Genomic DNA, 111,852 nt, shown 5'->3' on the forward strand with positions numbered 1-111,852 from the left:
CCGGGGCCACACTTCCATCGGAGCATCTCGGAGTCGTTCTATATCTTGGACGGATCGGTTCGGATCTACGACGGGGAGCGATGGATCGATACCGAGCCGGGTGACTTCGTCCATGTGCCTGAGGGCGGCGTCCATGCTTTTCGCAACGAGTCCGGCGCGCCGGCCTCGATGCTGCTGCACTTCTCTCCCGGCGCCCCGAGGGAGGACTACTTCGAAGGAATTCCCAAGGTTCCAGGGATGACCGAGGAGGAAGTGTTGGAGTTCCTCCTCAGGCACGACACCTACCGCCTTGACTGACTAGACTGCCGCCGTCATGGGGCTGAGTTTCGACGCCGTCGCCGGCGAGCTCCCGCTGGTGCAACGGGTGTGGTCGGCGCGCTGTGACGCCGCGACCGGGTTCACCTCGGTGGTCAAAAGCTGCTCCATGCTCGCGTTCGCGCGGACCAGTGGCGCGGTGACGGCGCACCTGCGCGGTCCGGAGACCAGGGCCACCCGAATGACCTGCCCGGAGGGCACCGAGTTCTTCGGTGTCGACCTGCGGCTCGGTGCCTACCTGCCGCTGTTCCCGCCTTCCGGCCTGGCCGACCTGAACGACGCCGTGCTGCCGACCCTTTCGGGCGGCCGGATCGTGCTGGACAACCGGGACTGGGAGATGCCGACCGAGCGGAACGTCGACGTCTTCGTCAACAGGCTGGTGCGAGCCGGTTTGTTGATCTTCGATCCGCTCGTCGACGAGATCCGCCACGGCGAACGACCGCGAGCCATGTCGGAGCGGACGGCGCAGATCCGGTTCCGCCGGGCCGTCGGGATGTCGCGCCGCAAGCTCGTCGCCGTCGAGCAGGCCCGGCACGCCGCGCGGCTCCTCGCGGCGGGGAAGTCGATCGCCGACGTGGTCACCGTCGCCGGCTACTACGACCAGCCGCAGCTCGCGCGGGCGATGCGGTCGGCGACCGGCCACACCCCGGGCGAGCTGAGGGCCGGCACCCCATTCCTCGCGTTCTGATTCGGTTCGATACAAGACGCGCCGATCACCGGGATGGTTGTCTCCGGGCATGCGCACACTGATCGAGTTCGACCACCTCTCGCTCGACGGGAGGCACTCCGGGGACGACTTCTGGGCTGCCCAGATGAAGGTCGTCCCCAACGACAACCAGTTCGACTATCAGCTCCGGCTGCTGGAACACGCGGCCGGTCTCGTCCTCGGGCGGGCGACCTACGAGGGGTTCGCCGCGACGTGGCCGGCCATGACCGGCGACCTCGCCGACAAGATCAACTCGCTGCCGAAGTACGTCGCCTCCACCACGCTGACGCAGACCACCTGGAACGCCGAGGTGCTCGCCGGCGATGCCATCGAGGCGGTCGCCAGGCTCAAGGAGTCCGGCGACGGCACGTTGGTGAAGTACGGCAACGGCCCGTTCAGCCGGGCGCTGCTCGAGGCGGGCCTGCTCGACGAGCTGCACCTGAGCATCTCGCCGTTCGTCGCGGGCTCCGGCGAGTCGCTGCTGGCGGGTATCGGCGCGACCGCCCTGGACCTGAAGGGAGTCACCGACATCGGCAACGGCACGGTGGTGCTGGCCTATACGCCGAGCCGGTAGCCGGGCACCCCAGCGCGCGCCCGCCGTGGGGTCAGAGGGTGGGCGGGCCTTGTTCGACGCGGCGCAGTATGGGCGCGAGCCTGTCGATGTCGTCGGTGCCCTGGAGGTGCCGCTCGTCCCACCAGGTGACGCCCGCGTCGACCAGCGGGCCGATCAGGTCGCGCGCCTTGGCGGCGTCGGGCGGGCTGGCGGCGCCGAGCACGATCTCGAACGGGCCGTCGCGGTCGGCGCGCTGCCGGCGCAGGAAGGCGACCAGGTCGCGGACCTGGTCGAGCGGCGGCGCGTGGCCGTGCCTGGCGTCGGTGAACAGCGGGACGGCGCCGTCCCACCGGGCGGCCCGGCGCATCGGCGCGCGGCGCGGCCAGTAGCCGGCGACCCAGACCGGCGGTCGGGGGCGCTGCACCGTGGCCGGCAGCAGGGTCACGTCCCGGACCTCGTAGTTCGGCCCGTGATGGTTCACCGGCTCGCCCGACCAGAACCGCCGCAGCAGGTCAAGGCCCTCGTCCATCCGCCCGGCCAGCACGACCGGGTCGGTCGGCTCGCCGAAGCTGCCGTACTCGTCCTCGAGCGGCCCGCCGAGGCCCGCGCCGAAGATCACCCGCCCGCCGCTGACCGCGTCCAGCGTGGCCACCTGCCGCGCGAGCTGCTGCGGCCGCCGCCGGGCCACCGGGGTGACCAGCGTCCCCAACCGGATCCGGGAGGTCGCCAGCGCCGCGGCGGTGAGCAGCATCCACGGGTCCCCGAACGGCCGAGGGTGGCGCCGGTGCACGACGTGGTCCCAGACGAACAGCGCGTCCCACCCCGCCGCCTCGGCGGCCCGGGCCAGCTCGGCCACCGTCCTGGGATCGGAGAAGTCCCCGAAGTTGGGAACGTTGATCGAGAAGCGCACGCCGCCGATTATCCCGGTAAAGAAGGGGCCGGCCAGCGCGACCAGCGCGCGATGGACCGCAGCATGAGCGAGGCCGGCAACAGCCGGGTGGCGGTGTCGCGCACGGCGGTCACGGCCGGATGCCCGATCGACATCAGCCGGGACAGCCGGGCGGCCTCGCCGGCCACCGCGGCGGTGCGCGGGCGGCGTTCGCGGTCGTAGCGGGCCAGCGCGGCGGGCACATCGTCGCCGGTGTCGGCGAGCGCGGCGGCCAGGGTCAGGGCGTCCTCGATCGCCATGCCGCCGCCCTGGCCGAGGTTCGGCGGCATGGCGTGCGCGGCGTCGCCGAGCAGCGCGACCCGGCCGGCGACGTACGAGGCGGGCAGCGTGGCGAGGTGACGGATGTCCAGGTGCAGGACGGTCTCGGTGGTGGCGATGAGCTCGGGGATCGGCTCGTGCCAGTCGCCGAAGTGCTCGGCCACGAACGCGCGCTCGTCGTCGTGGGTCTCGCCGGGCGGCGCGGGCATGGCGGCGAACCAGTACACCCGCTCGCGCCCGAGCGGCACGATGCCGAACTCCCTGGCGCCGGCCCAGCTGTTCGACCACCCCGGCACGCCGGAGCGCGGCACCGGCGCGATGCCCCGCCAGGTGGTGGTGCCGTTGGCGACCGGCGCGGGCAGCTCGGGGAACAGCCGGGCGCGCAGCGCGCTGTCGATCCCGTCGGCGGCCACGACCAGGTCCGCCTCGGGGACCTCGGTCACGGTGGTGCCGAGTCGGATCGCGCCGGCGGGTACGGCGTCGAACAGGGCGTCGAGCAGGGCACCGTGCAGCCGCGCGCGGGACACGGCGGTCAGCGGGCCGCCGGCCAGCCGCTCCAGCTCCGACCAGCGCCACCGGGCCAGCCACCGGCCGGACCGGGTGCGGACCCCGCCGACTCCCGCGCCGTCCGCGTCCAGCTCCACCCCGAGCGCGCGCAGCGCCCGCAGCGCGTTCGGCCACAGCGTGATCCCGGCGCCCACCGGCGCGAACTCCTCGGCCCGCTCCAGCACCCGCACCCGCCACCCGGCCCGGTGCAGCCCGATCGCGGCGCTGAGCCCGCCGATCCCGGCACCGACGATCACGACGCTCGGCATGACCCGATCATGCCAGCGACTGTTCTGCGGCGGCCGGTTCGTTCAGTACGCTCGCCTCACAACGTGCCGTGTGGGGAGGTGAGCCGCGTGCCTACCCGTCGTTGAGGCAGCAGCATCCCTCCGTCCGGTCGGGCGGATCCCCACATGGCCGTCGGCGTCCCCTCGGGTTGACGCACCCCTTCGGCGCGGCGGCCGACACGCACGATGAGGAGACCTTTCGTGAGTTCAGCCGCAACAACCGCCGAGCCCCTGCACGCCGTGATCAGCGAGGTGATCGCGCCGGCCGCCGCCGAGGTGGACAGGGACGGTTCGTTTCCGCGCGCCGGCATCGACGCGCTCGCCAAGGCCGGGATCCTGGGCGCCACCAGCGCGCCCGAGCTGGGCGGGGGCGGGGGAGGCGTCGCCGAGGTGGCCATGATCGTGGAGCGGCTCGCCGGTGCGTGCTCGTCCACGGCGATGGTCGTGTTGATGCACTTCTCGGCGGTGTCGGTGCTGGAGGCGCACGGCCCGCGCGAGGTGCGCGAGGCGATCGCCCGGGGCGAGCACCTGAGCACGCTGGCCTTCTCCGAGGCCGGCTCGCGCGCCCACTTCTGGGCTCCGACCAGCACCGCCGCCGTGGCACCTGATGGGGTGCGGCTGGACGCCCGCAAGAGCTGGATCACCTCGGCCGGCGAGGCGGACAGCTACGTCTGGTCCAGCCGGCCGCTGGCCGAGCCGGGGCCGATGACGCTGTGGCTGGTGCCGGCGGACGCGGCGGGGTTGAGCGCGCCGGGCGCGTTCGACGGGCTGGGGCTGCGGGGCAACGCGTCGCGGCCGGTCACCGCGGCCGGCGTGGTGGTGCCGGCCGGCGCGATGCTCGGCGCGGACGGCTCCGGGCTGGACATCGCGCTGTCGATGGCGTTGCCGACGTTCCTGGTGGGCAGCGCCGCGTTCTCCGTCGGCCTGGCGCAGGCGCTGCTCGACGAGGCCGCCGCGCACCTGACCGCGACCCGGCTGGAGCACCTGGACGCCACGCTGGCCGAGCAGCCGGCCACCCGCGCCGAGTACGCCGCGCTGCTGACCAGGGCGGCGGAGGCGCGCGCGTTCCTGGCCGACACCCTCGCGGCGCTGGCCGCCGGGCGGGAGGACGCGATGCTGCGGGTGCTTCAGGTCAAGGCGGTCGCGGGCGAGGCCGCCGCCGAGGTCGCGGACGGGGTGATGCGGGTCTGCGGCGGCGCGGCGTTCCGCAAGGAGCTGGGCGTGGAGCGGCGGTTCCGCGACGCGCTGGCCGCCAGGGTGATGGCCCCGACCACCCAGGCGCTGCGGGACTTCGTGGGCCGCGCCGCGCTGGGCCAGCCGCTGCTGGACGGGGCGGGTGCCTGATGCCCGAGACGCTGCTGATGGGCGCGGTGGCCTACGACCCCAAGGTGGTGACCATCTGGGAGGGCTTCCGCCGCTGGCTGGCCGGCAACGGGCTGGCGTTCGACTTCGTGCTGTACTCGCACTACGAACGGCAGGTCGACGACCTGGTCGACGGCCGCATCCACGCCGCCTGGAACTCCCCGCTGGCCGCGCTGCGCGCCGAACGCCTCGCTCGCGCGCGGGGACGGTCGGTGACCGCGGCGCTCATGCGCGACACCGACCGGGACCTGACCTCGGTCGTGGTGGTCCGGGAGGACTCCGAGATCACGTCCGTCGCGGACCTCGAGGGCGCCACGGTGGCGGTCGGGGCGGTGGACTCGCCGCAGGCCACGCTGATCCCGTTGGCGCACCTGCGCTCGGTCGGCGTCCGGGACATCACCGTGCGCCGGTTCGACGTGGGCGTGGGGCTGCACGGCGACCACATCGGCGGCGAACGCGACGCCGCGCGAGCGCTCGCCGCCGGCCGGGTCGACGCCGCCTGCATGATCGACGGCAACCACCTGCTGTTCACCAAGGAGGGCACGCTCCCGGCCGGCACCCGGATCGTGGCCCAGACCCCGCCGTACGACCACTGCACGATGACGCTGGCCGACAACGCACCGTCGGAAAGGTTCGTCGAGCTGCTGCTGGCGATGTCCTACGAGGACCCGGAGGTGCGGCCGCTGCTGGACCTGGAGGGCCTGCGGGTCTGGCGGGAGGGCCGGACCAGCGGGTACGGCCAGCTCGCCGACGCGGTGGACCAGGTCGGGTTCTACGACGCCGAGGGCCGGGTGACGGCGGCGGAGTACGCGCCCTGATGACGCCCCGGCTGGACCTGGAGGCGCTGGCGTTCACCTCCGGCGCGCACCTGCTGGTGGACCGGGCGCTGCGCGGGCTCCCACCGGGGGCGCGGCTGCGGGTGGTCGGGGCGGACCCGGCGCTGGGCGTGCACCTGCGCGCCTGGTGCCGGGCTCGCGGCCACGGCTTCGCCGAGCACCCCGACGGCGGGTACACGCTCACCCGAGGGCGGGCCGACCTGCAGCGCTGGGCCGGTGCCGAGCGCGCCGGGCGGCCCGACCCGGACGGACTGGTCCGCCGGCCGCCCGCGCACTGGGGGCTGGCCGCCCGCGGCGCGCTGGTGGAGGCGGGCGGGCCGGCGGTGGCGTCGTTCGACCTGGACGACCGCGACGTGGTCTGGGCCGACCTGGCGCCCCGGCTGTACGCGCACGCCGCCGCCGCGCAGTGGGACCCGGCCACCGCCGTGGACTGGTCCGCCGGCACGAAGCTGCCCGCCGAGATCGAGGCGGCGGTGGTGCAGGTGATGACCTACCTGGTGGAGAACGAGCAGGCCGCGCTGGTCATCCCGGCGCGGCTGCTCGCCAGGGTGCACCCGCACTTCCGGGAGGTGCAGCAGCTGCTCGCGGTGCAGGCCGCCGACGAGGCCCGCCACGTGGAGGTGTTCACCCGCCGCGCGCTGCTGCACGGCGGCGAGATGGGCACCTCCTCGGCGGGCGGGCGGGCGTCGCTGACCACGCTGCTGGCCGAGCCGGACTTCTCGCTGGCCTCGTTCCTGCTCTCGGTGCTCGGGGAGGGCAGCTTCCTGGCCCTGCTCGCCTTCCTCGACCAGCACGCCCCCGACCCGGTCACCCGCCAGGTCACCAGGCTCGCGCGCGTCGACGAGGCCCGGCACGTGGCGTTCGGCGTCGCCCACCTGGAACACCAGGCCGCGCTCGACCCCACCCTGCGCGGCAAGCTGCGCGCCGCGATCGAACGCCGGCACGACGCGCTGGTCGACACCGCCGGCCTGAACGCCGACGTGTTCGACGCGCTGGTCGTCCTCGCGGCCGGCGAGTGGACCCCGGCCGCGATCGCGCGCGGTCACCGAGCCGTGGCGGAGCTGCACCGCGCGATGGACGACGGCCGCCGCCAGCGGCTGGCCAGGCTGGGCTTCCCGCCCGACGAGGCGGCCGAGCTGTCCGCCCTGCACACCCGCAACTTCATGTGACGCCGCGGGTGGCGAGGGGGCGGACGCGATGCCCGCCCCCTCGCCGTGTGGTGGGAGCGAGTTCAGGCGCTCCCGGGGACGGTCAGGGTGCCGGCCCGCGCGGCGGTGAACCGGTCGGCGGCGTCGGCCCAGTTCACCACGTTCCACCATGCCTTCACATAGTCCGGCTTGACGTTGCGGTACTGCAGGTAGAAAGCGTGCTCCCACATGTCCAGGAGCACCAGCGGAACCTGGCCGGCGGGCAGGTTGGCCTGCTGGTCGTACAGCTGGTGGATCAGCAGCCGCCGGCCGAGCACGTCCCACCCGAGGATCGCCCAGCCCGAGCCCTGGATCGTGGTCGCGGCGGCGGTGAAATGCGCCCGGAAACCGTCGAACGAGCCGAACGCGTCGTCGATGGCGGCGGCCAGCTCGCCGGTCGGCTTGTCACCGCCGTCCGGGGACAGGTTGTTCCAGAACAAAGAGTGGTTGACGTGCCCGCCGAGGTTGAACGCCAGCGTCTTCTCCAGCCCCACGATCGAGCCGAACGAACCCGATGCGCGGGCTTCCGCGAGCTGGTCGAGGGCGCCGTTCAGGCCGTTGACGTAGGTCTGGTGGTGCTTGGAGTGGTGCAGCTCCATGATCTCGCCCGCGATGTGCGGGGCCAGCGCGCCGTAGTCGTACGGCAGGTCGGGCAGGACGTACTGGGTCATCGGTCGTCTCCTCCTCAAGCTCGTGCGCACCGGAGACGCTCGTCCCTCAACCGCTGTTGAGGTCAAGTGCCTGTGATCGACACGTCACCAGGGGACGGGGGTGCCGTCCCAGGACACGAACCGGCCGGTGGGCCCGTCGCCGCCCAGCAGCGCCAGGCGGACGGCCCCGGCGGCGGCCTCGGCGGGGTCGCCGTCGCTGGTTGCGGCGCGCGCGTTGAGGTCGGTCCGGCGCAGGCCGGGGGCCAGGGCGTTCACCTTGAAGCCCTCGGCGGCCAGCGCCTGGGCGTAGAACAGCGTCACCGCGTTCAGCGCGGTCTTGGACGAGCGGTAGGCGGCGGCGGATCCGGCGCTGACCGCGAACTCGCGCCCCGGGTCCGCGCTCCAGGCCAGCGAGCCGGTGCCGCTGGAGACGTTCACGATCCTCGGCGCGGCGGAGCGGCGCAGCGCGGGCAGGAACGCGTTCGTCACGGCCAGCACGCCGAACAGGTTCGTCTCGTAGGTGCGCCGGAAGCTGGCCAGGTCGGCGTCCACCGCCGAGGCGGTGTCGACCATGATCCCGGCGTTGTTCACCAGGATGTCCAGCCGCTCGACCGTGCCCGCCGCCTCGGCGACACTGCCGGCGTCGGTGACGTCCAGGACCAGCGGTCGGGCGTTGCCGCCGATCTCGGTTGCCGCGCGTTCGCCGCGCGCGGCGTCGCGGCAGCCGACGTGGACGGTGAGCCCGGCGGCGGCGAGCCGGCGCGCGATCTCCTTGCCGATGCCCTTGTTGGCGCCGGTCACCAGGGCGATGGAATCCTTCATGGTGTCGACGGTGCTGTTCGGAGTGCGGCCGAACCAGGCACAACCGATACCTGGCACCCGACCCGTGGACGACGCGGTGGGAGGGCGGATGGTGAGAGGGGAGCTGGCCCGGTTCCTGCGGGACCGGCGCGGCGAGCTGCGGCCCGTTGACGTGGGCATCCCGGCCGGCGGCCGGCGGCGCACCCCCGGGCTGCGCCGCGAGGAGGTCGCCGGGCTGGCGCACATGTCGGTGGAGTACTACGCCCGCCTCGAACAGGCCAGGGGGCCGCGCCCCTCGCCCCGGGTGCTGACGGCCATCGCCGGCGCGCTGCGGCTCAGCCCGGCCGAGCGGTCGCACCTGTTCGGCCTGGCCGGGGCGAACCCGCCGGCGCCCGAGGGTCCGGTGCGCCGGGTCCGTCCCCACGTGGCCGACATGCTCCGCCGGATGCCGGACACGGCCGCCGTGGTGACCGACGCGAGCTACGACGTGATCGCGCGCAATTCGCTCGCGGACGCGCTGCTGGCCGGCCTGGACCGCGAGCCGAACCTGGCCAGGCGCCGCTTCCTGGGCCTGGGCCACTTCGAGAGCTCCGCCGCCGAGGAGTTCGGCCACATCGCCGTGGCCCGGCTGCGCGCCTCTGCCGCCCGGTATCCCCGCGATGCCCGGCTGGCCGTCCTGGTCGCCGAGCTGCGCGCCGCCAGCGAGGAGTTCGTCGCGATCTGGGACACCAACCCGGTCCGTACCCCCGGCCACCGCACCAAGACGATCGACCACCCGACCCTCGGCCCGCTGCGGCTGAACTGCGACGTGCTCGCCGTGCCCGACGTCGACCAACAGGTCGTGTTCATCACCGCCGACCCCGGCAGCCAGGCCGCCCGAGCCCTGCGCCAGCTGGCCTAGAGGAGGCCCTCGGTGTGCGCTTCCTCGATGATGGCCAGGGTGGAGCGCAGGTGCTGCAGCGTCAGCTCGATGGCGGCGTCGGCGTCGCGGCGGCGGTAGATGTCCAGCAGCTGCTCGTGTTCGGCGTTGGCCTCGGCGATGTGGCGCGGCTGGGCGTCCAGCGAGACGGCGACGTAGCCGGCGGCGCTGTCGCGCAGGCCGGCGAGGATGGTGGCCAGCCGGCTCTTGTCGTCGATCTCGGTGAAGACCCCGTGGAACGCCCGGTTGAGGTTGACCCAGGTCGACATGTCCGACTCGGTGCGCATCTGAGCGGCCAGGTCGGCGGCGCGGGCCAGTTGCTCGTCGGTGATCCGCTCGATCACCCGCCTGACCATGATCGGTTCGAGCGTCATCCGGAGTTCGTAGATCTCCCGTACCTCGTCGATGTTGAGCGGGCGGACGATGGCGCCCCGGTGCGAGTCGAACAGGACAAGGCCCTCGGTGGCCAGGTCGCGCAGGGCCTCCCGGACGGGGGTGGTGCTGACGCCGAGCTGGGAGGCGAGCTCGGACTGCACCAGGCGCTCCCCGGCGGACAGCGTGCGGTCCAGGATCGCGGCCCGCAGCGTGGCGCGCACGTGCTCGTAGGCGGTGCGCGTTCGCGGCGGGGCGGCAAGCGGGTTGATCGGCACGGGGACCTCACGACGTCGGAACGGACAGTGCGAACCTAGAGCGTGTCCCGCTCTAGCCGGGCACGGGCGGCCCGCCGCGCCGGGCGAACTCGTCGCGGATGCGTTCGGGGGAGGCGCGGGCGGCCAGTAGCGCCCACAGCAGGATCCGGGCCTTGTGCGGGTCCAGCCATCCGGCGGGCACCGCGCCGCGCCCGATCAGGTCCCGCTCGGAGCCGGCGAAGCCGTAGGTGCCGTTCAGCGTGGTGCCCGCGCCGGTCCGGCTGGCGAACACCACGGCCATGTCGCCGTCCAGCGCGTCGCCGACCGCGTCGGCCAGGGCGAACGGGACGTGGCCCGCGCCGAAGGCCGACACCACCGCGCCCCGGTAGCCGCCCGAGCGGGCCAGCCGCAGCAGCCGGCCGTCGTCGCCGAGGCAGGCGTCGACCACCGCCACCTCGGGGTGCTCCAGTCCGGGCGGGGGTGGCGCGAGCGCCGGCCATCGGTGCGGCGGATGGCCCAGGACGGGGCTGCCCTCGACCAGCACGCCCAGCGGCCCGAAGTCCGGCGAGGTGAAGGCGGCCAGGCTGAAGGCGTGCGACTTGCGCACCCTGGCCGCCGCGTGCACCTCGTCGTTCATCACCACCACCGCGCCGACCGACGTGCAGCGCGCGGCGACCCGCACGGCGGCCAGCAGGTTCGCCGGGCCGTCCGCGCCGGGTACGCCGGCCGGGCGCATCGCGCCGGTCACGACCAGCGGCTCGGGACGCCGCCAGTGCAGGTCGAGCAGGTAGGCGGTCTCCGGCAGCGTGTCGGTGCCCTGGATCAGCACCGCACCGCTCGCGCCACCGGCCACCGCGTCGTCCGCCCAGCGCAGCGCGGCGAGCACGTCGTCGAAGGAGAGCGAAGCCCCGGGCAGCGAGGCGAGCGTGGTGGCCTCGATGGTGGCCACCCGCGCCAGCTCCGGGACGGCGGCGATCAGCTCGTCGGCGCCCAGGGTCGGGGTGACGCCGCCACCCTGGCCGGTCATGGTGATCGTCCCCCCGAGGGAGGCGATCGCTACGTGCGCATGCGTCATGGAGAACCCTTCTTGCATCATGCATCGTCGATTTTATAGGGTGCACGACACCGACGGAAGCGGCGGATCCCCGAAGGAGCGTGATCGCCGATGACCACGCGGTCCGACCAGGCGGCGCCCGGCGCCGGCCTGGCCCGGCTGACCAGGGCGGTCGCCCTGGTCACGCTGGTGGTGCTGGGGTTGTCCTACGTGCTCAATGCCATGGACCGCCAGGTGTTCCCGGTGCTGCTGCCGGACATCCGCAAGGAGCTGGCGTTCAGCCTCGGCCAGGGCGGGCTGTTGTCCACGATCTTCACCCTGGGCATCGGCGTGGCCGGGCTGCCGACCGGCTACCTGCTGGACCGGATGTCGAGGCGCGCGGTGATGGCGCTCGGGATCCTCATCTTCTCGGCGTTCACCGTGCTTACGGCGTTGGCCTTCGGCTACTGGGACATGTTCGCCTACCGCGCGCTGTCCGGGGTCGGGGAGGCGATGCAGAACGCGGCGCTGTTCTCGGCGGTCGGCGCCTACTTCTTCGCCAACCGGGCGCTCGCGCTGGGCAGCCTCAACTTCGCCTACGGGGTGGGCAGCTTCGTCGGGCCGCTGCTCGGCGCGCACTTCGCGACCACGTCGGGGGACTGGCGGGCGCCGTTCTACCTCTACGGCGGGGTGGGGCTGGTGCTCGTGGTCGTGGTCGGGGCGGTGGTCAGCCGGCGGTTCACCGAGCAGGTGGAGAAGACGACCTCGGCGGACGGCGGGCTGGACCTGAGCCGGGTGCCGGCGGTGCTCTACAACCGCAACCTGCTGTTGCTGGCGTTCACCGCCGTCGTCGTCGGGGTGGCGATGTACGGCTACATCGGGCTGTACCCGACGTTCCTGCAGGAGCGGCTGGGGTTCGGGCGCGAGCAGGCGGGGCTGGCGGCGAGCATGTTCGGCATCGGGGCGCTGATGGGGCTGCCCGCCGGTTGGCTCGGCGACCGGTTCAACCAGCGGCACATCATGATCGGCGCGCTGCTGGCCGGGTCGGTGGTGGGGTACCTGCTGTTCAACGGGCCGACCACGCTGGGGCCGCAGGTGGCGCTGTCGTTCGCCGAGGGGGCGATCGCCAGCGGGTTCCTGTTCGTCAACATCTACTCGGCGATGCAGCGGGCGGTGCTGCCGGCGATGGTGGGGCGGGCGTCGGGGCTGTACGTGGCGAGCTTCTACGTGCCGGCGGCGCTGGCCGGCTACCTGTTCTCCGCGCTGGTCGGGGCCACCGGGTGGGGTGGGGCGGCGGTCTGGCAGCTCACCGTGCTGCCGCTGTTCGGGGTGGTCGCGCTGCTGTTCGTGGACGTGAGCCGGTTCTCCAACGCGATGAGGAGGTCGACGGGTTGAGCGGCGAGATCACGGGGCCGAGGCGTTGGCACGAGCTGCGCTGGCTGGTCGACTCGGTGCTGCGGACCGACGGGCTGGAGTGGGACCAGCCCCGGGTGGCGTACACGCTGCGCCCGATGGGGGTGGACGCGAGGCCCGACTTCGCGGTGGCGCAGTCGCGGATCAGCAAGTTCGCCGACATCACGCCGGTGTTCACCGAGCTGGCCGGGCGGCGCGAGGCGAAGGCGGTGGCCGCCGAGGACGCCGGTCGCGAGGTGACCGCCCGCGAGCACTACTTCCACGCCGCGCTGCTCTACGCCAGCGCCGAGTGGCCGATCTGGGCGGACACCGCCGAGCTGGTGGAGCTGGACGACAAGAAGAACCGCTGCTACGGCGCGTACGCGCGGCTGGCCGACCACTACGTGGAGCGGGTGGAGATCCCGTTCGGGGACGGGTTCATCCCGGCCTGGTTCCACCTGCCGGTGGGGTACGAGGGCGGCCGGCTGCCGACGGTGATCGCGTGCGGCGGGATGGACGCGCCGAAGGAGCTGAACGTCAACCTGTACGGGGACAAGCTGCTGGCGCGGGGGTTCGCGGTGCTGTCGTTCGACGGGCCGGGGCAGGGGGAGGCGCCGATCAGGGGCGTGAAGTTCACCCCGACCGCGTGGGTCGACGCCGGCGAGGCGGTGGTGGGCTGGTGCCGGGCCCGGGCGGAGGTGGACGCGGAGCGGATCGTCGGGTTCGGGTTGTCGTTCGGTTCGTACTGGATGACGCAGATCGCCGCGACCCAGCCGTCGCTGCGCGGGTGCGCGGTCGGGTTGGTGTGCCACGAGCCGGGCGGGCACATGATCTTCGAGGCGGCCTCGCCGAGCTTCAAGGCCCGGTACATGTGGATGTCCGGGCTGGAGCACGACGAGGACGCGTTCGACGCGATGGCCAAGGAGATCGACCTGCGGCCGGTGATCTCGGAGATGCGGGTGCCGTGGCTGGTGATCGCGGGGGACGAGGACGAGCTGTCGCCTGTTGAGCACAGTTATGAGCTGGCGCGGGACAGTGGGGGGCCGTCTCCGATGCTCGTCTACCAGCAGGGGCGGCATGCGTTGTCGTTGCCCACGCCGTCGGTGGCGTTGGGTCCGAACTGGCTGACCTACTCGGCGGACTGGTTGCTGGATCGGGTGGACGGGGTGCCGGCCGAGGACTACGTCGACTACGTGCTGCCGACCGGGGAGATCGAGCGGCGGCCGCATCCCAGGGAGCTGTCGTGACCGCGCTGCCGGAGCTGGGCCGGGCGGCGGTGGTCACCATCGACATGCATCGGGGGCATCTGGATCCGGCGGTGGCCACCATGCCGTTGCCCGAGGTCGTTGCCAAGCGGGTGGTCGCGGCTCATGGGCCGCTGCTGCGCGCGGCGAGGGAGCGGGCGGTGCCGGTGGTGCACGTGGTGACCTCGTACCGGTCGGTGGCGGAGATCGCGTCCAACCCCTGGTGGGCGGCGGTGGCGGGCACGGACGCGAGCCGGGCGAACGTGCTCAACCACCAGCTCCCGGGCAGTCCGGGCCTGGAGCTGATGCCCGAGGTGTACGGCTCCGACGATCTCGTCGTTACGGGGAAGAAGCGGTACGACTGCTTCGCCGCCACCGACCTGGAGCACGCGCTGCGTTCCCGGGGCGTCGACACGCTGCTGCTGACCGGGGTGAACACGAACAGCTGCGTGCTCGCCACCGCGGTGGCCGGCAACACTCGGGACTTCGCCGTCGTCGTGGTGGAGGACTGCGTGGACACCATGGACCCCGCGCTGCACGACGCGGCGCTGTCGGTGATCCGCCAGGCGTTCGGCTGGGTCGCGACCGCGGAGGAGGTCGTCAAGGCGCTGTGAGAACGATTGACGTACACGCGCACGTGATACCGCCCGTGCTGGTGGAGGCCATGCGGGCCGGCGATGCCCCGGACGGCATCCGGCTCACGGCCGGTGAGTCGACGCCCTGGGTCGAGCATCGGCAGGGCTACCGGTACCCGCTGCTGGACGCCTTCCACGACGTCGAGGCCCGGCTGGCGGTGATGGACAAGACGGGCGTGGACCTGGCGCTGCTGTCCGCCGCGCCGCCGCTGTTCCTGTACTGGATCGCGGCCGACGAGGCGGTGGACGCCGCGCGCGCGATCAACGACGCCATCGTGGCCATGGCCCGCCAGGCCCCGTCCCGGTTCGCGCCTGTCGCGACCTTGCCGCTGCAACGGCCGGACGCGGCGGTCGCCGAGCTGCGCCGGTGCGCCGCGCTCGGGATGGTGGCCGCTCAGGTCGGCCCGCACTGCGAGGACGAGCCTCTGGACTCCGAGACGCTGCGGCCCGTGCTGGCGGCCGCCGCCGAGGCCGGGCTGCCGCTGGTCATCCACCCGTACTACGTCGGCGCCTCCTCAGGGCTCGACGAGTTCTACCTGACGAACCTGCAGGGAAACCCCTGGCAGACGGCGGTGTGCGCGTCCCGGCTGATGTTCTCCGGCACGCTGGACGAGCTGCCGGGGCTGGACTGCGTGCTGGTGCACGGCGGCGGGCACCTGCCGTACCAGATCGGCCGGCTCGACCACGGCCATCGGGTCCGCCCCGAAGCCGCCCGCCCGCACCACCGACCGAGCGACTACCTGCGCCGCTTCCACTACGACACGCTGACCCACCGGCCGGCCGCCACCGGCTGGCTGCTCGACCAGGTCGGCGCCGACCGGGTGCTGTTCGGCACCGACACGCCGTTCGACATGGGCGGCGGCGGCCTCTACGACCAGCTCGCCGGGTTGCGACTGCCCCCGGAGACGACGGCCGCCGTGGCGCACCGCAACGCCGAGCGGCTGTTCTCCCTGGACGGCCGGCGATGACCCTCCTCCTGCACATCGACGGCAAGGACCGGCCCGCGTCGGACGGCCGGACGCTCGCGGTGCGCAACCCGGCCACCGGCGAGCACCTGTTCGACGCCGCGCTCGGCACCGCCGCCGACGTCGCCGACGCCGTGGCCGCCGCCCGCGCCGCGTTCGACGACGGCCGCTGGCGGGCCACCCACCCCCGCGAGCGGGCGCGCGTGCTCAACCGGGCCGCCGCGCTGCTGGCCGAGCGCATCGACGACTACGCCGCCCTGGAGACCCGCCAGATCGGCCGCCCGCTGCGCGAGATGCGCGCCCAGCTGCGCCGGCTGCCGGAGTGGCTGGAGTACTTCGCCGCCGTGGCCCAGACCGCCGAGGGCACCGTCCCGAACTTCGGCCCCGACCACCTCAACGTCGTGCACCGCGTCCCGCTCGGCGTGGTCGGGCTGATCACGCCGTGGAACCACCCGCTGCTGATCACCATGAAGAAGCTCTCCGCCGCGCTCGCCGCCGGCAACTCGGTCGTGCTCAAGCCCAGCGAGCTCGGCCCGGCCGTCCCGCACCGGCTGGCGTCGCTGCTGGAGGAGGCCGGCGTGCCCGCCGGCGTGGTCAACGTGGTGACCGGCGACGGCGCCACCACCGGCCGCGCGCTGTCCGAGCACCCCGGGCTGAACAAGCTGGACATCACCGGCGGCACCGAGACCGGCAGGGCGATCGCCGCGAACGCCGGCCGCTCGCTGATCCCGGTGACCGCCGAGCTCGGCGGCAAGGCCCCGGTGCTGATCTTCGACGACGCCGCGATCGAACCGGCCGTGGCGGGCGCGCTGTTCGCCGCGTTCATCGCGTCCGGCCAGACCTGCGTGCAGGGCGCGCGCACGCTCGTGCACCGCTCGATCTACGAACCGTTCGTCCAGCGGCTGGTGGAACGGGCCGGCGGGCTGCGCCTGGGCGACCCGATGGACCCGGCCACGCAGGTCGGCCCGCTGGTGTCCGCCGGGCAGCGGGACAAGGTCGCCGATGCCGTCCAGCGGGCCCGAGCCCAGGGCGCCCGGGTGCTGTGCGGCGGCCGGGCGCCGGACCGTCCCGGCTGGTTCTACGAGCCGACCGTGCTGGCCGGGGTGGCCCGCGACCACGAGCTGTGGCGCGAGGAGGTGTTCGGCCCGGTCACCCTGGTCGCGCCGTTCGAGGACGAGGACGACGCGGTGGCGTTGGCGAACGACTCGCCGTTCGGGCTCGCCGGCTCGGTGTGGACCCGGGACGTCGGGCGGGCGCTGCGGGTGTGCGACAAGCTGGACATCGGCATCATCTGGGTCAACGATCACCACCGGATCGACCCCGCCTCGCCGTGGGGCGGGGCCAAGGACAGCGGGATCGGCTCGGAGAACGGCCTGGAGGCCTACCGCGGCTACACCCGCCCGAAGAGCGTCATCCTGAACACCTCCGACCGGCCGTTCGACTGGTTCGCCGGCCCCGACGACCTGCGTTACTCGTGAAAGGACAGCAATGCCCGAGGTCGACCTGCTGATCAGCGGGGCCGCCGTGGTCACCCCGCACGGCACCCGCCGGGCACACGTCGCCGTCGACGGCGGCCGGATCCGCTCGGTCGGCCCGGACCGGCCCTCGGCCGCGACCACCGTGGACGCCTCCGGGCTGCTGCTCCTGCCCGGCGGCGTGGACACCCACGTGCACCTGATGGACCCGGGCAGCACCGAGCGCGAGGACTTCCCGACCGGCACCGCCGCCGCGGCCACCGCCGGGGTGACCACGATCGTCGAGCACTCCCACGGCCAGCCGGTGCGCACCGTCGACGACCTGCGCGCCAAGATCGACTACCTGGGCGGGCGCTCGCACGTGGACTTCGGGCTGGCCGCGCACGCCTGGCCGGGACACACCGACGCGGTCGGGCCGCTCTGGGCCGCCGGGGTGTCGTTCTTCAAGCTGTTCACCTGCACCACCCACGGCGTGCCGGGCCACGACGCCGCCGCGCTCAAGGCACACCTGCAGGCCAGCGCCCAGGCCGACGCGGTCACGCTGATGCACTGCGAGGACGAGTCGCTCACCTCGGCCGCCGAGCAGGTGCTGCGCGCGCAGGGCCGGGAGGACAACGGCATCCTGCTGGACTGGCGCGAGCGCGACGCCGAGCTGGTCGCCGCCGCGGTGGCCGCCCTGCTGGTGCGCCGCACCGGGGCCAGGGCCACGGTGGCGCACGTCAGCAACCCCGAGGTCGCCGAGTACGTCACCGCGGAACGCCACCGGGGCGCGCGGCTGGCCGCCGAGTCCTGCCCGCAGTACTTCCTGCTGCGCGAGGACGAGGTGCACGAGCACGGCCCGCTACGCAAGTTCACGCCCCCGGCCCGGGCCCGGGTGGACGACGACGAGCGCGAGATGTGGCGGCTGCTGCGCGCCGGCACGCTCACCCACATGTCCAGCGACCACGCCCCGTCCACCTTGGAGCAGAAGCGCGCCGGCGACATCTGGAACGTCCACTTCGGACTTCCCGGCCTGGACAGCACCTACGCCCTGCTCCTCGACGCCGCCGCCCGGGGGCACCTGTCCTACGAGGACGTGGCGCGGGCCTACTGCGAGGCGCCCGCCCGCGCCTACGGCCTGTGGCCCCGGAAAGGCAGCCTGCTGCCGGGCGCGGACGCCGACCTGGTTCTGGTGGACGCGGACGCACCCCGCACCCTGCGCAACGCCGACGTCCTCTCCAAGGCCGGCTGGACGCCCTACGACGGCCGCGAGGTCACCGGCCGCGTCGTCCGTACGTACCTCCGGGGCACCTCCATCGCCGCCGACGGCCCCCGCTCCGGCGCCTTCCTTCCGGGTGCCGGCGCCGTCACATCGTGTTGACGATGAGGCCGATATGGGTGAAGTAGTTCAACGCCCCGAACAGCGCGAACACCGCGCCGGCCACCGCCCACGCCGCGCCCACCACCCGCGCCGCCCAGCCCCTCGGCTCGCGCAACACCAGCGGGAACAGCACGGCGCCCACCCCGACCAACACGTACAGCCCGGAGATGAAGCTCGCCTCCAGCACCGGCACGCCGGCGAACGCCCCGGAGATCGGCTCCTGCGGCGGGGCGGCGAACAGCGTGTAGGTCCAGCCCGCCGCCGCGATCCCGAAACAGGCCAGCCCCAGCCCCACCACGAACAGCGACACCGGCCCGGCCAGCCGCGCGGCGTGCGCGACCCGCTCCGAGGAGTCCAGCAGCGTGGCCCGCGCCGCCACAGGAAGATCGCGGCGGCGGCCAGCAGCACCCCGAACGCCAGCGCGGGCTCGCCGAAGATGACGTTGTCGAACGGGAAGCCCTGCCCGGCCAGCGGCCAGGTCAGGGTCATGTGCAGGCCGGTCACGGTGAGGATGAACCCCAGCACCCCGAACGCCAGCGCCCAGCTTTCCGGGACGAACGTGCGCCCGGGCGCGAGCAGGGTTCGTCCCAGCCCGACGACCAGCAACAACCCGACCCCGGCGGCCACCGCCATGATCGTGTTGTAGGTGGGCATCCGAGCCCAGTCGATCTTCAGCCCGGCCTCGGTGAGCGCGGGACTCATGTGGTACATGTGACGAGAGTAATGACGTGGGCGGTGCTCCGAGTTGATCCTTCACCCGTTCCGGCCGTGGCGGGCGCGGTCGTAAGCTGCCGCCATGGCGGACGCGCAACGCCCGGCGCGGGTCGAGGACGTGCACGAGCTGGCGTCCGGAATGCCGCACGTGAAGGTGGAGTACGGACCGAAGGGGAACCCGGTCTACCAGGTCGGCGGCAAGTCGTTCGTGTTCTTCCGGACGCCGCGCCCGGACGCGGTCGACCCGGAGACCGGCCAGCGGCTCACCGACGTGATCATGTTCTGGGTGGAGTCCGAGTCCGAGAAGCTCGCGCTCGTACAGGACGAGGGAACGCCGTTCTTCACCACGCCGCACTTCAACGGCCACCTCTCGGTGCTGGTCAGGGGCAGCCGGCTCGGCGAGATCACCGTCGGGGAGCTGGCCGAGGTGGTCCAGGACGCCTGGCTCGCGCGCGCCTCACCGACCAGGGCGGCCAAGTGGCTCGCGAGCCGAGCCTGAACACGCTCTGCTCATTCGAGGGTTGTTCACGAATCGCCTCCGGCGATCAAACCGCCTGGTCCAGCCGCTCGGACGAGCCTCCGGCCCGCCCTCGCGCCTGGAGCGTGAACAACCCTCATGGGTTCCGTCACTGTGACGGCGCAAAGTTGACGGCCTCGGACAATGCGCGCCGGACGGGCCGTCACAAGGATCAAGCTCACCGATCGCGACGGGGCGATGCCGAGCGGAGGACCGGGACATGACGACATCTGGCGCGAGCCCGACGCTGAACTCCGCCGCGCCGGGCCGCCCGGCCGTGCTCGCGATCTCCATGTACGCCGTGCTCCTGCTCTCGTACGTGATCAATGCGATGGACCGCCAGCTGTTCCCGACCATCGCCAAGGACGTCGGCACGCAGTTCGGTTTCAACCTCGCCCAGGTCGGCCTGCAGTCGACGATCTTCACCCTCGGCATGGGCGTCGCGGGCATCCCGACCGGCTTCCTGCTGGCCCGCTCGTCCCGCAAGACCGTCGCGCTGGCCGGGCTGGCGCTGTTCTCGGCGGCCACTTTGCTCACGGCGTACTCGGTCGGGTTCTGGGACATGCTCGGGTACCGGTTCCTGTCGGGCCTCGGCGAGGCGATGCAGCTCACCGCGCTGCTGGCCATCGCCACCGGGTACTTCGTGCGCAACCGCGCGTTCGCCGTCGGCGCGATCAACTTCACCTTCGGCGTCGGCGCGCTGGTCGGCCCGAACCTCGGCGCCGCGCTGCGGGACACCGGGGGCTGGTGGCACCCGCTGATCGTGTTCGGCGTGGTCGGGTTCGTGATCCTGGTGCTGGTGGCGCTGGTGGTGCGGCCGTGGCTGACCGAGGCGCGCGGGCAGGACACCGCGCACGGCCCGCTGGAGGACTTCGGCGCGCCCCGGCTGCTGGCCCGCAACCCGATGCTGCTCGGCGCCTCCACGGTGTTCGCCGGGCTGGCCATCTACGCCTACCTCGGCCTGTACCCGACCTACCTGCGGGAGGCGCTGCACTACACGGCGGCGCAGGCCGGGCTCGCGGTCAGCATGTACGGGCTCGGGGCGTTCTTCTCGCTGGTCGGTGGGTGGCTGGGGGACCGGGTCGACTTCCGCAGGCTGCTCGCGGTGGCGCTGGTGATCTCGGCGGTGGCCGGGTACGTGCTGTTCAGCGGGACCGGCGAGGTCTGGGTCCACCTGGTGCTCTCGTTCGTCTACGGCGCGGCGATCAGCGGGGTGGTCTACGCCAACCTCGCGGCCGGCATCATCAAGTCGGTGAAGCGGTCGGTCGCGGCGCACGGCTCGGGCCTGTTCGTGGCGTCCATCTACATCCCGGCGGCGTTCTCCGGCTACCTGTTCGGCAAGCTCGTCGGCGGCGTCGGCTGGACCGGCGCGGCGCTCATCCAGATCTGCGCGTTCTGCGTGGTCGCGGCGGGGCTGGCGCTGGCCGCGCGGCGGGCCTCTCCGGCGTAGGGCGCGCCTGTGCCGACAGCCGGTTCCGAGGACGCGATCGCGCCGTGGGCGCGCGCGGCCATCGCGCAGTTCGACGTCACCGACCTGTGCGAGGAGGTGATCAGCCGCTGCCTGGCCGAGGTCTTCCCCGCGTACCTGGGCGACGCCGCGTTCGTGGCCGCGCTGCGCGACAGTGTCTACGAGAACGTGGGCGCGCTGCGCGACGTGCTGTGCGGGCGGCTGGAGATCGACCAGGTCACCCTGCGCCGGCGGCTGGCCCTGGCCGACGTCCAGGCCCGGCTGCACGTCCCGCAGCACCTGCTGCAACGGTCCTACCGGCTGAGCTTCGTCATCCAGTGGGAGGCGTGGGCGGACCTGCTGCACCGCACGCTGGTCCGCCTCGACGTCCCGAGGGATCCGGCCCTGGCCGCCCAGACCAGGGTGACCCGGCTGGTGCTGACGTACCAGAACCGGGTGGTGTCGCAGGTCGCCGAGAAGTTCGCCAGGTCCGAGGACGCGTTCAACAGGTCCCGGGCGCACATCCGCCAGCGCCTGGTCCGCGACATCCTGCACGGCGATGACGTGACCCCGACGCCGTCGGACCTGGTACTGATCGACTACGATCTCGACGCCGAGCACCTGGCGATCCTGCTGCCCGACACCAGCGCGGGCGTGGACACCGTGCTCAACGCGCTGCGCGCCGCGGTCCGCCCCCGGCGCACGCTGAGCTACCCGCCGAGCATCGCCAGCACCGTCGTCTGGCTCGCGGCCCCCGGCGGCTGGCCCGACGAGAAGATCGAGACCGTCCGCGCGACCCTCACCGCCGCCGGCGTCACCGCATCGATCAGCGAGCCGGCCGCCGGCGTGGCCGGGTTCCGGCACGCGTTCGAGCAGGCCCGCCGGGTCGAACGGCTGCGCCCCGCGCTGCGCCAGAACCAGGTCATCCGGCACGCCGACATGGGCCTGGAGCTGCTGCTGATGCAGGACCGCGAGCTGGCCGAAGCCTTCGTGACCAAGGAGCTGGGCCCGCTCGCCCGACGCACCTCCGAGGCCGCCAAGCTGCGCGAGACGCTCGACGCCTCGTTCCAGCTCGGCAGCCACGTCGCGGTGGCCAAGCACCTGCGCCTGCACGAACACACCGTCCGCAACCGCCTGCACAAGATCGAGACCAAGCTCGGCGTCCCCGTCCGCGACCGCCGCACCGAGCTCGAGGTCGCCCTGCGCCTACACCGCCTCCTCGCCAACCCGTGAGTGGTTAGCGTTGCCATAGCAACGCTAACCACTCACGGGGTCTGACCGGCTCAGCCATCGGTCGGTGAGGTAGTCCTCCGGGATGTTGTCGACGTCGGAAGCGTCGATCCCCAGTTCCTCGAGCTCGTCGAACCACCTGTCGCTCTGCGACTCCGGAAGGCGCGCGCCACACCACGGGCAGAAGTCAATGGTGACGTACGACGTCCCGCCGTCGTGGATGATCAGCCCGTACTCCTGCCACCTCGCGATGAAGGTCACCAGGTTGTCCGTGCACTCGTACCTGTCCGAGCACCGATGGCATTCCAGGTCCACGTTGCTCGTCATCATGTCGCAGCAATGGGTCACGCCGGGCGGGGCGCCCCACTGATCCCGAACGCCGAACGCCACGTCGAGCACACGCCGGGGCCGGCCACCATTGTCGGACACCCCGCCATTCTGACGCCGTCGGCAATCCGGTTTCGGACCCGTGAGTGGTTAGCGTTGTCATAGCAACGCTAACCACTCACGGGTTGGCCGTTCACCTGGGGCATGACCTTCTCGGCGAGCAGTTCCATGGAGCGGCGGGCCAGCTTGGGGTCGACCCAGTCCAGGCCGGCGTAGACGAGCTCGCCGAACGGGCCGACCTCGTCGGCGAAGGCCAGGATCTGGTCGGCGACGGCGTCGGGGGTGCCGGTGATCACCAGTTGGTCGAGTACGGAGTCGAGCGTGACCTCGTCGTCCGGCTGGTCGCGGTGGGTCTTGAACAGGCCGAGGCGGCCGAGCTTGCGCATCTTCGCGAGCATCTGCGCGTAGTAGAACCGGTACGGACTCCCGGGGTCGTCGCGGCCGTAGGCCTGGGCCACGGCGTCGTCGTCGGCGACGAACACGGTGCGCGCGATCCGCCAGTCCTGGGGCGAGGCGCCGGGCTTGCCCTCCAGGTACTTGGGCCAGTGGGTGGCCACCCAGCGCGGCAGCAGGAAGTTCGCCGACAGCGGGTGGAAGTCGCGCGCGCCCATGGCGGTGGCGCCCTGGGAGTACGGGGCCACCACGGTGCCGACGATCTCCGGGCGGGGCGACTGCAGCGGCTTGGGGACGACGCCAACGCCGAGGTCGAGGTCGATCGTCCGCTCGGTGCTCACCGCGAACCGCCCGGATCGCAGCGAGTACGGCGGCTGCCCGCCCCACAGCCCGAGGATGACGTCGATGGCCTCGGCGAACATCTGGTTGCGGTCCTCGTCCAGGATGCCCAGCAGCTCGGCGTCGGACGGCAGCGCGCCCGGGCTGATGCCGAGGATGAACCGCCCGCCCGCGAGGTGGTCGAACATCGCCGACTGCACGGCGACCAGCGCGGGGTGGGTGTGCGACAGGTTCGTCGTCCCGGTGGCCAGCTTGATCTGCCGCGTCTGGGGGATCAGCGTGGCCAGGAACACCAGGCTGTTGGTGATCGTCTCGTACCGGTCGGTCAGGTGCTCGCCGATGAACGCGTCGTGGAAACCCAGCCGGTCGGCCACGATCACCGCCTCCCGGTCCTCGGCCAGGGTGTCCGCCCACGGGCGCCCCGGTGGGTGCATGGGCATCGAGCAGTAACCGAGTTTCATCGCTCCAGTGAAGCGAGCGACACCGCCCGCACGCACTGGCCCGGCCCGCGAAATCCGACCCCGGCGGATGACAGGAGTCGTGAACGAGGGTCAGCCGGCGCGGCGGGAGCGGGCCAGCGCCAGCGCGCCGAGGACCACGCCGACCAGGCCCAGGGCGACCGCCGCGACGGCACCGGCCAGCCCGTTGCCGGTGCCGAGGCCGCCGGCGACGTTGGCCCAGTGCAGGCCGCCGACGACCACGCCGACCAGCCCCAGCACCAAGGCCGTGATGGCTCGTCCGTCGCCGGTGCCGCCGCGCGCGGAGCGGGCCACGGCCAGCCCGCCGATCACCACGCCGGCCAGCCCCAGCAGGGCGGCGACGGTGGGTACGGCTCGCCCGGTGCCGATCTCGTAACCACCGGCGGCGACGCAGACGTACGCGGTCGTCGGTGCGGCATCGGCGAGGATCAGTCGCAGGATTGACATCGAGGATCACCTCTCCTGAAGTGCGGTGGAAGCGATGGTGGCCGTCGCGGCGGGGTTCGCGCGTCGGGCGGCCGCGGTGTCTTTCGGCTGATGCCCTCGGCGTAGCGTCGGCCGGGCGCGGTAGGGCCGAGACACCGCGCCCGGCGGATGCACGCCCTCGGTGGCACGCGCACCATGGACCCGGTGCGGCGCGTGCCGCCTGGAGCGAGGGCGGGAGCAATGGTCAGCACCCTGCGTGAGGCGGTGCGCCGCCGCGCGCCGTCGCCGGTCGTGGCCGACGCCGGGCTCGGGACCGGTGTGGCGGTCGGGCTGCTCGCCGCCGCCGTGGCCGGGGTCGGCCCGCTGTCGGTGGCGAACCCCCGCCCGCTGGACGCCGGGGCACTCGCGTTGGCCGTGGCGCTCGCCGCCTCGATCGCGGTGCGCCGCCGCCACCCGGTCTCGGCGCTGGTCGTGCTCAACGCGGTGCCCGTCGTCTGGTTCCTCGGCGCCTACCCCGGGCGGCTGGTCACGCTGGCCCCGCTGATCGGCTGCTACACGCTCGCGGCGCGCAGGGGCTGGCGGTGGGGGCTCGCCGGTGTGGTGCTCACCTCGGCGGGCGGGATCGTCGCGATCAGGGTGGTGCTCGCCGACACCGAGGCCGTCGGCGTGGTCCCCATCGCGGTGCTGTTGGCGGCCACCGCGGGCAGCTCCGGCGCGGCCGTGGGCTACTACCGGGCGGTGCTCACGGCCACCCGCGCCCAGCTGGCCAGGGAGACCCAGACCCGCGAGGAGCGGGCCCGCCGGCTCGCGGTCGAGGAGCGGCTGCGCATCGCGCGCGAGCTGCACGACGTCCTCGGGCACACCATGGCCACCATCAGCGTGCAGGCCGGCGTGGGCCTGCACGTCATCGACAGGCGCCCCGGTCAGGCCCGCGAGGCGCTCGCCGCGATCAAGACGATCTGCGACGAAGGGCTCACCGACGTCAGGTCCATCCTCGGCATCCTGCGCGCCGACGCCCCGGCCGAGCAGCCGCGCGCCCCCCGGGGCGGGCTCGACCGGCTCGCCGAGCTGCTCGACACGGCCGAGGCGGCGGGCCTACGGGTGCAGCGCCGCGTCGAGGGCCAGCCGCGGCCGCTACCCGCGCCCGTCGACCTGGCCGCCTACCGGATCATCCAGGAGGCGCTGACCAACGCGCTGCGCCACGCCGAGGCGCGCACCGTCCGGCTCACCCTGACCCACGAACCGTCCCGGCTGCTCATCAACGTCCGCGACGACGGCGCCACCGCCGACAGCACCGACACCGCCGCCGAACCGTGCGGGCACGGCATCGACGGGATGCGCGAGCGCGCCCACGCACTGTCCGGCCGGCTCACCGCCGCGCCGCACCCCGACGGCGGCTTCGAGGTACGGGCCGAGCTGCCCCTGCCGAACCCGCAATGATGTCCGCGTGCACCCGCCCGAGATGACCGAGCCCGTCCGCGTGCTCATCGCCGACGACGAGGCGCTGGTCAGGGGCGGCTTCCGGGTGCTCATCGACTCCGAGCCCGGCATGGTCGTGGTCGGCGAGGCCGCCGACGGGGCCACCGCGGTCGAGCTGGCCAGGCAGACGCACCCCGACGTCGTGCTCATGGACATCAGGATGCCCGGGGTCGACGGCCTGCGCGCCACCCACGAGATCGCCGCCGACCCCGACCTCGCCGGCGTCCACGTGCTCATCCTCACCACCTTCGACCACGACGAGTACGTCATCGAGGCGCTCGGCGCCGGCGCCGCCGGGTTCCTGATCAAGAACACCGAGCCCCGCCAGCTGCTGCACGGCATCCGCGTCGTCGCCGGCGGCGAGGCACTCCTGTCCCCGGGCCTGACCCGCAGGCTGATCGCCCAACTGACCGCCCGCACCACCACCCCACGGCTCAACCCGGACGTCCTCGCCCAGCTCACCGCCCGCGAGAGGCAGATCGTCGGACTGGTCGCCCACGGCCTGAGCAACGCCGACATCGCGACCACCCTCACCATCAGCCACGCCACCGCCAAGACCCACGTCAGCCGCGCCATGACCAAACTCGGCGCCCGCGACCGCGCGCAGTTGGTGGCACTGGCCTACCGGCACCGCCTCGTCGAACCACCCGACCCGGCCGGCTGAGTGCCCGTCTGATGCTGGCGGCGTCACGCGTCGTCGGGTGCCGCCGCCTCCAGCAGGCGGCCGGAGTCGAGGCGCAGCCAGCGGGTCACGTTGATCTCGCGGAGGAAGCGCTCGTCGTGGCTGACCACCACGAACGCGCCCTGGTAGGCGGCCAGGGCGCCCTCCAGCTGGGCGATGCTGACCAGGTCGAGGTTGTTCGTGGGTTCGTCCAGCAGGAGCAGTTGCGGGGCGGGCTCGGCGTAGAGGACGCAGGCCAGCGTGACGCGCAGCCGCTCGCCACCGGACAGCGCGCCGACGGGCAGGTGCACGCGGTCGCCCTTGAACAGGAACCGGGCCAGCACGTTCATCCGCCGCGAGCGGGGCATGGCGGGCGCGGCGGCGGCCAGGCTCTCCAGCACGGTGCGGTCGAGATCGAGCAGGTCCAGCCGTTGCGAGAGGTAGGCGATCCGGCCGTCGGCGCGCCTGAGCTCGGTCGAGGACTCCGGCGTCAGGTCGCCGTTGACCACGCGTAGGAGGGTGGACTTGCCGGCGCCGTTGGGGCCGGTCAGGGCGATCCGTTCGGGGCCTCGGACGGCCAGGTCGGCGCCGCCGTCGGCGAACAGCGGGCGGTCGGCGTAGCGGACCTGGATGCCTTCGCCCAGGAAGACGGTGCGGCCGGCGGGCACGTTCGTGTCCGGCAGCTCCAGGGCGATCTTCTGGTCGTCGCGCAGGGCGCGGCTGGCCTCGTCGAGGCGGGCCTTCGCGTCGCCGAGCCGGGCGCCGTGCACGTCGTCGGCCTTGCCCGCGGACTCCTGCGCGCGCCGCTTCAGCCCGCCGGCGATGATCTTGGGAAGGCCGGCGTTGGCGACGTTGCGGGCGGCGGTGCCGGCGCGGCGGGCGGCGCGCTCACGGGCCTGCTGCATCTCCCGCTTCTCCCGCTTGACCTCCAGCTCGGCGCTTCGGACCTTGCGCTCGGCGACCTCCCGCTCGGCCTGGACCGCGCGCTCGTAGGCGGTGAAGTTGCCGCCGTGGTAGCGCAGCTCGCCGCGTTCCAGCTCGGCGATGCGGTCCATCCGGTCGAGCAGCGCGCGGTCGTGGCTGACCAGCAGCAGGCAGCCGGGCCAGTCCTCGAGCACGGCGTAGAGCCTGCGGCGCGCGTCCAGGTCGAGGTTGTTGGTCGGCTCGTCGAGCAGCAGCACGTCCGGCCGCTTGAGCAGTTGGGCGGCCAGGCCCAGCGAGACGACCTGGCCGCCGGACAGGGTGTGCAGCCGCCGCGACGGCGTGACGTCGCCGAGGCCGAGCCGGTCCAGCTCGGCGCGGGTGCGTTCCTCGATGTCCCAGTCGTTGCCGACCGCGGCGAAGTGCTCCTCGGCGGCGTCCCCGGACTCGATCGCGGCCAGCGCGCGCAGCACCGGCGCGATGCCGAGGACCTCGGCCACTGTCAGCTCGCCGGCCAGCGGCAGGGTCTGCGGGAGGTAGCCGGTCACGCCGTGCACGGACACCGTCCCGCCGGTCGGCGGGTACTCGCCGGCGATCAGCTTGAGCAGCGTGCTCTTGCCGGCGCCGTTCGGCGCGACCAGGCCGGTGCGGCCGCCGACCACCGTGAAGGACAGGTCGTCGAAGACCGGCACGTCGTCCGGCCAGGAGAAGGACAGGTTGGAACAGATGATGAACGCTTCGGGCATGGAGAACGAAACCTCGCGGTGGGGAGGCGGGCGGGCACAGCACCGCCCGACCAGGGACCAGGGGTAGGTGAGGACATCGCTTCCGGGGCTCACCCGGAGATGTCGTCGTCCCCTATCACGTCCGGTCTCCTTACGTCGCGATCGAAGTCAGCATACCCGGGCCGGGCACGCGAGCGCTCGCCGGTGTGTCGCGACCCATTTGCGGGGCGGCTTGATCACGGCGACGCTGAGGGCATGCCTGCGCTGCCCCTTGCCGAGCCCGAGGAGGTGGGCCTGTCCGGTGCACGGCTGGCGCGCCTGACCGCGACCTTCGAGACCGCCGCGGCCGCCGGTCGGATACCCGGGGCGGTGATCGCCGTGGCCAGGGGTGGCCGGCTGGCCCACCTGGCGGCGGTCGGCCACCGGGACCCGGTCGGCGGTGACCCGATGCGCCCGGACACCCTGTTCTGGCTGGCCTCGATGACCAAGCCGATGACGGTGGCCGGGGCGCTGGTCCTGGTCGAGCGCGGCCGGCTCGCCCTGGCCGACCCGGTCGCGCGGCACCTGCCGGAGCTCGCCGACCGCGAGCTGCTGGGCGCGGACGGGCGCAGGGTGCCGAGCGCGCGGCAGCCGACGGTCCTCGACCTCATGCGCCACACCAACGGGATGGTCGAGGGCATGCGCGGGGACACCCCGGTGCACCGCGCCTACCAGGAGGCGTTCGGCGACGGGATGACCGCGCTGACCGGGGAGGAGTTCGTCGGGCGGCTGGCCGGGTGCCCGCTGCTGCACGAGCCGGGGGCGATGTGGCACTACGGGTTCGGCATCGACGTGCTCGGGCTGATCATCGAGTCGATCACCGGGCGGACGCTGGGGGAGCACCTCGCCGAGGAGGTGTTCGGGCCGCTCGGCATGCGTGACACCGGCTTCGGCGTGCCCGAGGGCGCGGCCGGGCGGTACGCCGCCGCGCTGCCGCGCGACCCGGACACCGGCCGGCCGCAGGCGCTGCCGGACCTGTCCAGGGCGCGGTTCGAGTCCGGCGGGGCCGGCGCGGTCGGCACGGCCGGGGACTTCCTGCGGTTCGCGCAGGCGCTGCTCGGCGGCGGCGCGCTCGGCGACGCCCGGATCCTCGGGCGCAAGACCGTCGAGCTGATGACCGCCGACCACCTCGGCCCGGACACCGACGATCGGCTCATCGGCGAGATCGATCCCGGCTACGCCGGCCACGGGTTCGGCCTGGGCGTGACGGTGCGCCGCCGGCACGGGCTGGCCACCACCGCGGGCTCGCCGGGGGAGTACTCCTGGCCCGGCGCCGGCGGCACCTACTGGTGGGCCGACCCGCGCGAGGAGCTGTGCGCCGTGCTGTGCGCGCACACCCCCAACCGCACCGACCGCTCGCGCGCGTTCCAGTGGATGAAAACCCTCGTCACCGCCGCCATCGTGGACTGATCCCTGTCCAACGACACTGACGATCGTCACCGATCCGTGGTTAGGATGCGGGTCGTGGCCGAGCCGAACGGGGTCGAGCAGCGGCCCCGGTCCCTGATCGTGTCGTTCTTCGGGCTGTACGCCCGGGAGGTCGGCGGCTGGGTGGCGGTCTCCGACCTGGTCCGGCTGCTGGGGCGCCTGGACGTGGACGAGGCGTCGGTGCGGATGGCCATCTCCCGGCTCAAGCGCGGCGGCTGGCTGCTCGCGCGGCGGGTCGGGGCGGTGGCCGGGTACACGCTCTCGCCCTCGGCGTGGGAGATGCTCGCCGAGGGGGATCGGCGGATCTACCGCAGGCGGGTGGCCGATCCGGCGGACGGCTGGGTGCTCGCGGTGTTCTCGGTGCCCGAGGCGCAGCGGCACAAGCGCCACCTGCTGCGCTCGCGGCTGGCCAGGCTCGGGTTCGGCAACGCCGCGTCCGGGGTCTGGATCGCCCCCGCCCACCTGCGGGAGGAGGCCGAGAGCGCGCTGCGGCGGCTCGGGCTGGACGAGTACGTGAGCCTGTTCGAGGCCAGGTACCTGGCGTTCGGCGAGCTGCGCGCGATGGTGGCGAGCTGGTGGGACCTGGCCGGGCTGGACCGGATGTACGGCGGGTACGTGCGCGCCTACGAACCGGTCCTCGCGTCCTGGGCTCGGCGCCGGCGGGTGGACCCGGCGGCGGCGTTCGTCGACCACCTGCAGGCCGCCGACGCCTGGCGCCGGATGCCGTACCTGGACCCGGGGCTGCCGGTCGAGCTGGTGCCCGAGGACTGGTCGGGGACCCGCGCCGCCGAGGTCTTCTTCCGGCTGCACGCCACGCTGGCCGAACCCGCCGTGACCCACGTCCGCGACAGCACCCGTGAGTGGCTAGGGCCGTCATAGCGACCCTAGCCACTCACGGGTTGTGGTACGGACCCTTGACCTGATCACGCTCTGAGCATCATGCTGTGGTGACGGTCGTCACTCTTATGTGATAGGGCTCGGAGGAGCGTGCGATGACGTCCGAACGGGTCAAGGCGAAGGCGCGGGAGCTCGGGGCGGACGTGGTCGGCATCGTCGACTGCGCGACGCTGAACGCGAACCCGCCCGACCCGACGGCCGCCCAGGTCCCGGAGCGGCTGTTCCCCGAGGCGCGCAGCTGCGTGGTGTTCGGCAAGCGGATGCCGGTCGGGGAGTTCCTGTCCGACCACGGGTGGGCCATCGCGTACACCAACGCCGCGATCTGCCGCCGGCTGGAGCGGATGGCGTACCGGCTGTCGTTCTGGCTGGAGGAGCAGGGCCACACGGCGTTGCAGGTGATCATGGACGAGACCGATCCGGAGCTGAAGCGGGGCAGCTACGGCTACCTGTCGTTCCGGCACCTCGCGGTGGAGGCCGGCCTGGGCACGTTCGGGCTGGAGGCCAACCTGCTCACCCCCGAGTACGGCCCGAGGATGTACTTCTGCGCGGTGCTCACCGACCTGGAGCTGGAGCCGGACCGGCGGATCGTGGAGCAGCTGTGCATCGGCCCGAGCTGCGGGCGCTGCCTGGAGTGCTGCCCGACCGACGCGGTGCACCAGTGGACGCTGGACAAGCGGCGGTGCGGCCAGGCCGCGATGGTCAACGGCGTCTCGGCCATCCTGCGCGAGACGGTGCGGCCGATGCTGGCGGACCCGTCGCGGGTGGACGAGGTGATGGCCAGGCCGCGCACCCGCGCCCAGTGGCACGCGGTGATGGGCGTCGCCGAGTCGTTCGGGGTGTGCCCGCGCTGCCTGGAGGTGTGCCCGGTGGGCGGTGACTACCAGGCGCACCTGGCCCGCGAGCACCGCCACATCCCGGAGAACACCGACGCCAAGCGCGAGCGGCTGGCCGCGATGGCCGGCGCGGAGAAGCGCGGCGAGACGGTCGCCGGCAACCCGCCCACGAACCGCCGGTTCATCGGCCCGATCGGCTACCAGCGGCTGCGGCGGTCCAACCGCCCGGAGATCAGGAGGGCGACACCGTGATCCGGACCGCCGACGTCGTCGAACGCGCCCGCGAGCTGGGCGCCCAGCTCGCCGGGGTGGCCAGCGCGGACGAACTGGCCGACCTGCCGCATCCGCCGCACGCGGTGCTGAACGGAGCCCGGTCCGTGGTGGTGCTGGCGCGGCGGTTCGTCTACGGCGGGGTGCTGCGCCGCGACGCGCGCTCGCGCAGCCACCACTACGCCACCGAGCTGGGCCTGACCGAGCTGGAGGAGATCACGCTCGACCTGATGTTCTGGCTGGAGGACGACGGCCACCCGTCGCTGATGGTGCCGGCGTCGGCCAGCCGCAGCAAACAGGAGGACCTCGCGTCGCAGGGCCCGCTGTCGCTCACCGACGCCGCCGTGGCGGCCGGCCTGGGCACCCTGGGGCTCAACGGGATGCTGCTCACGCCCCGGTTCGGGCCCAGGGTGATCCTCTCGGCGGTGGTGACCATGGCGCCGCTGGAGCCCTCGGCACGGATCGGGCGCGGGCTGTGCCTCGGCGAGGAGTGCGGGCGCTGCCTGCTGGCCTGTCCGGGCAGCGCGGTGCGGCGGTGGGGGCTGGACGTGGAGGCGTGCCGGCCGCACTCGGCGCCCTACGACTACCCGAGCTTCGCCAAGCACGTGAGCCGGATCGCCGCCGAGCCGGACCCGGAGCGCAAGTGGGAGCTGGCCGCGAGCACCGAGTCGCTGATGTTCTGGCAGAGCCTGCTGCGCGGGGTCGGCATCGAGACCGGGTGCACCCGCTGCCAGGACGTCTGCCCGGTCGGGGAGGACTACGCCGCCCGGCTCGCGCCCGCGATGGACCACATCCCGGAGCAGACCGCCGCGAAGCACGCCGAGCTGGACCGGATGCGGCGGCTGGCCCGGGCCGAACGGGGAGAGACGCGATGAGCATGCCGGCCACCGCCGAGGAGGTCGAGCGGGCGCGCGAGGCCAGGGTCGGGCCGATGGTGGCGAACGCGTGGCGCTCGCCGTTCTTCCGGGCCAGGCTGGTCGAGGCCGGCGCGCGCGAGGGGCAGGCCGTCGACCAGAAGACCTGGCGGCGCATCCGTCCCACCACCAAGGACGAGCTGCGCGGGCTGTCCGCCGAGCGGTTCGCCTCCGAGGTCACCATCGCCCGCGACGACGAGATCGCGATGTACTGGCGCAGCGGCGGCGTGACCGGCCGCCCGCTGTTCTACCCGAAGGCCCGCCGGGACATGCCGGCGCTGGTCGAGTCGTTCACCCGGGTGCTGCGGCTGGCCGGCGTGCGCCCCGGCGAGCTGGTGCACAACTCGTTCCCCTTCCTGGGCGTGCACCCGATCGGGCACATGTTCGGCCACGCCCTGTCCGCGCACGGCTGCGGCAACGTCTTCGCCGGCTCCGGCGCCAACACCCCCAGCGACGTGCAGGTGGAGCTGCTCATGGGGCTGCGGCCGTCGGTGTGGATGGGCATCGGCTCCTACATCAACATCCTCGGGCACCGGGCCGAGGCGGCCGGGCACGAGCCGTCGTCCTCGTCGCTGCGCCGGATCATCTCCAGCGCCGAGCCGCTGACCCCGGCCAAGCGCGCGCGGATCGAGCGCATGTGGGGCGGGGCGGAGCTGTTCGACTCCTACGGGATGACCGAGTGCTCGATGATGGGCGCCGAGTGCGAGCGCCACGACGGGCTGCACGTCTGGGCCGACCTGTTCCTGGTGGAGATCGTCGACGAGGGCACCGGCGAGCCGCTGCCGGCCGGCGAGGTCGGCGCCGTGCTGGTCACGCCGCTGCACGCCGGCTCGGCCATCCCGTTCCTGCGCTGGTCCTCCGGCGACATCGGCGCGCTGGAGCCGGACTGCGAATGCCCGTACGCGATGTTCCCCAAGCTGCGGCTGGCCGCCCGCACGGTGGGGTTCTCCAAGGTGCGCGGGGTCAACGTCAACCACAACGACCTGGAGGACGCGCTGCTGCGGGTCGACGCGGTCGCCGACTACCTGGCCAGGGTGGTCACCGCCGAGCTGGACGACCGGCTGCTGGTCGACATCGAGGTCGAGCGGCCGGGCCCGGAGCCGGGGGCGGTCGCCGCCCGGGTGCGCGCCGCGATCTCGGCGGCCTTCGAGCTGAAGGCGGACGTCACGGTGCTGGAGCGAGGGACCATCGCGCGGCGGCTGGACGGAGAGGTCAAGCCGATGCGGGTCCGCGACGAGCGGTGAGCAGGCGCAGCACCAGGGTGAGCGGGGGCCAGGTGGCGCGGCCCTGGCGGGTGACGGCGTAGCAGCGCAGCACCACCTCGGGGTTGGGCAGCCCGAGCAGCCGCACGCCCGGGCGGGTGGGGCGGTCGGCCGGGAGCAGCGCGACCCCGAAGCCGGCCAGGATGAGGTCCTCGACCAGGTCGAGGCTGTCGGCCTGGTGGGTCAGCCTCGGGGTGAAGCCGGCCATCGAGCCCAGCGTGCGCACCACGTGCTCGTCGGCCCGGTTCATGGAGTTGCCGATCCAGTTGTGGTGCCGGAACGCGCGGAAGATCGTCAGCGTGTCGGCGGGGTCGGTGGGGCCGGCGCGACCGGCGTCCGAGGCGGGGACGGCGAGGCCCCACGGCGTGCTCCACAGCGGCGTCGAGTCCAGGCCGGCGCCGAGCGCGGCGGGCGCGAGGTTGTAGTCGTAGGTCAGCGCGAGGTCCAGGTCGTTGGCGGCCAGCATCGCCACGGCGTCGGCCTGCTCGTGCTCGTGCACGATCAGCCGGACCTTCGGGTGGTCGGCGGCGAGCCCGGCCGCGACCGGCATCAGCGACCGGCGGATCGCGGTGGCGAATCCGGCCACGCGCACGGTGCCGGCGGGTTCGGCGTCCGGGTCCAGGTCGAGCTGCGCGGCCTCGATCGCGGCCAGGATGGTGACGGCGTGGCTGGCCAGCCGGCGCCCGGCGGGGGTCAGCCGCACCCGGCGCCCGACCGGCTCCACCAGCGCGGTCCCGGTCTCCCTGGCGAGCACCGCTATCTGCTGGGACACCGTGGAGGTGGTGGTGCCGAGGGCGTCGGCGACCTCGCGCATGGAGCCGAGCCGGGCCAGCTCCAGCAGGTACCGCAGGCGGCGGCTGTCCACGGTCTTATTGTCATGATTTGGCGAACGGTTTGTCCAGGATTAGCAAGTGGACGTGGACGATCCGCGTGTGTCTACTGGACGGGTGACTTCCACGGTGACCGTGTCCACGGACGGTCGGTCCGCTCCCCGTACCAGCGCGGCGATGGCGGTGGCCGCCATGTTGTGCGTGCAGTTGGGCCTGGCGGTGTCGGTCGGCCTGTTCGACAGGCTGCCGCCGGAGGGCGTCGCGTGGCTGCGGCTGGCCTGGGCGGGGCTGTTGATGCTGGTCATCGTGCGGCCCCGGCCGTGGGCGATGAGCCGGTCGGGGCTGTGGGCGTGCGTCGTGCTGGGGGCGGTGACGGCCGGGATGACGATGCTGTTCATGGCCGCCGTGGCGCGGTTGCCGTTGGGCACGACCAGCGCGCTGGAGTTCCTCGGCCCGCTCGGGGTGGCGGTCGCGCGCGGGCGGGGCGGGCGCAAGCTGTGGCCGGTGCTGGCCGCCGTCGGCGTGGTGGCGCTCACCGAGCCCTGGCACGGCGCCGTGGACCCGGTGGGCGTGGCGTACGCCCTGGGCGCCGCGGTGGGGTGGGCGGCGTACATCCTGCTGACCCAGCGGGTCGGCGACGAGGTGTCCGGCGTTCGCGGGCTGGCGATCTCGATGCCGGTGGGCGCGCTGGTCGCCACCGCGATCGCCGGCCCTGCGTCGTTCGGTCACCTCACCTGGGAGCTGGTGGCCGCCGGTCTGGGCCTCGCCGTGCTGTTGCCGACGGTGCCGTTCGCGCTGGAGATGCTCGCGCTGCGCCGCCTGACCACCGCCGCGTTCGGCACCCTGATGTGCCTGGAGCCGGCGATCGCGCTGGTGATCGGCCTGATCGCGCTCGGCCAGGTGCCCGGGCCCAGCGCCGTGCTCGGCATCGCCTGCGTCGTGGTGGCCGGCATCGGCGCCGAGCGCACCGGCCGGCGGCGTCCCGTCCCTGTGCAGGTGGGTTAGCTCAGCCGTGCAGGGTGCGGTAGGTGCTGGCGGCGGCGGGATGCAGCGGGATGTCGTCGGTGGCGATCAGGTTGCGCGGGTCGAGGAACTGGGTGCCCAGGGCCTGTTGCGGCACCAGCCGGGGGGCGTGCGTGACCAGGACGCGGGTGGCGGTGGCGACGATCGCGGGGTCGGCGTCGGGGCGGCAGACGAGCAGGTTCGCGACGCCGATGGTGGTGGTCTCGGGGGAGGGCGGGTAGGCGTCGGCGGGGACGGTGACGCGCTCGTAGGTCGAGTCGTAGGCGGCGCGCAGGGCGGGCAGGTGCTCGCCGAGCGGGAGCAGCCGGATGCCTCGTTGGGTGGCCAGCGAGGCGAGCGCGGGGGTGGGCACGCCGCCGGACCAGAGCACGGCGTCGATGCGGCCGGCCCGCAGCTCGGAGACGGCGTCGGCGAGCGGGTAGTGGGTGACGGTGACGGCGGTGTGGAGCCCGGTGGCGGCCAGGAGGCGCCGTCCGGTGAGCTCCGCGCCGGAGCCTTCGGCGCCCAGCGAGATGGTGCGGCCGGCCAGGTCGGCGACGGTGTGGATGGGGCCGCTGGCCAGCACGACGAGCTGGAGGTAGTTCTCGTAGACCCGGCCGATCGCGTGCAGCGGGGTGCGAGCCGCGACGGTGGCTTGCGCGGTGTCGGTGAGCACCAGCGCGAGGTGGGCCCGTCCGGTGGCGAGGCGGGCCAGGTTGTCCTGGCTGCCGGTGGTGGGTTGGGCGGTGGCGCGCAGGGCGGGATCCTCGGCGTTGATCTCGGCCGCGAGCAGCTGGCCGAACTCCAGGTAGAAGCCGCCGGGTTCGCCGCTGGCGATGGTCAGGTCGCGTGGGGTCGGGCCGGTGCCGCAGGCGGTGGTGGCCAGCCCGAGCGCCGCGGTGGTGAGCAGGGTGCGGCGGTTGAGGACCGTCATGGCTCCTCCGGGTCGGACCGGGGCAGGGTGGCCGTGACGACCAGCCCGGCGGGGTCGTTGGGTTCGATCTTCAGGGTGCCGGAGCGGGCGGTGAGCATCTGGTCGGCGATGGCCAGCCCGAGCCCGGTGCCGCTGCCGTTGTCGTGCCGATTGGCCCGCCAGAACCGTTGGGTGGCTCGCTGTCGTTCTTCCGCGCTCAGGCCCGGTCCGTCGTCCTCGACGCGCAGCCGCACGGCGTGCGCGTCCTCGATGCCGCGCAGGGTCGCGGTGGCCCCGGGGCCGATGTAGCGGATCGCGTTGTCCAGCAGCACGTCGAGCACCTGGGCGAGCTCGGAGCGCGGGCAGGCGACCGGGCTCAGCTCGTCGGGCACGTCGCAGATCAGCCACACGTTCGCGTTCGCGGCCGCCGGTCGCCAGGCCTCCACCGTGGCCGCCGCGACCGGACTGGGCAAGCACCAGGGCTGGTCGTCGGCGTCGGCGTCGGCCGTGCCGAGGGTGGCCCTGTCGGCTGCCCTGTCCGCGGTGGCCAGCGCGAGCAGCCCGTCCAGCAGCGACTCCAGCCGGGCGACCTCGGTGGCCAGCGACCGGTAGCCGGTCTCGGCGTCCGGCGCGATGCGCGGGGCCAACGAGTCCAGCCGCAGCCGCAGCGCGGCCATCGGGTTGCGCAGCTGGTGGGACGCGTCCGCGACGAGCTGGTGCTCGCGCCGCGACGCCGCCGCCAGCGCGTCGGACATGTGGTTGAACGACTCGGCCAGGGCGCGCAGCTCGGGCGGGCCGCCGAGGCGGGGCACGTGGGTGCCCTGGTGGCCGGCGGTCATGGCGAGCACCCCGCGCTCCAGCCCGGCCAGCGGCCGCAGCACCCACCGGGCCAGCAGCAGCGCCAGTGCCACGAACCCGGCCGCCGCGGTCAGCGCGCCGAGCAGGATCAGCGTCCAGCTCCGCGCCACGTCGGCGGCCGCCTGTGCCACCGAGACCCGCAGCGCGACCACCCCGGTGATCCGGATCCCGGTGCCCACCGGCCGGGTGAGCACGACGTCCTCGCTCGACCAGGGGCGCAGCTGGGGCAGTGGCTGGCCCGGCTCGTTGCGCAGCGCCCCGTCGATCAGCGGCTTGAGCGCCGGGTCGTCGGGGCGCAGGTCCCCGGCGGTGACCAGCGGCCGGCGCCGTTGGTCGATGACCATCACGCCTTCCCCGTACAGCCGGGCGTAGGCGGTGGCGTCCTCGGTGAGCGCGGAGGCGTCACCGCCGGCGGCGGCCTGCTGGGCGAGCACGGCGAAGCGGTCAAGGGCGGCGGTGCGGTCGATGAGCAGCCGCCCGGTGCGCTCGGCGGCCGCGCTGACCAGCAACGGCCAGGCGAAGCCCGCCACCGCCACCGCGGCGAAGGCCAGCAGCACCGCGATCAGCCGGCGACGCACTGTGATCTTCTCCGAGGGTTGTTCACGAATCGCCTCCGGCGATGCCGCCGCTTGATCCGGTCGCTCGGCCGAGCCGTACTCGGCCGCGACCTGCCCGCCAGCCCTGGCCCGCCCTCGCACCAGGGGCGTGACCGGCCCTCATCCGAGGCGGTAGCCGAAGCCGCGGATGGTGCGCAGCATCCGCGGCCGGTCCAGCTTGGCGCGCAGCGTGGCCATGTGCACGTCCAGCGTCCGCGACACCGCCAGGTAGGCATCGCCCCACACCTCGTCCATGATCTGCTGGCGGCTCACCGCCACTCCCGCGTTGCGGGCGAGCACGGCCAGCACGTCGAACTCCTTGGCGGTCAGCGTGACCGGGTCGGCGCCCAGCCGCACGGTGCGGGCCCGCAGATCCACGCTCAGCTCGCCGACCGCGGCCACGCCGTCCTGGCGCTCGGTCAGGTTGACCCGCCGGGTGACGGCATCCACCCTGGCCAGCAGCTCGCGCAGCCCGACCGGCTTGACCAGGTAGTCGTCCGCGCCGGAGCGCAGCCCGCGCACCACGGACCGCTCGTCCCCGCGCGCGGTGAGCACCAGCACCGGCACGTTGCTGACCCGGCGCAGCTTGCGCAGCACGTCCAGGCCGTCGATGTCGGGCAGCCCGAGGTCGAGCAGCACCAGGTCGGCCTCCCGGTGGGTGCGCAACGCGTCGGCGCCCAGGCGGCACCGAATCGACCGGTGCCCCTGGGCGTCGAGCGCGTCGACCAGCGCGTCGGCCACCCCGTCGTCATCCTCGACGAGCAGTACTCGCACCAGTTACCTCGCAGCCCTATCTCACGGCGTCGCGCTCACTCAGCTCCGTGTTCGGCTGGGCGTCCAGCGGGGAGTTGTGTGAAGTCTCCCGCATGAACCCGTACACGACCAGTGAGATCAGCACGCACCCGGCGACATAGTAGAAGAAGATCTGCTCGTGTCCGGCGTTCTTGAGCGCCAGCGCGAGGTACTCGGTGCTGCCGCCGAAGATCGCCACGGTCAGTGCGTAGGGCAGCCCGACCCCGAGCGCGCGCACGTGGGTCGGGAACAGCTCGGCCTTCACGATCGCGTTGATCGAGGTGTAGCCGGAGACGATGACCAGCCCGGCGAGCATGATCAGGAACGCGCCGACCGGGTTCTTCGTGTTCGCCAGCAGCATCAGCAGCGGGACGGTGAACAGGGTGCCGCAGATGCCGAAGAACATCAGCAGCCGGCGCCGGCCGATGCGGTCCGAGAGCGCCCCGGCCAGTGGTTGGAGCGCCACGAACAGGACGAGCGCCACGAAGTTGATCAGCGTGACGGTGCTCTTCGGGATGCCGCTGGTCAGGATCATGAACTTCTGCAGGTAGGTGGTGTAGGTGTAGAACGCGATGGTGCCGCCCAGGGTCAGCCCGACCACCAGCAGGCACTGGCGCGGGTACTGCAGCAGCATGCGCAGCCCGCCGGCCTGTCGGTTGCCGGAGCTGCGCTGCTCGGCGCGGAAGCTCTCCGACTCGTCCATGGTGCGCCGCAGGTACATCGCGACCACCGCGCCCAGCGCGCCGATGCCGAACCCGATCCGCCAGCCCCAGCTCATCAGTTGCTGCTCGGTGAGGATGGCCTGCAGCACGATCTGCAGCCCGAGCGCGAGCAGCTGCCCGGCGATCAGGGTGACGTACTGGAAGCTGGAGTAGAACCCGCGCTTGCCCTGGGTGGCGACCTCGGACAGGTAGGTCGCCGAGGTGCCGTACTCGCCGCCCACCGACAGCCCCTGCAACAGCCGGGCCAGCACCAGGACGACCGGCGCCGCGATTCCGATGGAGGCGTAGCCGGGGGTCACCGCGATGAGCAGCGATCCGGCGGCCATCATCGTCACCGACAGCGTCAGCGCGGCACGTCGGCCGAACTTGTCGGCGAACCGGCCGAGGATCCAGCCCCCGATCGGGCGCATCAGGAACCCGACGGCGAAGATCCCGGCCGTGTCCAGCAACTGGGCCGTCGGGTTGCCCTTCGGGAAGAACGTCGCGGCGAAGTAGATGCTGAACGCCGCGTAGGTGTACCAGTCGTACCACTCGATCAAGTTCCCGATCGAGCCCTTGACGACATTCTTGATCACATACCGCTCGCCTGGGCGAGCGGTGTCCGTCGAGCGCGTCATTGAGCCTCCAGAGGTCGTCGCCGACAGCGATGTCGCACCACCATCGGCGCCGCCGCCGCGGCCCGGCAAGCCGGCGGACCAGCTCTTTACGCCCGCTTAGGACGGACGTCACAGTGTGACCGTGGCTCCCCCGCCGAGGCTACTTCCGGGTGAGGTCGAGAACCAGCGCGTCGAAATGCGGTGCATCCGGCCAGCCTGGTTGGATCTTCCCGACCTGCCGCCACCCCCATTTCTCGTACGCGCGTCGTGCGGTGTGGTTGTCCTCGCGCACGAGCAACGTCCCTCGTCGCTCGGGCCTTTGATACAGAATCTCGTCGTGCAACTGGTGGCCAACGCCTTTACCCTGCCAGTCCGGGTGAGTCATCAGCTCACACAGGGCGAAGGTGCGAGTGCCGTCCTCCTCGATCAGCTCGGGTTCGCTCGGTGTCGTCAGCGCGGCCCACCAGCGAGCGTTGACCGGCAAGGCGTAGCCGAGGGCAAGCCCAACCGGCTCGCCGTCAACGCGGCCGATGACGAACTCGAACCCAGGCGCCTTGGAATAGGAACGTATACGCTCGACAAAGCGGCCAAGATCGTAAAAGGACTTGTCGATCACGTCCTGATGGCTGGCCTCGTAAAGAATAGAGATGGCATCCGTGTTCGCCTCTAGCTGCTCGCGGCCATAGTGCTCGAAATCGACATCGATGGTCACGGTGTGCCTTTCTCGACATGCGAGGGCGGGGAAATTGACACGAGCTCGCTCAACCGGGCATACTGACAGTGAGGTCGAGGATCAGTGCGTCATAGTGTGGTGCATCCGGCAATCCAGGGCGAATCTTCCCGATCTGTCGCCATCCCCACTTTTCGTATGCGCGCCTGGCTGTATCGTTGTCGCTGTCGACGAGCAGTGTCGCTCGCTGCTCCGGTCTCTTGAAAAGCAGCTCGTCATGTAAGCGGTGGCCGATGCCTTTGCCTTGCCAGTCCGGATGAGTCATGAGCTCACACAAGGCGAAAGTACGAGTACCGTCTTCTTCGATCAGCTCGGGATCGACCGGCGTGGTTAGTCCTCTCCACCACCGCGCTTGAGCTGGCAACGGATAGCCAAGAGCGAGACCGGCAGGGTTGTCGTTCGTGATCCCAAGAACGAACTCGAACCCGGGGGCTTTGCTGTAGTTGCGGATTCGCTCCATGAAACGCTCAGTAGTATGGAACGGGTCATCGAGTTCGTCTCGATAGGTCACCCTATAAAGCGCGCTAATGGCGTCCTCGTGTTCCTTCAGTGCTTCGGAGTCGAGGTGTTCGAGTCTGAGTTCGTCGGCCATTAGGTCCCGCCTCCGGAGATTAGTTCGTACACCTGTCGAACCTCGGGTAGCCGCTTTGCTCTTTCGGGCAACGCTTGGAGGGCGAACCGTGCGGAAGTTCCTATATAGCCGTGACGGAAGGACGGCTCTATCTGTTCCAGCATCGTGACCATGTGTCGAACGCCTTGTGATGGATCGCCCGAGGAAATGATTGATCTCGCGCGGTGCATCTGAACCTGTACTGCACCTGTGGACAGCGGTCTCTTGTACGACTTGAGCGCTACGTCTTGGGCCGAGAACGCTTCTTGAAGTTCGCCTCCGTGTGAATACACGAAGCTCCGTACGTGGTGCAGCCGTGTTTCGGGCCAGCTCCACGCGGTCCACCCGTGAGTCTCCTGGTCGTCGAGCTTCTCAAACGCAGTCTCTAGCTCGGACAGCGCCTTGCGGGTGGCCGCTCGATCGCCGACCAAGGCGAGGCCCTGGGCTCGTGCCGCGAGAGCGTTTACGGAGCCCGGCGAGATGCGGCCATCGCTTAGGCCGAGAGCATCATCAGCGATGCTCAACACGGAGACCGGACTACCAGATGGTGCGTAGAGCGTGAGAACAGCCCGTTTGCTGGCAACTCGACTGCCAACCTCGCGGTCTCCGCTGAGCCTCGCGGCACGCTCGGCCGTCCGCCAATACCGCTCGGCATCCAGCCAATAGCCAGCACCCGCGAGCGAGGTCGCGGCGAGCCCGCTGAGGAGCGAATAGCTTCTCAGCAGCTGAAGCCGCAACGGATCTGAGATGGTCTCAATCTGGCGAGCCAGATCGGTAAGATCGGGGAGAATCCCGGGTAGAACCTGCTCGGCAGGAAGCCGTCCCACTAGCCGCGAGTAGTGATCAGCGGCGCGCTCCCACTCGATGGCATCGTGCTCAGTGATCGGGCCGGCGAGGACGGCGTCGAGCTGCCGGTGGACCGGTTCGAGCATCCCAGAGACGCTGTCGAGGGCTGCGCTGCTCGTCAGGCCGAGGCCACCGCCTAGGAGGGTTCTTCGTCGCATGGGGTCGTCCTCTGAGCCGCCGTTCGCCACCGTAGCTACTGGCGGTTGTATCAGTTCAATGGATTCCAGGCCGACCGACGCTGTGGCGCCCGAGGTAGAGAGGTCGAGATCGAGGACTTGTTCGATCACGGGCGCCCATACGTAACCCGGGTTGCGCTCGCCGCGCTCCCAGCGTGACACGTAGTGCGCGGTCGTGATGCAACCGCCGCTTGCGTCGCTCAACGCTCGCGCGAGCTGGCTCTGCGACCACCCACGGGACAGCCGAGCTTGCCGAATCTGCTTCCCGATGAGCATCCTCACCGTTGCCGCATCGTCGGCCATCGCACCCACACCCTCACCGTTGTGGATCACCGGGTCATAGTAGGGGTCAGCCCAGGGTCTCACGTTGGGTGTTCCGCGTGTTGTCGGATCGCGATGAACTGCCGGCATGCGCTCGAAGAGAGCTGGTGACTATCCCTCGGTCTGGGACTTCCTGAGCTTCTACGTGATCAGGTGGCGCAGCGCTCGCGCCCTGCGTCGGGCCAGGCACAGTGGCTGAGTCGGAGAAGTGTGCGTGTGGTGTCTGCCTGAAACCGCCGTCCGGCGGCGAGTGGTGGTGGCCCCAGGCTGACCCTGAGCCGGGTCCGGATGTTCGGGCGGTGGTTCGTTACGGCGAGCACCCGTACATGAACCGCGTCATCAGGACGAAGAGCGGTTGGATTCCACGTCGTGGCGCCCAGCAGCCTCGGCCGTGGCGCGAGGTCGGGCTGTGCGCGGCGGGAAACTGTCATCCGGTTGTTCGTGCCAAGGTGCTTTAGGAGGGATGTGACTGTGACGGCGCGCGATCGTCGGCAGGGAAACGGCGAGGGCAGCCCGAGGAAGCCGATGAGTGTCCTGAAAATGCGACTGTGGTCATGTGGGCAATGGTTCCTCGGTTCGTGCGAGTTGGTTCGGGCGCTGCTCAAGCGTTGAACCGGAACCGCACGATGCGGCTGGATCGTTTCATGCCGGGCAGCAGGTTCAGGAGGCGGTACATGCGGCGTATGTTCGCGGGCGCCTTGGCCATCAATACCGGTGAGTCGTTCATCGGCGCCTCGTCGACGTATTCGAGCCGAGGGTGCCAGTCGGCCAGCGTGGCCGGGTCGTCGAAGCCGCAGTGGAACTGGGTTCCGTAGCTACGCAGCGTGGGGTCCCATTTCGAGGTGCGCCAGGCCCAGACCGACACCGTGTCGAACTGAATCTGGCCGCTGGGGAAGGCGTCGACGACGCTGGTCAGCAGCCGCCGGACCTCGGTCTCGGTGAGGTACGGCACCAGCCCTTCGGCGACCATCAGCACCGGCCGGCCACGGGGGATACGGTCCAGCCAGGTCAGGTCGGTGACGCTGGAGCCGATCAGGCTGTAGTGCTCGCGCGGTGGCAGGAATTGTCGGCGCAGCTCGATGGTGGCGGGGTAGTCCAGGTCGTACCAGTCGACGCTGGCGGGCGGGTCGATCCGGTACACCCGGGCGTCGAGGCCGCAGCCCAGGTGCAGCACCACGGCGTCGGGGCGATCGGCGAGGAAGCTTCTAGTCCAGTCGTCGTGGGCCTTGGCGCGCACCACGGCGGCGAGGCCGATCTGGCTGGTACCGAATCTGCGCCTGTCGTAGTCGGGGTCGAGGCGGCGCATCGCCTGCTCGGCGTACCTGTCGCCGAGGATCGGGTCCGGGAGCCGGTTGTCCAGTGCTTTGGCCCTGAGAACGGGGCTGAGGGTCTTCTGCACTCCGGCGAGCCCAGTGGCATTCACGCCAGCGACAGTACTTGTGTCACAGGGAAAGCGGCGTTCCTGGGGCGAGCACGTGGACCTCGGTGTCGGGGGCCAGGGCGGCGGCGGCCTGGCGGTAGGTGTCGGGACGGTCGCGGTCCATCTTGAGCACGAGCTTGTCGCGGACGGGGCCGGCGGTGAAGGCGTAGTGGATGGGCACGGCCAGCCTGGGGTGCAGGGCGGCGGTCAGGCCGGCGGCGTCCTCGGCGTCCATGACCATCTTCCGGTTGAAGGCGGGACGGATGCGCAGGCCGTTGATGGGGAGAAGGGCCAGGTCCAGGTCGGGGAAGCGGGCGGCCACCTGGTCGAGCTCGGCGATGCGCAGGGTGTCCGCGCCGAAGAACACCGTGTTCCCGTCGTCCTCGAGCACGAAGGTCACCTCCGGCACGCCGTGGCTGGCCGGGGCCGCCGTGACCCGGACCGGGCCGAGGCGGGTGCTCTGCCACGGGTCCAGCTCGACGACCCGTTCGAAGCCCGCCGCGCGCACCCGGTCGGCGAGACCGCGCACCACCGCGAACGGCACCGACCTGTCCGGGTAGTCGGCGAACGCGTCGAGGTCGCAGTGGTCGTAGTGCCGGTGGCTGATCACCACCCCGGACAGCGGCGGCAGGTCGGCGGGGCGGGGGACGGCGGTCGGTTCGCCGTGCCGGTAGCCGGGGCGTTCGCTGAACCACGGGTCGGTGAGGATCCGCGCGCCGCCGAAGTCCACGATCACGCTGGCGTGCACGACTCGCTGAACGATGCAGGTCACGGTGGCCCCCGGTGAGTAGACACCTGTGAGTAGACGTCTGTCTAGTAATGTTGTCAAGCATGGGTCGACGAGTTCCGAACCGGCGTGGCCAGGGCGGAAGGCTGCGCGCGGACCTGGTGGAGGCGGCCAGCTCGCTGCTCGGTGAGCTGGCCGGCGAGGAGGCGCTGTCGCTGCGGGCGGTCGCGCGCCGGGCGGGGGTGGCGCCGCAGAGCGTGTACCTGCACTTCGCCGACCGACGGGCGCTGCTCACCGAGGTGTACCGGGCGCGGTTCGCCGACCTGGTCGCCGCGCTGACCGGGGCCGGCCACCCCGGCGGCGCGCGGGACCGGCTGCGCGCGATGTGTCGGGCCTACTGTCGGTACGGGCGCGAGCATCCGGGGCACTACCGGGTGCTGTTCGGCACCGCCGGGACGCCGGACTGGGAGCCGCACGAGATGGTCGGGCTGCGGGCGCTGGAGATCCTCGACTCGGCGGTGCGGGCGTGCCGGTCGGGCGGCGACCCCGGCCCGGTCGAGGGCCGTGAGGCGCTGCCGGCCACCGTGTGTCTCTGGGCCGGCCTGCACGGGCTTGTCACCCTGCGCCGGGACCGGCCGAGCTTTCCCTGGCCGGACCTGGACGAGCTGATCGACGTACTGATCGAGGCGCAGGTCGCTCGATCGGTCCGTTGACACATACCGGCGGCGTGTCAACGGGATCGACGCGCGGCGCCGGTGTGATCATATATAAATGTCACGCGCGTACCTGGTCGTCTCTGCGTTGACGCTCGCCGCGGTGGCGGCCGGGTGCGGTCTGGACGCGCCGGTCGTGTCGATGCGGCCGGCCCCGGCACCGGCGCCCGCGCCCGCATCGAGCCCGCCCGCCGCGCCCGCCGCGCCGACCCCGGCCGCCGCCGGCGGGAAGGTGCTGGGGCCGAACGGGTACGGCGCGCTGACGCTCGGGGTCCCGAGGGCGGACGCGGTCAGGACCGGCCTGCTCACCCCGGCGAACCCGGTGGCGACGAACCCGGCGGAGTGCACCCTGCACCACATCGCCGGGCGGCCGGCCGCCGAACGGATCGGCGTCTACGTCTCACCGCGCCAGGGCGTCGTCCAGATCGCGTCGGCTCCGGACTGGCGCACGCCCGAGAACATCGGCGCGGGCAGCACCCTGACCCAGGTCCGGGCGGCCTACCCGGACCTCGTCCAGGACGTCAACGGCACCACCGCGACCGTCCCCGGCAACCCCACCGCCGTCTACCGCTTCATGCTCGACCCCCAAGGCACCGTAGTCGAGTTCTCCCTCGAACTTCGCGGCCAAGAGTGCACCAACTAACGCCCCGCACACCCGGTTCGCGCCCGGCGCACCCGCTCCAGCGCGTGTGCGGTGTACGAAGTGGGTGTGCGGGCTACCCGTTGAGCACGGACCAGGCGAGCTGGACGTCTTCGCGGGTGGTGTGGAGATAGCCGACGGCTAGGCGCAGCACGATCCGGCCGGACAGGCGGGTGTGCGTGATGAAGATCTGGCCGCCGCGGTTCACCCGCTCCACGATCGCCAGGTTCTCCTCGTCGGTCCCGTTGAACCGGAAGCACGCCAGCGACAGCGAGACGTGCACCAGCTCCCAGCGCGGGTCCGCCTCCACCCAGCCGGCGAACTCGTGCGCCAGCCCGACCGAGCGGCGGATGAACTCCTGGATCCCGGCCCGGCCGAAGCAGCGCATGGCCGCCCAGAGCTTGAGCGAGCGGAAGCGCCGCCCCAGCGCCGGGCCGTAGTCCGAGAGGTTCGCCGCCTCGTCGGTGGTCCGCAGGTACTCGGGCACGATCGTGAACGCCTCGCGCAGCGCCGCCGGCCGGCGGGTGAACAGCGCCGAGCAGTCCATCGGCACCAGCAGCCACTTGTGCGGGTTGACCACCAGCGAGTCCGCCTCGGCCACCCCGGCCTGCGAGTCGCGCAGCTCCGGGCAGGCCCAGGCGCTGCCGGCGTAGGCGGCGTCCACGTGCAGCCACGCGCCGTGGCGGGCGCACAGCTCGGCGAGCTCGGGCGTCGGGTCGAAGGACGCCGAGGACGTGGTGCCCGCCGTGCTCACCACCGCCGCCACGTCGCCGCGCGCGAGCTGCTCGGCCACGGCGGCCGTCCGCATCCGGAATGCCTCGTCGGTGGGCATCGGGCGCGGCTGCATGCCCAGGATCCGGGCGTCCTTCTCCACCGAGGAGTGCGCGTGCTCGGAGAACACCACGGCGTGCCGGCCGCTGGCGTGCCGGGCCGCCACCAGCGCCGCGAGCGTGGAGGTGGACGCGGTGTCCTCGATGTGGCCGTGCCAGGCCGGGTCGAGCCCGAGCAGGTCGGCCAGCCACGACATGGTGACCGTCTCCAGCTCGGTGGACGCCGGCGACGCCCGCCAGATGAACGACACCTGGTTCAGCGTGGCGGCCAGCATCTCGGCCAGGATCGCCGGCTCGGACGACGTGGTCGCGAAGTAGGAGAAGAACCTCGGGTGCTGCCAGTGCGTGATGCCGGGCAGGATCACGCGGTCGAGGTCGGCGAGCACGTCGGAGAACGGCTCGGCGGTCTCGGGCATGCGCTCGGGAAGGGCCGAGGCGATGTCACCGGGGCTCACCTGCGCCATCACCGGCAGCTCGCGGGCCTTCTCCAGGTAGTTCGCGGCCCAGTCGACGGCCGCGTAGCCGTCGCGCCGCAGGTCGAACTCGGGAATGGCGCTCGGGTCCTGGTCTGGCACGGCTCTCACAGTAATGTCCTCGCGGTGGTGGACGTACCCGGTTACCTGCGCAGGCTCGGCATCGTCGACCCGGGGCCGCCCGGCCTGGACGGGCTGTTCCGGCTGACCGCGGCGCACGTCGAGCGGGTGGCGTACGAGGCGCTGGACATCCAGCTCGCCCGGCCGACCAGCATCGAGCCGGCGGACTCGGTGGAGCGGATCGTCGGTCGGGGCCGGGGCGGCTACTGCTACCACCTCAACGGCGCGTTCTCGCTGCTGCTGGGCGCGCTCGGCTACCGGGCGCGCCGGCATCGCGGCGGCGTGCAGACCTCCGCGCACCCCGGGCCGCCCGGGCCGATCGGCAACCACATGGCGCTGACCGTGAGCGGCCTGCCCAGCGCGGACAACCCGGACGGGGACTGGCTGGTCGACGTGGGCCTCGGCGACGGGCCGCACCTGCCGCTGCCGCTGCGGGCGGGGGAGTACGCGCAGGGTCCGTTCCGCTACCGGATCCGGGCGTCGGACGTGATCCCGGGCGGCTGGCGGTTCGACCACGACGCGCGCGGCAGCTTCGTCGGGATGGACTTCCCGCCGGGGCCGGCGGCCATCGACGAGTTCGCCGAGCGGCACCACCACCTGTCCACCTCGCCGGAGTCGAGCTTCGTCCGCACCTGCTGCGTCATGCGCCGCGACGGGGGCGGGCTGGACGTCCTCGTCGGCCGGGTGCTGCGGCGGCTGGACACCGACAACCGGGCCCGGACGGTGGACACCCAGGGTGAGTGGTTCGAGGTGCTCGCCGACGTCTTCGGGCTGCCGTTGACCGACCTGGACGCCGCCGCCAGGGACGCGCTGTGGACCAGGGTGGGCCTGGCGCACGAGCGCTACCTGAGCGAGTCCAGCAGCCAGTAGTAGGACGCGCCGACGTTCGCGGGCTCGCCGGTCACCTCGCCGAGCAACCGCCAGTAGCGCCGCAGCCTCGGGTCACGGTCCACGGCGGTCGCGGCGTACAGCTCGCGCCGGAACGCGGCGGTGTCGGTGGCCCGCCAGGCGCGCGCGTGGGCGTCGACGAACCTGTCCAGCGCGTGTCCGGGTCGGGGGCGGGAGCCGGCGAGCACCAGCGGGCGGGCCAGCTCGCACGCCTCGCCGATGCCGGCGTGCAGCTCGCCCTCGTCCGCGGCCTCGGCCAGGCGCCGCCGGTTGGCCAGCGCGCGGCGCCGCAGCCGTCCGGCCAGCGACGGGTCGGTGGCCAGCGACACCATCCCGGCGAACGCGAGCACCCGCCGCGGGGTCGGGTTCGCCGGCGGGCGGGGCGCGCTGACCGAGACGAACATGTCGAAGGTGTCCTCCGGCGGCGGCGCGGCGAACCACCGGCTCCAGAAGCCGACCAGCGTGTCGTGGGCGGAGCCGGGATCGCGGACCGTCGAGAGCAGCTCCAGGCGTGCGGGCCGCTCGGACGGCCGGGCCTGTTCGACGGCGCGCAGCGCGGCCCGGCGCCAGGCCAGGGCGGTCAGCTCGACGTCGAGGGCGGCGCGTTCGGCGGTGACGGCGTCGGTCAGGGAGCGCTCGCCGGACGCGACCGCCGCGACGGCGGCCAGGCCCAGCCCGAGCCCGCGCAGCCGCCGCACCAGGATCAGCCGGTCGACGGCGTCGGCGGTGAACCTGCGGTGGCCACCGGGGCTGCGCACGCTGGGCAGGAGTCCTTCGTCGGCGTAGAAGCGGACGGTGCGAACGGGGACGCCGGCCAGCCGCGCGAGCTCGCCGATCCCGAGTGTGACCCCGGACACGTTCGCTGGAACCTCCAGTGGGCTGGAGCTTCTACGGTACGGCCGTGCCTCGGAACACCAGCACGGATTTGCCGCTGAGCCCGGATCGCCTCGCCGACGGGCTGCGCGCCCAGACCGACGCCTTCGCCGCCGCGGTCCAGGGGGTCGATCCGCGCACCCGGGTGCCGACCTGCCCGCGGTGGCGGCTGCGGGACCTGGTCGGCCACATCGGCCAGGAGCACCGGTGGGCCGCCGGGATCGTCCGGACCGGCGCGGCGGCTCCCGTCCCCGACCCGAAGCAGGCCGACCCCGGTGCCCCGACGAGATGGGGCGAATGGCTGCGGGCCGGCGCCGAGGAGCTGATCGCGGCGGTGACCGACGCGGGCGCCGCGACTCCCGTGTGGACGGTCCTCGGCCCGAAGCCGGCGGTGTTCTGGCTGCGCCGGAGCCTGGCCGACACCTCGGTCCACCACGCCGACGCGGCCCTCACCTCGGGCGCCGCGTTCCGGATCGCCCCCGACCTGGCCGCCGACGCGGTCGACGAGTGGCTGACGCTGCTGTCCGATCCGGCCGCGCCGACCGTCAAGCCCGACGTGGCGCTGCTGCGCGGGGACGGCCAGACGCTGCGGCTGGAGCCGCCGTCCGGACCGGGCTGGCTGGTCACCCGGACGCCGTCCGGGGTGCGCGTGCAGCGGGCGGGTGGCCGGGCGGACGTCACGGTGGCCGGTCCGGTCGCGGACCTGCTGCTGGTCCTCACCCGGCGGGTGCCGCCGGACCGGGCCACCGTCACCGGCGACCGCGCGCTGGTGGAGCACTGGTTGGCCCACACCGCGCTGTGACTCACGGCGTGGCGGTTCGGCGCCGGCGGGCCAGCTCGTCGAGGATCCGTCGCCACGCCGGCGACGCCTCCACGATCCGGGACATGGCCAGCGCCATGTCCGCATGCTGGCCGACGTCCCCGTTTCCGTGTGTGGTCTCCCAGGCGTCCAGCTCGTCGATGAGCCGGTCCACCCTCGGGTCGTGCGGGTCCCAGTCCACCGACTGGTCACAGAGCAGGTACAGGCGTGTCGTCTCGGGGTCGTCGAAGCTGGCGGCCTTGTCCCGTATCGCCTGGGGCATCGCGTCCGGGTCCAGCGCCTGCATCAGGATCCACACGTCGCGCTCCAGCCGCACCGTCCGCTCGCTGACCCCGAGCGCGCGCATCCGGTTCAGGTTGTCGACCACCCCGGCGGGCAGGACCAGTGACTCGCCGCCGGCCAGCTCGGCGATCCGGCGGCGGTGCTCGGCGAGCTGGTCGATCCTGCGCTGGAGCTCGGCGTCGATGTCGGCGATGGCGGCGTCGAACTCGGCCGGCCGGGCGTGCAGCAGCGCATCGATGCGGGCCAGCGGCACCCCGGCGTCGGCGAGGGTCCTGATCCGGATGAGGTCCACGGCGGCCTGCGCGTCGTAGCGGCGGTAGCCGGAGGCGTCGCGCTCGGGCTCGGGCAGCAGGCCGACGTGGTGGTAGTGGCGGACGGTGCGCACGGTCACGCCCGCGGCCGCCGCGAGCTGGCCGATCGTGAGCACCGTCCCCCTTTCGTCGTTGTTAAGGCAATTGTCCCGTCAGGCGGCGAGGTTGACGACGTCGCGGATGGCCTGGACCACGGCGTCGGGGCGGTCGAAGCAGAGCCGGCTGTGGTCGGTGTCGGTGAGGATGCGGTGTTCGCCGTGCGAGACGGCGCTCACCAGGGCCTCGGCCATCTTGGTCTTGCCGTCGTGCATCTGGTGCAGCGACCGCTCGGACATCAGCGCCTGTTGGCCGGCGTCGACGCCCAGCGCGGTGAGCGCGATCACCGGGACGTCGGGGACGTTCGGCCCGGGCCGCAGCTCGTCGGCCAGCTCGGCCAGCGTCCCGCGTTCGGCCAGGCCGACCTCGATCCAGGTGTCGCTGACGTGGTACTCGATCAGCGGTTCGCGCACCTGCGCGGGGAAGTCCGCGAGCAGCTCGACGCACATCGCGCGGATGGCGGGCAGCCCCTGCCGGAGCTGCTCCAGGGTGGGCGCCATCCGCTCGCTCGCGGCCAGGCCCAGCTCGGGGGGAACGAAGTCGTCCCAGTCGCGGTGGAAGGCGTCCAACCAGACCAGCCCGGCCACCTCGCTGGGGTAGAGCTGCGCGAACCGGTGTGCGTAGGCGCCGCCGAGGGAGTGCGGGACGAGCACGTACGGGGCGGGGATGTCCTGGGCGCGCAGCAGCTCGCGCAGTTCCGAGGCGACCGAGGTGGCGGAGCGCGGCAGCGGCAGCGGGTCGCTGTAGCCGGTGCCGCCCCGGTCGTAGACCACGGCGGTGGTGAACCGCGCGACCTCCTGTTGGACGCCGAAGTAGTCCAGGCCGATCGCGCTCGCGCCCGGCAGGAACACGACGGCCGGCCCGCCGCCGCCCGACCGGTGCACGAAGATGCGCCTGCCCTCGACCTCGTCGAACCCCCCGACCGGCGGCGCGGGCCGGGCCGAGGACGTGATGTTGTTCGTCATGCGCGGAAGGCTCCAACCCTGACGTAGCGTCAGGGTCAAGTCCTTACGCCGGCGAGCAGCCCCCGCAGCGCCGGCGGGACGTCCATGGCGTCCAGCCTGACGTGCAGCACGGCCATCCGGTCGGGGTGCGCGGTGGCGTCGGCCAGCGCGCCGTCCAGCTCGGAGAGGGTGGCGGGGCGGGCGGTCAGGATGTCCGCGCCGGGGGCGAACGCGGTGGCCAGCGCGCACCAGTCCCACGCCGGCACGTCGTTGTAGACGGCGGCGGGGCTCTGGATCGCCCGCTCGATCGTGTAGCCGGCGTTGTCGACGATGATCACGATCGGCGCGGCGCCGTGGTAGGCCAGCGTGCTCAGGTCCTGCACTGTCATCTGCGCGGCGCCGTCGCCGACGACCAGCACCGGCCGCCGGGTCGGGTCGGCCAGCGCGCAGCCCAGCGTGGCCGGCAGCGCGTAGCCGATCGACGACCACACCGGCTGTGCCACCACGTCCGCGCCGGCGGGCAGCGAGACGTCCATGGCGGCGAAGAACGTGGTGCCGATGTCGGTGACCAGCCGATGCCCGGCGGGGAACCACCGCTCCAGCACCGCCCACAGCCCGGCCTGGTCCAGCTCGCGGGGCTCGGCCTCGTCGTGGGCGGGCTCGGACGGTGGCTCACGGCGCAGCGCGTCGGCGTCGGCGACCTCGGCGAGCGCGTCGAGCGCGGTGGCCAGCGGGACGCCCTCGATGACGGTGCCGGCCACGGTGGCCGCCGTGACCCCGAGGTGGATGGTGTGCGCCGGGTCGACGCGGTGGGTGAACGCGCCGGTCATGGTGTCGGCCATGAGCGTGCCGGCCTCGATCAGCACGTCCGCCGTGTCGACGGCCAGGATGGCCCGCTTCGCGCCGATCTCCCCGCAGTAGACGCCCGCGTAGTGCGGGTCGGCGGGGTCGAACGCGCCGCGCGCGGACGCCAGCGTCACCACCGGCGAGGCCGCCGCCTCGGCCAGCCGGGCCAGCGCCGGCTGGGTGCGGGTCCGCTCCACCAGGTGCCCGGCGATCACGGTCGCGGCTCCGGCACCGGCGAGCAGCTCGGCGGCCCTGGCCCGGAACCTGTCGAGAGCGGCCGGATCGGCGGCGGCGCGCGCCGACGGCAGCGGCTCGGCCAGCCGCGCGGCGGACACCGGGGCGGTAGCGACGTCGACCGGGATCGAGAGGTAGACGGGCCGGAGCTCGCGCACGGCGGTGGCGAGCACGGCGTCGATCCGGTCGGCCGCATCGGCGGCGGTCAGGACGGCGCCGGCGGCGGTCACCTCGGCGTAGGCGCGCGCGAACCGGCCGAAGTCGCCGTCGGCCAGGGTGTGGTGGACCGGCGCGCCGGCGGCGGCCACCGAGGTCGGCGGGGCTCCGGTCACCTGGACGAGCGGCACGTGCTCGGCGTAGGCGCCGGCGACGGCGTTCATCGCGCTCAGCTCGCCCACGCCGAACGTGGTCACCACCGCGGCGATTCCCCTGGTCCTGGCGTAGGCGTCGGCGGCGTACCCGGCGCCCTGCTCGTTCGGCGAGCCGACCCAGCGCAGCGCGCCGTCGGCGAGCACCGAGTCGAGCAGGCCGAGGGTGAAGTCGCCGGGAACGCCGAACAGGTGCTCGGCACCCAACTGCCGCAACCGGCGGGCGAGGTACTGCGCGACCGTCACTGTCATGCCCACGATGGCACGTCACGGGTGACGTCCTGCGCAATACACGCGCATACTGCTGAGCATTCTGCTCAAATCAGCAACGACTACCGGGACGGGAGCTGCACACCGTGCGCCATCTCGACCAGACCGACGCGAGGATCGTCCTCGCCCTCGACGACGACCCGCTGGCCACCACCGTCGCCGTGGCCGCGCGGCTGAACCTGGCCCGCAACACCGTCCAGGCCCGCCACCGGCGCATCGAGGCCGACGGTTCGCTCGCGCCCACCAGCGTGCGGGTGCGCCCGGGTCCGCTGGGCTACCCGGTGCTCGCGTTCATCACCCTGGCGATCAGCCAGACCCGCAGCGAGGACACCCTCGCCGAGATCACCGCCGTCCCCGAGGTCTGCGAGATCCACGCCGTCACCGGCGACGCCGACCTGCTGGTGCGGGTGGTGGCCAAGGACAACAAGGACCTCTACCGCGTCACCGGCCTGCTGCTGGGCTGCTCCGGCGTGGTCCGCTCGAACACGCTGATCTCGATGGTCGAGGTCGTGCCGTTGCGGATGGCGCAGCTGTTGCGGGTTGCCCAGTGAACGTGGGCCCGCCGTGCACTGTGCCCATTGTCACAGCGTCGGCGGGCGTGCCAGCGTGGAGCGATGACCAGGCCCGTTGATGTTGCCGAGGGAGTCCGGCGGCGGCGCATGCACCGCCAGTTCACCGACGAGCCGGTGCCGCGCGAGTTGTTGGACCGGATGGTGTGGGCGGCCTCCCGGGCGCAGCAGACCCGGTCGGGGATACGCAACATCGTGGTGGTCGACGACCCCCGGCTGATGGCCACCGCGCGGCAGGTGCTGCCCGGGTTCGTCAACAACGCGCCGGCGATGCTGGTGCACTGCACGGACCTGGTCGCCGCCGAGAAGCTGGCCGGCCGCGCCTGCGTCGAGGTGACCACTCGGCTGGACGCGGGCGCGGCGTGCGCGCACCTGGCGCTGATGGCCCAGACGCTGGGGCTGGGCACGTGCACGGTCACCAGTTGGTCGGACGCCACCGCCCGCGCCCTGTTCGACCTGCCCGAGCACATCCGCCCCGACGTCACCGTCGCCGTCGGGTTCGTGCCGCCGTCGCCGCCGCGCGCGGCGCGCGGGTTCACGACGGCGGTGCACCACAACCGGTTCGGCGAGGAGTGGGTGAATGCCTGAGAACCTGGACCGCGAGCTGTTCAAGATCATCACGTACCTGGTGAACAGCGCGCCGCTGAGCCTGGAGGAGACGCCCCAGCTGTCCGCATTCCGGCTGGCCGACGCGGCGAACCGGCTGATGGCGCTGGTGGACGACGACGAGTTCCTGCGCGCCGCCGGCGACGACTTCCGGGCGCACTTCAACCTGGTCATGACCGACCAGCCCGCCTTCGAGGCCTGGCTGGCCGACAACGCCGGACGGTTCACCCTGGAGACCCGCCGCCGCGAGCTGGGGACGTAAGCGCTCCGGCGCCCAGCAGGCGGCCGGCGGTGGCCACCAGGAACGCGCGGTGGTGAGCCCGCTGTTCGAGGTCCGCCGGGTCGTGACCGATGATCATCTGGGCCAGCTGCGGCACGTACAGGGTCCACTCGGCCAGGCCGATGAGCAGCATGAGCACGCGTTCGGCCGGCATGTCGGCGTTGATGTGCCCGGCCCGCTGGGCGGCGGCGACGGCGTCCACCTTGGCCGCGTAGCCGGTAGAGCGCTGCGCGAAGTTGGGTGCCTGGCGAGGGGGGAAGGACAGCGCCTCCCACTGGACGAGGCGCACCAGCCGGGGGTTCTCGGCGCAGTAGTCGAACAGCTCGCCGACGTACTCGGCGAGGTTGTCCGGCCGCGGCTCGACCGCGTGCGCCAGCTTGTCCAGCTCGTGGCCGAGCACCATGGAGAACAGCGTGGTCTTGTCTCCGAACTGCTCGTAGATCGCACGCTTGTTGGCGTTGGCGTTCCGCGCGATCCGTTCCACCCGGGCGCCGGCGATGCCGTAGGCGGCGAACTCCTCGACGGCCGCCTCCAGGATCCGCCGTCGGGTATCGGACGCGTCGCGGGGCACCGAGGGAGTATCGCACGCCCCGGCCCGTTACGTACCGAACCGATCGGTTCGATACGCTGCCTGCCCGTGACCCCGAACTCGATGTCTCGTCGAACCCTTCTCGCCTCGGCAGGTGCCGCCGGTGCCGCCGCCGCCCTCGCCGCCTGTGCCCCGGCCGCCGCCCCGGCTCCCGCCGGTGGGCTCACGCTGCGCTGGTTCGGCAACAACGCATGGGAGCTGACCGCCGGCGAGGTCACCGTGCTTGTCGACCCGTGGCTGACCCGGTTCCGCACCGGCGCCTACACCCCCGCCGGGGCCGACCCAGCCACCCCCATCACCGTCGACACCGCGCTGCTGGACAGGTATGTCACCAAGGCCGACGCGATAGTCGTCACCCACGGGCACTACGACCACCTGCCCGACGTGCCGCACATCGCCGCCCGTACCGGAGCCACCGTGTTCGGCAACGAGACGCACTGCAACCTGCTGCGCGCCCTCGATGCGCCGGCCGAGCAGCTCAACCAGGTCCGAGGCGGCGAGCGGGTCGACTACGGCTCCTACCGCATCGACGTGGTGCCCTCGGTGCACTCGATGACCGGTCCCCGGGCGCGGGTGCCGTTCCCGGGCAGCCGGCCGGGTGCGGTGCCGCCCCGGCCGCGCACCATCGCCGACCTGGTCGAAGGCGGCACACTGGGCTACGAGATCACCCTGGGCGGGCGCAGCGTGCTCGCCCTGGGCGGGGCCAACTACCTGGAGCGCGAGCTGGCCGGCCGCCGCCCGGACGCCGTGCTGCTACCCGTCGGCGGCGGCTCGGTGCCCGACTACGTACCCCGGCTGCTCGACCTGCTCGGTCATCCCGCCACCGTGCTACCCACGCACTGGGACAACTTCGACGAACCGCTCGAACGCCCGGCCGTCGACACCGGCGGCCTGGACAAGCTCCGCGCCGCGGTCGCCAAGGCGAGCCCCGCCGCCCGGTTCGTCGCACTGGACCACTTGCAGCGCCACACCCTGTGACCGGGCGTTCAGAGGTAGCCGAGCTTCTTGCTGCAGGCCGGCCAGGCCTTCCAGCCCTGCGCCTGCCGGACCTTCTCCGCGACGGCGATCTGCTCGGCGCGGGAGGCCTGGTCGGCCGAGGTCGCGTACTGGTGGCCGCCGTACGCGCGCCAGGTCGAGTCGCTGAACTGCAGGCCGCCCCGGTAGGTGCCGGTCCGGGCCGACCAGTTCTGGGTGCTCTCGCACTGGGCCAGCTTGTCCCACTTCGTCTGGGTCGCGCCGGTGGTCGTCGACTCGGAGGTCGTCGACGTCCGGGGCGAATCACCGAGCGGGCCGATCGAGCGCGTCGACTTCGTCGGGCTCGTGGACTTCGTCGGGCTGGTGGACTTCGTGGGGCTCGTCGACTTGTCGGTACCGGTCGACTTCGCCGGGCTCGTGGAGGCCCGGCGGGTGCTGGAGCTGGGGGAGTCCGAGTCGCGCCAGTCGAAGCCCTTGAGCTCGGAGGCGTACTTGTCGGCGTCGGCGTCGGCGTCCGCGCTCCGGTACCGGGAGCCGGTGTCCTCCAGCTCGCTGTCGTCGGCCCAGCTGGACGAGTCCGAGTCGGGCGTGTCGGCCAGCGCGGAGCCGGTGACCGCGAGCGGCGCCACCGCCATCATCGTCAGGGTGCCGACACGAGCCAGGCGTAAGCCGGTTTGGGTGGGTTTCCGATGACGGCCGGACATCACACTCCAGGGACATGACAGGTACACGGGCGGCCCGACATGGGGGAGCGCGGGCCGACGGTGGGTAGCGTAGTCGATGCCGAGCGTGACGCAAACACTGTGTAGGCGTCCGGTCACGTTCCGGTTCGCTCCGCCGCTGGGTGGGACGCGTGTATCTGCGCCCCCACCCGGCCGCTCCTGATATTCGGGTCCAGCCATCCGAGGGGAGCACAGCTGTCATGACCAGTCGCCAGGATCTGAGGGTTCGCAGGTCGCTGACGGAGCTGCAGGACGAGTACGCCACCGGCAACAAGAAGCCGCTGGACGACCTGATGCGTGCCTGGAAGGGCATCAAGGAGCTGCCGCCCGACGACCCGAGGTCGTTCTTCTCGCTGGGCGGCCTGCACGGGGAGCCCTTCCGGGGCGCGGGCTGGGGCACCAGCGCGTACTGGGGCGGCTACTGCAACCACGGCAACATCCTGTTTCCCACCTGGCACCGGGTTTACCTGCTGAAGCTGGAGGACGCGCTGCGCAGCATCCCCGGCTGCGCGGACGTGACCCTGCCGTACTGGGACGAGACCAGCGACGAGTCGCTGCGCAACGGGGTCCCCTGGGCGCTGACCCAGGAGAGCGTCGAGCTGGACGGGGCGACGATCCCGAACCCGCTGCGCTCGTTCGTGTTCAACCACCCCATTCGTGACTTCGTCAACGGAGCCGACCCGAACTACAGCAAGCCCAAGGGGTACGAGACGGTCCGCTACCCGCTGTCAGGGCTGGTCGGAACGCCCCAGGACCGGGAGGCGACACAACGGCACAACGCACAGTTCCCCAACTACGACGACAACGTGAAGCTGCTCAACCAGAACGTCGTCGCCTGGCTGACGTCCACCGTCGTGATCAACGGGCAGACGGTCTCGACCAGCGTCAGGACCAAGTACCTGGACTGCCTGGAGGCACCCAACTACACGGTCTTCTCCAACACGACCTCCGCCGCGCAGTGGAACGCCGACCGGGCGGACGGGGTGCTGCCGGTGATGTCGCTGGAGTCGCCGCACAACTCCATCCATCTGGCCGTGGGCGGCTTCGACGCCGCCGGGTTCGACGCCAGCCCGATCCCCGGGGCCAACGGCGACATGGGCGAGAACGACACCGCCGGGCTGGACCCGATCTTCTACTTCCACCACTGCTTCGTGGACCGCGTGTTCTGGCTGTGGCAGCGCAGGCACGGCCAGACCGACAAGCTGGACGTCATCGGCGGGTATCCGGGGACGAACTCGGTCGACGGCCAGGGGCCGACCCCCGGCGTGGTGCCGAACTCGTGGCTGACGCTGGACTCGCCGCTCGACCCCTTCCGCAACAGCCTCGGCCAGCCGTACACCTCCAGCCACTGCATCGACATCGAGAAGCAGCTCGGCTACACCTACGGCCCCGGCTCACTGGAGGAACACGTCGAACGCGCCGCCGCGCGGCGGGTGGCGGAGGGGCAGAGCAACAAGACGATCGAGGTCACCGGCGTGAACCGGGCGACGATCCGGGGCTCGTTCATCATCTCCGCGTTCGTCACCGTCGACGGGGTCCGGCACTGCGTGGGCAGCGAGGCGGTGCTCAGCCGCTGGAGCGTCCAGGGCTGCGCCAACTGCCAGACCCACCTGGAGACGAAGGCCTTCATCGGCCTGAACCCGATCCGGGAGGCCTCCCTGGCCGACGCCGGCTACGAGGTCGAGGTGCGCACCAGGGACGGGATGTTCGGCCGGGAGCGGTTCGGGGTCCAGGGCGAGCCGCCGCTGCGCATCGAGGTGCGCTGACAACCCCGTGAGTGGTTAGCGTTGCTATGACAACGCTAACCACTCACGGGTGCGTCAGCGCAGCTGGTCGCGGTACCGGCGGCCCCAGGAGGCCATCTGCTCGATGATCGGGCGCAGGCGGATGCTGCTGGCCGGCTTCGCGGTGTTCGGCGCGGCGTCGGCCTTCGCGGGCCTGGCCGCCACGCCGGTCCAGCTGATCGTCGCGAGGGCGCTGCTCGGCGCCGGCGGAGCCATGATCATGTCGAGCACGCCGGCCATCGTCAGGGTGGTCTGGGCACCGCGCTGTGCCGCTGGCCGCGCTGGCCGCCGCCCGAAGAACTACGCCGGCTCGATCCCCAGCGCCGCCCGCAGCCCTTCCCTGCCGGCGCCCGTGACCCGAACCGCCCGCTGCCGGGGCAGCCTGGCCAGCCAGCCGTTGGCCAGCAGCGCGTCCAGCAGCGCGGCGCCGGGCGCGCCGGCGAGGTGCGGGCGTCCCACGCTCCAGTCCAGGCACGGCGGCAGCGGCTGGCCGGGTGCGAGCGCCTCGGCGGACACCCCGAGCTCGCCGAACACCGGCCGGGCCCGGGGTCCGGCGGTCCACAGCGCGTCGCCGAGGTGGGCGGCCGGCGTGGGCAGCGAGGTGACCGCGCGCCGGGCGATGAGGGCCTCGACGACGAGCACCGCCAGCCGCCCAGCCAGGTGGTCGTAGCAGACCCTGGCGAAGCGCAGCGCCCGTCCCCGGCCCTCCTGGCGCAGCGACCGGACCGGGTGCGCGGGCGCCAGCCTGGCCAGCGACTCCAGTGCGGCCACCACGTCCCGGCCGGCGATGCGGTAGTGCCGGTAGCGGCCCTCGCGGGCGACCTCGACCAGCCCGGAGTCCAACAGCTTGCGCAGGTGGGCGCTGGTGGCCGGGGCGGAGAGGCCGGCCTCGGCGGCCAGCGCGGACGCGGTGAACCGCTGGTTCGCGCTCAACGCCAGCAGGATGCGCGCCCTGGCCGGGTCGCCGATCAACGCCGCGACCGAGGCCACGTCGGTGTCACCACAGGTCACGCCCGATGGTATCCGCCGAGGGCTCGGTTCCACCGCGCTGGAAGCGATTCGACGGCAGCATCGGCCGGCGATGGGACTCGCCGGGGTGTGCGTCGGGTTCGCGCTGGTGATCATGGACGCGAACGTGCTGAACGTGGCCGTCGCGGCGATGCAGGCCCAGCTCGGCGCGAGCACCGGCGAGCTGCTCTGGACCGTCGACGCCTACACCCTCGCGTTCGCCGCACTGCTGCTGTCCACCGGGCTGCTCGGCGACAGGTGGGGCGCCCGGCGGGGCTTTCAGGCCGGGCTCGCGGTGTTCACGCTGGGCTCGGTCGGCTGCGGGCTCGCCCCGACGGTGGCCGCGCTGGTCGCCGCGCGGGTGGTGCAGGGCGCCGGGGCCGCGCTGCTCGCGCCCACCTCGCTGGCGCTGATCTACGTGAGGTACCCGCCCGGGCGGGCCAGGGTGAACGCGTTGGGTGCCTGGGCGTCGGTCTCCGGGGTGGCGTTCGCGGCCGGCCCGCTGGTCGGCGGCGCGCTGGTGCAGACGCTGGGGTGGCGGGCCATCTTCCTGCTCAACGTGCCGGTCGGGGTGGCCGCGGCGGTGCTGGTCGGCCGGTACGTCGCCCGCACGCCGGGCCGGCCGGTCCGGCTGAACTGGACCGGCCAGTGCCTGGCGGCGATCGCGCTGACCGCGGCCACCGCCGGGCTGATCGAGGCCGGTCGGCTGGGGTGGACGGCGCCGGCGGTGCTCGCCCTGTTCGCCTCGGCGGCGGCCGCGCTGGCCGCGTTCCTGCTCCGGGAACGGCGGCTGCCCACGCCGCTGGTCCCGGCCGAGGCGGTCACGTCGGCGCCGCTGCGCGCCGGGCTGCTCGCCGGGGCGGCGTTCAACTTCGCCATGTACGGCTCGCTGTTCGTCTACACGCTGTACCTGCAGCACCAGCGCGGCTACTCGGCGCTGCTGACCGGCCTGGCGTTCCTGCCGTTGACCCTGTTGCACACCCCGGTGGCGAGCTGGCTGGCCCGGCCGTGGACGGCGGCGGCCGGACCGAGGCGGCCGCTGCTGGCCGGGCTGCTGTGCACGGTGGCCGGGTCGGTCGGGTTCACCGTCGCGGCCTGGTTCCCGTACTGGGTGCTGGCGGCGGCGCTGGCGGTGTTCGGCGTGGGCTCCGGGCTGGTCACGACCTCGATGACGACGCTGGTGCTGGCGCACGTGCCGGGGGACAGCGTCGGGGTGTCGTGCGGGCTGCTCAACGCCGCCCGGCAGTTGGGCGGGGTGTTCGGCGTCGCGCTGCTCGGCTCGCTCACCGCCGGCCAGCCGACCGGGCGCATCCCGCTGGCCGAGCTGTGCGCGGTGCTCGCGTTGGTCGCGGCTGTGCTGGTCACGGCGACGAGCCCGACCCCGACGGGGGTCAGAGCATCCGGCGCCAGTCCTTCCAGATGAGGTTCCAGTCCGCGCGCCGGCCGCTGGCCTTCCACAGTGGCGGGCCGCCGGAGTTGGGCAGCGGGGTGACGGTGTCGAACCACGGGCGCAGCCGCTCCGGGTCGTCGCCCAGCCAGATCACCTCGTCCACGGCGGCCGGCGGCGTGCCGAAGAACCAGTAGCCCCGGTGCGGGCTGTAGGCGTGCAGCGGGGTGTAGGCGGCGACCGCGGACGCGAGCGGGTAGGTCTGGGCGATGACCGCGGTGTGCGGCCGCGCGCTCGGGGGGACCTGGGCGTAGGCGGCCTGCACCCCCGTGGTGACCGCCGGCGTCACCTCGGCGGTGTGGATCAGCCGGTCCAGCGGGTTCCAGCCGGCCGGGCCGAGCGGCAGCACCAGCACCGGGAACAGCGCGGACAGCGCGACCGCGCGGCCGGTCACCGCCCAGCCCCACCAGCGGGCCGGCCGCTGGACCCGCACGCCGACGGCCCCGGCGGCGACCAGCAGCCCGGTGTAGTCGGCCAGGTAGTACGAGCGGCCGCTGGCGATGAACAGGCCGATCACCGAGCCGGCGGTGGCGAACCCGAGGAACCGCCACGGCGCCAGGTCGGGCGCGCGCAGCAGCCGCCACAGCCCGTAGACCGCCAGCACCATCCCGGTGACCACCCCGAACCCGACCAGCCCGACCGGCAGCAGCGTGACCCGGGGCGACTCGGCGGCGACCACCTGCGACATCTGGGCGTACGGCCAGCCGTGGTCGGCCTGCCAGGCCAGCGTGGGCAGGGTGCACACCGCCGCGATGGCCAGGCCCACCCACAGCTCGGCGCGCCGGACCAGCCAGCGCGGGCCGACCACCAGCGCCGCCGCCAGCGCCGAGATCCACAGCAGCGGGATCAGGAACTTCACTTCCAGGTCCACGGCGGTGATCAGGCCGGCGGCCAGCAGCCCCCAGTGGCGCCGCCGGTCCGGCCGGCCGACCGCGCGCACCACCAGCCAGAACACGATCGTCCACAGGTGCGGGTCGAACGAGTAGGTCGCCGTCCACTGCGCGGCCACCACCAGCCACGGCGACACCGCGTACGCCGCCGCCGCGAGCGTCTGCGCCCACGCCCGCCCGCCGAACTCGCGGGCGATCGCCGCCGTCGCCACGATCCCGGCGACGAACAGCAGCACCGCCGGCAGCCGGAACAGCAGCGACGAACCGGGGGCGATCTGGTCGGCCAGGTGCGCCCAGAACGGCACCAGCGGCGGCTGGTCGGCGTAGCCCCAGGACAGGAACCGGCCGCTGGCCTGGAAGTAGAGCTCGTCGTATTGATAGGGGCGCACCGCGCCGGCCCAGGCGGTGACCAACCCGGTGACCGCCGCGATGGCCGCGACCGGCCGCCGGGCGAATGCGGCACGGCTCCGGCGGCCTCGTGGGGACGGAAAGATCTCCAGTCCGTCACGGAGATTCACCAGAACGGTCGATGCCGACATGACATCAGGTGTAGACCACCGGCCAGAACGTGCCTCAACCGGGTCCGGCACCACGTCCGAGAACCGTCAAAGGTTCCGTTGATACCACAGGTCAGGGCGGTTACGAGCCGGGCTGGCCGCGAACCCGGGAGCGGATGCCGGCGAAATGCTCGACGACGGCCGCCCGCAGCGCCGGCTCGTCGGCCGCCCGCAGCGCCTCCAGGATCCGCCGGTGCCAGCCGGCGGTCGCCTCCGGGGTGCCGTCGGCGCGGGGGAGCTGCTCGTCCAGGGTGTTGAACACCCGCCAGAACACCTGGAGCAGCTCCAGCACGAGCTGGTTGCCCAGCGGACGGTAGAGCGTCTCGTGGAACGCCCAGTCCCGCTCCGGCGCGTACCGGCCGTGGCCCGCCTCGCGCTCCATGGCGGACACGTGCTCCTCCAGCGCGCCGAGGTCGATCTGGTCGCGGGCCGCGAGCACCCGGTCCACCAGCCCGGACTCGAGCACCTCGCGGATCTCCAGCAGGTCGCGGATGTCGGCCCGGTCGCCGCGCACGGACAGCGCGCCCCGGAACGCCAGCCCGGCCTCCAGCCCGGACAGCGGCACCGACCCCACATAGGTGCCGTACCCGTGCCGGATGTCCACGATGCCCAGCGCCTGCAGCGCCTTCATCGCCTCCCGCAGCGGATGCCGGCTCACCCCCAGCTCCGCGCTGAGCTCGGACTCGGTCGGCAGCGGGGCGCCGGCGGCCAGCCCGCGCTCGACGATCAGGTGCTTGATCGCCTCCTGCAGCGCCCGCTGGTTGGCCCTGGCGCCCGTGGGCCTGCCTGCCGGGGAGGTCACGTCGGAGGAGTCTATGGGCGGCATGTCTGCTCCATGTCTGCTCCGGGTCGGCCACGTGTCGGGCGTTCTGCCGGACATAGGACATCCTATGCCTGGTGCGGGCGCGGCCCGGAGAATCCGTGCGCGAATCGGGAACGTCACTCACCGGTTCCGACGGTCGTCGTCGGTATCGTCGCCGAAGTGGAACTGGTGCGGGGGCTGTGTGGAAGGTGCGGCGCGAGCTGGGTGGGAGAGTGTCGCTGTCACTGCCAGCTGTGCTGTTCCACCTTCGATGACGTGGAGTTGTTCGACGCCCACCGTCCCGACGGCACCTGTCGCGACGGCCACGCGATGGGCCTGAACCAGACGCGCAACGGCATCTGGTTGCGCGCCGCGGATCAGCTCGGGGCGTGACCACCGGCCCGATCTGATGATATATCGAACACGATGGAGTTATACAAACTGACAACGTGGCGTGCATACGATGCCCACCACGATGCCTTCACGTTATTTCCCCCGATGCCTTGCGGCGCTCACGTTCGCCTCGGTGACCGTGCTGGTCGTTTACGCGATACCCATTGCTTCAGAGACACCGAGACGGGTGAACCCGGTAGCCAACGTGACCGATCTGGGACAGTTGGCCGCCTTCCTCGGGAATGGGCTCATTTCCTCCGACCAGGGTGATTTCGGGCTGGACAGGTCCGATTTCATCGCGGCCCCTGAAGTGCCGGGTGGCCTGGCGCTACGGGTCCACTACCCGGCCGGGACGGCGAGCCCGCACGCGGCCGGCGGTGATCCGGCCAGGGCCGGCGGCCTGCAGGCCTACCTGCGATTCCCCGGCCCCGCCGACACCGCCTACCTGCAATACCAGGTGCGCTTCCAGCCGGGGTTCGACTTCGTCAAGGGCGGAAAGCTGCCCGGGCTGTTCGGCGGGAGCGGCGGATCCGGCGGCGACCACCGCGACGACGGGTTCTCCACCCGCTACATGTGGCGCAAGGGTGGCGCCGGTGAGCTGTACGCCTACCTGCCCGGCGGAAGCGGTTTCGGCACCTCACTCGGGCGTGGCACCTGGACGTTCCCGGCCGGCCAGTGGACGACCATCCAACAAGGCGTCAAGCTCAACACGCCGGGGCAGCGCGACGGTGTCGTGACCGTATGGGTGAATGGTCAGCAGGTGTTCAGCCAGAACGATGTGCAGCTGCGCAATACCGACCAACTCCACATCGACGGGCTGTTCTTCTCCACCTTTTTCGGCGGCGGCGACCAGTCGTGGGCGAGCCCTTCCGACCAGTACGCCGACTTCGCCAACTTCGGCGTGTCCGACCGCTACATCCCGCCCCCCGACGCGGTGTCTCAGCCGGCTCAGTCGGCTCAGTCGAGGTAGCCGCGCAGCGCCTCGCAGCGCGACGGGTGGCGCAGCTTGGACATGGTCTTGGACTCGATCTGGCGGATGCGCTCGCGGGTCACGCCGTAGACCTGGCCGATCTCGTCGAGGGTGCGGGGCTTCCCGTCGGTGAGCCCGTAGCGCAGCCTGACCACGCCGGCCTCGCGTTCGGACAGGGTGGCCAGCACGGACCGGAGCTGGTCCTGCAGCAGGGTGAACGACACCGCGTCCACCGCGACGACCGCCTCGGAGTCCTCGATGAAGTCGCCGAGCTGGCCGCCCTCGCCCTCCTCGCCGATGCTCTGGTCCAGCGAGATCGGCTCGCGGCCGTGCTGGCGCAGCTCCATGACCCGCTGCGGGGTGATGTCCAGCTCCTTGGCGAGCTCGTCGGCGGTGGGCTCGCGGCCCAGGTCGCGCAGCATGTCCCGGTGGGCCCGGCCCAGCCGGTTGAGGATCTCGACCAGGTGCACCGGGATGCGGATGGTGCGGGCCTGGTCGGCCATGGCGCGGGTGATGGCCTGGCGGATCCACCAGGTGGCGTAGGTGGAGAACTTGTAGCCCTTGGTGTAGTCGAACTTCTCCACCGCGCGGATCAGGCCGAGGTTGCCTTCCTGGATCAGATCGAGGAAGGCCATTCCGCGCCCGGTGTAGCGCTTGGCCAGCGAGACCACCAGCCGCAGGTTGGCCTCGAGCAGGTGGTTCTTGGCCCGCTCCCCGTCGCGCACGATCCAGCCCAGGTCGCGGCGCAGCTGCCGGGCGGCCGCCGTCTGGCCCGTGACGTTCTCGACCGGCTCGCGCAGCCGCTCGGCGGCGTAGAGGCCGGCCTCGATCCGCTTGGCCAGCTCCACCTCCTGCTGGGCGTCGAGCAGCGCGACCCTCTTGAGCTGGTGCAGGTAGGTCCGAACCGGGTCGGGCGCGCCGATGCCGGAGTCAGGCAGCTCACGATCGGTAGGCGTCGGTTGCGCTCCCACGTAGATGCTCCCGCCGGCCGGGCCGGCCCAGGCCGGCCCGGCACGTCCCCACGGTACGCGTATCCGTCCAGCGCGGGAGGCCGATGAGCGCAGGGCGATCGTCCGCTTGTCGCGCACAGGCGTTCGGCCGTCTCACCGAGTGCAACCAGATCGGGGCGTGCGTCACTCGTCCGATACACTTAGGCCTCGGATCAGTAAAGGGCAGATCACAGAATGGGCACGGAGCCCCCAATCCGCCGGTCCCCGAGCCGGAGCCCGTTCCGCCGCGAGATCCGAAAGGGAGGACATGGCACGGCACCGCTCCCCACGCGGGCGTCAAAGCCAGGCGGGCCTGGCCGGCCTTGACGCCTCGATCCCCGAGCCGAGGGCGCCCGAGTCGGGCACACCGGTCGACAGCTCGCTTCCCCTGCCGCGCGCGGCCTGGTCGGAGGACGACGACCCGGTCGACGAGTCGCCGACCGTGAGCGTGCCCCGCGCGGCCCGCCGCCGGTCGGCCCGCGCCCGGAGGCTGCCGTCCCGCGCGCTGACGGTGACCCTGGTCGCCGGCGCGGTGGCCGGCGTGATCGTGGGCGGCACCACCCTGCTCGGCGGCCGCACGTCCACCCTGGCCAGCCCCGACCAGGGGGAGAACACCGCCCAGGGCGTGCCCGCCGCCCCGCAACCCGCCCCGCCGGCCGCCGCCCCCGTGCCGGACCAGCCCCCGGCCGCCGCCAAGGAACCCAAACGCCCGCCCGAGGCGCCGCCGAAGCCCCAGCCGAACGCCGGCGGCGGAGGAAACGGCGGGGGAAACAAGGCCGCCGTGCCCGCCCAGGGCTCGGAGAAGAACCTGAAGATCTGGCTGACCGGCTACTCCTTCCAGGACAACACCCCGCCGGGCTCGTCCACGGTGAGCATGCCGGTCGTGCACCGCAAGGCCGGCGGCACCGGCACCTACACCGACCCGATCACCGTCGCGGTCCCCGGCAGCGGCAGCGGCGCGGCCTGGAAGGGCGGCACCCGGTTCTACCTGCCGACCGTGCAGCGCTACGTCATCGTCGAGGACACCGGCGCGAGCGCGGCCCCGTCCGGCCAGGACGGCCACCTCGACATGTGGGTCGACGGCGAGGGCGGCAGCAAGTCCGCCAGCGACAGCTGCATGGACAAGATCACCGGCACCGGCGTCCCGGCGATCATGAACCCGGCCCCCGGCAAGCCCGTGATGGCCGGCCCCATCACCTCCGGCGGCACCTGCCGCATCCCCGGCGGCGCCGCCGCGTCCAGCTCGCGCTCGGACTCCGAAAAGTCCGAGGACGACTAGACCGCGAGTCGGGGATTTTGTCAGGGTGAGTCGCGGATTTCGTCAGGCCGCGAGCCATCGCGGCGTTCGCTCGCGGCGTCACGCTGGGTGACCCGACAACCGAGGGTTGTGGGCGGCGCGTGTCGGTTGTTTGTCGGCCCGGTGCGGTAGGAGTTCGATCGGGCCGAGGGGAGCGGCATGGCGGGCGGTGGGCTGGGGCGGGACTTCGGCTGGTTGTGGCGGGCGTACGCGGTCAGCTCGCTGGGCACCTGGCTGGCGTTCGACGCGTTCCCCCTGATCGCCATCCTGGCCCTGCGTGCCAGCCCGGCCCAGGTGTCCGCGATCGCGGCCGCCAGCGGGGCCGCCGGGGCGCTGCTGGCGCTGCCCCTCGGACCATGGGTCGAGTTCCAGCGCAAGCGGCCGCTGATGGTCCGCGCGGACCTGGCCAGGTTCCTGGTGCTGCTCACGGTGCCGGCCGCCTACCTGGCGGGCGTCCTGACCTATGCCCAACTGCTCGCGGTCGCGGTGGTCGTCACGCTGGCGGACATCGTGTTCACCGGGGCCAGCGGCGCGCACCTCAAGGCGCTGGTGCCCGCCCAACACCTGCTGGCCGCCAACGGCCGCTTCGAGAGCGTCACCTGGACCACGACGGCGATCGGCCCACCGCTGGGCGGCGCGATGATCGGCGTGCTGGGGCCGGTGGTCACCGTGCTGCTGGACGCCGTCAGCTACCTGCTCTCCGCGCTCGGGGTCCGCGCGATCGGCACGCCGGAGCCGGCGCCCCCGGCCAGGGCACCGGAGCGGTCGCGGCTCGCGGACCTCACCGAGGGCTGGCGGGCGATCGCCGCCGACCGGGTGCTGCGGCTGCTGTTCGTCAACAACCTGCTCGTGGGCGCCCTGATCATGGCGACGGCGCCGCTGCTGGCCTACCTGATGCTGCACGACCTGGGCTTCACGCCGCTGGAGTACGGGCTCGCGTTCGGCGTGCCCTGCCTGGGCGGGATCGCGGGCGCGCGCCTGGCCCGGCCGCTGGCCGAGCGGTTCGGGCAGCGGCGGATCCTGCTCGGATTCGGGGTCGCGCGGGCGCTGTGGATCGGCGGGCTGGCCCTGACCGGCCCGGGGCTGCCCGGACTGCTGCTGGTCATGGGCGTGGAGGCGGCGACGATCGTCTGCATGGGCGTGTTCGTCCCGGTGCTCGCAACGGCCCGGCTTCAGCGCACCGAGGACGGCAAGCTGGCCAGGGTGCTCACCGCGTGGCGGCTCGGCTCGCGCGCGGCCACGGCTGTGGCCACGGCGGGCTGGGGCATCCTGGCCAGCCTCACCGGCGCCCGGGCCGCCATCGCGGTGGCCGGGGCGCTGCTCGTCGCCACGGCGCTGGTGCTGCCGTGGCGCGAGCCGATGGACGGGATCAGCCGACGAGCTCCTTGATGCCCATGTGCGCGCTGGCGTCGACCAGCACGTTGCCGACCGCGTCGACGATCTCGTCCAGCACGGCGCGGTCGCTGATCAGCGGCGGGGCGAGCTGGAGCACGCTGTCGCCCCGGTCGTCGGCGCGGGCGATGACGCCCGCCTCGCGCAGCCGGTCGGGCAGGAACCCGCGCAGCAGCTTGTCCCGCTCGGCCTGGTCGAACGGCGTGTTCGCCTCATCGCGCACCATCTCGATGGCCCAGAAGAACCCGGCGCCGCGCACGTCCCCGACGATCGGCACCTTCAGCAGCTCGCGCAGCCGCTCGGCGAAGTGCGCCTCCAACCCGCGCACGTTCTCCAGCACGTGGTCGCGCTCGAAGATGTCGATGTTGCGCAGCGCGATCGCGGCGCTGACCGGGTGGCCGCCGAACGTGATGCCGTGCCGGAACGCCGCCTTCCTCTCCAGCAGCGGCGCCACCACCCGCTCGCCCGCGATCACCGCACCCATCGGGGCGTACGCCGAGGTGATGCCCTTGGCCACGCTGATCAGGTCCGGCGCGACGCCTTCGCGGGAGATGCCGAACCACTCGCCGAGCCGGCCGAACCCGGTGATCACCTCGTCGGCCATCAGTAGCGCGCCGTAGCGGTCGGCCAGCTCGCGCAGCCCGCGCCAGTACCCGGGCGGCGCGACCAGGCAGCCGCCGGCGTTCTGCACCGGCTCCGCGATGATCAGCGCCACCTCGTCGGGGCCGGCGGCCAGGATGGCCTCCTCCACCTCACGCAGCAGCCGGTCGCGGAACGCCTCCGGGTCGTCGCCGTCCGGGGCGCGGAACGCGTTGGTCGCGGACACGTGCGTGACGTCGATCGGGGCCCGCCCGAACGGCTCCTTGAACCGCTCCACGCCGGTGAACGACAGCGCGCCCAGCGTGACGCCGTGATACGCGATGTCGCGCGCGATCGCCTTGGTGCGCCGGGGCTGTCCGGTGGCCAAGTGGTACTCGCGGGCCAGCTTCCAGGCCGCCTCCACCGACTCCGAGCCACCGTTGGTGAAGAACGCCCTGGTCATGCCCTCGGGCGCCAGCGAGGTGACCCGCTCGGCCAGCTCGATCGCGCGCGGGTGCGCGGTGCCCCAGTTGGTGTTGAACGCCAGCGTGGTGAGCTGGGCGGACGCGGCGGCGGCCATCTCCTCGCCGTAGGAGTAGCCCAGCTGCGCGCAGAACAGGCTGGACAGCGCGTCGACGTAGCGCCGGCCCTTGGTGTCGTAGACGTACGGGCCCTCGCCGCGCTCCAGCACCAGCAGGTCGTTCACCTGCTGCGGCGAGAAGTGCAACATCAGGTGCTCGGCGGCCGACCCCTGCAGCGCGTCGTGAGTGGAACTCATCGAATCGAACCCTCCTGTCAGCTGTTCCGAGGAAAACCGAGGTCGATCCCGCCGTGCGAGGGATCCACCCACCGGGTCGTCACCGCTTTGGTGCGGGTGAAGAAGTGCACGCCGTCCGGGCCGTAGGCGTGGCTGTCGCCGAACAGCGAGTTCTTCCAGCCACCGAAGGAGTAGTACGAGACGGGCACCGGGATCGGCACGTTGATGCCGACCATGCCGACCTCGACCTCGTCCTCGAACTTGCGCGCCGCGCCGCCGTCGTTGGTGAAGATCGCCGTCCCGTTGCCGTACGGGTTGGAGTTCACCAGCGCGAGCGCCTCGTCGAACGACCCCGCGCGCAGCACCGAGAGCACCGGCCCGAAGATCTCGTCACGGTAGATCGACATGTCGGTGCGGACCTTGTCGAACAGCGTCGGCCCCAGCCAGAACCCGCCGGGCTCGCCGTCGATCGGGTGCTTGCGCCCGTCCACCACCAGCTCGGCGCCCGCGCTCACCCCGGCCTCCACGTAGCCGGCGACCTTGTCCCGGTGCGCGGCGGTGACCAGCGGCCCCATGTCGGCGTTGCGCCGGCCGTCGCCGACCTTCAGCCCGGCGATCCGCTCGGTGATCTTGGCGACCAGCTCGTCCGCGATCGGCTCCACCGCGACCAGCGCGCTGATCGCCATGCACCGCTCGCCGGCCGAGCCGAAGCCGGCGTTGACCGCCGCGTCCGCCGCCAGGTTCAGGTCCGCGTCCGGCAGCACCACCATGTGGTTCTTCGCCCCGCCCAGGGCCTGCACCCGCTTGCCGGCCGCGCTGGCCGTCTCGTAGACGTAGCGCGCGATCGGGGTGGAGCCCACGAACGACACGCTCGCCACGTCGTCGTGGGTGAGCAGCCGGTCCACCGCGACCTTGTCGCCGTGCACCACGTTGAACACCCCGGCGGGCAGCCCCGCCTGCGCCCACAGCTCGGCCAGCAGCAGCGACGCCGAAGGGTCCTTCTCGCTGGGCTTGAGCACTACCGAGTTGCCGCACGCGATGGCCACCGGGACGAACCACAGCGGGACCATCGCGGGGAAGTTGAACGGGGAGATCACCGCGGCGACGCCGAGCGGCTGGTGCACCTCGTGCACGTCCACGTTGGTCGCCGCGCCACGGGTGTGGCCGCCCTTGAGCAGGTGCGGGATGCCGCAGGCGAACTCCACGACCTCCAACCCGCGCTGCACCTCGCCGGCCGCGTCGGAGAGCACCTTGCCGTGCTCGGCGGTGATCGCGGCGGCCACGTCCTGCGCCCGCTCGGCCAGCAGCCGGCGGAACTCGAACAGGACGTTCACCCGCTTGGCCAGCGAGGTGTCCCGCCAGCCGGGGAACGCCGCCCGCGCCGAGGCCACCGCCTGGTCCACCGTCGCCTCGTCGGCGAAGTCCACCGAGGCGGCCACCGCGCCGGTGGCCGGGTCGGACACCTCGCCGGACCGCTCCGCCGTGCCCGTCCAGGACTTGCCATTGATCCAGTGCGTGATGTGCGCCGCCATGCCCTCATGGCACACCACCCGGCGGTCGTCGGCCAGTGACAGAATGTCGGTGTTGACGCTTGTGTCCGACGGTCTGTAAAGGGTTTACGTCATGACGCTGCCGAGCATCGCCGAGGTGCTGCGGATGCCCGAGCTGCGGCGCGGCGAGCCGGTCGTGCTGGCCGGCGAGCGCGAGCTGGGGCGGCGGGTGCGGTGGGTGCACGCGGCGGAGCTGGCGGACATCGCGCCGCTGCTGCGCGGCGGCGAGCTGCTGCTGGTCACCGGGATCGCGCTGCCCTCGGACGGGCTGGCGCGCTATGTGCGCGAGCTGAGCGGGGCCGGGGTGGCCGGGCTGGTGGTGGAGCTGGGCCGGCGCTGGACATCGGACCTGCCCGGGTCGCTGGTCGAGACCTGCGAGCGGGTGGGGCTGCCGCTGGTCGCGCTGCGCCGCGAGATCGGCTTCGTCACGGTGATCCAGGCGGTGGGGGAGAGCATCGTGGACGCCCAGGTGGTCGAGCTGCGGGCCGCCGAGCAGATCCACGACACGTTCACCGCGCTGACCGTCGCGGAGGCCGGTCCGGCCGAGATCCTCACCGAGGTGGTCAAGGGCAGCGGGCTGCCGGTGGTGTTGGAGTCGTTCCATCATCAGGTGCTGGCGCACAACGCGGCGGGGCGGAGCGCGCCCGAGCTGCTGCGGGACTGGGCGGCCCGGTCGCGGCGGGTCACCCCGCCCAGCCGGACGCACTTCGACGCGCGGGAGGGCTGGCTGGTCACGGTGGTGGGCTCGCGCGGTGACGACTGGGGGCGGCTGGTGCTGCTCACTCCGCGCCCGCCGGCGCACCGGCACGTGGTGCTGATCGAGCGGGCCGCGGCGGCGCTGGCTTTGCACCGGTTGCACGGGCGGCACCGGGACACGATGGAGCAGCAGGTCCACCATGCGCTGCTCACCACGCTGCGCGACCAGCCGGTGGACGACGAGCTGCTGCAGCGCTGCGCCGGCGCGGGGGTGCCGCTGGACCGGGGGCCGCTGGTCGGGCTCGCGGCCCGGCCGGTGGTGGCCAGGGACCGGGGCGCCTCCTCGGTTGCGGACCTGATTGTCGAGACCGCCGCGGGGTTGGCCGCCGCGCTGCGCGCCCGGCGGCAGCCCGCGCTGGTCGCGCCGGACGCCGACGACGTGCTCGCTTTGTTGGCGCTGCCGGCCGGCGTCGATGTGGACCGGCTGCTGACCGCGTTGGTGGCCGAGGTGCCGGGCGGGTCGGAGGTGCGGTTCGGGGTGGGGGAGGTGGCCCGGCGGCCCGAGGCGGCCGGTCGGACGCTCGCCGAGGCCCAGCAGGTGGCTGCCTCGCTGCGGGCCAGCGACCCGGTGCGGCCTTATCACCGGCTGGCGGACGTTCACCTGCGCGGGCTGTTGCACCTGCTGGGGGAGGACGACCGGGTCGACCGGTTCGTGCAGCGCGAGGTCGGGGCGCTGTTGGACTACGACGACGAGCACGGCACGGCGTTGTACGACACCCTGCGGGCCGCGCTGACCAGCGTGAACAAGGCGGCGGCGGCCAGCGCGCTGCATCTGTCCCGGCCGGCGCTGTACGAACGGCTGGCACGTATCGAGCGGATCCTGCAGGTGGACCTGGACGACCCGGAGTCGCGGACGTCCCTGCATGTGGCGCTGCTGGCGGCCCGGGGGCGCGGGTAGGGCCGCTTGTGGGGGTCACGCAGGGTAGTGATTCGCGTGTCGTGGCTCGCCTAAGGAGGTGATATATGTGATCATTGCGCGGTTCGTGAGTGACTGCGGTTGCTTGTGGTGTGGATGCGACGTGTGTGTCGTCGCTCGGTGGGAGGACGCCCGTGTCTTACGGGGAGCAACAACGACTGGCCGCGCCGCGGCCGGGTCCGCCGTCGGGTCGGCCGGCACTGTTGGCGTCCGGCCCTCGGGTGCGCGGGCGTGCGCGTGGGTTCGGTGCCGCCGTGTGGGTCAGCGCCCTGTCGCTGGCGCTCGCCCTGTCGCTGGCCTGGCCGGCCCATGGAACCGGCCGTACCTCGAAGCCGGGCACGGGCGCGCAGACCGCCCGCGTGGTCGCTCACATCGCTTACACCGCAGACCTCCTGACAGACCCCCCGGCGCCACTCCCGCCGGGCGCGGCCCCGTCCCCGCCGGGTGCGGCTCCGGCACCGGGCGCGGCGGTTCCGTCCCCGGCGCTCGCCGTCCCCGCCCCACCGGCGGGTGCGCCCGCGCCCGCGCCGGCCGAGGCGCCGCCACCACCGGCGGTTCCGTCCGCGGCCGTTGCGGAGCCGTATCCGCCGGTGGCGCCGTACCCGCCCGGTTCGCCGTACCCGCTGGGGCCGCCCTACCCGCCGGTCGCGGTGTACCCGTATCCGCCGGCCGGCCCGCCGTACCCACAGCTCGTCCCGGCCCAGCCGCCCAGCCAGCGGTTCAGCGTCTGGCTGACCGGCTACTCCTGGCACGACAACAACCCGCCTGGCTCGTCCAAGGTGAGCCACCCGGTGCTGCACGGCATGGCCGGCGGCCAGGGCACCTTCGACGATCCGATCACCGCGGCCGTGGCCGGTTCCGGCGGCGGCATCTGGTCGCCGGGCTCCAAGTTCTACCTGCCCACGCTCGCCCGCTACGTCATCGTCGAGGACACCGGCGCCGGCGCGGTGCCCTCCGGCGACGACGGCCACCTGGACGTGTGGATCGACGGCCGGGACGGCACCCGCGCCGCCACCGACGACTGCATGGCACGCTTCACCGCCCACCGCGTCCAGGCCTACTACAACCCCCCGCCCGGCCTGCCCGTCATCACCGGCCCGATCTTCGCCGACGACACCTGCAACATCCCCGGCCCCGAACGCCCGGTCGCGAAGACCCCGTAGCCGAGCACGGTCACGACGCTACGGGTGGCCGGTTGGCTGCGGGCCTTGGTAGCCGGCGGCGGAGGACTCGTCGAGGCCCACCTCGTAGTTGAGCTGCGAGCTGACCTTGTTGTCGCTGACCTTCGCGCCCGTCGACCTGTTCTGCAGCGCGAACGCGTGGTCCATCTGGTCGCTGGCGATCTCGTTATTCGTGATCGTCAGGTTCTGCGCGTCGTCGATCTGCAGCGCCTCGCCGGCGTGGTTCTGGCAGTAGTTGTTGGTGAAGGTGATGTCGGAGGTGGCGCCGACGCCGCTGCCGTCGCCGGCGAGGCTGTGCGGGCCCTCGACGATCAGGCAGGTGTTGTCGATCTGCTCGCAGCGGTTGGCGTCGATCACGATGTGCTGGCTGGCCGCGTGGTCGGCGTCGGTGGCGAAGGTCTGCATGCAGTCGGCGTGCGCGCCGTTCAGGTTGCGGGTGTCGCGCATGGTGTTGTGCCGGATCGTGATGTTGTTGCCCCAGAACCGCAGGGCGTCGCCGTCGTCGCCGCGCGGGGAGATCGACGTGGAGTTCTCCACGGTGATGTTGTCGCCGGCCAGTGAGATGCCGGGGGCGTCGGGGTTGAGCACGTTGACGCCGGAGATCGTGACGAAGCTGCCCTCCACGGTGACGCCGTGCACCGCCGTCTGGCCGTCGCCGAAGATCTGGATCGGTGCCTGCGCGGTGCCGGACGTCCTGACCGTGAGCCGCGCGCCGCCGAGGTTGCCGAGCAGGCAGACCTTCGCGCCGGGGGCGACCGTCGCGAGCGTGAGCTCGAGGGCGTCGGGGGTCTGGACGGTGGTGGTGCAGGTGGGCGCGGGCAGCGGGCGGACCGCGCCCCTGCCGTCCGGGGCGGTGGCCTGCACCGGGCTGGTCGCGCCGGACGCCGGCGGGCGGACCACCGGCGCCTCCGGCCCGCCGATGCCGCAGCCGGCCAGCAGCAGCGCCCCGAACGCGGCCAGGAGGAACCGCCGGATCGGCCGCCGAACGAGCACGCGCATGGGAACTCCGGGTTCGTTGACCCCCCGAGAGGCAGCGTAGGTCGACGAGCTGTGCGCGAGATGTGAATCTCACCCGGTAGGTTGACCCCCGAACTCGCACTCACGCAGGGCGGCGTCGCTCAACAGCGGCCGGAGGCGGGAGAACAGCGCGAGCAGCTCCGAGCCGAACTTTTCCCGTAGCTCCTCGCTGTTCCGGAGCACATCGATCTCGTTCGCGACGGTGAGTTCGGCGAAATCCCGGCGTTGTTGCGCGCCGGGCCGGAACTCGGCGCCGGTGAACCTGTCGCGGAAAATGCCGTCGGCATCGGTCAGGCCGGGATAGGACGCCTTCCGGTCGCAACTGCCGTAGAAATACACCAGTCGCTCCGCGTCGGCGCCGATCACGGAGGCCAGTTCGTCGCGGCGGGTGACGGGCAGCAGCGCGGCGCCGAACCCGTCGGTCCCGTAGCAGGCGTGACACAGCCCTGCCAGCCGCAACGCGGGGCGGGCGCCCCAGTCGCCGAGTAGGTCGGCCACCCGGCGCAGGTGGGCGAGCAGGGTGCCGCCGGGGTGCTCGATCGTGTCCGCGCCGAGGCGGCGGAGGAGGTCAACGGCGTCTTTTTCCATTGCGGACGATGATTGCTTTCGTCGAATTCCCGGTCAAGCCTAGGGTTTTCTTGGTTATGCCCAAGTGTTCTCTTCGAGCGCGGTGACGACGGTATCGGCGAATGCGGCGGCGAGCGGGCTGAGCGCTTTCCATTGGCGGGTCGCCCAGCCGGCGGTCAGCGCGGGCAGCTCGGGAATGGGGATGAGCCGCACGGTGTCGTGGCCGCCGCGCCGCCAGGCCGGCAGCGCGGGCACTATCGCGTGCCCGAGGCCCAGCTCGGCCAGCAGCAGCGCGGTGTCCCAGTCGGCGACGCTGGTGGAGGAGGCCAGCCGGATGTGGTGGCCGGCCAGGTGCTCGTCCAGGGCGCGCCGCGAGGTGGAGTTCTCCGGGAGCTGGATGTGCCGGATCGTGGCCAGGTCGGCCGGGTGGATCGTCTCGCGGGCGGCCAGCGGGTCGTCGCGGCGGACCGCCAGCACCCACGGCAGCTCCAGGACCGGGCGCTGCTCCACGGCCTCGATCGGCGCGCCGACCGTGATCCAGGCCAGGTCGGCGTGGTGGGAGTGCACGGCGTCGATGCAGTTGCGGCTGGCGTTCTCGGTCTGGAACTCCAGCGCCACGTCCGGGTACTTCGCGCGGAAGCTGGCCACCGCGTCGGCCATGAAGTGCCGCACGCTGGTGGCGCCGGTGATGATCCGCACGGTGCCGCCGCCCCCGCGCCGCAGCTCGTCGAGCTGGCGGGCGGCGTCGGTCAGGCCGGCGATGCCGTCGGCGGCGGCGCGGTAGAGCACCCGCCCGGCGCCGGTCGGGACGACGCCGCGCGGGCGCCGCTCCAGCAGCACCAGGCCCAGCTCGCGCTCCAGCCGCTTGATGTGCTGGCTGACCGCCGACTGGGTGCACGACAGGCCGCGCGCGACCGCGCTGAGGTTCTCCGCCTCGCACACGGCGACGAACACGCGGAGGTCATCAAGCGTCATGTTCCCCAAGCTAGAACGAGGAGAACGGCAAGAAAACCCGAGGATTGACTTAGAACCTTGGCGCGACCGAGCATGGAGCCCGCCGGTACCTGACGGGCGGCAACCCGGCCGCCGCGCACGCCGGATCACCGGCACGGCGGCGCCGCGGCCGGGTGTCGACCCTCAGTCTTCTGCGGGACGCATCGGCGCCGCGATCACCTCGGACGCGACCAGCCGCGCCTCGTCGGTGCTCGGGCCGGGCTGTGGCACGAACGCGGTGCCCCGGTAGTAGCGCAGCTCGCGCAGCGACTCCTCGATGTCGGCCAGCGCGCGGTGGGCCAGGCCCTTCTCCGGCTTGGCGTAGTAGATCCGGGGGTACCAGCGGCGGCACAGCTCCTTGATCGAGCTGACGTCCACCATCCGGTAGTGCAGGTGGCCGTCCAGCTCGGGCATGTCCCTGGCCAGGAACGCCCGGTCGGTGGCGATGGAGTTGCCGGCCAGGGGCGCGGACTTCGGCTCGGGCACGAACTTGCGCACGTAGTCGAGCACCGCGCGCTCGGCCTCGGCCACGGTCACGGTGGACGCCTTCACCGCCTCGGTCAGCCCCGACCGCTCGTGCATCTCCCGCACCACCGGCTCCATGGCCGCCAGCTTCGGCTCGTCGGTGTGGATCACCACGTCGACCCCGTCGCCGAGCACCCGCAGCTCGCTGTCGGTCACCAGCGCCGCGATCTCGATCAGTACGTCGGAGCCGATGTCCAGGCCGGTCATCTCGCAGTCGATCCACACCAGACGGTCATTCACCCCGCCACCTTAGTTGGCTAGGCTCCCCGGGCAGCGGGGGTATAGCACCCGGACACGCGTACCGGCGGAGGTCGAACGATCGTGGCGGAGAAGGCAACAGAAGAGATCGCGGCCGGGTACGCGACCACCGGCGCGGCCATCGAGCTGGGCACCGTCTACCTGGACGGCAAGACCGACCCGTCGGCCAGGGTCCGCATCCCGCTGGCCATGCTGAACCGCCACGGCCTGGTCGCCGGCGCCACCGGGACCGGCAAGACCAAGACCCTGCAGAACCTGGCCGAGCAGCTCTCCTCGGCCGGCGTGCCGGTGGTGATGGCCGACATCAAGGGCGACCTCTCCGGCCTGTCCCGCCCCGGCACGAGCAACGACCGGATCACCGCGCGCGCCGCGGAGGTCGGCGACGACTGGGCGCCCACCGCGTTCCCGGTGGAGTTCCTGTCGCTGGGGGAGAAGGGCTCGGCCGTCCCGATCCGGGCCACCCTGACCCAGTTCGGCCCGATCCTGCTGAGCAAGGTGCTCGGGCTCAACGAGACCCAGGAGTCGACCCTCGGGCTGATCTTCCACTGGGCCGACCAGCGCCAGCTGCCGCTGCTGGACACCAAGGACCTGCGCTCGGTCATCCAGCACCTGACCAGCGACGAGGGCAAGGCCGACCTGAAGGGCATCGGCGGGGTGTCGTCGGCGACCGCCGGGGTGATCCTGCGCGCGCTGGTGAACCTGGAGGCGCAGGGCGGGGAGAAGTTCTTCGGCGAGCCCGAGCTGGACCCGAACGACCTGATGAAGGTCGTCGACGGGAAGGGCGTCATCTCACTGCTGGAGCTGTCCGAGGAGCAGACCAACCCGAAGCTGTTCTCCACGTTCCTGATGTGGCTGCTCGCCGAGCTGTTCGAGCACCTGCCCGAGGCCGGCGACCTGGACAAACCCAAGCTGGTGTTCTTCTTCGACGAGGCGCACCTGCTGTTCTCCGACGCGTCCAAGGCGTTCCTGGACCGCATCGAGCAGACCGTCAAGCTGATCAGGTCCAAGGGCGTCGGCGTGTTCTTCTGCACCCAGCTGCCCACCGACATCCCCAACGACGTGCTCTCCCAGCTCGGCGCGCGGGTGCAGCACGCGCTGCGGGCGTTCACCCCGGACGACCAGAAGGCGCTGGCCCGCACCGTCAAGACCTACCCGACCACGCCGCACTACAAGCTGGACGAGGCGCTGACCTCGCTGGGCATCGGCGAGGCGATCGTCACCGTGCTCTCCGAGCGGGGCGCGCCGACGCCGGTGGCCTGGGCGCGGCTGCGCGCGCCGCGCTCGCTGATGGCCGCGATCGGGGCGGACGAGATCCGGGCGGCGGCGCAGGGGTCGCCGCTGTACGGCAAGTACGGCGAGACGGTGGACCGCGAGTCCGCGTACGAGAAGCTCACCGCCAAGATCGCCGAGGCGCCACCGCCCGAGGCGCCGGTGGAGCGCCCGCCTGAGGTGCCCAGGCCGGAGAAGGAGGAGGCCGGCATGGTCGAGCAGATCTTCTCCAACCCGGCGGTGAAGTCGTTCCTGCGCTCCGCGGCCAGCGCCGCCGGGCGGGAGATCACCCGGGGGCTGTTCGGCACCCGGCGGCGCTGAGCGGATCTACCAGCGGCCGCGCTGGTTGGGGATGCGCGCGGCGAGGAGGGTGGCGGCCGTCATCACGGCGGCCAGCGCGAAGAACGCGACGGTGTTGGCCGCCGCCGGGTCCGCCGCCGCCGAGCCTGGGATGGTCCGTCCGACCCACTCAGGGCATCGCCCTCGCCGACTGTGACTCCGACTCTGGCAGACGCCACCCGTCCAATAGCAGGGCCTCTACAACGGCCTCGGCGCTACCGTCCACCCAATCACCCTCACGCCCGTGCATGAGGCTATTGACATACTTGTCCAGCGCGGCATGAAAAAGTTCTGTTGCCTCGTCGAGCACGTCACCGCTAATCATATCCATTGGCCTGTTTCCTCTCTGACCGGCGGAGTAGTGTCGTCTCAGTTCTCGGTGAAGGGGATTTCCCGGCGCTGGTCTGGGCGCTCCATTCGGGTGGCAGGGTTCGCAGAGTTCTTCGGTCCCGGACAGGTAGATGTCTGGAAGAATCTGCCGGCCACACACAGCGCGTACCGTGCCCCAACCGCCAGCCTCGAACATCTCACGCATTCGGTGGCCTTCCACCGAGTGGATCAGCCGATCACGGGAGCACGGAAGCGCACTCTGACCAAGCTTTTCTGGCGCGCACGGCGGCAGTGGCAGCACGCCTTGCGCAGCCGATCGTCGCAACCAGCGTCGAGCAAGATCGCGCCAGAGCACCGCGCCGAGGCGCGCCATCCGCGGGCGGCTACACATGGCGATGCCTCCGTGTCACCGTGACCGCGCGCCAGCCAGACCACCGCGCGAGCCAGTAGCGCAGGTCATCGTCCAAGGTCAGCTTCCCGTAATCGGTCAGGCGTGATTGTTTTCGTTTGAGTGGCCGAGCGGCACGGTGTTTGGTCACGCGGGTGCGGCTGGAATGAGAGTGCAAGGGCTGTCGAGCTGCGTCGCTCATGGTCAACATCTTCGGCCTGAGCGCCGCCGTGACCTGCCGGTTCGGAGTACACACTTCGCGCACTTGGGTCTGTCGTGGGCGCACCAGGGCTACGGTCGAGCCAGCGATGCCGTACCCATCAGCGTTAGGGAGCGTCGGTGACACACGACGAGAACGGCCGGTGCAACGTCGCGCTAGAGCGACTGCTAGCCCGAGCGGGCTGGACCCCTGAGAACCTGGGCGATCGGCTCAACGAGCTTGGCGCGGCTCTGAGATTACGTGCACACGTGCACCGTCGTACGCCGCGCCGCTGGGTGTACGCCGAGGGCACCCGGGCCACGCCACGCGTCCCTCGTGAGCCCTGGCCGGCGCTGGTGTGCCATCTGCTGCATCAGCGGCTTGGTCAGCAGGTCAAGCCGGACACATTCGGTTGGGCTTCGCCAGGCTCGCTGAGCTACGTCCCCGCTGACGATGGCTTCGCTGACGTGTGGAACACCGCTGGAGCGGTGGCCGCGCTGGCTCAGGTAGTGGATGCTGACCTCATGGAACGGCGTCACTTCCTTGCGCTCACAGGGCTGTCGTTGACGGCGGTCGCTCATCAGTGGCTGTTCGATCCGGCACGAGTCGCGGCGTCCTTGCTCGGCAAGCGAGTTGATCACGCTGTGGTGGATGACCTGGAGGGCGTTGTCGCGGCCAGGCGTCGGATGGACGATGCCCTCGGTGGCGGCACCTTGTTGCCCGCGGTTCGGGAAGACCTCCGGTTGGTCGTGTCGATGCTGCGGAACTCCGCATACCACGACGATGTCGGGCGCCGGTTGTATGCGGTAGCAGCCGAGCTAGGGCGGTTGGCTGGCTGGCTCGCTTCTGATTCGAAACAGCCCGCCTTGGCGCAGCGGTTCTTCATGGCCGCCGTTCGATCTGCCCATTTGAGTGGTGACCGCGCGATAGGTGCGAACATTCTCGGGTTCATGAGCATTGAGGCCGCGTTCTCGGAATCTCCGAGGGACTCGATCACGCTCGCCGAAACGGCGCTCAAAGCTGAGCCTGAGCTGACCCCCGTCGTCGCGGCCTCGTTGCACGCGCGGATGGCGCTCGGCGCCGCGTACGCGGGTGAACCCGACATCGCGCGGCACGCCCAGGAGCGCGCGTTCGAGCGATTGTCAGAGGCCATACCTGAACACGAGCCGGAGTGGATTTATTGGTTCACCGAAGCAGACGCACACGGCATCGCAGGTCAGTCATTACTGACTCTAGACAAGCCGGCAGAGGCCGAACCGCACCTACGGCGCACAATCGCTTTGCTGGACCCGAAATTCACTCGCGATCGCGCCGGATGGCTATGTCATCTGGCAACGGCGCGGCTTAAGGCCGGAGCCGTGGAGCAGGCATGCGGTACCGCCTCGGAAGCCGGAACTCTGATACGCCGTTTGGACTCCCCAAGCGCGGCCGGAAGGCTGGCCGAGTTCCGCGCGGCCGCTGCACCTTATTCTCGGATCTCGAATGTGCAGGAGTTTGACGCTAAGTTCGGTGATCTTATCGGACCTTCCCGGGCCTAGGTGCGGGGAGCTATCCGATACGACAGTCGAAGTTGGAACACAATAGCATTCATCATTTTCATCGTCGACGGCGATTGTCTAATCCGCTAGCCGTCGATGCTGATTGATGCGTGCTGGAATAGTGGGGTGGTTTCGCAATGTCAGTCACGGAGGAGATGCGGCCAGTAGTCGATCCGGCCGAGATGGTTGATTCCGGACTATTTGACCGGCTCGCGGGAAGGATCGCCGAAGACGAAAGTGTGGACAGAGTCTACGCAGAAAGGGTCATGCGCCAAGCCTTGATCTTTCTCAAGGCGTGCGCTCGCAGCCGGGACGCTCAACTCTCGCCAACGAAGAAGGTAGATGTCGGCTGGCACACGTTTATACTACACACTGCCGAGTATGCGGAATTTTGCAACAAGGTAGCGGGTGAGTTCATCCACCATAATCCGATCTGCAACGAGGACATCCGATCGGGCACAGCGTTAGCCAGGACGGTCGAGGCCCTTAAGGCGACTGGGTACCCGATCGACATGCAACTCTGGACGGTGGACGACACGGCCGACTGCGACAACGAGTCGAAGTGCCACCAGTGCCACGCTACGTGCCACGGTTCACCGTAGTATGCCGGCATGACCGCTGTCCGCTGGCAGGACCTTCCAGATGACATTCGGAACTTCATCTCTCGCCGAGTGGACGGGCTGATCTCCGCGGAACCGGTAAACGCCGGATCGGCGGAGATCACGCTTATTCTGACCACCGAATCTACTGGTCGCTTCTTCTTGAAGGGTGCGAGAGGTGAGAAGGCCGGGATTGAAGTCAAGGTTCAGTCGTATTTGCCCGGTATCGCCCCTCAACTCCGATGGCATGCGAACGTCGGTGAATATCTACTCATGGCGTTCGAGTACATCGAAGGTCGGTCCGCCATACTCTCACCCGGATCTGACGATCTCCCGGCCATAGCGTCCGCAATCTCAGACCTGTCCCAGACTGCTTGTCTCGAGCTGCCTGTGCTGCCTGCGGAGAAAAGATGGGCACACCTCGCGGACGACCCCGCAGCGCTCGCGGCCATCAGCGGAGATAGTCTCGTTCATACCGACCTCACCGCGGACAACTTCATCGTAGGCGAACAGCTACGAATCGTCGATTGGGCATGGCCAACCAAAGGGGCCGCCTGGCTGGACGCGGCATCCATGATTGTGCGGCTGATGCAAGCGGGACACTCGCCACGACAAGCCGAAGAATGGGCGCGAACCATACCGACATTCCGTAAGGCCAGCGACAAGGAATTGGCCATTTATGCGAAGATTAGGGCGTCTCTAGCGCGAGGAAGCGGCGTGGCCTTGGCAACCACATGGGAAAACTACTTGGCCTGGCTTGGCACATGAAGTTTCCCGTTTTACAGCCAACACTCGCCACACCACCCCTTACCAGCGGCCGCGCTGGTTGGGGATGCGCGCGGCGAGGACGGTGGCGGCCGTCATCACGGCGGCCAGCGCGAAGAACGCGACGGTGTTGGCCGCCGCCGGGTCCGCCGCCGCCGAGCTGACGGCGGTCACCACCGAGATGGCGACGATCGACCCGGTCTGGCGGAACATCACCCGCAGGCCGGACACCGCCGACGCCTTCTCCGGCACGAGGTGCATCCCGGCGTTGTTCGACGCGGGCGCGGCGAGGCCCATCCCGAGCCCCAGCACGGCCGCGCCCACGGACAGCCAGAACGCCGGGCCGCCCAGCAACGGCGGCAGCGCGGTGAGCGCCAGCGCGACGGTGATCGCGGCCAGCCCCGCGATCAGCAGCGGCCGGTGCCCCAGGCGGCGCAGCAGGACGATGGCGACCCCGGACGAGCCGATCATGAACACCGCGCGCACGGTCAGCAGGCCGCCGGCGACCAGCGGCGCCGTCCCGTAGCGGATCTGCGCGTAGTGCGGGACCAGCGCGGCGAAGCCCAGCACCGCGGCCCCGAACAGCACGTTCATCACGTTCATCAGGCCGAGGTGGCCGCCGGTCAGCAGCCGAGGCGGGATGATCGGATTCGGGTGCCGGTGCAGGTGGCGCAGCAGGTACCGGCCCGCGACCACCGACACGACCGAGGCCGCCGCCACCGAGGCCGGTCCGAGCCAGCCGTCGCCGAGCGCCCCGATGCGGGTGATCGCGACCATGCCGGACAGCAACAGGACGGTGAGCCAGCCGACCCCGACCAGGTCCACCCCGGCCACCTCGGCGCGCGGAGGCTCGCGGATCAGCGCCCGGCCCACGCAGACCAGCAGGACCCCGACCGGGACGTTGACGAAGAAGATCTCCCGCCAGGACGCCACCGTGAGGATGATCCCGCCGGCCAGCGGCCCCAGGATCGCGCCGACCGGGAACACGGTGCTGAACAGCGCGATCGCCCGGTCCCGGTCGCGGCCGAACTCGGCGGCGATGATCCCGGTCGCGGTGGGCAGCAGGACGCCGCCGGAGAGCCCCTGCAGCAGCCGCCAGACGATCAGCTGGACCATCCCGGAGGAGAGCCCGCACAGCACGGACATCACCGTGAACGCGGCGATGGCCAGCAGGAACACTCGTCGGGTGCCGAACCTGTCGCCCATCGGCCCGGCCAGCGGCAGCACCAGGATCTGGCCGAGCGCGTAGGCCGTGATCGTCCAGCCGGTCCAGGCCAGGCTCGACCCCAGGTCCTGCTGCATCGCCGACAGCGCGGTGGCCACCGAGGTCTGGTCGATGGAGATCATCAGCAGCGCGAGCGCCACGGTGACGAACACCAGCCATCGCATGCTCCGCCTGGGCCGTGGGGCCGGCTCGGGTTTCCTGGGTACGTCGATCTTGTGGCGCGCGCTCGACGTCTCGGTCACCCCGACCCTCCGTTGATTGCCTATCGGCAAGCAATTAAAGCACGGGCGGTGGCATCGCGGGCGGGTTCGTCCTGGTTTCATGGAGCGGTGCAACAGGGAACGAGCACGGCGGACGCTTCGGCCGCCCCGGCCTTCGACGCCGACGCGGCCGCGCGGCTGCGCCGGGTGATCCTGCAGCTGGCCCGGTCGATGAACCAGTCTGCCTCGACCGAGGAGCTGACGCCCACCCAGGCGTCGGTGCTCGGCGCCATCGCGGTGCGGGGGCCGATCCGGATCTCCTCGGTCGCCGAGCTCGAAGGCATCAACCCGACGATGCTGTCGCGGGTGCTGGGCGCGCTGGAGCAGAAGGAGCTGATCACCCGCTCGGCGGCGAGCGCCGACCAGCGCGGCGTGGTCGCGACGGCCACGGCGGAGGGGCAGCGCAAGAGCGCCCGGATCCGCGAGCGGCGCACCGAGATCCTGGTCGGGATCGTCGCGCGGCTGCCCGAGCAGACCGCCGATGCGCTGGTGGAGGCGTTACCCGCGCTGGAGCGGCTGACCGACGCGTTCGCCCGTCGGCCCTGACGGGTTGACGAGCAGGGCGGGGTTGATCTGCTCGACCAGTTCGACGGCGCGCGCCGGTGAGATGTCGACCACCGAGTAGTGGCCGGCGCCGGCGGCGGTCACCGCGTCGAGGGTGACGACGCCGGCCCAGCGCTGGAACGGGCTCTGCCGCAGCCGCCAGCCGATGATGCCCCGGCGGGACACGGCCACCCGCCTGCGGACCAGCGAGCCCGAGCCGATCACCAGGTACTCCCGGCGCAGCGCGTGGCCGAGGTTGCGGTAGCGGTCGGCGCCGAGCAGCGCGGCCACCGGGACGGCCAGGAGCGCGGACGGCCACACCGGCAGCTCGTCGCGCAGCAGCCAGGCGGCCAGTGCTAACGCGAGCGCCGGCAGTGTGGCCCTGGTCAGGCGCCTGCGCAGGGCGGCCGGCGGGTGGCGCACCAGTGGGGCGGCGGTGGCGTTGGCCGGGTCGTCCAGCAGCAGCGCGGCGGCGGCCACCCGGTGTGCGTGTGACCTCGGCGCCGGGGGGAGGAGCGCGCCTCCGCCGCTCGTGCCGGTGTCCAGGCCGGTGGTGAGTGCGGTGCAGCGGGCGCCGGCGGCCAGCCGCAGCGCCAGCGGCTCGGAGACCTCGGCGCCGCGCATCCGCCGCTGCTCGATGGACAGCGAGCGGGTGGTCAGCAGCCCGCGCCGCAGCCGCAGCGTGCCGTCCGCCTCCCTGGTCAGCCGGTAGCGCCACCAGCCCTCCAGGTACACCGCGAGCGAGCCGAGCGCCGCGACCACCAGCACCGCCGCCGTGAGCAGCGTGATCGCCAGCCACAGCGGCGCCCTGGTGAGCGGGCCGCCGGCGGCCAGGGCCAGGTCCACGGGGTTGAGGCCGGCGTCGCCCGCGATCTTGAACGCGGTGCCGACCACCGCGCCGACGGCCACCAGCCCGGAGGTGGTGAGCGGCGCGAACCGCAGCCAGGCCAGGTCGAGCTGGGCCACCGTGGCGCCTTCGTCTGTGCTCGGTGTCGGGGTGCTCGCGGCCGGGTGGGGTCCGCTCGTGCGGTCCAGCAGTTCGCGCCGCAGCCGTTCGCCCTCGGCCGAGCTGACCGCGTCCAGGCTCAGCCGTCCCTCCTTGGCGGCCGTGGATCCGGTGCCGATCTCGACCACGCTGAGCCCGAACAGCCGGTGCACCGGGCTGGCCCGCAGGTCGACGGTGCGCACCCGGTCCCTGCGCAGCGAGCGCTGCTGGCGGGCGAGCAGGCCGCTGCGCAGCTCGACCCGCTCGGCGCCGACCCGGTAGCGGACCGTGTACCAGCGCACCGCGCCGACGACGACCAGCACCGCGGGCGTGCCCAGCGCGCCCAGCAGCCGCCACCCGCCGTCGCCCTGCCCGGTGATCACGAGCACGGCCAGCACCGGGATGAGTCCGCCGGCCACCTTCAACGGGAACACCGCGAGCATCCGGGGGTCCAGCCGCCGCCACTCGGGCCGGTCCGCCGCCGTCACGTGGCGTCCCCGTGGTCGCGGTGGGTGATCTCGGTGAGCCGGCGCGCCAGCTCGGCCGCCGCGTGTTCGTCCAGCCCTTCGATCCGCACCGCGCCCGCCGAGGACGCCGTCGTCACCGTGACGCTGGCCAGCCCGAACAGCCGCTGCAACGGCGAGCGGGCGGTGTCGATGGTCTGGATCCTGGAGATCGGCGCCACCCGCCACCGCAGCCACAGCCACCCGTCGAGCGTGTACACCGCCCGTTCGTCGGCCTCCCAGCGGTGCACCCGGTACCGCCAGCGCGGCATGACCACCACGTAGCCCGTCCCCACCACCACCGTCGCGACCAGCAGCCCGACCAGCCACCCCGACCCGACCAGCGCGAGCGCCACCGCCTCGACCGCGACCGCCGCGCCGACCGTCCCCAGCGCCCCCACCGTCCACCAGCGCGGCGCGCGCGGGTCGACCCGGTGCTCGGGCGGGCGCAGCGGCGGCGCCGACCGTGTCACATCCACCCCTCTACTCTGCCCAATCCCACGCCGACCAGCCCGTACGACCCGCCATCACGGCAGTTCCCAGCGCGCGTCGCCGTCCGGCCGGTCGAGCCAGACGCGGTGCGTCCCGTCGGCCAGCACGGTCAGGCCCAGGCGGTCCCATCCCGGCCGCCCGTCGTCCTCCCAGCGCTGGTGGGCGCGCGTGAACTCGTCCCAGATGGCGGTGCGCCCGGACTGGCGGACCTCTCGGATGCCGTCTTGATCCGCTTCCGTCCGCACCGCGCACCAGGAGCCGTCACACACCGTGAAGAACGCCCACCGGCCACCGTTCCGGTAGCCGAAGGTGAGGTCGCCCGGCAGCCGGGGATGGGTAAGGAGCCACTGAACGGTCGCGTTCCACGGCGACGGGTCGAGCGCCGTGGTGGAGCGTGAGCCGGCCTCGATCTCGACGGTCACGGTGTGGTGGTGCTCTGGCGCGGTGTCGGCATCGCGGATGGCCATGAACCCGGCCCATTTCGGCAGGAACCGGCCTTCGAGCCGGTCTGCGTACCGCCGCAGCACTGCCAGGTTCCCCGCGTGTGGGTCGCGCTTGACGTCGGCGAGCACCAGTCCGCCTTCGGTCAACTGCTCGGCCCAGGCCGCCGGGATGGCGGGCACCGAGCAGGTGGCGATGATCCGGTCGAACGGCGCATGCCCAGGTAGGCCTTCGGCGCCGTGGGCCGCGACCAGCGTCGGGGCCAGCCCGAGGCCGGCGAGCCTCTTACGAGCGTCGGCGACCAGCTCGGCGCCGATGTCGACCGAGAACACGCCCCGGTCGCCCAGCCGGTGCGCCAGCAGCGCCGCGTTGTAGCCGGTGCCGGTGCCGATCTCCAGCACGCGGTGGCCGTAGGCGAGGTCGAGGGCTTCGAGCATGCGGATCATCAGGCCCGGTTTGGTCGACGAGGACACCGGGATCCGGCTGCCGGACGAGGTCGCCGCCAATGCGGTGACCAACGGCTCGTTCCGGTACACCGCGCCGAGCCAACCTTCGGACTCGGCGGTGGTCTCGAGTGGCTCGCCTCCCGGTCGTCGCTGGGTGTAGAAGCGCGGGACGAAGACATGCCGGGGGACGGCTTCGAGCGCGGCTCGCCACGCCGGGTCACGCAACACACCCTCGGCCGCGATGGTGTCGGCCAGTCGCCGCGCGTGCTCCCGCCAGTCCGCATCAGCAGCGCGCACCCGACGGTCCTTCCTGAAGCAGGTCAGCGATCGTCCCTGTGATCGGCGCTCCGACGGCATCCTCGATCCACCCGAACTGGCCACCGGAATTGCATTCCAAGAACACCCATTCCCCGTCCGGGCGAACCACGAAGTCGAACGCACCATACATCAGGCCGAAAAGGATGCAGTATTCGAGCGTGCTCGCCAGTACACTTGTGGGAGGTTCGAGCCGCTCGTAATGCAGCGCGGAGTAGTCGTTGCGCCAGTCCACGTACGTGTCCTCGCTCCCGCCGTGGATGGCGGCAGCAAACACTCGCTCGCCCACTACGAACACCCGTGCATCGTGCGCCTTGGGAACCCATCGCTGGAACTGGTGGACGGTGACCTCGATACCCCGCAGGTCGCCGAGGTCTGCTTCATCGAGCCGGTGGGTGAACGTGGTCTTTCGGCCGCCTTCCTCGGTGATCGCCGCCGCTCCGAGCGCCTTCGCGACCGTCTCGCCTTCGCCGGCGAACCGGCGAACCGCATCGGGCCGATTAGTGATCAGCGTATGAGGAACGGTCAGCCCGCACCGTGCCGCCGTCACCAACTGCAAGGGCTTGTAGCAGTCGGCGATTCGCGCCGGGTAGTTGAGCCACAACACCGGTAGGGCGAACAGAACGCCTCCGATGCCGAGTTTGGCTTCGCTCATAGCCCAATGTCGCTCGGTCGCGGACAGATATGCGGGGAACTTGTACGCGGAAGGGTTGCGGTACCAGATCGACCGCAGGGCTTCGAGCCTCACGCCGCGCTCGCCAACGGTGAGCGCGCCGGTCCAGTGGCCGTCGCGAAGCTCGGCATCGATGCTCGCACGTTCCGGAAACCACGCGGTGTCGAAACGCACAATCGGGACTCCGCGACGTTCCAGCGTCCTCACCATGCAATCGGCGCTGATGTCACGCTCCGGCGCCAGAATGAGGATTGTCATCAGTCGTTGTCCCAGTCTTCCGAGCTGGGTCCGTCCTCCCCGTCGACGGTTGACGTGGTCTCGGCGGTGGGGTCGGCGCCGACAGGAAGCTCGATCAGGGGGCGCCCGTCGAGATCGACGGCCTTCTGCTGCTTCTCGTCGTATCGCCACGCCGGCAAAGTGCGGCCTACTCCGGCCGGGCGCGCCCTGCGCAGGCCCCACGGGCGCATTCCGACCGGTGAAGGAACGTCGTCACGGTGGCCGGCGAAGGTTGCGCCGTTCAACGCGAAACGGCCGGTTCCCGGCGCGAGCGGGTCCACAACGGACGTGTCGATCAGTTCAGACATGTCGCGACTCTCTCTTGATGATGGCCGACCGGTAACCGATCAGTGTTGTATTCGGTCCAGTAGCCTGGTCGCTGTCCGGCGTGTTGTGAACGAGCTGGGCGTCTACTCGCGTCTACAGGTGATGACCGATGGTCGCTCTCGGCCCCAACCTCCGCGCGGCCCGCGAGGCCGCCGGACTCAGCTTGTCCGCGATGGCCGCGCGGACCCACTACAGCAAGTCCCTGCTCGGCCTGTTGGAGACCGGGCGGCGCACGATCAGTCCCGAGCATGTCGTCGCCTATTCACGGGCGCTCGGCGTCTCGCCTGAAGCTCTGTACGGGCCGTCGGAAGTGCCGTTGCGGGTGGCTCACGAGTGGTTGGTCGCTGACTCACCGGTCGTCGTGCACACCTCCGCCGGGCGGCGGGTCGGGGCCGAGCTGGCGGGGGAGGTCGAGGCGCGGGTGGTGGAGCTGCGTCATCTCGACGATGTCGTCGGCGGGGGTGATCTTTTCCCGGTGGTTCAGCGCGAGCTTGTGGACGTGCGCGGGCTCGTTGGTTCGGCGAGCTTTGATGAGCGGACCGGGCGGCGGTTGCTGACGGCGGTCGGTGAGTTGGCGCAGCTTGCCGGCTGGGTCGCCAGTGATGCCGGTGAGTACCTGGCGGCTCAGGGGTTGTACCTGGGCGGTGTGTCGGCCGCGAGCGCGGCGGGTGACCGTGGGCTGGCGGGGCAGCTGCTGTCGTCGCTGAGCTACCAGGTTGCGAACGTGGGGGACCCGGCGGATGCCGTCCTGCTCGCACGGTCGGCGGTCAAGGGCGCCGAAGAGGCGTCGCCGGTGGTGCGGGCGCTGCTGTGGGAGCGGGTGGCCTGGGCGTGCGCTCGGTCCCGCGACCGCGACGGGGCGCTGCGCGCGCTCGATGCCGTCGACGCGGCGTACGACGGGCGGTCGCTGGGGATCCCGGAGCCCGAGTGGGTCTACTGGCTGGACCGCAAGGAGATCGACGTGATGGCCGGGCGGTGCCTCATCGAGCTGGGTGACCCGACCGCCGCCGAACCGCTGCTGACCAACGCGATCGCCGGCTACCAGGCCGAACACACCCGCGAGGTGGCGTTGTACCGGAGCTGGCTCGCGGAGGCCTACGCACGGGCGGGGGTGCTCGACGCGGCCCGGGAAGTGATCACGAGCGCTCGGCGGTCGGCGGAGGAGATCAACTCGGCGCGGCTGCACGCTCGCGTCGGCGACGTCGAGCGGCTTCTTTCCGGGACGGCCGGTTAGTCGAAGAAGGTGGTCAGGGTCTCGGAGACTCGGTGCGGTTGTTCTTCGGCCAGGTAGTGGCCGGTGTCGGGGATCTCGATGCCGTGGAAGTCGGTGGCCGTCTCGGCAAGGCTTGTCAACAGGTCGGTGTGGCCGGGAAAGTGCAGTGCGGCAATGGGAGTCGTGACGGGTGCGTAGGTGGCCAGGTCCGTGATGTCCTGAGCGAAGGTGCGGTACCAGCCGCCGGCGGCCCGGATCGCTTCGGGACGGGAGTAGGCACGGGCATAGACCTCTCGGTCGAATTCACCGATTGCGCCGGGATTGCGGAGATTTCGCGTACAGAGGAAGTCGATGAGATGCCGGGCGCGGCCCGCCAGCAGCTGTTCTGGCAGCAACTCCACCTGGTTGAACGCGAACCACCAGCGCTGCAGCCGTTCCTTGCCGGGCTCGGGGAGCAGCGTCAGGTCATAGAGGTGCCGATCGGGATGTGGCTCCTCGAGCATTGCGAGTTTGCGGACCAGTTCCGGATGGTTGGCGGCCAGGCTGAATGCGACCATCGAGCCGATGTCGTGCCCGGCGAGGTTTACCCGGTCGTATCCGAGTTGGCGGACCAGGGCGGCGATGTCGGCGGCCATCGCCTTCTTGTCGTAACCCGTTGCGGGAGCGGCCGAGCCGCCCATTCCGCGCAGCTCGATCACGATGACGCGGTAGCGCTCTGCCAGCAGCGGCATGATCTTGCGCGCCTGCCACCACGTCTGCGGCCATCCCGGCAGCAGCACCAGCGGGTACCCGCGGCCACCGGAGACGTAGTGCAGGCGGGTGCCGTTGACCACGGCGGTCGCTGCGCGGAAGTCGCCGGGCAGCGAGCGAGCCAGGGCGTCGTCGGAGTACCGGTCCTCGAGCATGAACCGATTTAACTGGTTCAGCTTGGAACCTGTCAAACCGGTTCTTGAGTTACGATCCGGATGTGAGATTCCGGCAAGGCTCGGGGCGGATGTGCCTCGACTACCTGCGTACGCTGCGGCACGAGACCGTGGAGGAGCTGTCCGACGCGCAGGCGCTGGCGGCCTGGGTCGAGCAGTTCGGCCCGTTCGACACGGTGCCCGTGCCACCGGACGACGGCCGCGTCGAGGGGGCTCGGCGGCTGCGGGAGGCGATCCGGACCGTCATCGACTCGGCGCGCCGTGGAGTCCCGTGTCCGGCATCGGCGCGGGACATCGTCAACGCCGCCGCGAGGCTGCCTCCGCCGGCCCCCGCCGTCGCCGATGACGGGCGGTTGCGCTGGCGTGCCGACGACCCGATCGCGGCCACGTTGTCGCTGGTCGCCCGCGATGCCCTGGACCTCACGTTCTCACCGCTGCTCGCCCGGGTTCGGCAGTGCGCCGGAACCGACTGCGGGGCGCTGTTCGTCGACGCCTCACGCCCGGGGCGCCGGCGCTGGTGCTCGATGAACACGTGCGGGAACCGCGCCAAGAAGGACGCGCTGAAGGCACGGCAACCCGACTGAGACGGCCGACCTGGAGGCTGGCTGTATTTGCTTGCACGTATATACGCTCGATGTGATACTAAACGGCATGGACGTGTTCGAGGCCGTTGCGGAGCCGAGCCGGCGGGCGCTGTTGGACGAGCTGTCCGGCGGCGAGCGGTCCGCCGGTGAGCTGGTCGCGCTGCTTCCCCATCTGACGCAGCCGGCGGTGTCGCGGCACCTGCGGGTGCTGCGCGAGGTCGGGCTGGTCGAGGTGCGGCCGGACGCGCAGCGGCGGATCTACGCGCTGCGCGCCGACGGGCTGGTCGAGATCGACAGGTGGATCGGCCGCTACCGCCGGTACTGGGCCGACCACCTCGACGCCCTCGAACGCCACCTGGCCAGAACCCACGACACCAAGGACGAGACATGAGCGAGCGCACCGGCACCCTGACCATCGACGGCGACAAGGCCACGATGACCTTCGTGCGGCACCTGCCGTACCCGATCGACGCGGTCTGGGCGGCGATCACGGACCCGGAGTCGCGAAAGGACTGGTTCGGCCCGACGACCATCGATCCTCGGGTCGGCGGCGAGATCGAGATGGTCGCCACCGAGCCGCCGGCACCGCCCGAGCGCAAGCGGATGACCGGGCGGATCCTGGTCTGGGACCCGCCGAAGGTGTTCGAGCACGAGTGGAACCAGGCGATCCTCAAGCACGGCGGGACGGTGCGCTACGAGCTCGCCGAGGAGGACGGCGGAACGGCGCTCACCTTCACCCACCGGGGCATCGACACCGGCTCCGCCCACGGCTTCATCCCGGGCACGCACGCGTTCTTCGACCGGATGGAGGCGCACCTGGCCGGCCGGCCGATCCCGAACTGGCAGGCCCGCTACGACGAGGTCGCGCCGAACTACCCGTCCTGGCGGGAGTTCTCAGGGGCCGAACAGCAGTAGCGCGGTCCGCGCCGGCACCGTGATCGTGGCGCCGGCGGGCGCCTGCCGGGTGTCCGCCGGCGTGCCGTCCGGGCTGTTGCTGTCCAGCACCGGCGCGAGCGGCACGTCGGGGAGCACGAGCTCGACGGGCTCGGCGCCGGCGTGCAGCACCAGCATCCAGCGCTCGCCCGCGAGCATGCCGAGCGTGCGGGCGTCCCAGTCGTGCCAGTCGTCCTCGACGAGCGGTCGCCCTTCCGGGTGCCACCACACGACGTCCTTCGGTGAGAAGAACCGCTGCCGGTCCGGGGCCCGCGGGTCGAAGCGCAGCGCGAGCAGCCTGGCGGTGAACGCGGTCAGCGCCTCGGCCTCCGGGTCCGGCGCCCAGCTCGTCCAGGAGGTCGCGTTGTCCTGGCAGTAGGCGTTGTTGTTGCCGCGCTGGGTGCGCCAGCGCTCGTCGCCGGCGGTGAGCATCGGCGTGCCGGTGGACAGCAGCAGGGTGGCCAGCATCGCCCGCGCGGTGCGCAGCCGCTCGGCCCGGATGGCCGGCGAGCCGGTCTCGCCCTCGATGCCGAAGTTCTGCGACCTGTTGTCGTCGGTGCCGTCGCGGTTCTGCTCGCCGTTGGGCCAGTTGTGCTTGCGCTGGTAGGAGAGCAGGTCGCGCAGGGTGAACCCGTCGTGCGCGGTGACGAAGTTGACCGACGCCCAGGGCCGGCGGCCGGTCGTGGCGTAGATGTCCGACGACCCGGTCAACCGCGACGCCAGCTCGCTCACCCCGCTCGCGCCGCGCCAGAAGTCCCGCACGGTGCCCCGGAACCTGTCGTTCCACTCCGAGAACTGCGTGGGGAACCCGCCCAGCCGGTAGCCCTCGCCGGTGGCGTCCCACGGCTCGGCGATCAGCTTGCGGGTGGCCAGCACCGGGTCCGCCGCGATCATCGTGAGCAGCCCGGCGCGCGGGTCGAACGCACCGCCGCCGGGTCGGCCGAGCACGCTGGCCAGGTCGAACCGGAACCCGTCCACGCCCAGCCCCGCCCAGTACCGCAGCGAGTCGCAGACCAGCCGGGCCACGGCGGGGGAGGCGGGGTCGAGGGTGTTGCCGCAGCCGGTGATGTTGACCAGGTCGCCGTGCCCGTCGCGGGCGTAGTAGGCCGGCGAGTCCAGGCCCCGCAAGCTCAGCGACGGCCCGTGCACGCCGCCCTCGCAGGTGTGGTTGTAGACCACGTCGAGGATCACCTCGATGCCCGCCGCGTGCAGCGCCGCGACCATGGCCCGGAACTCGTCGACCTCGTTGCCCGGCGCCGAGGCGTACCCGGCGTGCGGGGCCAGGAAGCCCAGCGTCGAGTAGCCCCAGTAGTTGCGCTGGCCCCGGCGCGCCAGCTCGTGCTCGTCGGCGAACGCGTGCACCGGCAGCAGCTCGACGGCGGTGATGCCCAGCCGCAGCAGGTGCTCCAGCACGGCGGGATGGGCCAGCCCGAGGTAGGTGCCCCGGTGCTCCTCAGGGACGTCCGGATGCAGCTTGGTGAACCCGCGCACGTGCAGCTCGTAGATCACCGTGTCCGACCAGGGGACGCCCGGTCCCGGCTCGGCCGTCGGAGGGTTGTCCGTGAGTACCGACAGCGGCACCGAGCCCAGCGAGTCGACAGTGCTCGGCGGGCCGTGCACGGGGTCCTCGGCGTAGGCCAGCGCGGGCTCCAACGCCACCAGGCGGCCGGTGATACGGCGGGCGTAGGGGTCGACAAGGATCTTGGCCGGGTTCGTCCACAGCCCGGCGGCCGGGTCGTAGCGGCCGTGCACCCGGTACCCGTAGAGCTGCCCGGCGCGCAGCCCCTCGACTGTGCCGTGCCACACACCGAAGGTCCGCTCAGTCAGCTCCACCCGCCGCTCCACCGGCGGCCCTTCGCCGTCCTCGGGCAGCTCGACCAGGCACAACTCCACGGCATCGGCGCTGGTGGAAGCCACCGAGAAGCGCGCGCCGAGATCGGTCAGGTGCGCGCCGAGCGGAAAAACCGTGTTGCCCGGCGGCGCGGCGAGGCGTGCTGTGCGCTCGTCGGACGACATCATCGGTAAGGATAGGGCCCGTGGGCGAGAGCGGCGAGCGAACCGATGTGACACCGGATCTGACGGACCTCGTCATCCGGATGGACGACGTGTCCGTGCGGCGGGGCCCGGCCACGCTGGTGCGGGACCTGGACTGGTCGGTGGAGCTGGACGAGCGATGGGTGGTGCTCGGGCCGAACGGTGCCGGCAAGACCACGTTGCTGCGCATGGCGGCCGCCGAGCTGCATCCGAGCGCGGGCGCGGTGCACCTGCTCGGCGAGCGGCTCGGCCGGGTGGACGTGTTCGAGCTGCGGCCCCGGATCGGGTTCTGCTCGTCCGCCCTGAACGGCCGGGTGCCCGGCGACGAGATCGTGCGCGACGTGGTGGTCAGCGCCGGGTACGCGCTGCTGGGCAGGTGGCGCGAGCAGTACGACTCCCTCGACCTGGCCCGCGCGGACAAGCTGATCGACGCGATGGGGATGTGGCCGCTGGTCAGCCGCCCGTTCGGCACCCTGTCCGAGGGCGAGCGCAAGCGGACGCTCATCGCCCGCGCGCTGATGGCCGACCCGGAGCTGCTGCTGCTCGACGAGCCGGCGGCCGGGCTCGACCTGGGCGGCCGGGAAGACCTGGTCGGGCGGCTGTCCGAACTGGCGCTGGACGACACGGCGCCGGCCAGCGTGCTGGTCACCCACCACGTGGAGGAGATCCCGCCCGGGTACACCCACGCCCTGCTCCTGCGTTCCGGGGGTGTCGTCGCGCAGGGCCTGCTCGCGGACGTGATCACCGACGAGAACCTGACCCGCACCTTCGGCCTGCCGCTGCGGGTGCGCCACGAGGACGGGCGGTACAGCGCGCGCCGAGGGTAGGGTGCGCGCTGACGCACCCGTGAGTGGCTAGAGGTGCTATGGCGCCTCTAGCCACTCACGGCTATGTGAGGAGGCACGGCAGGCGTGGGTGAGTTCGTACGGCTCGAGGTGGACGGCGCGATCGGCACCATCCGGTTGGACAGGCCGCCGATGAACGCGCTGAACAAGCAGGTCCAGGAGGAGATCCGGGCCGCGGCGACCGAGGCGGCCGAGCGCGCCGACGTGCGGGCCGTGATCGTCTACGGCGGCCAGAAGGTGTTCGCGGCCGGCGCGGACATCAAGGAGATGGCGGACATGTCCTATGTGGACATGGCCGCCAGGGCGCGGGCGTTGTCGAGCTCGCTGAGCGCCGTGGCGGAGATCCCGAAGCCGACGGTGGCCGCGATCACGGGCTATGCCCTGGGCGGCGGGTACGAGCTCGCGCTGTGCTGCGACCGGCGGGTGGCCGGGGACAACGTGAAGGTCGGCCAGCCGGAGATCCTGCTCGGCATCATCCCCGGCGCGGGCGGCACTCAGAGACTCGCGCGGCTGGTCGGGCCGGCGCGGGCCAAGGACGTCATCTACACCGGGCGGTTCGTCGACGCCGAGGAGGCGCTGGCCATCGGCATGGTCGACGAGGTGGTCGCCCCCGACGACGTGTACACGGCGGCGCGGGCCTGGGCCGGGCGGTTCGCGAGTGGACCGGCGCAGGCGCTGGCGGCGGCCAAGAAGGCCATCGACGGCGGCCTGGACGGCGACCTGCGCTCCGGGCTGAACCTGGAGAGCGAGCTGTTCGCCGCGCTGTTCGCCACCGAGGACCAGACGATCGGCATGGAGTCGTTCGTGGCCAACGGCCCGGGCAAGGCCCAGTTCGTGGGGCGTTGACCGATGTCAGCTGACCCGGCGCCGAACCCGCACGCCAGCGCCGAGCAGGTGGAGGCCGCGCGCAGCGACCCGAAGCTGGCCAACGTGCTCTACCACGACTGGGAGGCCGGCTCGTACGACGAGAAGTGGTCGATCTCCTACGACGAGCGCTGCATCGACTACGCCACCGGGCGCTTCGAGCTGATCGCCGGCCGGCGCGGGTGGCCGTACGAGCACGCCCTGGAGCTGGGCTGCGGCACCGGGTTCTTCCTGCTCAACCTCATGCAGGGCGGGGTGGCCACGCGCGGCTCGGTGACCGACCTGTCGCCGGGCATGGTCCAGGTGGCGCTGCGCAACGCGGCGGGGCTCGGGCTCGATGTGGACGGCAAGGTGGCCGACGCGGAGCGGATCCCGTACGAGGACGACACGTTCGACCTGGTCGTCGGGCATGCCGTGCTGCACCACATCCCGGACGTGCCGGCCGCGCTGCGCGAGGTGCTGCGCGTGCTGCGACCGGGCGGGCGGTTCGTGTTCGCCGGCGAGCCGACCCGGATCGGCGACACCTACGCCCGCAAGCTCGGCCACCTGACCTGGCTGGCCACCACGAACCTGACCCGTCTCGGCCCGCTGCGGGAGTGGCGGCGTTCGCAGTCCGAGCTGGACGAGTCGTCCCGGGCGGCGGCGCTGGAGGCAGTCGTGGACATCCACACCTTCGACCCGGACGAGCTGGCGGCGATGGCCCGCTCGGCCGGCGCCCCGGACGCGCGGGTGGCCACCGAGGAGCTGACCGCCGCGCTGTTCGGCTGGCCGGTGCGGACGTTCGAGGCGGCGGTGCCGCCCGGCAAGCTCGGGATGGGCTGGGCGATGTTCGCCTGGCGCACCTGGGAGCGGCTGTCCGCGTTGGACGCGGGGCTGCTGCGTCGCGTGGTGCCTCAGAAGTTCTTCTACAACGCACTGGTCACGGGCACCAAGCCGATGTGATGTCATGTGAGGTGGCGGGGCGGTGGTGGATGGAAAGAGTCCGGTCGGGTGTACCGGGGCCCTTTCCGGGGGCGCGCGCGTCCCCGAGATGGAACCATTACGCACGACCGACGGACCACGTCTGCCGCCGAGCGGGTGACTCGGATCTTGGAAAGGGACTCCTCCGGATGAGCGCCACCTACGACGACCCGAGCTCGATCACAGTCGTCGTCGTCGACGATCACCCGATCTGGCGCGAGGGCGTGGCGCGCGACCTGACGGCGCGCGGGTTCTCGGTGGTGGCCACGGTGGCGGACTCGTCGTTCACCGCCAGGATCGCGGCGGCCACCCAGCCGAAGGTGGTCGTGATGGACCTCGACCTGGACGAGCTGTCCGCCGTGGAGGCGGTCCGGACCATCGCGAACACCATGCCGGAGACCCGGGTGCTGGTGCTCTCCGAGCGCGCCGGGCACCGCGACGTGCTGGACGCGGTCAAGGCCGGCGCGGCCGGGTACCTGGTCAAGTCCGCCAGCGCGACCGAGCTGATGGACGCGGTGCAGCGCACGGCCGCCGGTGACGCGGTGTTCACCGCCGGCCTGGCCGACCTGGTGCTCGGCGAGTACCAGCGGCTGGCCGCCGAGCCGGAGCCGCAGGCCTCGGTGCCCCGGCTGTCCGGGCGGGAGACCCAGGTGCTCAAGCTGGTCGCCACCGGCCTGACCGCCCGCCAGATCGCCACCAAGCTGACCCTCTCGCCGCGCACCGTGGAGAACCACATCCAGAACACGCTGCGCAAGCTGCACCTGCACAATCGCGTCGAGCTGGTCCGCTACGCGATCACCCAGGGCCTCACCGAATAGGTGTCCGAGCGAGCGCTCGACCCGCTGTGGCGCGGGCTGGTCGGCTACCGGCTGATCGCGCTGGCCTACGCGGGGGCGCTGGCCGTCATCGATCTCGCGGGTTACCGGTCGGCGGCCGGCGCGCTGGCCGTGCTGGCGGCGATGGTGGCCTGGACGGGGCTGAGCGGCGTCGGCTATTTGCGGTTCGCGTCGGCCCGGCGGTTGTTGGTGGCTCTGGACGTGGTGGTCACGCTGGGCGCCGTGCTGAGCGTGCCGCTGGTGGACACCGCGGAGCGGATCTCGCACGGCGCCCTGCTGCCCGGGGTGTGGGTGAGCGGGGCGGTGGTGGCGGTGGCGCTCGCCTTCGGCCCACTGCCCGGGGTGCTGGCCGCGCTGCTGGTGCAGGGCGTGGTGGTGCTGGTGCGCGGCTACCTCGGCCCGACCGAGATCACCGACCTGCTGCTGATGGTGGCCGCCTCGGTGGCCGTCGGGTACGCGGCGGGGGTGCTGCGGCGGTCGGTGGAGCGGCTGCGGCAGGCCACCGAGCTGCGCGCGGCGATGGTGGAGCGCGAGCGGCTGGGGCGCGACATCCACGACGGGGTCCTGCAGGTGCTCGCCCAGGTGCGCCGGCGCGGCGCCGAGCTGGGCGGGGCGGCCGGCGAGCTGGGGGTGCTGGCCGGCGAGCAGGAGGTCGCGCTGCGCACGCTGGTCACCACGGGGCCGCCCGCCGCGCAGCCGCTGGGCCAGCTCGACCTGGCCGCCCGGCTGTCCGCGCTGGCCACCGCCTCGGTGACGGTGTCGGTGCCCGGCGAGCCGGTGCCGCTGCCCGCGCACGCCGGCAACGAGACGCTGGCCGCCGTGCGCGCCGCGCTGGACAACGTGCGCGCGCACGTCGGGCCCGACGCGCCGGCCTGGATACTCCTGGAGGACCTGGGGGAGCGGGTGGTGGTGAGCGTGCGCGACGATGGCCCCGGCATCCCGGACGGGCGGCTGGACGAGGCGCGGACGCAGGGACGGATGGGCGTGGCGCGCAGCATCCGGGGGCGCATCGAGGACGTCGGCGGCGCCGCGGCGTGCGTCACCGGCGCCGGCCTGGGCTGCGAGTGGACGTTCGACATACCGAGGGGCTCGACGTGACCGACATGACGGACGCTGTCGAGATCAGCGTGATGATCGTCGACGACCACCCGATGTGGCGCGACGGGGTGGCCCGCGACCTGGCCGGCCGGGGGTTCGCCGTGGTGGCCACCGCACCCGACGCGCCCGCCGCCGTGCGCATCGCCACCGCCACCCGCCCGCGCGTGGTGCTGATGGACCTCAACCTGGGCGACACCTCCGGGGTGGCCGCGATCGCCGGCATCCTCTCCGCGTTGCCCGAGACCCGGGTGCTGGTGCTCTCGGCCAGCGGCGAGCACCGCGACGTGCTGGAGGCGGTGAAGGCCGGCGCGAGCGGCTACCTGGTCAAGTCGGCCAGCGCCGCCGAGCTGGAGGACGCGGTGCGCCGGACCGCCGCCGGCGCCGCCGTCTTCACCCCCGGCCTGGCCGGGCTCGTGCTCGGCGAGTTCCGCTCGGCCGACCGGCGCGGCGACGGCGCGCCCAAGCTGACCGACCGGGAGACCGACGTGCTGCGCCTGGTCGCCAAGGGAATGACCGCCCGCCAGATCGCGGCCCGCCTGGTCCTCTCGCACCGAACCGTGGAGAGCCACGTCCAGAGCACCCTGCGCAAGCTCCAGCTGCACAACCGCGTCGAGCTGACCCGCTACGCCATCGAACGCGGCCTCGCCGACCCGGAGTGACCGCCGCACCGGTTGGGGCCGCCGGTGTCAGGGCACGGCGGTGACGTACTTGCCGGCGCCCCGGCCGTCGGCCAGCAGCTGGTGGGTGGCGGCGACCCGCTCCAGCCCGCCCACCTCGGTGACGGCGAGGTCCAGCGTGCGGTCGGCGAGCAGGTCGAGCACCCGGCGCAGCGCCGAGGCGGCTCGGTGCGGCGCGGCGGCCGCCAGCCCGCTCATGCTGAACCCGGCCAGCGCCACGTTGCCGCCGATCAGTCGGCCGAGCGGGGGGAGCGGGGCGGGCCTGCCGCCGCCGGGGTTGCCGAACAGCGCGATCCGGGCGCCGGGCGCGGCCACCTCGAGGTCGACGTCGATCATGCTGGTGCCGGAAGGGTCGAGGATGACGTCCACCGCGCCCACCGCCGACCGGACCGCCGCCACCAGGTGCTCGTCGCGCACCAGGGCGACGTCCCAGCCGGCCGCCGCGGCGTCGTCCAGCTTCGAGGCCAGTCCCACCGTGCCGACGCGCACCCCGCCGCCGAGCACCGGCACCAACTGGGCGACGGCCCCGCCGACCCCGCCGCTCGCCGAGTGCATCAGGACCTTCTCACCGGGCTGCAGCCGGGTGACGTCGGTGAGCAGCAGCAGCGCGGTGCACAGCATGAGTGGCGCCGCCGCGGCCACGGCGGTCGACACTCCCGCCGGCAGCGGCGCGACCAACCGGGCGTCCGCCACCGCGACCTCGGCCAGCCCCCCGCCCCGGGTGAACCCCGCCACCGGCTGCCCGACCGCCAACCCGTCCACGCCGGCCCCCAGCTCGCGCACGGTGCCGGCCACCTCCAGGCCCGGCCGGTACGGCCACTCGGCGGCGTAACCCGGATCGCCCCGGCGGGCCATCACGTCGATGAAGTTGAGGCCGGCATGCCCGACGTCGATGCTGACCTGCCCCTCGCCCGGCCGGGGGTCCGGCACCTCACGCACCTCGGTGCGCTCCGGCCCCTGGTGGGGCTCGGTCATCACGACGGCTCGCATGCCGGCCAGCGTCGCACAACCGGCACGGGTACCTGTGACCGGAGTCTCCCGGTAAGCTGGTGACCAGCGTCGAAACGATTCGACGATGAGCTGCGATGTACTACCTGAGGGAGGAACTTTGAGCATCGACAGCGAGCTGGCCAGTACGGACATCGAGCGGCAGTTGCGCGAGCTGCACGACTACTACGCGTTCCAGGTCAACGTGGCCGTCGAGGAGGGCCGCGAGGGCGACATCGACGGGCTGGTGGCGAGCTACCCCGACGAGGCCGCCCGGCTGATCGAGGAGCACCAGGCCCGCATTTCCTGACTATTAGGCTAATGCGCCGTGACGAGCATGTGGGGCGCGCCGGTGCGCACGAGGTGGTCGGCGTGGCGGCAGAACCGGAGGGATCCTCGGCAGGCCCGGTTCCTCACCGTGGCCTCGCTGCGCTGGGTGATCCGCAACCGGGCGTGGACGCCGTGGTACCTGGTGCGCTACGCGCGGCTGTTGCGGTTCCGGATGGCCAACCCGCACGTGCTGCTGCGCGGCATGGTGTTCCTGGGCAAGCGGGTGGAGCTGCACGCCCGGCCCGGGTACGGGCGGCTGGAGATCGGCCGCTGGGTGCACATCGGGGACGGCAACTCGCTGCGCTGCCACGAGGGGTCGCTGCGCATCGGCGACAAGGTCGTGATGGGCAAGGACAACACGATCAACTGCTACCTGGACATCGAGGTCGGTGCGGCCACACTGGTCGCGGACTGGGTGTACGTCTGCGACTTCGACCACGTGATCGCGGACATCAACCTGCCGATCAAGGACCAGGGCATCGTCAAGACGCCGGTGCGCATCGGCCCGGACTGCTGGATCGGCACCAAGGTCTCCGTCCTGCGCGGCACCAGGGTCGGCCGAGGCTGCGTCCTGGGCGCCCACGCCGTCGTGCGAGGTGACATCCCCGACTACGCCATCGCCGTGGGCTCCCCCGCGCGCGTGGTCCGCAACCGCAAGGACGACTACGCCGCCGACGCCGAACGCCGCGCCGCCCTAGCCGACATAGCCCGCAAAACCGCCCGCGCCGTAGAGGACTCCCTCCCCCAAGACTGACCCGCGAGTCGGGGCTCTCAGCACACTGAGTCGGGGCTCTCAGCACACGTCCAGTCAGGGCCCGAAGGCGTTGCCCGTCGGGATCTTCGGCTTGCCGATCGGCTCCACCGGGCGCCGCCGCGCGGTCGCGTACACCGCCGCGGTGGACTCGGTGATCCGGTCCCAGTCGAACTCGGTACGCAGCCGCGCGCGGGCCGCTCGCGCCCGCACCTGCGCGGCGGAGGGGTCGTCCAGCACCGCGCCCACCGCCGCCGCGATCCCCGGCACGTCGCCCGGCGCGAACGACAACCCGGTGACGCCGTCGCGCACCACCTCGCCGAGCCCGCCGGCGGTGGACGCCACCAGCGGCGCCCCGGCGGCCGCCGTCTCCAGCGCGACCATCCCGAACGGCTCGTAGCGGCTGGGCAGCACCACGGCGTCGACGGCGGCGAGAGCGGCCGCCAGCGACCGGTCGGGCAGGTGCCCCAGCATCCGGACCGCCCGCCGCACCCGGTGCGCGCGGGCCTGTTTGGCCAGGAACTCGGCGTGCGTGCCCTGGCCGGCCACCAGCAGCCGGGTACCCGGGTGCGCGCGGCGGATCCGGGGCAGCGCGGCGATCAGGTCCTGCACGCCCTTCTCGTACTCCAGCCGCCCGAAGTAGAGCAGCAGCGGCGCGCCGTCCGGGGCGTAGCGTTCGCGCACCGCGTCCACCTCGGCGCGCCGCACCCGCCAGCGGCGCGGCTCGATCCCGTTGTGCAGCACGTGGACGTCCGCCGGGTCCAGGTCGAACAGCCCGGACGCCTCCGCGCGCATCGCCTCCGAGCAGGTGATCAGCGCGTCCGCGCGCCGGGCCAGCCACCACTCCACCGAATGCACCTGCTGGCTGACCACGCTGGACAGCCACCCGGAGTGCCGGCCGGCCTCGGTGGCGTGCACGGTGACCACCAGCGGCACGGACACCAGGTCGGCCACCCCGATCGAGGCGTGCGCCACCAGCCAGTCGTGCGCGTGCACCACGTCGGGGCGCCAGCCGTCCAGCCACCCGGGCGCGGCGCGTAACAGCCCGTGGTTCATGCCCAGCGTCCAGGCGATCATGTCGCGCTCGAACTCCAGGTGCGCCGGGTCCTCGGCCACCCGCAGCACCCGCACCCCGTCCACCAGCTCGTCCTCGGTGGGGTGGGTGGTGGCGTCCGTGCCGGACGGCTGGCGGGACAGCACCCGCACGTCATGGCCGGCCGCGGCGAGCCGGCGGGCCAGCGCGTGCACGTGCCGGCCGAGCCCGCCCACGACGACCGGCGGGTACTCCCAGGACACGATCAGTACGCGCATGGGGTCAACTTACCGGCCGGTAGGCACGCAACAGGTGGAACGGTCGTCCGCGCGGCGTAACAACCGTGCGTCCAGTTGGCCGAACACGGTGTCGCGAGCGTCGCAGTCGGCGACCACCTCGGCGGCCTCGTCGCGCCGGCCCGCGCTGAGCCGGTCCGTGATCTCCACCACATGCTCGGCGTGGTGGGCCGCCCGGGACCGCGCGTAGTCGGCCGCCGAGCTCTTGCTGACCATGAACGCCCAGTCGCTGGACAGCGCCAGCAGCGCCTGCCTGGCCAGGCCGTCCAGCACCCGGTCGCGCGCCGCCCCGCCGCCGTGCGGCGAGTCCACGGCGGACACCAGCCGCCGCTGGACGTTGCGGCTCAGGTCCAGCAGGTCGGCCACCAGCGCGCCGTCCCAGACCCGCCAGTCCTTGCCGGATCCCCAGGACGACGCCGGCAGCTCCACCGGCCCGCCGAGCAGCCCGGCGTCCAGCGCCCCGCGCAGCGTGGTCACCCGCACGCCGGCCCTCGGCAGCTCGCGCAGCACGGTGGCCAGCCACTCCGGGCCCTCGAACCACCAGTGCCCGAACAGCTCGGTGTCGTAGGCGGCCACCACCAGCGCCGGCCGGCCGTGCTGGGCGGCCAGCTTGGCCAGCCGGGAGCGGACCACGGTGACGAAGTCCGCGGCGTGCCGGCGCACCGCCTCGCTGGCCGGCTCGGGGTCGTAGGGCTTCTTGCGCTCGGGCGGGATCGCGCGGCCGGTGACCCTGGACGGTTTGAGCCCGGACCCGTGGTGGAACGTGTGGAAGTCGCGGTAGTCCTTGTGCCCGGGGTAGCCGGACTTCGGCGACCACACCCGGTAGGTCACCGGCAGGTCCCGTCCGAAGCACACCACGTCGGTGTCGCCGACGGTGCGGGCGAACGCGGTGTCGCCGCGCATGGCCGGCCCGTCCACCAGGAACCGCTGCACGCCGGCCGAGGCGTACCCGTGCTCCATGCCCGGCGCGTACCCGCACTCCGGCGCCCAGATCCCGGCCGGCCGCGAGCCCAGCCGCCGCGCGGTGTCGTCCAGCCCGGCGCGCAGCGCGAACTCCCGCACCCGGGGCCCGAGCAACGGCTGGAACGGGTGGGTGGCCGGGCCGCCGAGCAGCTCGACGACGCCCGCGTCGACCAGCGGGCGCAGCACCGCCGAGCCGCCGTGGCGCCAGTTGGCCTCGAAGTCGGCCAGCGCGGCGGTGGCCCTCTGGTGCTCGGCGGCGGCCAGCCTGGCCAGCGCGGGGCCGTCGCGGCGGGTGTGGGTGGCCACCTCGGTGGCCAGGCCGTGCGCGCGCAGCAGCCAGCTGCCCAGCCAGTCGTGCATGCCGCGCAGGCAGTACGGGTCGTCCAGCTGCGCGGCGAGCACCGGGGTCACGCCGAGGGTGAGCACGTCGCGCTGTCCCTGCTCGCCCAGCCGGCGCAGCAGGTCGATCACCGGCAGGTAGGAGCCGGCCCAGGCCTGGTAGAGCCACTCCTCGCCGACCGGCCACGCGCCGTGGCGGGCCAGCCAGGGCAGGTGGCTGTGCAGGACCAGGCAGAACGTCCCGACCGGCTCGGTCGGGCTCGCGCTCGGGCTCACCGAAGTACCGGCGCTTCGGCGACGGCGACCAGGTCCAGGCTCTCGTCCACCCGGTCGTCGTCGATCTCGAAGTCGTCGGCACGCACCCCGGCCACCGCCGCGCGCAGCCCTTCCGGCCACTCGCCGCCGCCCAGCGCGACGGCCACCTGCGCGTCGATCAGCGACCCGCCGTGCTCGGCGTCCAGCGCGCGCAGCCCGGGGCCGTGGCGCAGCCCGAGCATCGCGCGCACCGTGAACCCGGCGTCGGTGAGCAGCCCGGCCAGCTCGGCGGCGGACAGCTCACGGGTGTGGAACGGGTTGAGCGGGGTGTCCCGGCCGGGGGAGAACGTGATCCGGTTGGGCGTGGTGACCAGCAGCCGCCCGCCGGGCCGCAGCACCCTGGCGCACTCCGCAAGGAACCCGGCCTGGTCCCACAGGTGCTCGATGACCTGCAGGTTCGCCACGACGTCCACCGCCGCGTCGGCCACCGGAAGGCAGGCCAGGTTGCCCCGCGCCACCTTGATGTCCGGATACCGCGCCGCCGCGTGCGCCGCCGCCGACTCGTCGTAGTCCAGCCCTACGACCAGCCGCGCATGCCGGGCGAACAGCGCGGCCCCGTACCCCTCCCCGCAGCCCGCCTCCAGCACCACCGCGTCCCCGCACAGGCCGGCCAGCCGCAGGTAGGCGGCCTCGTGGCGGCGGAACCAGTAGTTCTCCTCGGGAATGCCGGGAACGGTGCGCTCACCCGTGAGCGTCAGCGTCGGCTCGGAGGGCATGGCAGCGACACTAGGCCATATAACCCCCTCGTCGGAGGAACGGCATCACGCTCGGTGAGCAGCCTCACCCGCCACTAGGCCATTGGGTGTCGCATAGCTTGTCGGGGTGTCGCGCATGGTGCGGGGTGTGCGACACCTCGGGTAGGTGCGCGGCGCTCGCCGGCGGCGGCCGGTGATCAGTGTCACGGGGGTTCGTGGTGAGGATCACCGGACGAGGTATGTCAGTGGGCGGGGGTGCTCGGCCACGATGGGCTCAAGTTACCCCGACGTAGCGTGGCGGGGTACCAGGATGGAAGAGTCGGCAAGAGGCGGGTCGTTCTCGCGCCCGAGGGCCGAGGGCCTCGTCGGTCCACTGAAACAGTCAGGAGGTCGAAGGGGACCGATGAACATTGTCGTGCTGGTCAAGCAGGTGCCGGACACGTACTCCGAACGCAAGCTGGCCGATGCGGACCACACGCTCGATCGGGATGCCTCGGACGCGGTGATCGATGAGATCAACGAACGCGCGGTGGAGGCGGCGCTCCAGTTGAAGGAGGCGCACGACGGCGAGGTGACCGTGGTGTGCGTGGGGCCGGATCGGGCGAACGAGGCCATTCGCAAGGCGTTGTCGATGGGTGCGGACAAGGCCGTGCACCTGTCCGACGAGGCGTTGCACGGCTCGGACGCGGTGCAGACTGCGCGCGCGTTGGCTAAGGTCATCGGCACCGTCGATGGCGGCTTCGACCTGGTGGTCGCGGGCAACGAGGCCAGCGACGGGCGGACCGGGGCGGTGCCGGCGATGGTGGCCGACGTACTCGGGCTGCCGGCGCTGACCCACGCCCAGGAGCTCGCGGTCGAGGGCACCACGGTGAACGTGACGCGCGGTACCGACGACGGCATCACCAAGCTGACCGCCGAGCTGCCCGCGCTGGTCAGCGTCGGTGAGAAGATCAACGAGCCGAGGTACCCGTCGTTCAAGGGGATCATGGCGGCGAAGAAGAAGCCGGTCGCCGCGCTGACCCTGGCCGACGCCGGGATCGACGCCGGCGAGGTGGGCCTGGCGAACGCGCTGTCCACGGTGACCGCGGCGGCGCCGAAACCGCCGAAGTCGGGCGGCGAGAAGGTCGAGGACGAGGGCGACGGCGGGACGAAGATCGCCGAGTACCTGGTCGCGCAGAAGATCATCTGAGCCGGTCGACGGAGGAGGAGAAACGTTATGGCTGAAGTCCTTGTCCTCGTCGACCACGCGGACGGCGAGATCAAGAAGGTGACCTACGAGCTGCTCACCGCCGCCCGTGCGCTGGGTGAGCCCTCGGCGGTGGTGGCCGGCGCGCCCGGCACCGCCGGCAAGCTGGCCGACGGGCTGCGCGCCCACGGCGCGGCGAAGATCTACGTGGCGGAGTCCGACGAGGTGGACAACTACCTCGGCGGCGCGCAGGTCGCGGTGCTGGAGCAGCTGATCGGGTCGGCCGACCCGGCGGCGGTGCTGATCCCGGCCAGCACGGACGGCAAGGAGATCGCCGGCCGGCTCGCGGTCCGCACCGGCTCCGCGCTGCTCACCGACGTCATCGGGGTGGACGGCGACGGCTCCGTGCAGCACTCCATCTTCGGCGGCGCGTTCGTGGTCACCGCCAAGGCGAACACCGCGCACCCGGTGATCACCGTGCGGCCCGGCGCGGTGGACGCCGAGCCGGCCGACGGCGCCGGTGCCGAGCAGGCCGTCGAGGTGCCCGCGCTGACCGGACGGCACGCCACCGTCGTGAGCAGGGAACCGATCGTGGGCGGTGACCGCCCGGAGCTGACCGAGGCCTCCATCGTGGTCTCCGGCGGCCGGGGCGTCGGCTCGGCGGACAACTTCGCCGTGGTCGAGGCGCTCGCCGACTCCCTGGGCGCCGCCGTGGGCGCGTCCCGCGCGGCCGTGGACTCGGGCTACTACCCGAACCAGTTCCAGGTCGGGCAGACCGGCAAGACCGTCTCGCCGCAGCTCTACATCGCGCTGGGCATCTCCGGGGCGATCCAGCACCGCGCCGGCATGCAGACCTCGAAGACCATCATCGCGGTCAACAAGGACGCCGAGGCGCCGATCTTCGAGATCGCCGACTACGGCGTCGTCGGCGACCTGTTCAACGTCGCGCCGCAACTCACCGAGGCCGTCGCCAAACGCAAGAGCTGAAAGACCCGTGAGTGGCTAGGGTCGCCAGAGCGGCCCTAGCCACTCACGGGGTATTCACCCGGTTGCCATCGCGGCGCCGCCGGTGATGAGCCGAGTCGTTCCACAGGCCGGGTAAACCGTGCGTTATGACGCAGTCACAGCTGCTCGTGAGCACGCCACCGACCGAACAGACCGGCCCGACCTCGCGCTACTCGCTGCTGCTGACCAGGAACGACGCCGACGTGGACGCCGCCCAGCGGCTCCGGTACCGGGTCTTCGCGGGCGAGCTCGGCGCGAGCCTGAGCGACCCGGCCAACGGGCGAGACGTCGACAGGTTCGACGAGCACTGTGACCACCTGATCGTCCGCGCCGACCGCACCGGCGAGATCGTGGGCACCTACCGGATGCTCCCACCGGAGCGGGTCCCCGCCGCCGGCGGCTACTACTCGGAGACCGAGTTCGACCTCTCGTCGTTCGCCGAGCTGCGCCCGTCGCTGGTGGAGGCCGGCCGCTCCTGCGTGCACCCCGACCACCGCACCGGCGCCGTGGTGAGCCTGGTGTGGGCCGGCATCGCCCGCTACCTGCTGCTCACCGGGCACTCCCACCTGACCGGCTGCGCGAGCATCCCCCTGGCCGACGGCGGCCTGCAGGCGGCGGGGGTGTGGGACGTGGCGCGGGCCAAGCACCTGTCCCCGCCCGAGCTGCGGGTCAGCCCGCACCGGCCGTGGACCCCCGGGCCGCGCCCGGAGCGCACGGTGATCCCGCCGCTGCTGCGCGGCTACCTGCGGCTGGGCGCCTGGGTGTGCGGGCCGCCCGCGCACGACCCGGACTTCGGCGTCGCCGACCTGCTGGTGCTGCTCTCGCTGGAGCGGGTGGACCAGCGGTACCTGCGGTTCTTCCTCGGCGGCCAGTCATGAGTGGGCACGCCGTACTGCCGCCGGTGGCGCTGCGGGCCGGGCACTCGTGGGCTCCGGCGTCGCCGTGCGGGCCGGAGTGCCTGCCGGCGGACGGCGAGCTGCCCCGGGTCGGGCGGATCCGGGTCGCGGTGCGGTTGGCCGCGGTGGCCACGCTGGTGCTGGGTACCGGGCTGGCCGCGGTGGTGCTGCCGTTTCTCGGGGTGCGCCGGCGGGCGAACGTGCTGCGGGTGATGTTCCGGGCGGCGCTGCGGGCGGCCGGGGTCCGGCTGGTGGTCTCCGGTTCCGAACGGCTCTCCGACGGCGCGGGCGGAGGCGGGGTGTTGGTGGTGGCGAACCACCTGTCCTGGTTGGACGTGCTGGCGCTCGGCGCCGTGCAGCCGATGCGGATGGTGGCCAAGCGGGAGATCAAGGACTGGCCGGCGATCGGCGCGCTGGCGGCCAGGGTGGGCACGCTGTTCGTGGACAGGGCGGGGCTGCGCGAGCTGCCGTCCGTGGTGGCCCAGACGGCGGCGGCGCTGCGGGAGGGCTCGCTGGTCGGGCTGTTCCCGGAGGGGACTACATGGTGCGGCGCCGCGTCCGGGGTGTTCCGCAGGGCCGGTTTCCAGGCCGCGCTGGACGCCGGCGTGCCGGTCCGCCCGGTGGCGCAGCGGATGCGGCTGCCCGGCGGCGAGCCGACCACCGCGGGCGCGTTCATCGGCGACGACACGCTGCTCGACTCCATGCTGCGGGTGATGCGGCTGCCCGGGCTGGTGCTCGAGGTCGAGGTGCTCCCGCCGCTGGCGGCCGACGGCGTGGACCGGCGCGAGCTGGCCCGCCGCGCCGAGCTGGCCATCGCGGCCGCCACCGGCGTACCGGCACCGGCGGCGAAGACCCCGGCCCCGAAGACTCCGGCCACGAAGACCCCGGCCGCTCGGGTTGCCGCCGCGGCCTAAGCGGGTGTGGCGTACACCGTCCACGCCATCGCGAGGACGTCGAACGGCGGCGCGGGCAGCAGCTCCCGGCAGCGTTCGCGGACCGCGTCCACCCGCTGCGGGCTCAGGCCGGCCACATAGCTCCCGATCGGCCCCACCCCGAGCGTGAACGGCTCCCACCACGTGTCGAACGACTCGAACCGGATCCGTACCGAGATCGTGGTCGGCACCACCCGCTCCAGCCCGGCCGCCTCGAACAGCTCGGCAAGGTGCCCCTCGCGGGTGCCGGCCGACGGCTCGTACGACTCACCCCTGGCCGAGGGATCCAGGTCCAGCGCCGCGTGCCAGAAGGTGGCCAGCGGGCTGCGCCCCTCGGTGTTGTCCCACACGCAGGCGGCCACCGTCCCGCCCGGCCTGGTCACCCGCGCCATCTCGCGCAGCCCGGCCACCGGGTCGCTCATGAACGGCACCACCAGCTGGGCCATCGCCGCGTCGAACGAGCCGTCCGCAAAAGGCAGCCGCTCGGCCGGCGCCTGCTCCGCCCGCACCCCCGGCAGCCGCTCCCGCACCGCCGCGACGAACGACTCCGAAGGGTCCGCCGCCGCCACCGCTGCCGGACCGAGCCGGTCTGCGAGTACAGCGGTCAGCGCCCCCGGCCCACACCCGACGTCCAGCACGTGCTGCCCCCGCGCGGGGTCCACCAGCCGCACGAACTCGCCCGCGAGCGGCTCGGAGAAGCGGCCCATGAACCGCCGGTACGCGTCGGCGCTGACCTCGAAGCTCACCGGGCCAACCTACGCCGCGGCCGTCGAGACCGTGCGATCGCCGAGCCGGCGCCGGGCGGCTAACCTGGCTGACGATATGTCGTACCTGGATCACGCCGCCACCACCCCGATGCTGCCGTCGGCGGTGGTCGCGATGAGCGAGGCGTTGTCGTGCACCGGCAACGCCTCCTCGCTGCACTCCGCCGGCCGGGCGGCCCGCCGCGCGGTGGAGGAGTCCCGGGAGTCGATCGCCGCCGCGCTCGGTGCCCGCCCGTCCGAGGTGGTGCTCACCGCCGGCGGCACCGAGGGCGACAACCTGGCGGTCAAGGGCATCTACTGGGCGCGCAAAGCCGCCGACCCCCGGCGCACCCGCCTGCTGGTCTCCGCGACCGAGCACCACGCCGTGCTGGAGCCCGCCGAGTGGCTGGCCAAGCACGAGGGCGCCGAGCTGGAGCTGCTGGAGGTCGACGAGCTGGGCCGGGTCCGGCCGGAGTCGCTGCGCGCGGCGCTGGCCGAGGGCGCCGAGCGGACCGCGCTGGTCAGCGTGATGTGGGCGAACAACGAGGTGGGCACGGTCAACCCGGTCCGCGAGCTGGCCGAGATCGCGCACCGGCACGGCGTGCCGCTGCACACCGACGCGGTGCAGGCCGTCGGCGCGCTGCCCGTCGACTTCGGCGCGTGCGGGGCGGACGCGCTCACCCTGACCGGCCACAAGGTGGGCGGCCCCTACGGCGTGGGCGCGCTGCTGCTGCGCCGCGAGCTGGACTGCACGCCGCTGATCCACGGCGGCGGCCAGGAGCGCGACGTCCGCTCCGGCACCCTGGACGTGCCCTCGGTGGT

Annotated in this window: 111 protein-coding genes and 3 pseudogenes (2 of these 114 cut by a window edge); 61 read left to right on the forward strand and 53 right to left on the reverse strand. The window is 72.3% G+C overall.

From position 1 onward, the window contains the following. The 3 genes in view from N912_RS0125815 to N912_RS0125825 are tightly spaced (at most 49 nt apart) and all read left to right on the forward strand, a layout consistent with a single transcriptional unit that may run on beyond the window. On the forward strand, positions 1–297 hold the 3' portion of the coding sequence (locus N912_RS0125815) for a cupin domain-containing protein (RefSeq protein WP_028924666.1). Its footprint begins 189 nt before the window's first position; the window shows 297 of its 486 coding nt (coding positions 190–486); its start codon lies beyond the left edge, outside the window; the stop codon is at positions 295–297. A gap of 16 nt (positions 298–313) precedes the next feature. Beyond that, a complete protein-coding gene (locus N912_RS0125820) occupies positions 314–1,003 on the forward strand; it encodes a helix-turn-helix domain-containing protein (protein ID WP_028924667.1) in 690 nt (229 codons plus the stop codon). Between the two features lie 49 nt (positions 1,004–1,052). After that, a complete protein-coding gene (locus N912_RS0125825; RefSeq protein ID WP_028924668.1) occupies positions 1,053–1,595 on the forward strand; it encodes a dihydrofolate reductase family protein in 543 nt (180 codons plus the stop codon). 31 nt (positions 1,596–1,626) lie between these two features. Here the strand turns inward: N912_RS0125825 and N912_RS0125830 are convergent, their stop codons facing one another. After that, entirely contained in the window at positions 1,627–2,484 is an 858-nt protein-coding gene (locus tag N912_RS0125830; protein ID WP_028924669.1) for an LLM class flavin-dependent oxidoreductase, read from the reverse strand. An 8-nt stretch (positions 2,485–2,492) separates the two neighbouring features. Then, complete coding sequence (locus N912_RS0125835; protein ID WP_028924670.1) at positions 2,493–3,596, reverse strand: FAD-dependent monooxygenase; 1,104 nt, start codon at positions 3,594–3,596, stop codon at positions 2,493–2,495. Positions 3,597–3,815: 219 nt separating this feature from the next. Between N912_RS0125835 and N912_RS0125840 the strand changes: the two genes are divergently transcribed. Genes N912_RS0125840 through N912_RS0125850 form a run of 3 tightly spaced genes read left to right on the forward strand, consistent with a single transcriptional unit; the run spans position 3,816 to position 6,981 of the window. After that, positions 3,816–4,958 carry an acyl-CoA dehydrogenase family protein gene (locus N912_RS0125840; RefSeq protein ID WP_245645424.1) on the forward strand — a complete coding sequence of 381 codons (1,143 nt, stop codon included), beginning with the start codon at positions 3,816–3,818 and terminating at the stop codon, positions 4,956–4,958. Beyond that, the gene (locus N912_RS0125845) at positions 4,958–5,794 is read left to right on the forward strand and encodes a phosphate/phosphite/phosphonate ABC transporter substrate-binding protein (protein WP_028924672.1); all 837 of its coding nucleotides are present in this window, start codon (positions 4,958–4,960) and stop codon (positions 5,792–5,794) included. Before N912_RS0125840 ends, N912_RS0125845 begins: the two co-directional genes overlap by 1 nt. After that, entirely contained in the window at positions 5,794–6,981 is a 1,188-nt protein-coding gene (locus N912_RS0125850; protein ID WP_028924673.1) for a hypothetical protein, read from the forward strand. The genes N912_RS0125845 and N912_RS0125850 overlap by 1 nt, the downstream gene beginning before the upstream one ends. A gap of 62 nt (positions 6,982–7,043) precedes the next feature. On the opposite strand, the gene N912_RS0125855 is transcribed toward N912_RS0125850, so the two are convergent. Both N912_RS0125855 and N912_RS0125860 read right to left on the reverse strand, forming a co-directional pair. Further along, positions 7,044–7,670, reverse strand: a complete 627-nt coding sequence (locus N912_RS0125855) for a superoxide dismutase (protein ID WP_028924674.1) — start codon at positions 7,668–7,670, stop codon at positions 7,044–7,046. 84 nt (positions 7,671–7,754) lie between these two features. Beyond that, positions 7,755–8,471, reverse strand: coding sequence for an SDR family NAD(P)-dependent oxidoreductase (locus N912_RS0125860; protein WP_028924675.1), 717 nt, complete (start codon positions 8,469–8,471; stop codon positions 7,755–7,757). Positions 8,472–8,559: 88 nt separating this feature from the next. Between N912_RS0125860 and N912_RS0125865 the strand changes: the two genes are divergently transcribed. Continuing rightward, positions 8,560–9,351 carry a helix-turn-helix transcriptional regulator gene (locus tag N912_RS0125865; RefSeq protein ID WP_028924676.1) on the forward strand — a complete coding sequence of 264 codons (792 nt, stop codon included), beginning with the start codon at positions 8,560–8,562 and terminating at the stop codon, positions 9,349–9,351. Here the strand turns inward: N912_RS0125865 and N912_RS54625 are convergent. Together N912_RS54625 and N912_RS0125875 are read right to left on the reverse strand one after the other, a co-directional pair. Continuing rightward, a complete protein-coding gene (locus N912_RS54625) occupies positions 9,348–10,019 on the reverse strand; it encodes a GntR family transcriptional regulator (protein WP_051580791.1) in 672 nt (223 codons plus the stop codon). The genes N912_RS0125865 and N912_RS54625 overlap by 4 nt on opposite strands. A 52-nt stretch (positions 10,020–10,071) precedes the next feature. Next, positions 10,072–11,073 carry an asparaginase gene (locus N912_RS0125875; RefSeq protein ID WP_051580793.1) on the reverse strand — a complete coding sequence of 334 codons (1,002 nt, stop codon included), beginning with the start codon at positions 11,071–11,073 and terminating at the stop codon, positions 10,072–10,074. Between the two features lie 90 nt (positions 11,074–11,163). On the opposite strand from N912_RS0125875, the gene N912_RS54630 reads away from it, so the two are divergent. From N912_RS54630 to N912_RS0125905, 6 genes are read left to right on the forward strand one after another with little or no spacing between them, the layout of a single operon-like run. Next, positions 11,164–12,426, forward strand: a complete 1,263-nt coding sequence (locus tag N912_RS54630; RefSeq protein ID WP_051580796.1) for an MFS transporter — start codon at positions 11,164–11,166, stop codon at positions 12,424–12,426. Then, the gene (locus N912_RS0125885) at positions 12,423–13,670 is read left to right on the forward strand and encodes an alpha/beta hydrolase family protein (RefSeq protein ID WP_028924678.1); all 1,248 of its coding nucleotides are present in this window, start codon (positions 12,423–12,425) and stop codon (positions 13,668–13,670) included. Before N912_RS54630 ends, N912_RS0125885 begins: the two co-directional genes overlap by 4 nt. Further along, a complete protein-coding gene (locus N912_RS0125890) occupies positions 13,667–14,281 on the forward strand; it encodes a cysteine hydrolase family protein (protein WP_037066639.1) in 615 nt (204 codons plus the stop codon). Before N912_RS0125885 ends, N912_RS0125890 begins: the two co-directional genes overlap by 4 nt. Next, the gene (locus N912_RS54635; protein WP_156994019.1) at positions 14,278–15,270 is read left to right on the forward strand and encodes an amidohydrolase family protein; all 993 of its coding nucleotides are present in this window, start codon (positions 14,278–14,280) and stop codon (positions 15,268–15,270) included. The genes N912_RS0125890 and N912_RS54635 overlap by 4 nt, the downstream gene beginning before the upstream one ends. Further along, positions 15,267–16,745, forward strand: a complete 1,479-nt coding sequence (locus N912_RS0125900) for an aldehyde dehydrogenase (protein WP_028924680.1) — start codon at positions 15,267–15,269, stop codon at positions 16,743–16,745. Before N912_RS54635 ends, N912_RS0125900 begins: the two co-directional genes overlap by 4 nt. Positions 16,746–16,755: 10 nt before the next feature. Further along, positions 16,756–18,102 (forward strand): dihydroorotase, encoded by a 1,347-nt coding sequence (locus N912_RS0125905; RefSeq protein ID WP_028924681.1) that lies wholly within the window; start codon positions 16,756–16,758, stop codon positions 18,100–18,102. Here N912_RS0125905 and N912_RS65265 read toward each other — a convergent pair. Beyond that, a complete protein-coding gene (locus N912_RS65265) occupies positions 18,089–18,481 on the reverse strand; it encodes a DUF981 family protein (protein WP_211261397.1) in 393 nt (130 codons plus the stop codon). The two genes, N912_RS0125905 and N912_RS65265, sit on opposite strands and share 14 nt — an antisense overlap. A 50-nt stretch (positions 18,482–18,531) precedes the next feature. Beyond that, a pseudogene (locus N912_RS67090) lies at positions 18,532–18,813 on the reverse strand (DUF981 family protein); the annotation flags it as partial. An 85-nt stretch (positions 18,814–18,898) separates the two neighbouring features. Between N912_RS67090 and N912_RS0125915 the strand changes: the two are divergent. The 3 genes from N912_RS0125915 to N912_RS60685 all read left to right on the forward strand — a co-directional run bounded on the left by N912_RS0125915 (position 18,899) and on the right by N912_RS60685 (position 22,013). Further along, on the forward strand, positions 18,899–19,315 hold the full coding sequence (locus N912_RS0125915) for an MmcQ/YjbR family DNA-binding protein (RefSeq protein WP_028924682.1): 417 nt from the start codon (positions 18,899–18,901) through the stop codon (positions 19,313–19,315). Between the two features lie 238 nt (positions 19,316–19,553). Further along, positions 19,554–20,783, forward strand: a complete 1,230-nt coding sequence (locus tag N912_RS0125920) for an MFS transporter (RefSeq protein ID WP_028924683.1) — start codon at positions 19,554–19,556, stop codon at positions 20,781–20,783. A gap of 9 nt (positions 20,784–20,792) precedes the next feature. Next, positions 20,793–22,013, forward strand: a complete 1,221-nt coding sequence (locus tag N912_RS60685) for a PucR family transcriptional regulator (protein WP_028924684.1) — start codon at positions 20,793–20,795, stop codon at positions 22,011–22,013. A gap of 24 nt (positions 22,014–22,037) precedes the next feature. Here N912_RS60685 and N912_RS0125930 read toward each other — a convergent pair whose 3' ends face one another. From N912_RS0125930 to N912_RS0125940, 3 genes are all read right to left on the reverse strand, one after another. Continuing rightward, complete coding sequence (locus tag N912_RS0125930; RefSeq protein ID WP_211261398.1) at positions 22,038–22,439, reverse strand: DUF6980 family protein; 402 nt, start codon at positions 22,437–22,439, stop codon at positions 22,038–22,040. 68 nt (positions 22,440–22,507) lie between these two features. After that, positions 22,508–23,590: an LLM class flavin-dependent oxidoreductase gene (locus tag N912_RS0125935; protein WP_028924686.1), complete on the reverse strand. Its 1,083-nt coding sequence runs from the start codon at positions 23,588–23,590 to the stop codon at positions 22,508–22,510. A gap of 90 nt (positions 23,591–23,680) precedes the next feature. Further along, a complete protein-coding gene (locus N912_RS0125940; protein ID WP_028924687.1) occupies positions 23,681–24,055 on the reverse strand; it encodes a DUF6223 family protein in 375 nt (124 codons plus the stop codon). A gap of 219 nt (positions 24,056–24,274) precedes the next feature. On the opposite strand from N912_RS0125940, the gene N912_RS0125945 reads away from it, so the two are divergent. Together N912_RS0125945 and N912_RS0125950 are read left to right on the forward strand one after the other, a co-directional pair. Beyond that, on the forward strand, positions 24,275–25,474 hold the full coding sequence (locus tag N912_RS0125945; RefSeq protein ID WP_051580800.1) for a sensor histidine kinase: 1,200 nt from the start codon (positions 24,275–24,277) through the stop codon (positions 25,472–25,474). 22 nt (positions 25,475–25,496) lie between these two features. After that, positions 25,497–26,177, forward strand: coding sequence for a response regulator (locus N912_RS0125950; RefSeq protein WP_028924689.1), 681 nt, complete (start codon positions 25,497–25,499; stop codon positions 26,175–26,177). A 23-nt stretch (positions 26,178–26,200) separates the two neighbouring features. Here N912_RS0125950 and N912_RS0125955 read toward each other — a convergent pair whose 3' ends face one another. Then, positions 26,201–27,841 carry an ABC-F family ATP-binding cassette domain-containing protein gene (locus tag N912_RS0125955; protein WP_028924690.1) on the reverse strand — a complete coding sequence of 547 codons (1,641 nt, stop codon included), beginning with the start codon at positions 27,839–27,841 and terminating at the stop codon, positions 26,201–26,203. Between the two features lie 234 nt (positions 27,842–28,075). On the opposite strand from N912_RS0125955, the gene N912_RS54650 reads away from it, so the two are divergent. The 5 genes from N912_RS54650 to N912_RS0125980 all read left to right on the forward strand — a co-directional run bounded on the left by N912_RS54650 (position 28,076) and on the right by N912_RS0125980 (position 33,445). Then, positions 28,076–29,269 (forward strand): serine hydrolase domain-containing protein, encoded by a 1,194-nt coding sequence (locus tag N912_RS54650; RefSeq protein WP_051580801.1) that lies wholly within the window; start codon positions 28,076–28,078, stop codon positions 29,267–29,269. Positions 29,270–29,314: 45 nt separating this feature from the next. Beyond that, positions 29,315–30,166 carry a PaaX family transcriptional regulator gene (locus tag N912_RS0125965; protein ID WP_084211223.1) on the forward strand — a complete coding sequence of 284 codons (852 nt, stop codon included), beginning with the start codon at positions 29,315–29,317 and terminating at the stop codon, positions 30,164–30,166. A gap of 113 nt (positions 30,167–30,279) precedes the next feature. Then, positions 30,280–31,269 carry an epoxyqueuosine reductase gene (locus N912_RS60690; RefSeq protein WP_051580802.1) on the forward strand — a complete coding sequence of 330 codons (990 nt, stop codon included), beginning with the start codon at positions 30,280–30,282 and terminating at the stop codon, positions 31,267–31,269. Beyond that, entirely contained in the window at positions 31,266–32,162 is an 897-nt protein-coding gene (locus N912_RS60695) for an epoxyqueuosine reductase (protein ID WP_051580804.1), read from the forward strand. The genes N912_RS60690 and N912_RS60695 overlap by 4 nt, the downstream gene beginning before the upstream one ends. Next, positions 32,159–33,445 (forward strand): phenylacetate--CoA ligase family protein, encoded by a 1,287-nt coding sequence (locus N912_RS0125980; RefSeq protein ID WP_028924692.1) that lies wholly within the window; start codon positions 32,159–32,161, stop codon positions 33,443–33,445. The genes N912_RS60695 and N912_RS0125980 overlap by 4 nt, the downstream gene beginning before the upstream one ends. Here the strand turns inward: N912_RS0125980 and N912_RS0125985 are convergent. Continuing rightward, on the reverse strand, positions 33,414–34,328 hold the full coding sequence (locus N912_RS0125985) for a LysR family transcriptional regulator (RefSeq protein WP_028924693.1): 915 nt from the start codon (positions 34,326–34,328) through the stop codon (positions 33,414–33,416). The genes N912_RS0125980 and N912_RS0125985 overlap by 32 nt on opposite strands. A gap of 82 nt (positions 34,329–34,410) precedes the next feature. On the opposite strand from N912_RS0125985, the gene N912_RS0125990 reads away from it, so the two are divergent. After that, positions 34,411–35,298, forward strand: a complete 888-nt coding sequence (locus N912_RS0125990; RefSeq protein ID WP_245645425.1) for an EamA family transporter — start codon at positions 34,411–34,413, stop codon at positions 35,296–35,298. A 1-nt stretch (position 35,299) separates the two neighbouring features. Here the strand turns inward: N912_RS0125990 and N912_RS0125995 are convergent, their stop codons facing one another. The 9 genes from N912_RS0125995 to N912_RS0126030 form a co-directional block, all read right to left on the reverse strand. Next, positions 35,300–36,229, reverse strand: a complete 930-nt coding sequence (locus N912_RS0125995) for a TAXI family TRAP transporter solute-binding subunit (protein ID WP_028924695.1) — start codon at positions 36,227–36,229, stop codon at positions 35,300–35,302. Beyond that, on the reverse strand, positions 36,226–37,644 hold the full coding sequence (locus N912_RS0126000) for a sensor histidine kinase (RefSeq protein ID WP_028924696.1): 1,419 nt from the start codon (positions 37,642–37,644) through the stop codon (positions 36,226–36,228). Before N912_RS0126000 ends, N912_RS0125995 begins: the two co-directional genes overlap by 4 nt. Positions 37,645–37,782: 138 nt before the next feature. Continuing rightward, positions 37,783–38,436: a response regulator transcription factor gene (locus tag N912_RS0126005; protein ID WP_028924697.1), complete on the reverse strand. Its 654-nt coding sequence runs from the start codon at positions 38,434–38,436 to the stop codon at positions 37,783–37,785. 16 nt (positions 38,437–38,452) lie between these two features. Beyond that, complete coding sequence (locus tag N912_RS0126010; RefSeq protein ID WP_028924698.1) at positions 38,453–39,793, reverse strand: MFS transporter; 1,341 nt, start codon at positions 39,791–39,793, stop codon at positions 38,453–38,455. Between the two features lie 139 nt (positions 39,794–39,932). Next, positions 39,933–40,484, reverse strand: a complete 552-nt coding sequence (locus tag N912_RS54665; protein ID WP_037066647.1) for a GNAT family N-acetyltransferase — start codon at positions 40,482–40,484, stop codon at positions 39,933–39,935. A gap of 49 nt (positions 40,485–40,533) precedes the next feature. After that, entirely contained in the window at positions 40,534–41,094 is a 561-nt protein-coding gene (locus tag N912_RS62340; protein WP_084211225.1) for a GNAT family N-acetyltransferase, read from the reverse strand. After that, positions 41,094–42,467, reverse strand: coding sequence for a helix-turn-helix domain-containing protein (locus tag N912_RS0126020; protein ID WP_169747953.1), 1,374 nt, complete (start codon positions 42,465–42,467; stop codon positions 41,094–41,096). The genes N912_RS62340 and N912_RS0126020 overlap by 1 nt, the downstream gene beginning before the upstream one ends. A gap of 589 nt (positions 42,468–43,056) precedes the next feature. Beyond that, positions 43,057–43,878 (reverse strand): class I SAM-dependent methyltransferase, encoded by an 822-nt coding sequence (locus N912_RS0126025; protein WP_028924700.1) that lies wholly within the window; start codon positions 43,876–43,878, stop codon positions 43,057–43,059. A gap of 19 nt (positions 43,879–43,897) precedes the next feature. Next, on the reverse strand, positions 43,898–44,647 hold the full coding sequence (locus tag N912_RS0126030) for an MBL fold metallo-hydrolase (protein WP_028924701.1): 750 nt from the start codon (positions 44,645–44,647) through the stop codon (positions 43,898–43,900). A 59-nt stretch (positions 44,648–44,706) separates the two neighbouring features. Here N912_RS0126030 and N912_RS0126035 point away from each other — a divergent pair, with 59 nt between their 5' ends. Together N912_RS0126035 and N912_RS54670 are read left to right on the forward strand one after the other, a co-directional pair. After that, complete coding sequence (locus N912_RS0126035; protein ID WP_169747954.1) at positions 44,707–45,315, forward strand: TetR/AcrR family transcriptional regulator; 609 nt, start codon at positions 44,707–44,709, stop codon at positions 45,313–45,315. Between the two features lie 58 nt (positions 45,316–45,373). Further along, the gene (locus tag N912_RS54670) at positions 45,374–45,958 is read left to right on the forward strand and encodes a hypothetical protein (protein ID WP_051580808.1); all 585 of its coding nucleotides are present in this window, start codon (positions 45,374–45,376) and stop codon (positions 45,956–45,958) included. Between the two features lie 73 nt (positions 45,959–46,031). Here the strand turns inward: N912_RS54670 and N912_RS0126045 are convergent, their stop codons facing one another. After that, on the reverse strand, positions 46,032–47,360 hold the full coding sequence (locus N912_RS0126045) for a pyridoxal phosphate-dependent decarboxylase family protein (RefSeq protein WP_028924703.1): 1,329 nt from the start codon (positions 47,358–47,360) through the stop codon (positions 46,032–46,034). A 24-nt stretch (positions 47,361–47,384) separates the two neighbouring features. Here N912_RS0126045 and N912_RS0126050 point away from each other — a divergent pair, with 24 nt between their 5' ends. Beyond that, positions 47,385–48,248: an arylamine N-acetyltransferase family protein gene (locus N912_RS0126050; RefSeq protein WP_028924704.1), complete on the forward strand. Its 864-nt coding sequence runs from the start codon at positions 47,385–47,387 to the stop codon at positions 48,246–48,248. Here N912_RS0126050 and N912_RS0126055 read toward each other — a convergent pair. Beyond that, entirely contained in the window at positions 48,221–49,123 is a 903-nt protein-coding gene (locus tag N912_RS0126055) for a MerR family transcriptional regulator (protein ID WP_028924705.1), read from the reverse strand. The genes N912_RS0126050 and N912_RS0126055 overlap by 28 nt on opposite strands. Positions 49,124–49,167: 44 nt before the next feature. Between N912_RS0126055 and N912_RS0126060 the strand changes: the two genes are divergently transcribed. Further along, a complete protein-coding gene (locus tag N912_RS0126060) occupies positions 49,168–49,941 on the forward strand; it encodes a maleylpyruvate isomerase family mycothiol-dependent enzyme (RefSeq protein WP_245645426.1) in 774 nt (257 codons plus the stop codon). A gap of 1 nt (position 49,942) precedes the next feature. Here the strand turns inward: N912_RS0126060 and N912_RS0126065 are convergent, their stop codons facing one another. From N912_RS0126065 to N912_RS0126075, 3 genes are read right to left on the reverse strand one after another with little or no spacing between them, the layout of a single operon-like run. Next, positions 49,943–50,668 carry a MerR family transcriptional regulator gene (locus tag N912_RS0126065; RefSeq protein WP_028924707.1) on the reverse strand — a complete coding sequence of 242 codons (726 nt, stop codon included), beginning with the start codon at positions 50,666–50,668 and terminating at the stop codon, positions 49,943–49,945. A gap of 36 nt (positions 50,669–50,704) precedes the next feature. Beyond that, entirely contained in the window at positions 50,705–51,613 is a 909-nt protein-coding gene (locus tag N912_RS0126070) for an alpha/beta fold hydrolase (protein ID WP_028924708.1), read from the reverse strand. A gap of 35 nt (positions 51,614–51,648) precedes the next feature. Then, positions 51,649–53,292 carry an alpha-keto acid decarboxylase family protein gene (locus N912_RS0126075; protein WP_028924709.1) on the reverse strand — a complete coding sequence of 548 codons (1,644 nt, stop codon included), beginning with the start codon at positions 53,290–53,292 and terminating at the stop codon, positions 51,649–51,651. Positions 53,293–53,396: 104 nt separating this feature from the next. On the opposite strand from N912_RS0126075, the gene N912_RS0126080 reads away from it, so the two are divergent. The 3 genes from N912_RS0126080 (at position 53,397) to N912_RS0126090 (ending at position 54,747) form a co-directional block, all read left to right on the forward strand. Beyond that, positions 53,397–53,861 (forward strand): Lrp/AsnC family transcriptional regulator, encoded by a 465-nt coding sequence (locus tag N912_RS0126080; RefSeq protein WP_245645427.1) that lies wholly within the window; start codon positions 53,397–53,399, stop codon positions 53,859–53,861. 63 nt (positions 53,862–53,924) lie between these two features. Beyond that, a complete protein-coding gene (locus N912_RS0126085; RefSeq protein WP_028924711.1) occupies positions 53,925–54,467 on the forward strand; it encodes a nitroreductase family protein in 543 nt (180 codons plus the stop codon). Further along, positions 54,460–54,747, forward strand: a complete 288-nt coding sequence (locus N912_RS0126090; protein WP_028924712.1) for a DUF6092 family protein — start codon at positions 54,460–54,462, stop codon at positions 54,745–54,747. Before N912_RS0126085 ends, N912_RS0126090 begins: the two co-directional genes overlap by 8 nt. Here N912_RS0126090 and N912_RS54675 read toward each other — a convergent pair. After that, positions 54,710–55,336, reverse strand: coding sequence for a TetR family transcriptional regulator (locus tag N912_RS54675; protein ID WP_051580812.1), 627 nt, complete (start codon positions 55,334–55,336; stop codon positions 54,710–54,712). The two genes, N912_RS0126090 and N912_RS54675, sit on opposite strands and share 38 nt — an antisense overlap. An 81-nt stretch (positions 55,337–55,417) precedes the next feature. Here N912_RS54675 and N912_RS0126100 point away from each other — a divergent pair, with 81 nt between their 5' ends. Then, a complete protein-coding gene (locus N912_RS0126100) occupies positions 55,418–56,332 on the forward strand; it encodes an MBL fold metallo-hydrolase (RefSeq protein WP_028924713.1) in 915 nt (304 codons plus the stop codon). 17 nt (positions 56,333–56,349) lie between these two features. Here the strand turns inward: N912_RS0126100 and N912_RS67095 are convergent. After that, a pseudogene (locus N912_RS67095) lies at positions 56,350–56,649 on the reverse strand (transglycosylase family protein); the annotation flags it as partial. Between the two features lie 602 nt (positions 56,650–57,251). Between N912_RS67095 and N912_RS54685 the strand changes: the two are divergent. Then, positions 57,252–58,817 (forward strand): tyrosinase family protein, encoded by a 1,566-nt coding sequence (locus N912_RS54685; protein ID WP_037066654.1) that lies wholly within the window; start codon positions 57,252–57,254, stop codon positions 58,815–58,817. Between the two features lie 54 nt (positions 58,818–58,871). Here the strand turns inward: N912_RS54685 and N912_RS54690 are convergent, their stop codons facing one another. Together N912_RS54690 and N912_RS0126120 are read right to left on the reverse strand one after the other, a co-directional pair. Next, positions 58,872–59,075: a hypothetical protein gene (locus N912_RS54690; protein ID WP_037066656.1), complete on the reverse strand. Its 204-nt coding sequence runs from the start codon at positions 59,073–59,075 to the stop codon at positions 58,872–58,874. 60 nt (positions 59,076–59,135) lie between these two features. After that, positions 59,136–59,846, reverse strand: a complete 711-nt coding sequence (locus N912_RS0126120) for an ArsR/SmtB family transcription factor (protein ID WP_028924714.1) — start codon at positions 59,844–59,846, stop codon at positions 59,136–59,138. Positions 59,847–59,916: 70 nt separating this feature from the next. On the opposite strand from N912_RS0126120, the gene N912_RS0126125 reads away from it, so the two are divergent. Next, on the forward strand, positions 59,917–61,266 hold the full coding sequence (locus N912_RS0126125; protein ID WP_028924715.1) for an MFS transporter: 1,350 nt from the start codon (positions 59,917–59,919) through the stop codon (positions 61,264–61,266). Here N912_RS0126125 and N912_RS54695 read toward each other — a convergent pair. Next, complete coding sequence (locus N912_RS54695) at positions 61,235–62,719, reverse strand: ArnT family glycosyltransferase (protein WP_084211228.1); 1,485 nt, start codon at positions 62,717–62,719, stop codon at positions 61,235–61,237. The two genes, N912_RS0126125 and N912_RS54695, sit on opposite strands and share 32 nt — an antisense overlap. 100 nt (positions 62,720–62,819) lie before the next feature. Then, positions 62,820–63,539 (reverse strand): FadR/GntR family transcriptional regulator, encoded by a 720-nt coding sequence (locus tag N912_RS0126135; protein ID WP_028924716.1) that lies wholly within the window; start codon positions 63,537–63,539, stop codon positions 62,820–62,822. A 33-nt stretch (positions 63,540–63,572) separates the two neighbouring features. On the opposite strand from N912_RS0126135, the gene N912_RS67100 reads away from it, so the two are divergent. Together N912_RS67100 and N912_RS54700 are read left to right on the forward strand one after the other, a co-directional pair. Continuing rightward, positions 63,573–63,932, forward strand: coding sequence for an FDXHR family putative zinc-binding protein (locus N912_RS67100; RefSeq protein WP_425415319.1), 360 nt, complete (start codon positions 63,573–63,575; stop codon positions 63,930–63,932). A gap of 133 nt (positions 63,933–64,065) precedes the next feature. Further along, entirely contained in the window at positions 64,066–64,902 is an 837-nt protein-coding gene (locus tag N912_RS54700) for a polysaccharide lyase (protein ID WP_211261400.1), read from the forward strand. Here N912_RS54700 and N912_RS54705 read toward each other — a convergent pair. After that, a pseudogene (locus N912_RS54705) lies at positions 64,890–65,813 on the reverse strand (RNA polymerase sigma factor); the annotation flags it as partial. The gene N912_RS54700 and the pseudogene N912_RS54705 sit on opposite strands and share 13 nt — an antisense overlap. Before the next feature lie 346 nt (positions 65,814–66,159). On the opposite strand from N912_RS54705, the gene N912_RS65275 reads away from it, so the two are divergent. Continuing rightward, positions 66,160–67,170, forward strand: a complete 1,011-nt coding sequence (locus tag N912_RS65275; protein ID WP_211261401.1) for a hypothetical protein — start codon at positions 66,160–66,162, stop codon at positions 67,168–67,170. Between the two features lie 177 nt (positions 67,171–67,347). Then, positions 67,348–68,577, forward strand: a complete 1,230-nt coding sequence (locus N912_RS0126165) for an MFS transporter (RefSeq protein WP_028924719.1) — start codon at positions 67,348–67,350, stop codon at positions 68,575–68,577. On the opposite strand, the gene N912_RS0126170 is transcribed toward N912_RS0126165, so the two are convergent. Continuing rightward, complete coding sequence (locus N912_RS0126170) at positions 68,558–69,937, reverse strand: aspartate aminotransferase family protein (RefSeq protein ID WP_028924720.1); 1,380 nt, start codon at positions 69,935–69,937, stop codon at positions 68,558–68,560. The two genes, N912_RS0126165 and N912_RS0126170, sit on opposite strands and share 20 nt — an antisense overlap. Positions 69,938–69,954: 17 nt before the next feature. Then, positions 69,955–71,448, reverse strand: a complete 1,494-nt coding sequence (locus N912_RS0126175; RefSeq protein WP_028924721.1) for a CoA-acylating methylmalonate-semialdehyde dehydrogenase — start codon at positions 71,446–71,448, stop codon at positions 69,955–69,957. Between the two features lie 91 nt (positions 71,449–71,539). On the opposite strand from N912_RS0126175, the gene N912_RS0126180 reads away from it, so the two are divergent. Continuing rightward, on the forward strand, positions 71,540–73,120 hold the full coding sequence (locus tag N912_RS0126180; protein ID WP_028924722.1) for a PucR family transcriptional regulator: 1,581 nt from the start codon (positions 71,540–71,542) through the stop codon (positions 73,118–73,120). A 272-nt stretch (positions 73,121–73,392) separates the two neighbouring features. Then, positions 73,393–74,301 (forward strand): hypothetical protein, encoded by a 909-nt coding sequence (locus N912_RS63755; RefSeq protein WP_156994025.1) that lies wholly within the window; start codon positions 73,393–73,395, stop codon positions 74,299–74,301. A gap of 18 nt (positions 74,302–74,319) precedes the next feature. Here the strand turns inward: N912_RS63755 and N912_RS54720 are convergent, their stop codons facing one another. The 4 genes from N912_RS54720 to orn form a co-directional block, all read right to left on the reverse strand. Further along, on the reverse strand, positions 74,320–75,318 hold the full coding sequence (locus N912_RS54720) for a right-handed parallel beta-helix repeat-containing protein (protein ID WP_051580818.1): 999 nt from the start codon (positions 75,316–75,318) through the stop codon (positions 74,320–74,322). A 69-nt stretch (positions 75,319–75,387) separates the two neighbouring features. Beyond that, on the reverse strand, positions 75,388–75,924 hold the full coding sequence (locus N912_RS0126195; RefSeq protein WP_028924723.1) for a DUF6817 domain-containing protein: 537 nt from the start codon (positions 75,922–75,924) through the stop codon (positions 75,388–75,390). Positions 75,925–75,978: 54 nt separating this feature from the next. After that, positions 75,979–76,878, reverse strand: a complete 900-nt coding sequence (locus N912_RS0126200; protein WP_028924724.1) for a LysR family transcriptional regulator — start codon at positions 76,876–76,878, stop codon at positions 75,979–75,981. Positions 76,879–77,040: 162 nt separating this feature from the next. Next, the gene (gene orn / locus N912_RS0126205; protein WP_028924725.1) at positions 77,041–77,661 is read right to left on the reverse strand and encodes an oligoribonuclease; all 621 of its coding nucleotides are present in this window, start codon (positions 77,659–77,661) and stop codon (positions 77,041–77,043) included. 78 nt (positions 77,662–77,739) lie between these two features. Here orn and N912_RS0126210 point away from each other — a divergent pair, with 78 nt between their 5' ends. The 3 genes from N912_RS0126210 to N912_RS63760 all read left to right on the forward strand — a co-directional run bounded on the left by N912_RS0126210 (position 77,740) and on the right by N912_RS63760 (position 83,109). Continuing rightward, positions 77,740–79,269, forward strand: a complete 1,530-nt coding sequence (locus N912_RS0126210) for a helicase HerA-like domain-containing protein (protein WP_425415323.1) — start codon at positions 77,740–77,742, stop codon at positions 79,267–79,269. A gap of 1,075 nt (positions 79,270–80,344) precedes the next feature. Beyond that, positions 80,345–81,742 carry an NsdA family TPR-like regulatory protein gene (locus N912_RS54725; RefSeq protein WP_156994027.1) on the forward strand — a complete coding sequence of 466 codons (1,398 nt, stop codon included), beginning with the start codon at positions 80,345–80,347 and terminating at the stop codon, positions 81,740–81,742. 611 nt (positions 81,743–82,353) lie between these two features. After that, a complete protein-coding gene (locus tag N912_RS63760; RefSeq protein WP_156994029.1) occupies positions 82,354–83,109 on the forward strand; it encodes a phosphotransferase in 756 nt (251 codons plus the stop codon). A 39-nt stretch (positions 83,110–83,148) separates the two neighbouring features. Here the strand turns inward: N912_RS63760 and N912_RS54730 are convergent, their stop codons facing one another. After that, positions 83,149–84,573, reverse strand: coding sequence for an MFS transporter (locus tag N912_RS54730; protein ID WP_169747955.1), 1,425 nt, complete (start codon positions 84,571–84,573; stop codon positions 83,149–83,151). 87 nt (positions 84,574–84,660) lie between these two features. On the opposite strand from N912_RS54730, the gene N912_RS54735 reads away from it, so the two are divergent. Beyond that, a complete protein-coding gene (locus tag N912_RS54735; protein ID WP_051580821.1) occupies positions 84,661–85,137 on the forward strand; it encodes a MarR family winged helix-turn-helix transcriptional regulator in 477 nt (158 codons plus the stop codon). Here N912_RS54735 and N912_RS0126240 read toward each other — a convergent pair. The 5 genes from N912_RS0126240 to tgmA are packed head-to-tail and all read right to left on the reverse strand — an operon-like array spanning position 85,090 to position 89,573. Then, positions 85,090–86,607, reverse strand: a complete 1,518-nt coding sequence (locus N912_RS0126240) for a PH domain-containing protein (RefSeq protein WP_028924729.1) — start codon at positions 86,605–86,607, stop codon at positions 85,090–85,092. The genes N912_RS54735 and N912_RS0126240 overlap by 48 nt on opposite strands. Further along, complete coding sequence (locus tag N912_RS0126245) at positions 86,604–87,101, reverse strand: PH domain-containing protein (protein ID WP_211261403.1); 498 nt, start codon at positions 87,099–87,101, stop codon at positions 86,604–86,606. The genes N912_RS0126240 and N912_RS0126245 overlap by 4 nt, the downstream gene beginning before the upstream one ends. Before the next feature lie 48 nt (positions 87,102–87,149). Further along, positions 87,150–88,298 carry a methyltransferase domain-containing protein gene (locus N912_RS0126250; protein WP_028924731.1) on the reverse strand — a complete coding sequence of 383 codons (1,149 nt, stop codon included), beginning with the start codon at positions 88,296–88,298 and terminating at the stop codon, positions 87,150–87,152. Continuing rightward, positions 88,285–89,247: an ATP-grasp ribosomal peptide maturase gene (tgmB, locus tag N912_RS0126255; RefSeq protein ID WP_028924732.1), complete on the reverse strand. Its 963-nt coding sequence runs from the start codon at positions 89,245–89,247 to the stop codon at positions 88,285–88,287. The genes N912_RS0126250 and tgmB overlap by 14 nt, the downstream gene beginning before the upstream one ends. Further along, positions 89,247–89,573, reverse strand: a complete 327-nt coding sequence (gene tgmA / locus N912_RS0126260) for a putative ATP-grasp-modified RiPP (protein ID WP_028924733.1) — start codon at positions 89,571–89,573, stop codon at positions 89,247–89,249. The genes tgmB and tgmA overlap by 1 nt, the downstream gene beginning before the upstream one ends. A 128-nt stretch (positions 89,574–89,701) precedes the next feature. Between tgmA and N912_RS0126265 the strand changes: the two genes are divergently transcribed. Beyond that, entirely contained in the window at positions 89,702–90,826 is a 1,125-nt protein-coding gene (locus tag N912_RS0126265; RefSeq protein WP_028924734.1) for a helix-turn-helix domain-containing protein, read from the forward strand. On the opposite strand, the gene N912_RS0126270 is transcribed toward N912_RS0126265, so the two are convergent. After that, entirely contained in the window at positions 90,823–91,710 is an 888-nt protein-coding gene (locus N912_RS0126270) for an alpha/beta fold hydrolase (protein ID WP_028924735.1), read from the reverse strand. The genes N912_RS0126265 and N912_RS0126270 overlap by 4 nt on opposite strands. 62 nt (positions 91,711–91,772) lie before the next feature. Between N912_RS0126270 and N912_RS0126275 the strand changes: the two genes are divergently transcribed. From N912_RS0126275 to N912_RS0126285, 3 genes are all read left to right on the forward strand, one after another. After that, a complete protein-coding gene (locus N912_RS0126275) occupies positions 91,773–92,312 on the forward strand; it encodes a CGNR zinc finger domain-containing protein (RefSeq protein WP_245645428.1) in 540 nt (179 codons plus the stop codon). 67 nt (positions 92,313–92,379) lie between these two features. Beyond that, entirely contained in the window at positions 92,380–92,703 is a 324-nt protein-coding gene (locus N912_RS0126280) for an ArsR/SmtB family transcription factor (RefSeq protein ID WP_028924737.1), read from the forward strand. Beyond that, positions 92,700–93,227 carry an SRPBCC family protein gene (locus N912_RS0126285; RefSeq protein ID WP_028924738.1) on the forward strand — a complete coding sequence of 176 codons (528 nt, stop codon included), beginning with the start codon at positions 92,700–92,702 and terminating at the stop codon, positions 93,225–93,227. Before N912_RS0126280 ends, N912_RS0126285 begins: the two co-directional genes overlap by 4 nt. Here N912_RS0126285 and glgX read toward each other — a convergent pair. Beyond that, entirely contained in the window at positions 93,207–95,261 is a 2,055-nt protein-coding gene (glgX, locus tag N912_RS54740) for a glycogen debranching protein GlgX (RefSeq protein ID WP_051580823.1), read from the reverse strand. The two genes, N912_RS0126285 and glgX, sit on opposite strands and share 21 nt — an antisense overlap. 80 nt (positions 95,262–95,341) lie before the next feature. Here glgX and N912_RS0126295 point away from each other — a divergent pair, with 80 nt between their 5' ends. The 6 genes from N912_RS0126295 to N912_RS0126320 all read left to right on the forward strand — a co-directional run bounded on the left by N912_RS0126295 (position 95,342) and on the right by N912_RS0126320 (position 100,541). After that, on the forward strand, positions 95,342–96,106 hold the full coding sequence (locus N912_RS0126295; protein ID WP_051580886.1) for an ABC transporter ATP-binding protein: 765 nt from the start codon (positions 95,342–95,344) through the stop codon (positions 96,104–96,106). Positions 96,107–96,190: 84 nt separating this feature from the next. Then, on the forward strand, positions 96,191–96,970 hold the full coding sequence (locus N912_RS0126300) for an enoyl-CoA hydratase/isomerase family protein (RefSeq protein ID WP_028924740.1): 780 nt from the start codon (positions 96,191–96,193) through the stop codon (positions 96,968–96,970). A 3-nt stretch (positions 96,971–96,973) separates the two neighbouring features. Further along, positions 96,974–97,930: a class I SAM-dependent methyltransferase gene (locus N912_RS0126305; protein WP_028924741.1), complete on the forward strand. Its 957-nt coding sequence runs from the start codon at positions 96,974–96,976 to the stop codon at positions 97,928–97,930. A 167-nt stretch (positions 97,931–98,097) separates the two neighbouring features. After that, a complete protein-coding gene (locus N912_RS0126310) occupies positions 98,098–98,766 on the forward strand; it encodes a LuxR C-terminal-related transcriptional regulator (protein ID WP_028924742.1) in 669 nt (222 codons plus the stop codon). Further along, complete coding sequence (macS, locus tag N912_RS0126315; RefSeq protein ID WP_028924743.1) at positions 98,767–99,882, forward strand: MacS family sensor histidine kinase; 1,116 nt, start codon at positions 98,767–98,769, stop codon at positions 99,880–99,882. It begins immediately after the preceding gene. Positions 99,883–99,887: 5 nt separating this feature from the next. Further along, positions 99,888–100,541, forward strand: a complete 654-nt coding sequence (locus tag N912_RS0126320) for a response regulator (protein WP_028924744.1) — start codon at positions 99,888–99,890, stop codon at positions 100,539–100,541. Positions 100,542–100,568: 27 nt separating this feature from the next. On the opposite strand, the gene N912_RS0126325 is transcribed toward N912_RS0126320, so the two are convergent. Next, the gene (locus tag N912_RS0126325) at positions 100,569–101,549 is read right to left on the reverse strand and encodes a quinone oxidoreductase family protein (RefSeq protein ID WP_028924745.1); all 981 of its coding nucleotides are present in this window, start codon (positions 101,547–101,549) and stop codon (positions 100,569–100,571) included. A 118-nt stretch (positions 101,550–101,667) separates the two neighbouring features. Here N912_RS0126325 and N912_RS0126330 point away from each other — a divergent pair, with 118 nt between their 5' ends. Together N912_RS0126330 and N912_RS0126335 are read left to right on the forward strand one after the other, a co-directional pair. Further along, positions 101,668–101,856: a hypothetical protein gene (locus tag N912_RS0126330; RefSeq protein WP_028924746.1), complete on the forward strand. Its 189-nt coding sequence runs from the start codon at positions 101,668–101,670 to the stop codon at positions 101,854–101,856. Positions 101,857–101,874: 18 nt separating this feature from the next. Continuing rightward, complete coding sequence (locus N912_RS0126335; protein ID WP_028924747.1) at positions 101,875–102,630, forward strand: acyltransferase; 756 nt, start codon at positions 101,875–101,877, stop codon at positions 102,628–102,630. A 54-nt stretch (positions 102,631–102,684) separates the two neighbouring features. Here N912_RS0126335 and N912_RS0126340 read toward each other — a convergent pair whose 3' ends face one another. The 3 genes from N912_RS0126340 to N912_RS0126350 are packed head-to-tail and all read right to left on the reverse strand — an operon-like array spanning position 102,685 to position 106,289. Next, complete coding sequence (locus N912_RS0126340; protein WP_028924748.1) at positions 102,685–103,938, reverse strand: glycosyltransferase family 4 protein; 1,254 nt, start codon at positions 103,936–103,938, stop codon at positions 102,685–102,687. A 9-nt stretch (positions 103,939–103,947) separates the two neighbouring features. Then, positions 103,948–105,534 carry a 1,4-alpha-glucan branching protein domain-containing protein gene (locus tag N912_RS0126345; protein WP_028924749.1) on the reverse strand — a complete coding sequence of 529 codons (1,587 nt, stop codon included), beginning with the start codon at positions 105,532–105,534 and terminating at the stop codon, positions 103,948–103,950. Then, on the reverse strand, positions 105,531–106,289 hold the full coding sequence (locus N912_RS0126350) for a class I SAM-dependent methyltransferase (protein ID WP_028924750.1): 759 nt from the start codon (positions 106,287–106,289) through the stop codon (positions 105,531–105,533). Before N912_RS0126350 ends, N912_RS0126345 begins: the two co-directional genes overlap by 4 nt. Before the next feature lie 382 nt (positions 106,290–106,671). Between N912_RS0126350 and N912_RS0126355 the strand changes: the two genes are divergently transcribed. The 4 genes from N912_RS0126355 (at position 106,672) to N912_RS54745 (ending at position 110,269) form a co-directional block, all read left to right on the forward strand. Continuing rightward, positions 106,672–107,457, forward strand: coding sequence for an electron transfer flavoprotein subunit beta/FixA family protein (locus N912_RS0126355; protein ID WP_028924751.1), 786 nt, complete (start codon positions 106,672–106,674; stop codon positions 107,455–107,457). 27 nt (positions 107,458–107,484) lie between these two features. Continuing rightward, positions 107,485–108,441, forward strand: coding sequence for an electron transfer flavoprotein subunit alpha/FixB family protein (locus tag N912_RS0126360; RefSeq protein WP_028924752.1), 957 nt, complete (start codon positions 107,485–107,487; stop codon positions 108,439–108,441). Between the two features lie 125 nt (positions 108,442–108,566). Next, positions 108,567–109,337, forward strand: a complete 771-nt coding sequence (locus N912_RS0126365; protein WP_028924753.1) for a GNAT family N-acetyltransferase — start codon at positions 108,567–108,569, stop codon at positions 109,335–109,337. After that, positions 109,334–110,269 (forward strand): lysophospholipid acyltransferase family protein, encoded by a 936-nt coding sequence (locus tag N912_RS54745; protein WP_064745380.1) that lies wholly within the window; start codon positions 109,334–109,336, stop codon positions 110,267–110,269. The genes N912_RS0126365 and N912_RS54745 overlap by 4 nt, the downstream gene beginning before the upstream one ends. On the opposite strand, the gene N912_RS0126375 is transcribed toward N912_RS54745, so the two are convergent. After that, positions 110,266–111,033: a class I SAM-dependent methyltransferase gene (locus tag N912_RS0126375; protein WP_028924754.1), complete on the reverse strand. Its 768-nt coding sequence runs from the start codon at positions 111,031–111,033 to the stop codon at positions 110,266–110,268. The two genes, N912_RS54745 and N912_RS0126375, sit on opposite strands and share 4 nt — an antisense overlap. Positions 111,034–111,109: 76 nt before the next feature. On the opposite strand from N912_RS0126375, the gene N912_RS0126380 reads away from it, so the two are divergent. Further along, positions 111,110–111,852: the 5' portion of a cysteine desulfurase family protein gene (locus tag N912_RS0126380; protein WP_028924755.1), read on the forward strand. It continues 490 nt past the right edge of the window; only the first 743 of its 1,233 coding nucleotides appear in the window; the start codon lies at positions 111,110–111,112; its stop codon lies off the right edge, out of view.

This window comes from Actinospineispora acaciae DSM 45401 (genome assembly GCF_000620785.1).
GTDB lineage: Bacteria > Actinomycetota > Actinomycetes > Mycobacteriales > Pseudonocardiaceae > Pseudonocardia > Pseudonocardia acaciae.

Coding starts and splice junctions, on each gene's coding strand:
- N912_RS0125915 (WP_028924682.1), top strand. CDS start 18,899: ATGGCGGACGCGCAACGCCCGGCGCGGGTCGAGGACGTGCACGAGCTG.
- N912_RS0126280 (WP_028924737.1), top strand. CDS start 92,380: ATGGACGTGTTCGAGGCCGTTGCGGAGCCGAGCCGGCGGGCGCTGTTG.
- N912_RS0126170 (WP_028924720.1), bottom strand. CDS start 69,937: ATGAGTTCCACTCACGACGCGCTGCAGGGGTCGGCCGCCGAGCACCTG.
- N912_RS0125920 (WP_028924683.1), top strand. CDS start 19,554: ATGACGACATCTGGCGCGAGCCCGACGCTGAACTCCGCCGCGCCGGGC.
- N912_RS0125860 (WP_028924675.1), bottom strand. CDS start 8,471: ATGAAGGATTCCATCGCCCTGGTGACCGGCGCCAACAAGGGCATCGGC.
- N912_RS0126165 (WP_028924719.1), top strand. CDS start 67,348: ATGGCGGGCGGTGGGCTGGGGCGGGACTTCGGCTGGTTGTGGCGGGCG.
- N912_RS0126350 (WP_028924750.1), bottom strand. CDS start 106,289: ATGCCCTCCGAGCCGACGCTGACGCTCACGGGTGAGCGCACCGTTCCC.
- N912_RS0125935 (WP_028924686.1), bottom strand. CDS start 23,590: ATGAAACTCGGTTACTGCTCGATGCCCATGCACCCACCGGGGCGCCCG.
- N912_RS0126355 (WP_028924751.1), top strand. CDS start 106,672: ATGAACATTGTCGTGCTGGTCAAGCAGGTGCCGGACACGTACTCCGAA.
- N912_RS0125845 (WP_028924672.1), top strand. CDS start 4,958: ATGCCCGAGACGCTGCTGATGGGCGCGGTGGCCTACGACCCCAAGGTG.
- N912_RS62340 (WP_084211225.1), bottom strand. CDS start 41,094: ATGGCCGACGAACTCAGACTCGAACACCTCGACTCCGAAGCACTGAAG.
- N912_RS0126285 (WP_028924738.1), top strand. CDS start 92,700: ATGAGCGAGCGCACCGGCACCCTGACCATCGACGGCGACAAGGCCACG.
- N912_RS0125855 (WP_028924674.1), bottom strand. CDS start 7,670: ATGACCCAGTACGTCCTGCCCGACCTGCCGTACGACTACGGCGCGCTG.
- N912_RS0126320 (WP_028924744.1), top strand. CDS start 99,888: ATGACGGACGCTGTCGAGATCAGCGTGATGATCGTCGACGACCACCCG.
- N912_RS0125825 (WP_028924668.1), top strand. CDS start 1,053: ATGCGCACACTGATCGAGTTCGACCACCTCTCGCTCGACGGGAGGCAC.
- N912_RS54670 (WP_051580808.1), top strand. CDS start 45,374: ATGTCACGCGCGTACCTGGTCGTCTCTGCGTTGACGCTCGCCGCGGTG.
- N912_RS0126265 (WP_028924734.1), top strand. CDS start 89,702: ATGGTCGCTCTCGGCCCCAACCTCCGCGCGGCCCGCGAGGCCGCCGGA.
- N912_RS54690 (WP_037066656.1), bottom strand. CDS start 59,075: ATGGCCGGCGTGCTCGACATGATCATGGCTCCGCCGGCGCCGAGCAGC.
- N912_RS0126325 (WP_028924745.1), bottom strand. CDS start 101,549: ATGCGAGCCGTCGTGATGACCGAGCCCCACCAGGGGCCGGAGCGCACC.
- N912_RS0126125 (WP_028924715.1), top strand. CDS start 59,917: ATGGGACTCGCCGGGGTGTGCGTCGGGTTCGCGCTGGTGATCATGGAC.
- N912_RS63760 (WP_156994029.1), top strand. CDS start 82,354: ATGACCGCTGTCCGCTGGCAGGACCTTCCAGATGACATTCGGAACTTC.
- N912_RS0125955 (WP_028924690.1), bottom strand. CDS start 27,841: ATGCCCGAAGCGTTCATCATCTGTTCCAACCTGTCCTTCTCCTGGCCG.
- N912_RS54720 (WP_051580818.1), bottom strand. CDS start 75,318: ATGCGCGTGCTCGTTCGGCGGCCGATCCGGCGGTTCCTCCTGGCCGCG.
- N912_RS0125835 (WP_028924670.1), bottom strand. CDS start 3,596: ATGCCGAGCGTCGTGATCGTCGGTGCCGGGATCGGCGGGCTCAGCGCC.
- N912_RS0125900 (WP_028924680.1), top strand. CDS start 15,267: ATGACCCTCCTCCTGCACATCGACGGCAAGGACCGGCCCGCGTCGGAC.
- N912_RS0126270 (WP_028924735.1), bottom strand. CDS start 91,710: ATGCTCGAGGACCGGTACTCCGACGACGCCCTGGCTCGCTCGCTGCCC.
- N912_RS0126100 (WP_028924713.1), top strand. CDS start 55,418: ATGTCTCGTCGAACCCTTCTCGCCTCGGCAGGTGCCGCCGGTGCCGCC.
- N912_RS0125875 (WP_051580793.1), bottom strand. CDS start 11,073: ATGACGCATGCGCACGTAGCGATCGCCTCCCTCGGGGGGACGATCACC.
- N912_RS0126365 (WP_028924753.1), top strand. CDS start 108,567: ATGACGCAGTCACAGCTGCTCGTGAGCACGCCACCGACCGAACAGACC.
- N912_RS0126195 (WP_028924723.1), bottom strand. CDS start 75,924: ATGGAAAAAGACGCCGTTGACCTCCTCCGCCGCCTCGGCGCGGACACG.
- N912_RS54650 (WP_051580801.1), top strand. CDS start 28,076: ATGCCTGCGCTGCCCCTTGCCGAGCCCGAGGAGGTGGGCCTGTCCGGT.
- N912_RS0126085 (WP_028924711.1), top strand. CDS start 53,925: ATGACCAGGCCCGTTGATGTTGCCGAGGGAGTCCGGCGGCGGCGCATG.
- N912_RS67100 (WP_425415319.1), top strand. CDS start 63,573: ATGTCTGCTCCGGGTCGGCCACGTGTCGGGCGTTCTGCCGGACATAGG.
- N912_RS0125950 (WP_028924689.1), top strand. CDS start 25,497: ATGACCGAGCCCGTCCGCGTGCTCATCGCCGACGACGAGGCGCTGGTC.
- N912_RS0125995 (WP_028924695.1), bottom strand. CDS start 36,229: ATGACGGTCCTCAACCGCCGCACCCTGCTCACCACCGCGGCGCTCGGG.
- N912_RS0126200 (WP_028924724.1), bottom strand. CDS start 76,878: ATGACGCTTGATGACCTCCGCGTGTTCGTCGCCGTGTGCGAGGCGGAG.
- N912_RS0125940 (WP_028924687.1), bottom strand. CDS start 24,055: ATGTCAATCCTGCGACTGATCCTCGCCGATGCCGCACCGACGACCGCG.
- N912_RS65275 (WP_211261401.1), top strand. CDS start 66,160: ATGGCACGGCACCGCTCCCCACGCGGGCGTCAAAGCCAGGCGGGCCTG.
- N912_RS0125820 (WP_028924667.1), top strand. CDS start 314: ATGGGGCTGAGTTTCGACGCCGTCGCCGGCGAGCTCCCGCTGGTGCAA.
- N912_RS54695 (WP_084211228.1), bottom strand. CDS start 62,719: ATGTCGGCATCGACCGTTCTGGTGAATCTCCGTGACGGACTGGAGATC.
- N912_RS0125865 (WP_028924676.1), top strand. CDS start 8,560: ATGGTGAGAGGGGAGCTGGCCCGGTTCCTGCGGGACCGGCGCGGCGAG.
- tgmB (WP_028924732.1), bottom strand. CDS start 89,247: ATGACAATCCTCATTCTGGCGCCGGAGCGTGACATCAGCGCCGATTGC.
- N912_RS0126075 (WP_028924709.1), bottom strand. CDS start 53,292: ATGACAGTGACGGTCGCGCAGTACCTCGCCCGCCGGTTGCGGCAGTTG.
- N912_RS0126360 (WP_028924752.1), top strand. CDS start 107,485: ATGGCTGAAGTCCTTGTCCTCGTCGACCACGCGGACGGCGAGATCAAG.
- N912_RS0126090 (WP_028924712.1), top strand. CDS start 54,460: ATGCCTGAGAACCTGGACCGCGAGCTGTTCAAGATCATCACGTACCTG.
- N912_RS0125945 (WP_051580800.1), top strand. CDS start 24,275: ATGGTCAGCACCCTGCGTGAGGCGGTGCGCCGCCGCGCGCCGTCGCCG.
- N912_RS0126295 (WP_051580886.1), top strand. CDS start 95,342: ATGGACGACGTGTCCGTGCGGCGGGGCCCGGCCACGCTGGTGCGGGAC.
- N912_RS0126340 (WP_028924748.1), bottom strand. CDS start 103,938: ATGCGCGTACTGATCGTGTCCTGGGAGTACCCGCCGGTCGTCGTGGGC.
- N912_RS0126310 (WP_028924742.1), top strand. CDS start 98,098: ATGAGCGCCACCTACGACGACCCGAGCTCGATCACAGTCGTCGTCGTC.
- N912_RS0125965 (WP_084211223.1), top strand. CDS start 29,315: ATGCGGGTCGTGGCCGAGCCGAACGGGGTCGAGCAGCGGCCCCGGTCC.
- glgX (WP_051580823.1), bottom strand. CDS start 95,261: ATGTCGTCCGACGAGCGCACAGCACGCCTCGCCGCGCCGCCGGGCAAC.
- N912_RS0126175 (WP_028924721.1), bottom strand. CDS start 71,448: ATGGCGGCGCACATCACGCACTGGATCAATGGCAAGTCCTGGACGGGC.
- N912_RS54630 (WP_051580796.1), top strand. CDS start 11,164: ATGACCACGCGGTCCGACCAGGCGGCGCCCGGCGCCGGCCTGGCCCGG.
- N912_RS0125980 (WP_028924692.1), top strand. CDS start 32,159: ATGAGCATGCCGGCCACCGCCGAGGAGGTCGAGCGGGCGCGCGAGGCC.
- N912_RS0126180 (WP_028924722.1), top strand. CDS start 71,540: ATGACGCTGCCGAGCATCGCCGAGGTGCTGCGGATGCCCGAGCTGCGG.
- N912_RS0125850 (WP_028924673.1), top strand. CDS start 5,794: ATGACGCCCCGGCTGGACCTGGAGGCGCTGGCGTTCACCTCCGGCGCG.
- N912_RS60690 (WP_051580802.1), top strand. CDS start 30,280: ATGACGTCCGAACGGGTCAAGGCGAAGGCGCGGGAGCTCGGGGCGGAC.
- N912_RS0126010 (WP_028924698.1), bottom strand. CDS start 39,793: ATGACGCGCTCGACGGACACCGCTCGCCCAGGCGAGCGGTATGTGATC.
- N912_RS0125905 (WP_028924681.1), top strand. CDS start 16,756: ATGCCCGAGGTCGACCTGCTGATCAGCGGGGCCGCCGTGGTCACCCCG.
- N912_RS54745 (WP_064745380.1), top strand. CDS start 109,334: ATGAGTGGGCACGCCGTACTGCCGCCGGTGGCGCTGCGGGCCGGGCAC.
- N912_RS0126305 (WP_028924741.1), top strand. CDS start 96,974: ATGTCAGCTGACCCGGCGCCGAACCCGCACGCCAGCGCCGAGCAGGTG.
- N912_RS0126070 (WP_028924708.1), bottom strand. CDS start 51,613: ATGACGAACAACATCACGTCCTCGGCCCGGCCCGCGCCGCCGGTCGGG.
- N912_RS0126035 (WP_169747954.1), top strand. CDS start 44,707: ATGGGTCGACGAGTTCCGAACCGGCGTGGCCAGGGCGGAAGGCTGCGC.
- tgmA (WP_028924733.1), bottom strand. CDS start 89,573: ATGTCTGAACTGATCGACACGTCCGTTGTGGACCCGCTCGCGCCGGGA.
- N912_RS54685 (WP_037066654.1), top strand. CDS start 57,252: ATGACCAGTCGCCAGGATCTGAGGGTTCGCAGGTCGCTGACGGAGCTG.